The 115,343-nt window shown below is 39.6% G+C and carries 96 protein-coding genes, 8 tRNA genes and 6 pseudogenes (1 of these 110 running past the window's edge); 72 read left to right on the top strand and 38 right to left on the bottom strand.

Annotation, left to right across the window (positions count from 1 at the left end; all coding sequences use genetic code 11):
- The 8 genes from DBU79_RS02515 to hopZ form a co-directional block, all read left to right on the top strand.
- Positions 1–469: the 3' portion of an SH3 domain-containing protein gene (locus DBU79_RS02515; protein ID WP_154411446.1), read on the top strand. 107 nt of this gene lie to the left of the window's left edge; only the last 469 of its 576 coding nucleotides appear in the window; its start codon lies off the left edge, out of view; its stop codon occupies positions 467–469.
- 7 nt (positions 470–476) lie between these two features.
- Positions 477–1,268 (top strand): shikimate dehydrogenase, encoded by a 792-nt coding sequence (locus DBU79_RS02510; RefSeq protein WP_154411445.1) that lies wholly within the window; start codon positions 477–479, stop codon positions 1,266–1,268.
- Positions 1,268–3,202 (top strand): RNB domain-containing ribonuclease, encoded by a 1,935-nt coding sequence (locus tag DBU79_RS02505; RefSeq protein ID WP_154411444.1) that lies wholly within the window; start codon positions 1,268–1,270, stop codon positions 3,200–3,202. Before DBU79_RS02510 ends, DBU79_RS02505 begins: the two co-directional genes overlap by 1 nt.
- Positions 3,192–4,214, top strand: a complete 1,023-nt coding sequence (holA, locus tag DBU79_RS02500; protein ID WP_154411443.1) for a DNA polymerase III subunit delta — start codon at positions 3,192–3,194, stop codon at positions 4,212–4,214. The genes DBU79_RS02505 and holA overlap by 11 nt, the downstream gene beginning before the upstream one ends.
- Positions 4,215–4,356: 142 nt before the next feature.
- Positions 4,357–4,785: a 30S ribosomal protein S6 gene (rpsF, locus tag DBU79_RS02495; protein WP_154411442.1), complete on the top strand. Its 429-nt coding sequence runs from the start codon at positions 4,357–4,359 to the stop codon at positions 4,783–4,785.
- 9 nt (positions 4,786–4,794) lie between these two features.
- A complete protein-coding gene (locus tag DBU79_RS02490) occupies positions 4,795–5,340 on the top strand; it encodes a single-stranded DNA-binding protein (RefSeq protein ID WP_154411441.1) in 546 nt (181 codons plus the stop codon).
- Positions 5,341–5,362: 22 nt separating this feature from the next.
- Positions 5,363–5,620: a 30S ribosomal protein S18 gene (gene rpsR / locus DBU79_RS02485; RefSeq protein WP_000440196.1), complete on the top strand. Its 258-nt coding sequence runs from the start codon at positions 5,363–5,365 to the stop codon at positions 5,618–5,620.
- Between the two features lie 472 nt (positions 5,621–6,092).
- Positions 6,093–8,114 (top strand): Hop family adhesin HopZ, encoded by a 2,022-nt coding sequence (gene hopZ, locus DBU79_RS02480; protein WP_154411440.1) that lies wholly within the window; start codon positions 6,093–6,095, stop codon positions 8,112–8,114.
- 581 nt (positions 8,115–8,695) lie between these two features.
- Here the strand turns inward: hopZ and DBU79_RS02475 are convergent.
- Entirely contained in the window at positions 8,696–8,926 is a 231-nt protein-coding gene (locus tag DBU79_RS02475) for a YdcH family protein (RefSeq protein ID WP_000468330.1), read from the bottom strand.
- A gap of 119 nt (positions 8,927–9,045) precedes the next feature.
- Here DBU79_RS02475 and alaS point away from each other — a divergent pair, with 119 nt between their 5' ends.
- The 3 genes and pseudogenes from alaS to DBU79_RS02460 all read left to right on the top strand — a co-directional run bounded on the left by alaS (position 9,046) and on the right by DBU79_RS02460 (position 12,539).
- Complete coding sequence (gene alaS, locus DBU79_RS02470) at positions 9,046–11,589, top strand: alanine--tRNA ligase (RefSeq protein WP_154411439.1); 2,544 nt, start codon at positions 9,046–9,048, stop codon at positions 11,587–11,589.
- Position 11,590: 1 nt separating this feature from the next.
- Complete coding sequence (maf, locus tag DBU79_RS02465) at positions 11,591–12,163, top strand: septum formation inhibitor Maf (RefSeq protein WP_154411438.1); 573 nt, start codon at positions 11,591–11,593, stop codon at positions 12,161–12,163.
- A gap of 119 nt (positions 12,164–12,282) precedes the next feature.
- Positions 12,283–12,539, top strand: a pseudogene (locus tag DBU79_RS02460) (hypothetical protein).
- Between the two features lie 78 nt (positions 12,540–12,617).
- Here the strand turns inward: DBU79_RS02460 and DBU79_RS02455 are convergent.
- The 6 genes and pseudogenes from DBU79_RS02455 to DBU79_RS08030 all read right to left on the bottom strand — a co-directional run bounded on the left by DBU79_RS02455 (position 12,618) and on the right by DBU79_RS08030 (position 17,969).
- Complete coding sequence (locus DBU79_RS02455; protein ID WP_000534759.1) at positions 12,618–13,622, bottom strand: formamidase; 1,005 nt, start codon at positions 13,620–13,622, stop codon at positions 12,618–12,620.
- A 167-nt stretch (positions 13,623–13,789) separates the two neighbouring features.
- On the bottom strand, positions 13,790–14,917 hold the full coding sequence (gene carA, locus DBU79_RS02450) for a glutamine-hydrolyzing carbamoyl-phosphate synthase small subunit (protein ID WP_154411436.1): 1,128 nt from the start codon (positions 14,915–14,917) through the stop codon (positions 13,790–13,792).
- Positions 14,917–15,468, bottom strand: coding sequence for a DUF507 family protein (locus DBU79_RS02445; protein ID WP_001237418.1), 552 nt, complete (start codon positions 15,466–15,468; stop codon positions 14,917–14,919). Before DBU79_RS02445 ends, carA begins: the two co-directional genes overlap by 1 nt.
- A 78-nt stretch (positions 15,469–15,546) precedes the next feature.
- Positions 15,547–16,794 (bottom strand): glycosyltransferase family protein, encoded by a 1,248-nt coding sequence (locus DBU79_RS02440; RefSeq protein ID WP_154411435.1) that lies wholly within the window; start codon positions 16,792–16,794, stop codon positions 15,547–15,549.
- A gap of 3 nt (positions 16,795–16,797) precedes the next feature.
- Positions 16,798–17,694 (bottom strand): DMT family transporter, encoded by an 897-nt coding sequence (locus DBU79_RS02435; protein WP_108389588.1) that lies wholly within the window; start codon positions 17,692–17,694, stop codon positions 16,798–16,800.
- A gap of 54 nt (positions 17,695–17,748) precedes the next feature.
- A pseudogene (locus tag DBU79_RS08030) lies at positions 17,749–17,969 on the bottom strand (hypothetical protein).
- Positions 17,970–18,064: 95 nt separating this feature from the next.
- On the opposite strand from DBU79_RS08030, the gene DBU79_RS02430 reads away from it, so the two are divergent.
- Positions 18,065–18,526 (top strand): hypothetical protein, encoded by a 462-nt coding sequence (locus tag DBU79_RS02430; RefSeq protein ID WP_000301313.1) that lies wholly within the window; start codon positions 18,065–18,067, stop codon positions 18,524–18,526.
- 87 nt (positions 18,527–18,613) lie between these two features.
- On the opposite strand, the gene folP is transcribed toward DBU79_RS02430, so the two are convergent.
- The 6 genes from folP to DBU79_RS02400 all read right to left on the bottom strand — a co-directional run bounded on the left by folP (position 18,614) and on the right by DBU79_RS02400 (position 23,079).
- Positions 18,614–19,756, bottom strand: a complete 1,143-nt coding sequence (folP, locus tag DBU79_RS02425) for a dihydropteroate synthase (RefSeq protein ID WP_154411434.1) — start codon at positions 19,754–19,756, stop codon at positions 18,614–18,616.
- On the bottom strand, positions 19,753–20,409 hold the full coding sequence (locus DBU79_RS02420) for a DNA polymerase III subunit delta' (RefSeq protein ID WP_154411433.1): 657 nt from the start codon (positions 20,407–20,409) through the stop codon (positions 19,753–19,755). Before DBU79_RS02420 ends, folP begins: the two co-directional genes overlap by 4 nt.
- Entirely contained in the window at positions 20,406–20,948 is a 543-nt protein-coding gene (locus tag DBU79_RS02415; protein WP_000788244.1) for a HobA family DNA replication regulator, read from the bottom strand. Before DBU79_RS02415 ends, DBU79_RS02420 begins: the two co-directional genes overlap by 4 nt.
- Positions 20,945–22,162, bottom strand: a complete 1,218-nt coding sequence (locus DBU79_RS02410; RefSeq protein ID WP_096523031.1) for an aspartate kinase — start codon at positions 22,160–22,162, stop codon at positions 20,945–20,947. Before DBU79_RS02410 ends, DBU79_RS02415 begins: the two co-directional genes overlap by 4 nt.
- A complete protein-coding gene (locus DBU79_RS02405; protein WP_154411432.1) occupies positions 22,156–22,629 on the bottom strand; it encodes an RNA pyrophosphohydrolase in 474 nt (157 codons plus the stop codon). The genes DBU79_RS02410 and DBU79_RS02405 overlap by 7 nt, the downstream gene beginning before the upstream one ends.
- Before the next feature lie 159 nt (positions 22,630–22,788).
- On the bottom strand, positions 22,789–23,079 hold the full coding sequence (locus DBU79_RS02400; protein ID WP_000755889.1) for a c-type cytochrome: 291 nt from the start codon (positions 23,077–23,079) through the stop codon (positions 22,789–22,791).
- Between the two features lie 95 nt (positions 23,080–23,174).
- Between DBU79_RS02400 and hemW the strand changes: the two genes are divergently transcribed.
- The gene (gene hemW, locus DBU79_RS02395; protein ID WP_195834212.1) at positions 23,175–24,212 is read left to right on the top strand and encodes a radical SAM family heme chaperone HemW; all 1,038 of its coding nucleotides are present in this window, start codon (positions 23,175–23,177) and stop codon (positions 24,210–24,212) included.
- 45 nt (positions 24,213–24,257) lie between these two features.
- Here the strand turns inward: hemW and crcB are convergent.
- The 3 genes and pseudogenes from crcB to DBU79_RS02380 all read right to left on the bottom strand — a co-directional run bounded on the left by crcB (position 24,258) and on the right by DBU79_RS02380 (position 25,711).
- Positions 24,258–24,649, bottom strand: a pseudogene (gene crcB / locus DBU79_RS02390) (fluoride efflux transporter CrcB).
- 46 nt (positions 24,650–24,695) lie between these two features.
- A complete protein-coding gene (locus DBU79_RS02385; RefSeq protein ID WP_154411429.1) occupies positions 24,696–25,376 on the bottom strand; it encodes a uroporphyrinogen-III synthase in 681 nt (226 codons plus the stop codon).
- Positions 25,377–25,378: 2 nt separating this feature from the next.
- On the bottom strand, positions 25,379–25,711 hold the full coding sequence (locus tag DBU79_RS02380) for a rhodanese-like domain-containing protein (protein WP_060869138.1): 333 nt from the start codon (positions 25,709–25,711) through the stop codon (positions 25,379–25,381).
- Between the two features lie 71 nt (positions 25,712–25,782).
- Here DBU79_RS02380 and DBU79_RS02375 point away from each other — a divergent pair, with 71 nt between their 5' ends.
- The 8 genes from DBU79_RS02375 (at position 25,783) to DBU79_RS02335 (ending at position 37,207) form a co-directional block, all read left to right on the top strand.
- Entirely contained in the window at positions 25,783–28,623 is a 2,841-nt protein-coding gene (locus DBU79_RS02375; RefSeq protein WP_195834208.1) for an FAD-binding and (Fe-S)-binding domain-containing protein, read from the top strand.
- Between the two features lie 40 nt (positions 28,624–28,663).
- Positions 28,664–29,368 carry a di-trans,poly-cis-decaprenylcistransferase gene (locus DBU79_RS02370; protein ID WP_029567910.1) on the top strand — a complete coding sequence of 235 codons (705 nt, stop codon included), beginning with the start codon at positions 28,664–28,666 and terminating at the stop codon, positions 29,366–29,368.
- The gene (locus DBU79_RS02365; protein WP_154411427.1) at positions 29,362–30,048 is read left to right on the top strand and encodes an ABC transporter ATP-binding protein; all 687 of its coding nucleotides are present in this window, start codon (positions 29,362–29,364) and stop codon (positions 30,046–30,048) included. Before DBU79_RS02370 ends, DBU79_RS02365 begins: the two co-directional genes overlap by 7 nt.
- A 311-nt stretch (positions 30,049–30,359) precedes the next feature.
- Positions 30,360–31,634 carry a phosphoribosylamine--glycine ligase gene (gene purD, locus DBU79_RS02355; RefSeq protein ID WP_154411426.1) on the top strand — a complete coding sequence of 425 codons (1,275 nt, stop codon included), beginning with the start codon at positions 30,360–30,362 and terminating at the stop codon, positions 31,632–31,634.
- 41 nt (positions 31,635–31,675) lie between these two features.
- Positions 31,676–32,155, top strand: coding sequence for an RDD family protein (locus DBU79_RS02350; protein ID WP_154411425.1), 480 nt, complete (start codon positions 31,676–31,678; stop codon positions 32,153–32,155).
- 2 nt (positions 32,156–32,157) lie between these two features.
- Positions 32,158–34,419, top strand: coding sequence for an LPS-assembly protein LptD (locus DBU79_RS02345; RefSeq protein ID WP_154411424.1), 2,262 nt, complete (start codon positions 32,158–32,160; stop codon positions 34,417–34,419).
- 14 nt (positions 34,420–34,433) lie between these two features.
- Positions 34,434–35,138, top strand: coding sequence for a phosphoribosyltransferase (locus DBU79_RS02340; protein ID WP_001869148.1), 705 nt, complete (start codon positions 34,434–34,436; stop codon positions 35,136–35,138).
- Between the two features lie 2 nt (positions 35,139–35,140).
- Positions 35,141–37,207, top strand: coding sequence for a polyribonucleotide nucleotidyltransferase (locus DBU79_RS02335; RefSeq protein WP_154411423.1), 2,067 nt, complete (start codon positions 35,141–35,143; stop codon positions 37,205–37,207).
- 79 nt (positions 37,208–37,286) lie between these two features.
- Here DBU79_RS02335 and DBU79_RS02330 read toward each other — a convergent pair whose 3' ends face one another.
- On the bottom strand, positions 37,287–38,375 hold the full coding sequence (locus tag DBU79_RS02330) for a hypothetical protein (RefSeq protein WP_134889908.1): 1,089 nt from the start codon (positions 38,373–38,375) through the stop codon (positions 37,287–37,289).
- Positions 38,376–38,646: 271 nt separating this feature from the next.
- Here DBU79_RS02330 and DBU79_RS02325 point away from each other — a divergent pair, with 271 nt between their 5' ends.
- The 7 genes and pseudogenes from DBU79_RS02325 (at position 38,647) to DBU79_RS02295 (ending at position 42,736) form a co-directional block, all read left to right on the top strand.
- Positions 38,647–38,964, top strand: coding sequence for a F0F1 ATP synthase subunit C (locus DBU79_RS02325; RefSeq protein ID WP_000669961.1), 318 nt, complete (start codon positions 38,647–38,649; stop codon positions 38,962–38,964).
- A gap of 68 nt (positions 38,965–39,032) precedes the next feature.
- A tRNA-Leu gene (locus tag DBU79_RS02320) sits at positions 39,033–39,119 on the top strand.
- A gap of 53 nt (positions 39,120–39,172) precedes the next feature.
- Positions 39,173–39,259 (top strand) — tRNA-Leu (locus DBU79_RS02315).
- Positions 39,260–39,630: 371 nt separating this feature from the next.
- On the top strand, positions 39,631–40,146 hold the full coding sequence (gene cysE / locus DBU79_RS02310) for a serine O-acetyltransferase (RefSeq protein WP_000886324.1): 516 nt from the start codon (positions 39,631–39,633) through the stop codon (positions 40,144–40,146).
- A gap of 109 nt (positions 40,147–40,255) precedes the next feature.
- Positions 40,256–40,874: pseudogene (locus DBU79_RS02305) on the top strand (HNH endonuclease).
- 8 nt (positions 40,875–40,882) lie between these two features.
- Entirely contained in the window at positions 40,883–41,866 is a 984-nt protein-coding gene (locus DBU79_RS02300) for a DNA adenine methylase (RefSeq protein WP_154411422.1), read from the top strand.
- A gap of 201 nt (positions 41,867–42,067) precedes the next feature.
- Positions 42,068–42,736, top strand: a complete 669-nt coding sequence (locus tag DBU79_RS02295; RefSeq protein WP_154411421.1) for an HAD family hydrolase — start codon at positions 42,068–42,070, stop codon at positions 42,734–42,736.
- A gap of 8 nt (positions 42,737–42,744) precedes the next feature.
- On the opposite strand, the gene DBU79_RS02290 is transcribed toward DBU79_RS02295, so the two are convergent.
- Complete coding sequence (locus tag DBU79_RS02290) at positions 42,745–44,481, bottom strand: ABC transporter ATP-binding protein/permease (RefSeq protein WP_154411420.1); 1,737 nt, start codon at positions 44,479–44,481, stop codon at positions 42,745–42,747.
- A 185-nt stretch (positions 44,482–44,666) separates the two neighbouring features.
- Here DBU79_RS02290 and DBU79_RS02285 point away from each other — a divergent pair.
- From DBU79_RS02285 to fusA, 17 genes are all read left to right on the top strand, one after another.
- A tRNA-Thr gene (locus tag DBU79_RS02285) sits at positions 44,667–44,742 on the top strand.
- Positions 44,743–44,769: 27 nt separating this feature from the next.
- Positions 44,770–44,854, top strand: a tRNA-Tyr gene (locus tag DBU79_RS02280).
- A gap of 16 nt (positions 44,855–44,870) precedes the next feature.
- A tRNA-Gly gene (locus tag DBU79_RS02275) sits at positions 44,871–44,947 on the top strand.
- A gap of 30 nt (positions 44,948–44,977) precedes the next feature.
- Positions 44,978–45,052, top strand: a tRNA-Thr gene (locus DBU79_RS02270).
- Between the two features lie 126 nt (positions 45,053–45,178).
- Entirely contained in the window at positions 45,179–46,378 is a 1,200-nt protein-coding gene (gene tuf / locus DBU79_RS02265; RefSeq protein ID WP_001040574.1) for an elongation factor Tu, read from the top strand.
- 34 nt (positions 46,379–46,412) lie between these two features.
- Entirely contained in the window at positions 46,413–46,571 is a 159-nt protein-coding gene (gene rpmG / locus DBU79_RS02260; RefSeq protein ID WP_000865159.1) for a 50S ribosomal protein L33, read from the top strand.
- Positions 46,572–46,610: 39 nt separating this feature from the next.
- Positions 46,611–46,686: transfer RNA gene (locus DBU79_RS02255), tRNA-Trp, on the top strand.
- Between the two features lie 142 nt (positions 46,687–46,828).
- Positions 46,829–47,008: a preprotein translocase subunit SecE gene (gene secE / locus DBU79_RS02250; protein ID WP_000362126.1), complete on the top strand. Its 180-nt coding sequence runs from the start codon at positions 46,829–46,831 to the stop codon at positions 47,006–47,008.
- 29 nt (positions 47,009–47,037) lie between these two features.
- Positions 47,038–47,565: a transcription termination/antitermination protein NusG gene (nusG, locus tag DBU79_RS02245; RefSeq protein WP_001846772.1), complete on the top strand. Its 528-nt coding sequence runs from the start codon at positions 47,038–47,040 to the stop codon at positions 47,563–47,565.
- A gap of 17 nt (positions 47,566–47,582) precedes the next feature.
- Entirely contained in the window at positions 47,583–48,008 is a 426-nt protein-coding gene (rplK, locus tag DBU79_RS02240; RefSeq protein WP_001085997.1) for a 50S ribosomal protein L11, read from the top strand.
- 44 nt (positions 48,009–48,052) lie between these two features.
- A complete protein-coding gene (gene rplA, locus DBU79_RS02235) occupies positions 48,053–48,757 on the top strand; it encodes a 50S ribosomal protein L1 (protein ID WP_001085839.1) in 705 nt (234 codons plus the stop codon).
- Between the two features lie 108 nt (positions 48,758–48,865).
- Positions 48,866–49,360, top strand: a complete 495-nt coding sequence (gene rplJ, locus DBU79_RS02230) for a 50S ribosomal protein L10 (protein WP_001171774.1) — start codon at positions 48,866–48,868, stop codon at positions 49,358–49,360.
- 44 nt (positions 49,361–49,404) lie between these two features.
- Positions 49,405–49,782, top strand: coding sequence for a 50S ribosomal protein L7/L12 (gene rplL / locus DBU79_RS02225; protein ID WP_001018219.1), 378 nt, complete (start codon positions 49,405–49,407; stop codon positions 49,780–49,782).
- 221 nt (positions 49,783–50,003) lie between these two features.
- Entirely contained in the window at positions 50,004–58,676 is an 8,673-nt protein-coding gene (locus DBU79_RS02215) for a DNA-directed RNA polymerase subunit beta/beta' (RefSeq protein WP_154411419.1), read from the top strand.
- Positions 58,677–58,763: 87 nt separating this feature from the next.
- Positions 58,764–59,171 (top strand): 30S ribosomal protein S12, encoded by a 408-nt coding sequence (rpsL, locus tag DBU79_RS02210; protein ID WP_001142321.1) that lies wholly within the window; start codon positions 58,764–58,766, stop codon positions 59,169–59,171.
- Between the two features lie 15 nt (positions 59,172–59,186).
- Positions 59,187–59,654, top strand: coding sequence for a 30S ribosomal protein S7 (rpsG, locus tag DBU79_RS02205; RefSeq protein ID WP_001254365.1), 468 nt, complete (start codon positions 59,187–59,189; stop codon positions 59,652–59,654).
- Positions 59,655–59,665: 11 nt separating this feature from the next.
- Entirely contained in the window at positions 59,666–61,744 is a 2,079-nt protein-coding gene (gene fusA, locus DBU79_RS02200) for an elongation factor G (RefSeq protein WP_000101843.1), read from the top strand.
- 447 nt (positions 61,745–62,191) lie between these two features.
- Here fusA and DBU79_RS07885 read toward each other — a convergent pair whose 3' ends face one another.
- The gene (locus DBU79_RS07885) at positions 62,192–62,404 is read right to left on the bottom strand and encodes a hypothetical protein (RefSeq protein ID WP_229764002.1); all 213 of its coding nucleotides are present in this window, start codon (positions 62,402–62,404) and stop codon (positions 62,192–62,194) included.
- A gap of 401 nt (positions 62,405–62,805) precedes the next feature.
- On the bottom strand, positions 62,806–63,855 hold the full coding sequence (gene waaF, locus DBU79_RS02195) for a lipopolysaccharide heptosyltransferase II (protein WP_154411418.1): 1,050 nt from the start codon (positions 63,853–63,855) through the stop codon (positions 62,806–62,808).
- A 61-nt stretch (positions 63,856–63,916) separates the two neighbouring features.
- On the opposite strand from waaF, the gene hisS reads away from it, so the two are divergent.
- From hisS to DBU79_RS02180, 3 genes and pseudogenes are all read left to right on the top strand, one after another.
- Positions 63,917–65,245, top strand: a complete 1,329-nt coding sequence (gene hisS, locus DBU79_RS02190; RefSeq protein WP_154411417.1) for a histidine--tRNA ligase — start codon at positions 63,917–63,919, stop codon at positions 65,243–65,245.
- Positions 65,232–66,272 (top strand): aspartate-semialdehyde dehydrogenase, encoded by a 1,041-nt coding sequence (gene asd, locus DBU79_RS02185; RefSeq protein WP_154411416.1) that lies wholly within the window; start codon positions 65,232–65,234, stop codon positions 66,270–66,272. The genes hisS and asd overlap by 14 nt, the downstream gene beginning before the upstream one ends.
- A gap of 432 nt (positions 66,273–66,704) precedes the next feature.
- Positions 66,705–67,790: pseudogene (locus tag DBU79_RS02180) on the top strand (DUF874 family protein).
- Positions 67,791–68,025: 235 nt separating this feature from the next.
- Here DBU79_RS02180 and DBU79_RS02175 read toward each other — a convergent pair.
- Positions 68,026–68,769 carry a carbonic anhydrase gene (locus DBU79_RS02175; RefSeq protein WP_134890364.1) on the bottom strand — a complete coding sequence of 248 codons (744 nt, stop codon included), beginning with the start codon at positions 68,767–68,769 and terminating at the stop codon, positions 68,026–68,028.
- A 275-nt stretch (positions 68,770–69,044) separates the two neighbouring features.
- On the opposite strand from DBU79_RS02175, the gene DBU79_RS02170 reads away from it, so the two are divergent.
- The 3 genes from DBU79_RS02170 to DBU79_RS02160 all read left to right on the top strand — a co-directional run bounded on the left by DBU79_RS02170 (position 69,045) and on the right by DBU79_RS02160 (position 72,937).
- Positions 69,045–70,220 carry a sugar transporter gene (locus tag DBU79_RS02170; protein ID WP_154411415.1) on the top strand — a complete coding sequence of 392 codons (1,176 nt, stop codon included), beginning with the start codon at positions 69,045–69,047 and terminating at the stop codon, positions 70,218–70,220.
- A 186-nt stretch (positions 70,221–70,406) separates the two neighbouring features.
- Entirely contained in the window at positions 70,407–71,771 is a 1,365-nt protein-coding gene (locus tag DBU79_RS02165) for an HP1184 family multidrug efflux MATE transporter (protein WP_229764001.1), read from the top strand.
- Positions 71,772–71,785: 14 nt separating this feature from the next.
- Positions 71,786–72,937 (top strand): cation:proton antiporter, encoded by a 1,152-nt coding sequence (locus tag DBU79_RS02160; RefSeq protein ID WP_000542870.1) that lies wholly within the window; start codon positions 71,786–71,788, stop codon positions 72,935–72,937.
- Positions 72,938–72,941: 4 nt separating this feature from the next.
- On the opposite strand, the gene DBU79_RS02155 is transcribed toward DBU79_RS02160, so the two are convergent.
- Positions 72,942–73,703 (bottom strand): tRNA 2-thiocytidine(32) synthetase TtcA, encoded by a 762-nt coding sequence (locus DBU79_RS02155; RefSeq protein ID WP_000312900.1) that lies wholly within the window; start codon positions 73,701–73,703, stop codon positions 72,942–72,944.
- A gap of 18 nt (positions 73,704–73,721) precedes the next feature.
- Positions 73,722–75,014: an MFS transporter gene (locus DBU79_RS02150; protein WP_326731050.1), complete on the bottom strand. Its 1,293-nt coding sequence runs from the start codon at positions 75,012–75,014 to the stop codon at positions 73,722–73,724.
- Between the two features lie 183 nt (positions 75,015–75,197).
- On the opposite strand from DBU79_RS02150, the gene DBU79_RS02145 reads away from it, so the two are divergent.
- From DBU79_RS02145 to DBU79_RS02115, 8 genes are all read left to right on the top strand, one after another.
- A tRNA-Met gene (locus DBU79_RS02145) sits at positions 75,198–75,275 on the top strand.
- 104 nt (positions 75,276–75,379) lie between these two features.
- Positions 75,380–76,621 carry a NupC/NupG family nucleoside CNT transporter gene (locus DBU79_RS02140; protein WP_154411412.1) on the top strand — a complete coding sequence of 414 codons (1,242 nt, stop codon included), beginning with the start codon at positions 75,380–75,382 and terminating at the stop codon, positions 76,619–76,621.
- Between the two features lie 28 nt (positions 76,622–76,649).
- Complete coding sequence (locus DBU79_RS02135; RefSeq protein WP_154411411.1) at positions 76,650–77,891, top strand: phosphopentomutase; 1,242 nt, start codon at positions 76,650–76,652, stop codon at positions 77,889–77,891.
- A complete protein-coding gene (deoD, locus tag DBU79_RS02130; protein ID WP_000187683.1) occupies positions 77,888–78,589 on the top strand; it encodes a purine-nucleoside phosphorylase in 702 nt (233 codons plus the stop codon). The genes DBU79_RS02135 and deoD overlap by 4 nt, the downstream gene beginning before the upstream one ends.
- 89 nt (positions 78,590–78,678) lie before the next feature.
- Positions 78,679–78,864, top strand: coding sequence for a hypothetical protein (locus DBU79_RS08025; RefSeq protein WP_326731049.1), 186 nt, complete (start codon positions 78,679–78,681; stop codon positions 78,862–78,864).
- A gap of 179 nt (positions 78,865–79,043) precedes the next feature.
- Positions 79,044–80,969 carry a Hop family adhesin HopQ gene (gene hopQ / locus DBU79_RS02125; protein ID WP_154411410.1) on the top strand — a complete coding sequence of 642 codons (1,926 nt, stop codon included), beginning with the start codon at positions 79,044–79,046 and terminating at the stop codon, positions 80,967–80,969.
- A gap of 429 nt (positions 80,970–81,398) precedes the next feature.
- Positions 81,399–82,706 (top strand): NCS2 family permease, encoded by a 1,308-nt coding sequence (locus DBU79_RS02120; protein WP_154411409.1) that lies wholly within the window; start codon positions 81,399–81,401, stop codon positions 82,704–82,706.
- Positions 82,707–82,835: 129 nt separating this feature from the next.
- Positions 82,836–84,059, top strand: coding sequence for a sugar MFS transporter (locus tag DBU79_RS02115; protein ID WP_154411408.1), 1,224 nt, complete (start codon positions 82,836–82,838; stop codon positions 84,057–84,059).
- 231 nt (positions 84,060–84,290) lie between these two features.
- Here the strand turns inward: DBU79_RS02115 and DBU79_RS02110 are convergent, their stop codons facing one another.
- From DBU79_RS02110 to DBU79_RS02090, 5 genes are all read right to left on the bottom strand, one after another.
- Positions 84,291–84,842, bottom strand: coding sequence for a hypothetical protein (locus DBU79_RS02110; protein ID WP_120800770.1), 552 nt, complete (start codon positions 84,840–84,842; stop codon positions 84,291–84,293).
- 120 nt (positions 84,843–84,962) lie between these two features.
- Positions 84,963–85,796, bottom strand: a complete 834-nt coding sequence (locus tag DBU79_RS02105) for a transporter substrate-binding domain-containing protein (protein ID WP_154411407.1) — start codon at positions 85,794–85,796, stop codon at positions 84,963–84,965.
- A gap of 48 nt (positions 85,797–85,844) precedes the next feature.
- Positions 85,845–86,591, bottom strand: a complete 747-nt coding sequence (locus DBU79_RS02100) for an amino acid ABC transporter ATP-binding protein (protein ID WP_154411406.1) — start codon at positions 86,589–86,591, stop codon at positions 85,845–85,847.
- Position 86,592: 1 nt separating this feature from the next.
- Complete coding sequence (locus tag DBU79_RS02095) at positions 86,593–87,264, bottom strand: amino acid ABC transporter permease (RefSeq protein WP_134890128.1); 672 nt, start codon at positions 87,262–87,264, stop codon at positions 86,593–86,595.
- Position 87,265: 1 nt separating this feature from the next.
- The gene (locus tag DBU79_RS02090; protein WP_154411405.1) at positions 87,266–87,919 is read right to left on the bottom strand and encodes an amino acid ABC transporter permease; all 654 of its coding nucleotides are present in this window, start codon (positions 87,917–87,919) and stop codon (positions 87,266–87,268) included.
- 179 nt (positions 87,920–88,098) lie between these two features.
- Here DBU79_RS02090 and DBU79_RS02085 point away from each other — a divergent pair, with 179 nt between their 5' ends.
- A complete protein-coding gene (locus tag DBU79_RS02085) occupies positions 88,099–90,192 on the top strand; it encodes a carbon starvation CstA family protein (protein WP_195834207.1) in 2,094 nt (697 codons plus the stop codon).
- A gap of 375 nt (positions 90,193–90,567) precedes the next feature.
- On the opposite strand, the pseudogene hofH reads toward DBU79_RS02085, so the two are convergent.
- Positions 90,568–91,982: pseudogene (hofH, locus tag DBU79_RS02080) on the bottom strand (outer membrane beta-barrel protein HofH).
- 300 nt (positions 91,983–92,282) lie between these two features.
- Complete coding sequence (pgi, locus tag DBU79_RS02075) at positions 92,283–93,920, bottom strand: glucose-6-phosphate isomerase (protein WP_154411403.1); 1,638 nt, start codon at positions 93,918–93,920, stop codon at positions 92,283–92,285.
- Positions 93,921–93,983: 63 nt separating this feature from the next.
- Between pgi and DBU79_RS02070 the strand changes: the two genes are divergently transcribed.
- Complete coding sequence (locus DBU79_RS02070) at positions 93,984–95,144, top strand: HP1165 family MFS efflux transporter (RefSeq protein ID WP_154411402.1); 1,161 nt, start codon at positions 93,984–93,986, stop codon at positions 95,142–95,144.
- Positions 95,145–95,150: 6 nt separating this feature from the next.
- Here the strand turns inward: DBU79_RS02070 and DBU79_RS02065 are convergent, their stop codons facing one another.
- Together DBU79_RS02065 and ccoS are read right to left on the bottom strand one after the other, a co-directional pair.
- The gene (locus DBU79_RS02065) at positions 95,151–96,125 is read right to left on the bottom strand and encodes an NAD(P)-binding domain-containing protein (protein ID WP_001071019.1); all 975 of its coding nucleotides are present in this window, start codon (positions 96,123–96,125) and stop codon (positions 95,151–95,153) included.
- A 25-nt stretch (positions 96,126–96,150) separates the two neighbouring features.
- A complete protein-coding gene (gene ccoS, locus DBU79_RS02060) occupies positions 96,151–96,342 on the bottom strand; it encodes a cbb3-type cytochrome oxidase assembly protein CcoS (RefSeq protein ID WP_001090958.1) in 192 nt (63 codons plus the stop codon).
- 132 nt (positions 96,343–96,474) lie between these two features.
- Between ccoS and DBU79_RS02055 the strand changes: the two genes are divergently transcribed.
- The 3 genes from DBU79_RS02055 (at position 96,475) to ybeY (ending at position 98,125) form a co-directional block, all read left to right on the top strand.
- Complete coding sequence (locus DBU79_RS02055) at positions 96,475–97,056, top strand: DedA family protein (protein ID WP_154411401.1); 582 nt, start codon at positions 96,475–96,477, stop codon at positions 97,054–97,056.
- Between the two features lie 90 nt (positions 97,057–97,146).
- Positions 97,147–97,641: a flavodoxin gene (locus DBU79_RS02050; RefSeq protein ID WP_154411400.1), complete on the top strand. Its 495-nt coding sequence runs from the start codon at positions 97,147–97,149 to the stop codon at positions 97,639–97,641.
- Positions 97,642–97,702: 61 nt separating this feature from the next.
- A complete protein-coding gene (ybeY, locus tag DBU79_RS02045; RefSeq protein ID WP_154411399.1) occupies positions 97,703–98,125 on the top strand; it encodes an rRNA maturation RNase YbeY in 423 nt (140 codons plus the stop codon).
- 244 nt (positions 98,126–98,369) lie between these two features.
- Here the strand turns inward: ybeY and fic are convergent, their stop codons facing one another.
- The 6 genes from fic to fliW form a co-directional block, all read right to left on the bottom strand.
- Complete coding sequence (gene fic / locus DBU79_RS02040) at positions 98,370–98,903, bottom strand: protein adenylyltransferase Fic (RefSeq protein ID WP_154411398.1); 534 nt, start codon at positions 98,901–98,903, stop codon at positions 98,370–98,372.
- A 5-nt stretch (positions 98,904–98,908) separates the two neighbouring features.
- Entirely contained in the window at positions 98,909–99,703 is a 795-nt protein-coding gene (gene proC, locus DBU79_RS02035) for a pyrroline-5-carboxylate reductase (protein ID WP_154411397.1), read from the bottom strand.
- A gap of 13 nt (positions 99,704–99,716) precedes the next feature.
- The gene (gene hopL, locus DBU79_RS02030) at positions 99,717–103,475 is read right to left on the bottom strand and encodes a Hop family outer membrane protein HopL (protein WP_154411396.1); all 3,759 of its coding nucleotides are present in this window, start codon (positions 103,473–103,475) and stop codon (positions 99,717–99,719) included.
- 22 nt (positions 103,476–103,497) lie between these two features.
- Positions 103,498–105,600 carry a Hop family outer membrane protein HopI gene (gene hopI, locus DBU79_RS02025; RefSeq protein ID WP_154411395.1) on the bottom strand — a complete coding sequence of 701 codons (2,103 nt, stop codon included), beginning with the start codon at positions 105,598–105,600 and terminating at the stop codon, positions 103,498–103,500.
- A gap of 107 nt (positions 105,601–105,707) precedes the next feature.
- Entirely contained in the window at positions 105,708–106,769 is a 1,062-nt protein-coding gene (gene murG / locus DBU79_RS02020; protein ID WP_154411394.1) for an undecaprenyldiphospho-muramoylpentapeptide beta-N-acetylglucosaminyltransferase, read from the bottom strand.
- A gap of 11 nt (positions 106,770–106,780) precedes the next feature.
- The gene (fliW, locus tag DBU79_RS02015; RefSeq protein ID WP_001105842.1) at positions 106,781–107,188 is read right to left on the bottom strand and encodes a flagellar assembly protein FliW; all 408 of its coding nucleotides are present in this window, start codon (positions 107,186–107,188) and stop codon (positions 106,781–106,783) included.
- A gap of 137 nt (positions 107,189–107,325) precedes the next feature.
- On the opposite strand from fliW, the gene valS reads away from it, so the two are divergent.
- From valS to DBU79_RS01975, 8 genes are all read left to right on the top strand, one after another.
- Complete coding sequence (gene valS / locus DBU79_RS02010) at positions 107,326–109,944, top strand: valine--tRNA ligase (protein WP_154411393.1); 2,619 nt, start codon at positions 107,326–107,328, stop codon at positions 109,942–109,944.
- Between the two features lie 14 nt (positions 109,945–109,958).
- Positions 109,959–111,305, top strand: coding sequence for a signal recognition particle protein (gene ffh, locus DBU79_RS02005; protein ID WP_079369453.1), 1,347 nt, complete (start codon positions 109,959–109,961; stop codon positions 111,303–111,305).
- A gap of 73 nt (positions 111,306–111,378) precedes the next feature.
- Positions 111,379–111,609: a 30S ribosomal protein S16 gene (gene rpsP / locus DBU79_RS02000; protein WP_000216125.1), complete on the top strand. Its 231-nt coding sequence runs from the start codon at positions 111,379–111,381 to the stop codon at positions 111,607–111,609.
- A 16-nt stretch (positions 111,610–111,625) separates the two neighbouring features.
- Positions 111,626–111,979, top strand: a complete 354-nt coding sequence (locus tag DBU79_RS01995; RefSeq protein ID WP_134890144.1) for a KH domain-containing protein — start codon at positions 111,626–111,628, stop codon at positions 111,977–111,979.
- Between the two features lie 8 nt (positions 111,980–111,987).
- Positions 111,988–112,533, top strand: a complete 546-nt coding sequence (rimM, locus tag DBU79_RS01990; RefSeq protein WP_154411481.1) for a ribosome maturation factor RimM — start codon at positions 111,988–111,990, stop codon at positions 112,531–112,533.
- Entirely contained in the window at positions 112,534–113,223 is a 690-nt protein-coding gene (gene trmD / locus DBU79_RS01985; RefSeq protein WP_154411392.1) for a tRNA (guanosine(37)-N1)-methyltransferase TrmD, read from the top strand.
- A gap of 21 nt (positions 113,224–113,244) precedes the next feature.
- Complete coding sequence (gene rplS / locus DBU79_RS01980) at positions 113,245–113,601, top strand: 50S ribosomal protein L19 (protein ID WP_000797699.1); 357 nt, start codon at positions 113,245–113,247, stop codon at positions 113,599–113,601.
- A gap of 632 nt (positions 113,602–114,233) precedes the next feature.
- Positions 114,234–115,025, top strand: a complete 792-nt coding sequence (locus DBU79_RS01975; RefSeq protein ID WP_134890146.1) for an NYN domain-containing protein — start codon at positions 114,234–114,236, stop codon at positions 115,023–115,025.
- The last annotated feature ends 318 nt before the right edge of the window (positions 115,026–115,343 follow it).

Here is a 115,343-nt window from a genome sequence, read left to right as displayed (position 1 = left end):
TGGGGAAAAAGACAGCGTTCAAATAAATCAGAATTTAGAAAAAACCGAGATAGAGCGTCAAAACAGCGTGCTTTCGCCCAAACAAGAAGCCAACACGACCACAACTGCCACAGAAGAAAGCCCCACCAAAGACACAGCGCCACCTTTAGACACAGCCGTGCAAAAACAAGAAATTAAACAAGAGCAAGAAAAAGAAAATGAGTCTAAACAAAACAGCGTCCCGCCCGTTCAAAAGAATCAAAAAACCCCCACAACCCCCTTAATGGGAAAAAAACCTTTAGAGTATAAAGTCGCAGTCAGTGGCGTGAATGTGCGTGCTTTTCCTAGCACAAAAGGTAAAATCTTGGGATTGCTTTTAAAAAATAAAAGCGTGAAGGTTTTAGAAATCCAAAACGATTGGGCTGAAATTGAATTTTCTCACGAAACAAAGGGCTATGTGTTTTTAAAACTTTTAAAAAAGGCTGAATGAAAGAATAATGAAATTAAAATCTTTTGGGGTTTTTGGAAATCCCATTAAACATTCCAAATCGCCCTTAATCCATAACGCTTGTTTTTTGACTTTTCAAAAAGAATTAGGGTTTTTGGGGCATTACCACCCCATATTACTCCCTTTAGAAAGCCGTATCAAAAACGAGTTTTTGCATTTAGGATTGAGTGGGGCTAATGTAACCTTACCCTTTAAAGAAAGGGCGTTTCAAATTTGCGATAAGATCAAAGGTATCGCGCTTGAATGCGGAGCAGTCAATACGCTTGTTTTGGAAAATGATGAGCTTGTGGGTTACAATACCGACGCTTTAGGGTTTTATCTTTCTTTAAAGCAAAAAAACTATCAAAACGCTTTGATTTTAGGCGCTGGGGGGAGCGCTAAAGCTCTAGCGTGCGAATTGAAAAAACAAGGCTTAAAGGTGAGCGTGTTAAACCGCTCTTCTAGGGGATTGGATTTTTTCCAACGCCTGGGCTGTGATTGTTTTATGGAGCCTCCTAAAAGCGCTTTTGATTTGATCATTAACGCTACTTCAGCGAGTTTAAATAACGAATTGCCTTTGAATAAAGAGGTTTTGAAAGGGTATTTTAAAGAGGGCCAGCTCGCTTATGATTTAGCGTATGGGTTTTTAACGCCTTTTTTGTCTCTGGCTAAAGAGTTAGAAACCCCTTTTCAAGATGGGAAAGACATGCTTATCTATCAAGCTGCTTTAAGTTTTGAAAAATTCAGCGCTTCTCAAATCCCTTATTCAAAAGCGTTTGAAGTCATGCGAAGTGTTTTTTGATGCAAGGGTTTTTAAGAAGCCTGTTTTTTGGGGTTAAAAAGATCCCTAAACGATTCGCTCCCCTAGTAGAAAAGGGCGTTTTAAAAGAAGCGCTTCAATCAAACAAGGATCGCTATTTTTTAAAAGAAGGCTTTGATATAGGCAGGATTGAGCGGGCAGAAAATAAGGCGTTTTTCATTTCTTTAGCGAAAAATTACCCTAAAGACCCTTTAATCAAAAACTTACCCCCATCTTTTAAAACAGACGCTTTGATTTTATGCCAAATAGAATGTTCTAAAAAACGCCCCATAGCCTTTTTTAAAGCCGCACTTTTTGATGCGCAAGACACGATGATAGCTTACTTGGCTAAAGAAAAAAACCAGATTGTGGCTATCCCTTTTAAAGAGGCTTTTAAAAAGCCTATTCTTTTAAAGCACAGCCAAAGATCCTTATTAGCATTGCCTAGGCATTGCGTGGTAAAGATCGATCTTAAAAAGCGTGAAATCAGCGAAATTTTAGGGGCTTTAGAAGATCCTTTAATAGATGAAAACCTTTCTTTAAGCCTTTTTGACAGGATTAAGGATTTTTCAAAAGATTGCCTAAATTTAGCCCAATATTACGCGCAACTCAAAGCGAGCGATTTTAAAGACAGGATCAATTATTCTCGCATCCCTTTTATCACCATTGACCCCAAAGACGCTAAAGATTTTGACGATGCGATTTTTTATGATCAAGAAAAAAGGGTTTTGTTTGTGGCGGTTGCTGATGTGAGCGAATTTGTGCCGAAATATTCCAGTTTGGATAAAGAAGCTAGAATTAGGGGCTTTAGCGTGTATTTCCCTAACAGCGTCTATCCCATGCTGCCTTTGAGTTTGTCTCAAGGGGCATGCTCGCTAAAAGCGTTTGAAAAACGCCTGGCTTTAGTGTATGAAATCCCTTTAGATAATTTGAAAAACGCCCGATTGTTTCAAGGCGTCATTGAAGTTAGGGCTAATTGCACTTATGAAGAAATCAATCATTTTTTAAACGCTAATCAAAGCTCTTTAGATAAAGATTTGCAACAAAGCCTTTTAGAGTTTTTAGAGGTGGCTTTAAAGTTAAAAAAGGAGCGTTTAAAAAAGGGGTTTAATTTCAATTCCTTTGAAAACAAGCTGTATTTGAATAAAGAAGGGCGTATAGAAAAAATTGAAACAGAAAAAGAAAGCGATGCGCACACCCTTATAGAAGAAGCCATGCTCTTAGCCAACCAGTCTAGTGCTAGGTTATTAGATGAGCATTTTCACAATAAAGGGATATACCGCACCCATAAAGAGCCAAGTTTGGAGCAGCAAAAACGCCTCTACGACAAGCTTTTTGATTATGAGATTGTGCGCCCTAAAAACATGGGTTTTTTTCCTTTTTTAGAGCATGCCTTAAAGATAGCCAAAGAAAAGAGTATAGAAAGAGAAGTTTCACGCTTAATCATCAAGTCTCAAAATTTAGCCCTTTATAGCCCCATGCAAGAAAGCCATTTTGGTTTGGGGTTTGCTAGCTATACGCATTTCACTTCGCCCATTAGACGATACAGCGATCTAGCCTTACACAGGCTTTTAAAAGAATTATTATTCCATCAAGCTAAAGGCTGCTCGTATTTGTTAGAAGAAACGCCTGAATTATGCTCTGAATTGAACGCTTTACAAAAAAAGGCCGCTTTGATTGAAAGGGATTTCATCAAGCGCAAATTCGCCCGCTTGGCTTTAGAGTTTTTAGAAAAAGAGTTTTTGGGCGTGGTTTTAGAGGTTAAAGATTGGGTGGTGGTGGAGCTAAAAGAGTGGGTAGGGCTTAAAGTTTTGATCAAAACGAACAAGGTTTTTAATCCGTTAGAAAAGGTGCGCGTTAAAATCACGCATGCGGATTTGATTTTAGGGCAAGTTAGAGGCGAAATCACAGAAAGGATTAAAGAGCATGTATCGTAAAGATTTAGACCATTATTTAAAACAACGCCTCCCTAAAGCGGTGTTTTTGTATGGGGAGTTTGATTTTTTTATCCATTATTATATTCAAACGATTAGCACGCTTTTTAAATGCGATAACCCTGACACAGAAACCTCGCTTTTTTATGCGAGCGATTATGAAAAAAGCCAGATTGCGACCCTTTTAGAGCAGGATTCTTTATTTGGAGGGAGCAGTTTAGTCATTTTAAAACTGGATTTTGTGCTGCATAAGAAATTTAAAGAAAACGATATCAATCTTTTTTTAAAAGCCCTAGAGCGGCCTAGCCATAACAGGCTTATCATAGGGCTTTATAATTCTAAAAGCGACACCACCAAATACAAATACAGCAGCGATACTATCGTTAAATTTTTCCAAAAAAGCCCCTTGAAAGATGAAGCAATCCATGCACGCTTTTTTATCCCTAAAGCGTGGGAGAGTTTGAAATTCTTACAAGAAAGGGCGAATTTTTTGCATTTAGACATCAGCAGCCATCTTTTAAACGCTCTTTTTGAAACCAATAACGAAGATTTAAGCGTTTCGTTTAACGATTTAGACAAGCTAGCGATATTAAACGCGCCCATCACTTTAGAAGACATTCAAGAATTAAGCTCCAATGCGGGGGATATGGATTTACAAAAACTCATTTTAGGGCTTTTTTTGAAAAAAAGCGTGCTTGATATTTATGATTATTTGTTAAAAGAGGGCAAAAAAGATGCGGATATTTTAAGGGGGTTAGAGCGCTATTTTTACCAGCTTTTTTTATTTTTCGCTCACATTAAAACGACCGGTTTAATGGATGCTAAAGAGGTTTTAGGCTACGCTCCTCCTAAAGAGATTGTAGAAAATTACGCTAAAAACGCCCTGCGTTTGAAAGAAGCCGGCTATAAGAGGGTTTTTGAAATTTTTAGGTTATGGCACATTCAAAGCATGCAAGGGCAAAAGGAATTGGGTTTTTTGTATTTGACCCCCATTCAAAAAATCATCAACCCTTGAAAAATGATCCAGTTTTGAGCTTTAATATTCCAATAAAACTCAATTTAATCCAAAAACAAGCGAAAGCAAGGTATAATCAAAAGTTTTTTAGACCTTGCTCTTTTTTAGTAAAAAAAGGGCTATACAACCACAAGGAGAATGGATGAGGCATTATGAAACGATGTTTATTCTCAAACCTACTTTAGTAGAAGAAGAGATTAAATCCAAAATTGAATTTTACAGAGAAGTGATCACTAAGCATCACGGCGTGATTGAAACGAGCCTGGATATGGGCATGCGTAATTTGGCTTATGAAATCAAAAAGCACAAAAGAGGCTATTATTATGTGGCGTATTTCAAAGCAGAGCCGTCCATGATTTTAGAGCTTGAACGATTGTATCGCATCAATGAAGATGTGTTGCGTTTCATTGTGATCAAATACGAAAGCAAAAAAGAGGTGGAAGCGTGGCATGCGTTAGTGGATAGGGCTAATAAAAAGCCATCACACGCTAAAGAAAAACACGAAAAAACCGAACACACGCATTCTAACCATGTAGAGGAAGCAGAAAGCGTAGGATCTCATAGCGAATAAGGGCTTATCATGTTTAATAAAGTGATTATGGTAGGGCGTTTGACTAGGAATGTGGAGTTGAAATATTTGCCTAGCGGTTCGGCTACGGCTACAATAGGTTTAGCCACAAGCAGGCGTTTCAAAAAGCAAGACGGCACGCTAGGCGAAGAAGTGTGCTTTATAGATGCGCGTTTGTTTGGGCGAACGGCTGAAATCGCTAACCAGTATTTGAGCAAGGGTTCAAGCGTTTTGATAGAAGGGCGTTTGACTTATGAGAGTTGGATGGATCAAACGGGCAAAAAAAATTCCCGCCACACTATCACAGCGGACTCGTTGCAATTTATGGATAAAAAGTCAGACAATCCTCAAGCAAACGCCATGCAAGATAGCGTAATGCATGAGAATTTCAACAACGCTTATCCTGCTAATTATAACGCTCCTAGCCAAGATCCTTTTAACCAAGCCCAAAGTTATGCAAAAAACGCTCACGCTAAAGAGAATTTACAAGCACAGCCGTCCAAGTATCAAAACAGCGTGCCTGAAATCAATATTGATGAAGAAGAAATCCCCTTTTAAGGGTTAAAATTAAGGAGACATTATGGAAAGAAAACGCTATTCGAAACGCTATTGCAAATACACTGAAGCTAAAATCAGCTTTATTGACTATAAAGATTTAGACATGCTCAAGCACACGCTATCAGAGCGCTATAAAATCATGCCAAGAAGGTTGACAGGCAATAGCAAAAAGTGGCAAGAGAGGGTGGAAGTGGCGATCAAAAGAGCCCGCCACATGGCTTTAATCCCCTACATTGTGGATAGGAAAAAAGTCGTGGATAGCCCTTTTAAACAGCATTAAACTTTTTAGGGCTAATGGGGGGGCATGCCCTTTTAAGACAAAATGAAAAAGCTTGATTTTAGCGGTGGTTTCTTAAGCGTTATTAGTGGGAATGTTATTTTAAAATACCCCCTTAAGAGTTTTACAGCCAAAACTAAAGCGATCCCATTTAAAATACCCCCTTAAGAGTTTTATAACCAAATCTAAAGCGATCCTGCCAAGTAACCAAACCCCCATTTTATCGCTATCTTTGATTAAAACAAATTTTAACCCCTTTTTAATCATTTAAAATGGTTCAAAAATACCAAAAAACCTTTTTTTTTTTTTTTTTTTTTTGAAACAACAAAACGCCCCATTAGCGCAAAAATTCTAAATTTTCTCCAAATGACAAAAAAAAAAAAAACGATTTTATGCTACAATCCTTTAAATACATTTTTAATGTATGAAATTTCAATCACTCAATTTAATTTCAAGGATTTCAAGGAGAAAATTTATGAGAAAAACCCTTTTACTCTCTCTCTCTCTCTCTCTCGCTGCTTCGCTTTTAAACGCTGAAGACAACGGCTTTTTTATAAGCGCGGGCTATCAGATCGGTGAAGCCGCTCAAATGGTGAAAAACACCGGCGAATTGAAAAAACTCTCAGACACTTATGAGAATTTGAGCAACCTTTTAAACAATTTTAACAACCTCAATCAGGCGGTAACAAACGCGAGCAGCCCTTCAGAAATCAACGCTGCGATCGATAATTTAAAAGCAAACACGCAAGGGTTGACCGGTGAAAAAGACAATTCCCCAGCGTATCAAGCCGTCTCTTTAGCGCTCAATGCGGCGGTAGGCTTGTGGAATGTGATAGCTTATAATGTCCAATGCGGTCCTGGTAACAGTGGCCAACAAAGCGTAACTTTTGAGGGCCAACCAGGACACAATTCAAGTTCCATTAATTGCAATTTAACCGGTTATAATAACGGGGTTAGCGGCCCTTTAAGTATTGAGAACATGAAAAAGCTTAACGACGCTTATCAAGCTATCCAACAGGCTTTAAAACAAGATAGCGGATTTCCTGTTTTGGATGGTGCAGGAAAACAAGTAACTATAAATATAACAACACAAACTAATGGGCGACAACAAGAGAAAACTACTACTACTACTACTACTACTATTACCAATAACGCTCAAACCCTTTTACAAGAAGCCAGTAAAATGATAGGCGTTCTCACTACAAACTGCCCATGGGTAAATACCGCTGCTAACTCAAACGGAGGGGCGCCGTGGGATTTAAATACGACAGGGAATGTGTGTCAGGTTTTTGCCACTGAATTTAGCGCGGTTACTAGCATGATCAAAAACGCCCAAGAAATCGTCGCACAAGCTCAAAGCCTTAACCAGCAAAGCAATCAAAGCGCGCCGCAAGATTTCAACCCTTACACTTCTTCTGATAGGGCTTTCGCTCAAAACATGCTCAATCATGCGCAAGCCCAAGCCAAGATGCTTGAACTAGCCGATCAAATCAAAACCAATCTCAGCACTATCCCTACACATTTCGTTACAAGCTACTTGGCAGCTTGCCGCAATGGGGGTGGGACAACACCTAATGAAGGGGTTACTTCCAACACTTGGGGGGCTGGTTGCGCGTATGTGGAAGAGACGATAACGGCTTTAGATAACAGCCTTGCGCATTTTGGCACTCAAGCCGAGCAAATCAAGCAATCTGAGTTGTTGGCGCGCACCATACTTGATTTTAGAGGCAGCCTTAGCACTTTAAACAGCACTTATAACAGCATCACCACGACCGCTTCAAACACGCCCAATTCCCCCTTCCTTAAAAATTTGATAAGCCAATCCACTAACCCTAATAACCCTGCGGGCTTAAAAACCGTTTATCAAGTCAACCAAAACGCTTATTCGCAATTACTAAGCGCCACGCAAGAATTAGGGCATAACCCTTTCAGGCGCGTTGGATTAATCAGCTCTCAAACCAACAACGGCGCGATGAATGGGATCGGCGTGCAAGTGGGCTATAAGCAATTTTTTGGTGAAAAAAGAAGATGGGGATTAAGGTATTACGGCTTTTTTGACTATAACCATGCTTATATCAAATCCAGTTTTTTCAATTCAGCCTCTGATGTGTTCACTTATGGGGTAGGGACAGATGCCCTTTATAACTTCATCAATGATAAAACCACCAAAAACAGCAAGATTTCTTTTGGGGTGTTTGGCGGGATTGCGTTAGCCGGCACTTCATGGCTGAATTCCCAGTATGTGAATTTAGCGACCTTCAATAATTTCTATAGCGCTAAAATGAATGTGGCGAATTTCCAATTCTTATTCAATTTAGGCTTGAGGATGAACCTCGCTAAAAACAAAAAGAAAGCGAGCGATCATGCCGCTCAGCATGGCGTGGAATTAGGCGTGAAGATCCCCACGATCAACACCAATTACTATTCTTTGCTAGGCACTCAACTCCAATACCGCAGATTGTATAGCGTGTATTTGAATTATGTGTTTGCGTATTAAAAGCTTGCGTTAAACCCTTTGTGAACTCTCTCTTTTGGGGGTTTTTTTTAAACCCTCTTTTTTGAACCATTTCTTTTTTTGGGGGGGGTTTAATTTTGAAGCCTTTGTTTTGAACTCTCTTTTTTAAACCCTTTCTTTTTTAAACCCTTTCTTTTGAACTCCCTTTTTTGGGGGGGGTTTGATGAAAAATCCTTTTTAGCGTTTTTGGTATTAGTTAGTAGAAAACTTGACGCATAAGTCAGCGATAGTTTTTAAAAAAGCGCTTCTTTAATATAGGGGGGTTAAGTTGGATATTAAAAAGGGGGAGAATGGTTTCAAAGACTTCCTATCTTTTTAAGAAAATAAAACAAAACTTGAGAAAATGATTTTTACAACAAAATGAGAGCCAAAACGATAAAACAAAATTTTAAAAACCCATTTTTAAAAAATGTAAGGAACGCTAAAATTAATAAAGCTTATGGTGGGAATAAAGCTAAAAACAACCTAACGCTTTAATTCAAATCAAAGCGTTAAATCTAAACTAAGCGTTAAAGCCAAAACACCTTTTAAAAAGCGTTTTGGCGTGTTTTCACAAAGATGATTTAAGCGCGTTCAGATTTTTGCTTCTCTCTATACTCTATGATCATGCTGTGGATTTCGTCTTTTAATTTTAATTTTTGTTTTTTCATGTGGCTGACTTCAGCGTCGCTAGCGTTTTGTTGCTCAGCGGTTTTGATGTCATCATCAAGCTGGTTGTGTTTCTCAAAAATCTTATCAAAATGCGGGTTATTCGCTTTTAACACGCTGATTTCGTCTCTAAATTCATGGAACATGGTTTTCTCCTTTAAGTTTGGATGTTTAAAGTATAATAAACTATCTTTTTAAAAAAACAACTTAAAAGAGCTATAAAATAGCCTTAAAATGCACGATAAAACAACAAAAAGGAATACCCATGGATATTCGCAACGAATTTTTACAATTTTTTCGCAATAAGGGGCATGCCGTTTATCCTAGCATGCCTTTAGTGCCTAATGACGCTACCTTGCTTTTTACCAATGCCGGCATGGTGCAATTTAAAGATATTTTTACCGGGATGGTGCCGCGCCCTAGCATTCCCAGAGCGACAAGTTCGCAATTGTGCATGCGAGCGGGTGGCAAGCATAACGATTTGGAAAATGTCGGTTATACCGCAAGACACCACACGCTTTTTGAAATGTTAGGGAATTTCTCTTTTGGGGATTATTTCAAAGAAGAAGCGATTTTGTTTGCGTGGGAATTTGTAACCAAGAATTTAGGGTTTAAGCCTAAAGATTTATATATCAGCGTGCATGAAAAAGACGATGAAGCCGTTAAGCTATGGGAAAAGTTTGTGCCTTTTGACAGGATTAAAAAAATGGGCGATAAAGATAATTTCTGGCAAATGGGCGATAGCGGGCCTTGCGGGCCTTGCAGTGAAATCTATATTGATCAAGGCGAAAAACACTTTAAGGGGAGCGAGGATTATTTTGGGGGCGAGGGCGATAGGTTTTTAGAAATTTGGAATTTGGTGTTCATGCAATACGAACGTTCTAATGATGGCGTTTTGTCCCCCTTGCCAAAGCCTAGCATTGATACAGGCATGGGATTAGAAAGGGTGCAAGCGCTGTTAGAACATAAGCTCAATAACTTTGATTCTTCATTATTTGCACCCTTAATGGAAGAAATCAGCGAGCTTACAAGCCTGGATTATGCGAGCGAATTCCAACCAAGCTTTAGGGTAGTGGCCGATCACGCAAGGGCGGTAGCGTTTTTGCTCGCTCAAGGGGTGCATTTCAATAAGGAAGGCCGTGGCTATGTTTTAAGGCGCATTTTAAGGCGAGCCTTAAGGCATGGGTATTTAATGGGCTTGAAAGAATCGTTTTTATACAAAGTCGTGGGCGTGGTGTGCGAGCAATTTTCTAACACGCATGCGTATTTGAAAGAATCTAAAGAAATGGTAATGAAAGAATGCTTTGAAGAAGAAGAGCGCTTTTTAGAAACTTTGGAATCGGGCATGGAATTGTTTAACTTGTCTTTAGAACATTTGAATGAAAATAAAATTTTTGATGGCAAGATCGCTTTCAAGCTTTATGACACTTTTGGTTTTCCTTTGGATTTAACGAACGACATGCTAAGAAGTCATGGGGCGTGCGTGGATATGCAAGGCTTTGAATCTTGCATGCAAGAGCAAGTGAAACGTTCTAAAGCTTCATGGAAAGGCAAACAAAATAACGCTGATTTTAGCGCTATTTTAAACGCTTATGCACCCAACGAATTTGCGGGGTATGAAACGACAGAATGCTCTGCTAAAGCCTTAGGGTTTTTTGATAGCGATTTTAAAGAAATAACAGAGGCAAATCCTAACCAAGAAGTTTGGGTGTTGCTAGAAAAAACCCCATTTTACGCTGAGGGTGGGGGGGCTATAGGCGATAGGGGCACGCTTTTAAAGGACAATGAAGAAGCGGCTATAGTGTTGGATACAAAAAACTTTTTTGGGCTTAATTTTTCGCTCCTTGAAATCAAAAGAGCGCTAAAAAAAGGCGATCAAGTGATCGCTCAAGTGAGCGATGAACGCTTAGAAATTGCCAAACACCATAGCGCGACGCATTTATTGCAGAGCGCTTTAAGAGAAGTTTTAGGCCCGCATGTGAGTCAAGCAGGGAGTTTAGTGGAATCCAAACGATTGCGCTTTGATTTCTCACACCCTAAAGCACTCAATGATGAAGAGCTAGAAAAAGTAGAAGATTTAGTCAACGCTCAAATTTTCAAGCACCTAAATAGCCAGGTGGAGCATATGCCCTTAAATCAGGCTAAAGATAAGGGAGCGTTAGCGTTATTTAGTGAAAAATACGCTGAAAATGTGCGGGTGGTGAGCTTTAAAGAAGCGTCCATTGAATTGTGTGGGGGAATTCATGTGGAAAATACCGGGCTGATTGGGGGGTTTAGGATTGTAAAAGAAAGCGGGGTGAGTAGCGGGGTCAGACGCATTGAAGCGGTGTGCGGGAAAGCCTTTTACCAACTGGCTAAAGAAGAGAGTAAAGAGCTTAAAAACGCTAAGATTGCATTAAAAAATAACGATGTGATAGCCGGCATTAACAAGCTTAAAGAGAGCGTGAAAAACAGCCAAAAAACCCCCGTTTCTGTGGATTTACCGGTTGAAAAAATCCATGGCGTGAATTTAGTGGTGGGCGTAGTGGAACAGGGCGACATTAAAGAAATGATTGACCGATTGAAAAGCAAGCATGAAAGATTGCTCGCTATGGTGTTTAAAAAAGAAAATGAGCGAATAACTCTCGCATGCGGGGTGAAAAACGCGCCCATAAAAGCGAATGCGTGGGCTAATGAAGTGGCACAAATTTTAGGGGGCAAAGGGGGCGGAAGAGGCGATTTTGCGAGCGCTGGAGGCAAGGATATTGAAAAATTGCAAGCCGCGCTCAATTTGGCGAAAAACACCGCTCTTAAAGCTTTAGAGGGATAGCATGGAGCTTATTTTAGGCTCTCAATCTGGTGCTAGGGCAAATCTTTTAAAAGAGCATGGGATTAGGTTTGAACAAAAAGCGCTTCATTTTGATGAAGAAAGCCTAAAAACCACAGACCCTAGGGAGTTTGTCTATTTAGCGTGCAAGGGGAAATTAGAAAAAGCTAAAGAATTGCTCACAAACAACTGCGCTATCGTGGTGGCTGATAGCGTGGTGAGCGTGGGTAATCGCATGCAACGAAAAGCTAAAAACAAACAAGAAGCCCTTGAATTTTTAAAATGCCAAAATGGTCATGAAATAGAGGTTTTAACCTGCTCTGCATTGATTTCTCCCGCATTAGAATGGCTGGATCTATCGGTTTTTAGAGCGCGTTTAAAGGCGTTTGATTTCAGCGAAATAGAAAAATATTTAGAGAGCGGTTTGTGGCAAGAAAGCGCGGGCTGTGTGTGTTTAGAGGACTTTCATAAGCCCTATATTAAAAGTTCAAGCGAGAATTTAAGCGTGGGGTTGGGGCTGAATGTGGAAGGCTTGTTAGGGGCACTAAAATTAGGGGCTAAACTTTCATCATTATAAACGCTATCATTTAATTTTATTCTATAAAACACTAATACTATTTTAGCTAGCCACCCCCTTGACAAACAAAAAAAACGATATACTCTAGCATTTGATGTTTAAGGAGTTGTCATGGGGTCTTGGTCTCGTATTCTTTTATCAATTTTGGTGGTGGTTTTGGGATTAGTGCTTGTTGCCATGCTAATAAATTGGCATGTTTAACGGGAATGATCTATTTTGGCTATGGCATTATTACAGATTTTAACGCTCTATCAGCCGCAATGGGGTGGTGGTCTTTATCAAAAATAACATGGTTTTGCATAGGCTATGTGCTTTTTGGTCGCTCGCGCTTATTATGGGTCGTCTTACATGCTCTGTGATAGAAGACTATTCGTAAAAATTGATTGAAAAAATTAAAATAGGGGAGAAACTAGAACCTTTAAAAATAGGTTCTAGCAAAATATAAGGTTAGGGATTATTTCCCAAAACGCCCACCGGTGGTAGGGTAGCCATAAATAGAGCCGTCTTTGATTTTCATGTGATCTTCCCAAGGCAATTTGTATTTACCAGCGGCTAAGTCTTTGATGTAGGTTAAGCCTGCGTCATGTTCTCCGCCCGGTTTAGCCACATACCCTCTATGGCCTAGGTTGTAAATGTTGTTTTCTAAGCCCCAGCTTAAGCGGGCGTTGTCTGCCATTTTAGGGTAGATTTCCCCGGTTACAATCTCCCAAGGGTTGCGGTGCCCTTGAACAAGAGTCGTGCCATCAAAGTTACAGATTTGCCCTTCGCCAAAGTAGTAAAAGACATTATCATAGCCGGCTAAATTCACGCTCACGGTATACATCAAATTGTGCCATGCGTTGGAGCGGTTGGTCAAAATCCATTGATCATTGACTTGAGTGCTATAGCCTGAAATGCGGATATACACATTGCACCCTTTATAGGCCGCTTCTCTAGCGAGCTCTGGAATCATGCCGTCATGGCAAATGCACACGGCTAATTTTGATCCGCCCGGCCCCTCGCACACAGGCATTCCTAAATCCCCAGGATACCATGGTTCAATGGGATTCCATGGGAATAGCTTGCGGTATTTTAAAATGATTTTACCTTGCGGATCAATGATAATAGCGGTGTTGTAGGGGTTTTTGTTAGAATCAGGATTGCGTTCCATGATTGAAAAAACACCATAAACTTTCGCCTCTTTACACGCTTGAGCGTAAGCTTCTGTCTCTTTACCCGGGACATCTAATAAAAACTCTTCACTGAGCCACTTAGCGGTATTCAAACCTTGCGTGCTATATTCAGGGAAAATGATAAGTTCCACTCCCGGATACCCCGCTTTAGTCGCATGCAAGGTTCTAATAATGCTTTCAATATTGTGATCAATATCCTTACGGCTATTGACAATTGGCACAGGAAACTGAATGGCTGCCACTAAAAACCCTTCAATAGGTTTGCCCATACTACCGATACTTCCCATAATAACTCCTTCTAAAAGTTTTATCGCAATAACAATAATAGTTATTGCGAGAGAATACTATTGCAAGAAAACTAATTTAGAGTAAATGCGAGATTTTTTGATAAAAAGATTTAAATCTATTTTTAAAGCGCTTTTTCAACTTCTATAGGTGCTGTTTTAAAAAACCCCTAAAAACCCTTTAACAATTCCACAAATTCCTTAAAAATATAGCGGCTCTCTTTGGGGCCGGGGCTGCTTTCTGGGTGGTGCTGGACAGAAATAATGGGAGCATTTTTATAACGCACGCCCTCAATGGTGTTGTCAAAAAGATTGCGGTGCGTGATAATAGCGATTTCTTCAATTTCTTCAGGGACGCAATAGTTGTGGTTTTGCGCGGTGATTTCAACGGCGTTTGTTTTTAGGTTTTTAACGGGGTGGTTGCTCCCATGATGGCCAAATTTGAGCTTGTAAGTAGGGTAGCCTTGCGCGATAGAGAGCAATTGATGCCCTAAGCAAATGCCAAACATGGGGATTTTAGCGTTAATGAGTTGTTTGATTTCTTCAATTTCTTGTTGCAAACTCAAAGGATCGCCTGGCCCGTTAGAGAGAAAAATCCCGCTAATTTCTTTTTTTTCATAGGCCTCAATCAGCTCGTTCGCTTTAGTGTGGTGCGGGTAAATAAGGGCTTTTAACCCCACATTTTGAAGCTCGTTTAAAATATTGCCCTTAGCCCCAAAGTCTAGCACCGCAATAATTTTATGAGAGGTTTTTTCATCAAAAGGCTTGTAATCTAGGGTTTTGAAATCAAAAGCCGCGCGCTGGTGCGTGGTGATTTTTTGCGTAGAAACGCTAGACACTAAGGGGGAGTGAGAAATTCTAGGGGCGTTTTTTAAAATTTTTTCAAGCTTGTTTTTGTCATGCTCGATCGTGGAAGCGACCATCATCAAGCACCCATGATGGCGTAAGGTTTTAATCAAACTCCTGGTATTAACCCCGCAAATCCCTAAAACACCGCGCTTTTTTAAATAAACGCTCAAGCTAAAATCCGCCCTTGAATTAGAAAAAAATTCGTTGTAATGGCGCGCTAAAACCCCTGCGCATGAAAAAAAGGATTCATCATCTTTAGAATTAGCGCCCACAACCCCAATTTCAGGCATGCTAAAAACCACAAATTGCCCTTTATAGCTAGGGTCGCTAATGACTTCTTGATAGCCGCTCATAGAAGTGTTAAAAACAAGCTCGCCCACTTGTGTGCCGCTAGCCCCAAAACTCTGCGCTTGTAAAAAAAGCCCGTTTTCTAAATAGAGAGAGACCATTATAAGAAGCCCTTGCGTCTTAATTCTTCTTCATAGAGCCTTTCAAACACCAACTCGTATTCATCGCTCCCTACGGGTAATTTGCGTTTATAATGCTTGATTTTTTCATGCACTTCATTTTCAATGCTTTCATACGCTTTAGAATAGGTGTCAATAGATTTGTAAATCAAATTCCTTATCAAATTTTCAGACACGCTAAACATGATCAAATCTTCATCTAAGATTTTATTCAAAATCTGGTGTGATAAATCGTTACACCTTTCTTCCCAAAACAAATGGAAGCCCTCTTTTTGAGCGATCTGTCTTTTAATCATCCAAAAAAGCTGTCTTTCATCCATCCGCATGAATTCTATCTCATCGGTGTTTTCTTCTAAAAGCTCTCTGGCTTGCTCATCTATGGCGTTTTCTTTTTTAACGCTTTTTTCCAAAATCCCCTCTATCAATTCGCACAACAATTCTCTAGGGGCTTTTAATTCTAATAATTTTGAATGGATAAAGTCGTTGGCAATCTTATGGCTTATATGGTTTATATGGGTTAGTTTGAGTCTCATGATTTTTCTCGCATATTTTATTTATTTTTAGAGTGTATTTTATCGTTTTTTAGATAAAACGCTTTTTAAAGAATTAATTTAATGGCGCACCAAACTATAAGATTGTAGAATTTTATCAGCGTAGATAATTGTAATATCAGGGCGTTTTTTAGAAATCTTAGTGTTAATCAGTCTTAACCTCCCCCCCTCTTTAATACCATAAAATTGAAGCCTTAAAGCGAGCTGTTTATCGTTAGTGCGGATTTGATGGATGCCCCTTAATTGCAAGGCTGTAGCGACTTCTTTGGCTAAGAAATGCCGGTTTAATAATTTTTCATTAGCGCCAGAAATTTTACTCCCCCATAAAAAAAGCGTTTCAGTGAGCATTAAAAGATACAAACTGAAAACGCGCAAATAATACTGACCCCTAAATTCCTTTAAACGCACCCTAAGGCTATTCAAAACGCTTTTAACAAACAAAGGCAAACCGATTAACGCTAAGGGGGCGAAAGTTCTTAAATCTATCTCTTGGCGCATGCTCAAAAGCAAAGGGAAAAGCCAACCGCTTGCGCTCATAAAGGCCAGTAACGATGGCTTTTTATCCAAAAGGGCTTTATAGAGCGTATAAGGGTAGTAGAGGAACAATAAGGGCGAATATAAAAGCATGAGTTCTAAACATGTGTCTATAAAATACCCACTAGGCAAGCCCTTATTGAAACTCCCGCTAAAAAGAGCGGTATTCACAATTAAAACCACCAAAATAAAGATCGCGCTCTTAAAATAGCGTTTTCTTAAAGCGTAGGCAAAAACCCCTAGTAAAAGCGGGATGAACGTGCCGTCTAAAAACGCGCAAGCGCTAAGGGTTAAATAAGGGATTTTTTGGGTTTTGATATATAAATAGCTAATCAAAAGCCCAAGGCTTAACACCAACACGCTTTTAGCCAATAAAATCGCAAAGAGATTCACTCCAGGCAATAAAGCGTAAGTCAATACCACATAGAGAGCGTCTTTAGGCTTTTTTAAAATCTTTCGCCCTATTAAATAAAATAAAAACATGTTAATGAGATGAGCGATCAAAAAAGGCAATCTCAAAGCCAAATCGTTTTGACCTAAAATGGCGGTGCTTTTTTGAGCGATTTGAACAAACCATGCGCTGCTATAAAAAAAATCCTTCGCTTCATTGTAGCTGATAGAAATTTCTTTACTCATCAACAGCCCCAAAGCCAGGACTAAAAAAACCATGACGATAAAGACTAAATCGCTTAAATCAAAGATTCTTGTTTTTTTCTCTGGATAAATAAAGTAGCTAAAATATAACAGAGCGCTTTGTAAGGGGCTTAGTTGCATGACTTAAATTTTTTTTAATTCTTTTAAAAGAGCGGGCAAGGCAATGAGTAAGCCTGAACATAAAATCAAAGCCACCCCCAAAGAGCTTTTAAGATCCAAAAATGTATCGCCCAAATACAGCCCAAACAACAGCCCCCAAACAATGCGGGTGTATTCAATCGGGGCAATGATTCCAGCAGGAGCGTTCATGTAAGCATAAGTTAAGAAATACTGCCCTAAAGTCCCGCTAATCCCTATTAAAGAAATCCACAAAATGTCTTCTTTTCTAGGGATATGAATGCCTGTGGATAAAAAAGGAATATCAATGAACATGCCCGCTAACCCAAGAAGGCTCATGCCAAAGGCGAACGCTAAAATCACGGCTTGTTTGTCATAATATTCCCTCAAATCCCTTAAAGTGATATACGCTAAAGACACAAAGATCCCGCTCAATAAGCCCATAATAATTTCAACCGGCCCCACATTTTCCACGCTAGGATCTGAAATCAACACCACCCCCACTAGCCCGATGCATGCAGAAATTAACGCGCTTCTTTTGAGCTTTTCTTTCAAAAGAAAAGGGGAAAGAAGCACCGTATAAATCGGCGCGCATTGCGAAAAAGCCGTTGCTGTAGCGAGCGAAATTTTTTCAATATTATAAAAAAACGCTAGCATGGCTAAACCCCCCACAACGACCCTAAAAGCGAGCTTTTTAAAACCGCCTTGTTTGTAACTCTTCAAGCGGTAGGGTTTGAAAGGATAAATAAGCAAGAGTAAAAGCGTCATGGTAATGGAGCGGTAAAACACATTTTCCATAGGGGAAAAATAATCCGCTGTGATTTTAACAAACGCGCTCATGATTCCAAAGCATAAATTCGCCAAGAGTATCATTGAAACGCCAAATAAAATGGTATTACGCATGCTTTTTGCTCATAGATTAAAGATTTTTAGGGTAGTTTAACCTAAAATCTCTAATTAAGACTTAAAGTTTTTAAGCTCTAAAAGTATAAAAGTTGCATTGATTGGTAAAATCATGTTATAACAATGTTCTAGGAGTTTTACCTTTTGTTTTGTCTAGAATCATTCTAGAAGCTTCAGCATTTCAAACTCCTTATAGAAATATGAAAACATAAAAACACGAATCCTTTTTGAAAATAAACTCCTAGACCCTTTTTAAAGGGTTTGAATGCCACTATTAGAAAACTCTTTTAAGCTTTTTAAATTTTTTTAGTCTCATTAGGGAATGGATTTTGCTTAATATCAGCGTAAAATTCAATTTCAGGAAATTCACATGGCTGTTTCTTCTATCAATCAGTTTGATTCTAACCTCTACGGGCTTTTAAACGCTAAAAGCGCTCCTAAAGAAGACCTAGCTCCTATTGAAAGCACAGAAAAAGTAGAGCGAGAAAAAAAGGACGCTCCAACAGAAAACCTCCCCTTTAACCCTGACAAGCGAGAGACTTACGGCTTTTTGGTTTTAGAATTGATGAGCGATAGAGAGTATGAGGCTTTTTTAAGGGCCACGGCCGGAATGGATGAGAGCCAAAAACGCCTTGCCGCTCAGTCGCTCTATAGTTTGACGGATTTTTATAATGGGAAATTCTCTAAAGAAGTGGAAAACGCCCCCAAACAACCGGTAAATGGCTTGCACAAAAAAGCCCTACAAACCTTTAACGCTACCAACCATAACGCTTTTTTGCAACGCTACCAAAACGCTTACAACAACCCTTCAACGATGGATGTGATCCTTTAAAGATTAATCAAGGATTGATCATTAAAAACGCTTTTGAGCGTTTTGATGATAACCAACGCCCAGCGGGATCAAAACTCAAATTTGGGTTCAATCCGTTTCTTCCAGACTCTTAAACACTTTGATTAAATCTATATGTTCATCAATATCATGCACTCTTAAAATACTCGCTCCATTTTGCAGCGCCATTAAATGCAAACTCAAAGTGCCAGCGAGCCGGTTTTGAACTTCACGCCCGGTGATAAGCCCGATCGTGTTTTTACGACTCGCTCCCACCAATAGGGGTTTTTTGAACTTAAGAAAGTGGCTTAAATGCTTGATTAAGGCTAAATTATGCTCTTTTAATTTAGCGAATCCAAACCCAATATCTAAAATAATATCTTGTAACGCATATTTTTCTAAAACCTCTAATTTTTCCTTAAAGAAGCGATCCATTTCATCAAACAAATTGTGGTAAAAAACATTTTCTTGCATGTCTTTGGGGGTTTTTTGAGCGTGCATTAAAATGCAAGTGGGCTGGTAATCTCTTGCGACTTCTAGCATTTCAATACTATTAAAACCGCTCACATCATTAAGGATGGAAAAACAATGCTCCAAAGCCATTTGGGCGGTTTTAGCATGGTAGGTGTCTATGCTAAAATGGGCGCATTGGTAGAGTTTTTGGGATTTGATTTCTAATAAAATTTCTTTTAAGCGATCCTGCTCTGTTTTTGGATCAATGATTTCACTCTGCGGTCTTGAACTAGCTGCGCCTATATCAATGAGCGTGATACCCTTTTCTAGTAATTGATAGATTTCTTCAAGTGCTTTTTTGCTATCAAAACGGCTCTTTTCATAGAAACTATCCGGCGTGAGATTCAAGATTGCCATGATCTGTGGGGCGTTAGGCTTAGGGGCTTTGAGATGGCTTTTTAATTCTTGCACTAAATGTTTAAGCCCAAAGGGTTGGGAATGGCACTTCACAATAAGGCGTTCTAATTGCTTAGCGCTCGCAATCAGCACCCCATCATAAAAAGGCTCTTTGGCTAAAATACAATCTCTTGGCGTGGCAAAATCGCCCCCAACGCTTATGGCCTCTTGCTTTAAAATGAGCGCAGCGCTTAAGGGCAGGTGTTGGATTTCAAAAACAAAGCTAACGCCTTTTTGGCGCATGCGATCTTGCGCGATCTTTTCTGGACCTATTTTTTGTAAAGCGTTTTTGAGCGCATCAGGGTTAAGGCGTTTTACAATCATGGCGTTTTCTTTTTGGATAAAAGGCTTAAAAGCAGGGGTAAAAGATTATAGCTGAGCTTGTAATAAGAGCTGTTAGCCTTGATCGCTAAGTCAAAGGCTTGCAATTCTTGCTCGCTCAAATAGATTTGGTGTCTGTGAATACTCTCTAACAGGCTTTCAATCCTTTCTCTCTGATTTTCTCTGGAATCAAAATTTTCTTTGTCTAAATTTTTTAAAAACGCATAAATGTCTTTCAAATCCAACCTAGATAAATCCAAATCCAAAGGTTTTAGGGGGATTTTTTGGCGTTTGTCTTCTTTGATCAAGCGGGATTTAATGGTGGCTAAAACATGGTTTGGGCTTTTAGCAAACATGATAAAACAAACATTATTTGGGGGTTCTTCTAAAATTTTTAAAAGCGCGTTTTGGGCTTCTATGCCATAGCTGGGCGCAGCGATTAAAAAGGCGTTTGGTTCGCTGTGTTTTAAATGAGCTTTTGAAATAACTTCTTTGGCATGCTCTATTTTAAAATCCTTGTTAAAAGTTTTGATCACCTTTTTGTCTTTTTCAATGATCTCGGTGTAGAATTTAATGTGGCACCTGAAAAGACTTGCAACCTCTTCTAGGCTCTCTTCAAGATTGTCCGTATAAATAAGGCGGTTGAAGTTTTTCACAGAGTGATCTTATTGTATAGCGTGCTAAAAAGCGCGTTTTCAAAGAGTTTGAAGAGTTGCAATAATTTATAATCCAATAAGATGTCATGCTCTTTTAAAAGCAAGCAATCTTCTTTAAGCTCTTCAAAAAGCCATAAAAAACTAGGGATTTTACTCAGTAGTATCGTTTTCAAGCCTTCATTTTCAACCCTCCCAACATGCCAAAACATGGGGTTTTGATAAGTCATCTCTATGGTGGCTAGAGAGAGATTTGCGTCGTTTTTGGGGTAGAAAGAAGAAGCGTTAAAATCAATGACTGACAATAAGGGGCGCTCTTTTAAATCTTTGGGGTTTAGGTTAGAAAGAATGTAATTTAAAAACCAATGCCTAGAAGAATCAGCGCTCACTAACAGCGATCCGCCATTAAGCACATGCGAGATGGTTTGCGCAATAAGTTTGGCATAACTGGATCGCTCCAATTCCAACCACCCGCTTTGTTGGGCGATAAATTCCCCTTGATCGCGCACAAATTCCTTAATCCAGTCGTAGAAATTTTTCATTGATCCAGTTGATACACCGCATGCAAAGTTCTAACGGCTAATTCAGCGTATTTAATATCAATCAAAACCGAAATTTTAATCTCGCTTGTAGAAATCATCATGATATTGATATTGTCTTTGGCTAGGGCTTTAAAAGCGATACTTGCTACCCCAGAATGCGACTTCATGCCCACGCCCACTATGGAAACTTTAGCGATATTTTCATCATAATCAATGGAATCCATTTGCGCTAAAAAAGGCTTTAAGGCTTGCTTGGTTTCTTCTATTTGGGTTTTAACGATCGTAAAATCCAAATCGGTTTTCCCGTCTCTGCCGATCGTTTGGACGATCATATCCACATTAATACGATACTCCGCTAAAGCGCCAAAGATTTCAGCGGCAATGCCTGGCCTGTCTTCTACGCCCTCCATGCTCACACGAGCCTGATTTTTATCCAATGCGATCCCACTCACTATAGGGGTTTCCATGCGTTCTCCTTTAAAGTCTTTTTCAGCCACAATGAGCGTGCCTTCACTATGGTTAAACGAATTGCGAGTCACTAACTTCACGCTGAGTTTTTTGGCCAATTCTACCGAGCGGTTTAATAAAACTTTAGCCCCCATAGAAGCCAGTTCAAGCATTTCATCATAGCTGATTTGCGTGATTTTTTGAGCCTTTTCTTCAATGCGCGGATCAGTGGTATAAATGCCATCCACATCCGTATAAATTTCGCACAAATGCGCTTTTAAAGCCCCGGCTAAAGCGACCGCGCTCAAATCGCTCCCCCCACGCCCTAAAGTCGTTGTTTCGCCTTGAATATCAGCGCCTTGAAACCCAGCGATCACCACAATGTAGTTTTTTTCTAAAAGCTCTGCGATGCGTTTGGTGTCAATGGATTGGATCACGGCGTTTTGAAAATGCGAGCTGGTTAAAATGCCTGCTTCTTTCCCGCTCAATGAAATGGCTCTATGCCCATACCTTTCTAACGCCATGCTCAAAGCCGCGCTTGAAATCAATTCCCCCGTGCTTACAATCCTATCCATTTCTCGCTTGTTAGGGTTATGGCTAAAATTCTTGCCAAATTCTAAAAGCCTATCGGTTTCGCCGCTCATCGCCGAAACCACCACCACCACCTGATGCCCTAATTTAACGCTTTCTAAAACCCTTTGAGCGACATTGTGGATCCTTTCCACGCTACCCATGCTCGTGCCACCGTATTTTTGAACGATTAACACCCTAAATACCCCTCTCTTTTGAAATAAGCAATGACTTGGCGATACACTTGACGTTTAAAGGGAACGATTTTTTTAAGCAAATCCTTAAGGTGAATGAATTGATAGGCTCTAAATTCTGGCGTGTGTTTGTTCAAATCAATGTTGTTGGCATGCTTTAGGCGCACTAAAAAATAGCGTTGCTTTTGCCCGTCAAACGAATAGAATTTATGCTCCATATTGCTTGGGAAATCATAGGCGATCCATCTAGGGTATTGCGCTAAAATCTCTATTTCATTCGTGCCAATTTCTTCTAATAATTCTCTATGGAGTGCTTCTAAAGGGGTTTCGCCCTCATCAATGCCCCCTTGGGGGAATTGCCACGCCCCCTCAATATCTATGCGCTCAGCGATAAAAATTTCGCATGTGTTAGGGTAATTTGGCGACATGATAATGGCCGCAACATTAGGACGATATTTCTTATGTAGCATAGGTCTTTATTTTAGCTCTTTCTTGTTTGATTAAGATCGTATTATAGTGCATGCTGGCTTTAAGTAGGGTTAAGAACGCCATTAAAATCAAAAATTAAAAAAAAGGGCTTGAAACTCATTTTAATAGCACCCAAACAGTGCTATTAAAACTAAAAGGGTTTATTTGAGAGTGGGGATGTATTTGGCTAAAGCTTTGATATCTTCATCGCTCAATTTTTTAGCTTGTGCGGTCATGACAGGATTCTTGTTGGCACCGCTTTTAAAATCCATAAGATCTTTTTCAATTTCTGCTTCACTCATCATATTAACGATTTTGCTTTTGCCTAAAGCTTTCTTTTCAAACTTAACCCCATGGCAAGCGGCACAAGTTTTTGCAAGAGCCTTAACATCTGTTGCCATTAAAGCGTTTGCGAACGCTAAAACGCCTAAAGCCATAATAACCTTTTTCATAGTTTGTCTCCTCATGCTTATCAAAATAATCTTAAAATGATACAATTACAAGTTTAAGTTTCGCTTAAAATGAAATGAAAATGAGAGAAATAAATATGATTTTATACATTCATATCCCCTTTTGTGAAAATAAATGCGGTTATTGCGCTTTCAATTCCTATGAAGATAAGCATGGGCTAAAAGAAGAATACACTCAAGCGCTATGCCTGGATTTAAAGCATGCCTTAAGCCAAACTGATGAACCCATTGAGAGCGTTTTTATTGGCGGCGGCACGCCTAACACTTTAAGCGTGAAGTCTTTTGAAAGGATTTTTGAAAGCATCCATCAAAATGCAAGCTTGAGCATGGATTGTGAGATCACCACTGAAGCTAACCCCGAATTGATTTCTAAAGCTTGGTGTCAAGGCTTAAAAGATTTAGGGATCAACCGCTTGAGTTTAGGGGTGCAAAGTTTTAGGGAGGATAAATTATTGTTTTTAGAGCGCCAACATTCCAAAAATATCGCTCCTGTGATAGAAACTATTTTAAAAAGCGGGATTGAAAATATCAGCATTGATTTGATTTATAACACCCCATTAGACAATGAAAACTCTCTAAAAGAAGAACTAAAACTCGCTAAAGAACTCCCTATCAACCACTTGAGCGCTTATGCTTTGAGTATTGAAAAAAACACGAATTTAGAAAAAAACGCCAAAAAACCCTCATGCACCAATTTTGACAATGTGGTAAAAGAGGTTTTAGAGGGCTTTTCTTTCAAGCAATACGAAGTGTCTAATTACGCTAGAAATTACCAAGTCAAGCACAATTTAGCTTACTGGGGGGCTAAAGATTATTTAGGGTGCGGGGCTGGGGCTGTAGGCTGCGTGGCGAATGAGCGCTTTTATGCGAAAAAACTCATAGAAAATTACATCAAAGACCCCCTAAAACGCCAAATTGAGACGCTTAGCGAACAGGACAAGCGATTAGAAAAGCTGTTTTTAGGCTTGAGGTGCGTGCTGGGGGTTGAGCTTAGTTTCTTAGATGAAAATAAAGTAAAGTTTTTGATTGAAGAAAACAAGGCTTCCATTAAAAATGACCGATTGGTAGCGAGCGATTTTTTCATGGCCGATGAAATGGCTTTGTGGCTATTGTAAGGCTCTGCTTTAATAAAGCGTTAATGAAACGCTAGAAAGCGTTTTTTAATTAATGCCTACAAAATTTTAGCCAAAAGCCAACCAATGGCTACCCCAATAAGCCCTAAAATGTTAGTGCCTAAGGCATAGGAAATGGCTTCAATGTATTGGGATTTTTGCAAGAGCTTTAAAGTGTCTAGCCCGTAAGAAGAAAAGGTCGTAAAACCCCCTAAAACCCCAGTGACAAAGAAAATCCCAAAATCATCGCCAAAAACTTTTTTAACAGCCAAATGCCCCATAAAGCCGATGACAAAACACCCTATGACATTCACGCTAAAAGTCCCTAAAGGGAAACTTTCAAACATTAAAAATTTACTGGGCATCATTTTGCCCACAAAATACCTTAACGAACTCCCTATAGCCCCCCCTAAAGCGGCCCATAAAAAGACAAAATTCATGCATCATCCTTTAAAAAATAACTGAGAGCATTATAATGAGATGTTTTTAACATTCCTTAATTCTCAAACTTAAAGCCAGTTCTAAACACGCTTCTAAGGAGGGCTTTTTGGCGGTATAACTTTGAATGCCTTGCTCTTGCAAATAAAGAGCGGTCGTGTTGCCAATGCTTATAGCGGTGTAATTTTCTAAAAATTCAAAATAGTGTAAAAAGGCTTTTGCATGGCTTATGGCGGTAAAAATAAGAATACTCTTTTCTTTGGGTTTTAGGGCGTTTTGTTCGCTTAAGGTTAAATGTTTGAGCTTGTTTTCATAAACAACGGCTTGCTTGAAATCAATGCCATGCTCTAAAAGAAGGGTGTCTAAAGAAGAGGCAATTTCTTTTGCCCTAAGATACAAAACGCTTTTTTTTTCCAATAAAGGGATGATTTCTTGAACGAACTCTTTACCATGGGCTTTTTCCCCTATAAAGGCGACTTTAAAATGGTGATCTTGTAAGGTTTTTGCGGTGGGTTCGCTCAAAGCGTAAGCAGGAATGTTTTGTAAAATTTGGAGTTTGGGGCTGTTTTTTAGAGTTTCTAGCAAGGAAAACACCGCATTTTTAGAAGTGAAAATGAGAGCGTTAAAAGGGGTTGGATCTAATTCTAAGGGATAGTAGCAGAATTCATTTAAAATGAGAGTCTTATAAGGGGCGATTCTTTGAGAATGCACCCATACAATCTCCCTCATGCCTAGTTTTTCTTACCGCAAGTGTCATCATAGACCATTCTAAAGCCGTATTTTTCAAAATCATAGACATTGCCTTCTAAATAATAGGGCGTATAGCCTAATTCATGCATGCTTTTAGCCGCATCTAAAGCCCTGCGGCCAGCCCTGCAATGGAGCAACACTTTTTTATCTTTGTGCTGGGATAAAAAATCAGCGAGCTTTTCTTGGTCATTAACGCTAATGAGCGTAGCGTTAGGCAAATGCAATTCTTCATATTCATCCAGCTCGCGCACATCTACGACAACAAAATCATTGAAATTGACTTCTTCTAAACTGATTGCATAATCTTCAAGCATGTTTATCCTTAATTTTTAAAGTAAGGTTATGTTACAATGATTTGATAAATAGGAATGTTTAAGGAGTGCACATGGAGGAAAATTATCATGCTTTTTTTACCGAAGCGAGCGGGTTTTTAAACGATAGGGTTTTTAAGGATTATTTACGCCGTTTGGCTTATGGCATTGATGCGTCATGTTATCGTTATATCCCTAAAATAGTTGCTTGGGTGAAAGATGAAGAAGAAGTCCAAAAGCTTTGTGTTTTAGCCAAAAAGCATGGCATTTCATTGACTTTTAGAGCGGCTGGGAGTTCTTTATCAGGGCAAGCGATCTGTGATGGGGTGCTAGTGATGGCTACGCATTTTTTCAAAGACGCTAAAATTTTAAATAACGCTACAAGCATCCAGCTCTCATGCGGGGTCATAGGAAGTAACGCGAACGCTTTATTGAAACCTTACCATAAAAAAATAGGCCCGGATCCCTCTACGATAAACGTTGCTATGATAGGGGGGATTGTCGCTAATAACGCTAGTGGGATGTGTTGCGGGGTGGAGCAAAACAGCTACAAAACCCTAAAATCCTTAAGAGTCATTTTAGCTGATGGCACTCTTTTAGACACCGCCAATCAAGAGAGCGTTGAAAATTTCAAAAACGCGCGCAAAGATTTGATTGAAGGGGTTTTAAACTTAAGAAAAGAGATCTTAAAAGATAAAGAATTGCATGCTCTCATTAAGAAAAAATACGAGATCAAAAACACCACCGGCTACAGCTTAAACGCTCTCATTGATTTTGAAGATCCTATTGAAATCATTAGCCATTTATTCATAGGCTCTGAGGGGACTTTAGGCTTTATTTCAAGCGTGGAATTAGAATGCGTGAAAGACTACGCTTATAAAACTTGCGCGTTATTGTTTTATGAAAATTTAGAGCAATGCGCCAAAGCCGCTCAAATTTTAGCCGCTTTAAAAGCCAAACAACCCGAAATGATTTCTTCAGCAGAGCTTATGGATTATGCGTGCTTAAAAAGCGTGAAAGGTTTGGAGGGCATGCCCAGAGCGATTTTAGAAATCAAAGAGCCTAACGCATGCTTACTCATTCAAAGCGAAAGCGATGATCCTTTAACTTTAGAAAACAACATGCAAACGATTTTAAACGCTTTGAGCGCAATACCGGTCGTTTTAGATTCTCAAATCAGCAGTGATCCTACTATTTATCAATCGTGGTGGAAGATCAGAAAGGGCATTTTCCCTATCGCAGCGTCTCAAAGAAAAAGCCAAAGCTCTGTGATCATTGAAGACGTGTGCTTTAGTCAAGAAAATTTTGTAGAGGGGGCAAAAGCGATTGAAGGGCTTTTAAAAAAACATGGCTTTAAGGATAATGGCATTATTTTTGGGCATGCGTTAAGCGGGAATTTGCACTTTGTCGTTACGCCGATTTTAGAAAATGAAACTGAAAGAAAAGCGTTTGAAAATTTAGTTTCTGACATGTTTTTAATGGTGAGCAAAAGCTCTGGCTCTATTAAAGCCGAGCATGGCACAGGCAGGATGGTAGCCCCTTTTGTGGAAATGGAGTGGGGGGAAAAAGCCTATAAAATCCACAAACAAATCAAAGAATTGTTTGATCCTAGTGGCATTTTAAACCCTGATGTGATCATCACAAACAATAAAGAAATCCACACTAAAAATTTAAAGAGCATTCACCCTATTGAAGAGCATTTGGACATGTGCATGGAATGCGGGTTTTGTGAAAGGGTTTGCCCTAGCAAAGATCTATCTTTAACGCCACGACAACGAATCGTTATCCACAGAGAGGTAGAGCGTTTAAAAGAAAGGGTGAGTCATGGCCATCATGAAGATCAAGTTTTATTAGATGAGCTTTTAAAAGAGTCTGAATATTTAGCGCACGCCACTTGCGCGGTGTGCCATATGTGTTCTACCCTATGCCCTTTAGGAATTGATACCGGAAAGATCGCTCTAAATTATTATCAAAAAAACCCTAAAGGCGAAAAGATCGCTTCAAAGATCCTTAATCACATGCAAACAACCACAAGCGCGGCTCGTTTTTCTTTAAAAAGCGCTCGCTTAGTTCAAAATCTCATAGGCTCTCACAACTTAGTGAGCCTAACTAAAGGGATTAAAAAATTCATCAAGCCTTTCCCTAAAGCCTTTAATTACATGCCCAAAAACAACGCCTATCCTTTAGAAAATAAAACGCTTAAGAGCGAAGAAAAAGTCATTTATTTCAGCACTTGCATCAACCGCTCGTTCGCTCCATCAACCAAAATGGCGGATAAAAGATGCATTCAAGAAGTGTTTGAATCCTTATGCCAAAAAGCCAAAGTTTCGGTAATGTATCCTGATGGATTGAATGCGCTTTGTTGCGGGAAAGCCTTTATCAATTACACCGACTTGACCAAACAAAACAATGAAAAAAACCATGCGATTTTTTTACAATTAAGCGATAAGGGAAAAATACCGATCGTTTTAGACCATAGTGCATGTTCGACGCATTTTTTCAAGCAAATGAAAGCTTATAAGGATTTGAAAGTCTATGATTTGAGCGTCTATATTGAAGAAGTTTTAAGCCCTAAATTAAAATTCAACCCCATTAACGAAGACATAGGGCTATACACGATGTGTGCTTTAAAGTTAGAAAATAAAGAGGAGTTATTACTCAATTTGGCTAAAAAATGCACTTTGGGCGAGATTGTTATCCACAAAGAGACGGGTTGTTGCGGCTTTGCGGGGAATAAGGGCTTTTTTACCCCTGAATTGAACGAGAGCGCTTTAAACGGCTTTCAAGCGTTTTACCAATCCTATGATCTTAAAAGGGGTTTTTCCACTTCCAGCACTTGCGAGATCGGTTTGAGTGAAAAAACCCACTTTTCTTGGCAGCATATCGCTTATTTAGTGGATGCTTGCACGCTTTAAATGGTGTATAATTGAAGAATTTCTTTAAAGGGTAAAGGCATTGGATAACACTCTCAAACATCTTGCCATTATTATGGATGGTAATGGCAGGTGGGCTAAATTAAAGAATAAAGCTAGGGCTTATGGGCATAAAAAGGGCGTAAAAACCCTTAAAGACATTACGATCTGGTGCGCTAATCATAAGCTAGAATGCTTGACTTTATACGCTTTTTCTACAGAAAATTGGAAACGCCCTAAAAGTGAAGTGGATTTTTTAATGAAAATGCTTAAAAAATACCTTAAAGATGAGCGATCCACTTATTTGGATAATCACATACGCTTTAAAGCGATAGGGGATTTAGAGGGCTTTTCTAAAGAATTGAGAGACACGATCTTGCAACTTGAAAACGATACCAGGCATTTTAAGGATTTTACGCAAGTTTTAGCCCTCAATTACGGATCTAAAAACGAGATTTCAAGGGCATTTAAAAGCTTGCTAGAAAGCCCGCCTAGCAATATAAGCCTTTTAGAAAGTTTAGAAAATGAAATTTCTAATCGTTTAGACACGCACAATTTGCCAGAAGTGGATTTATTGTTACGAACGGGGGGGGAAATGCGCTTGTCTAATTTTTTATTGTGGCAGTCTAGCTATGCGGAATTGTTTTTCACGCCGATTTTATGGCCTGATTTCACCCCTAAAGATTTAGAAAATATCATTAGCGATTTTTACAAAAGAGTGCGCAAATTCGGGGAATTAAAATGCTAGTAGAAATAGAGAATTTGACTAAAACTTATGGGAGTTTAAAAGCGTTAGATAATATCAATTTGAAACTACCCAAACAGCAATTTATAGGGCTTTTAGGCCCTAATGGGGCGGGTAAAACCACTCTGTTAAAAATTTTAGCCGGATTGAATTTGAACTATCAAGGGGAAGTGAAAATTTTAAATCAAAAGATCGGCATAGAAACTAAAAAAAGCGTGGCGTTTTTAAGCGATGGCGATTTTTTAGACCCTAAATTAACGCCTTTAAAAGCGATCGCTTTTTACAAGGATTTTTTTAGCGATTTTGATTCATCAAAAGCCCTAGATTTGCTGAAACGCTTTAGCGTGCCTTTAAAAAGAGAGTTTAAAGCCCTTTCAAAAGGCATGAGGGAAAAATTACAGCTGATTTTAACCCTATCACGAAACGCTTCTTTGTATCTTTTTGATGAGCCGGTGGCTGGGATTGACCCTATTGCAAGAGAAGAGATTTTTGAACTCATCGCTAAGGAATTTAGCCAAAACGCAAGCTTGTTAGTTTCTACGCATTTGGTGGTGGATGTGGAAAAGTATTTAGACAGAGCGATTTTTTTAAAAGAGGCTAAAGTGGTGGCTTTTGGGGATGTGGGAGAATTGAAAAAAGGGTATAGCAGTTTGGAAATGGCGTATAAAGAAAGGTTGAAATAAATCAGTCAGTTTGTCTTAAAACGCCCAAACGCCAATCAAAACTATCACAGATCGCTTGAATATTTTTGCATGGAATTTCTTTAAAATTTAAGTATAATTGTAAGCATCGCCTAGATGATTCGTGTTTCTTATTGATGGCAAGTTCGTTGAAAAAATAAGTTAGGCTAAGGTAGTGGTTTTTGTGTGATGGCATTTTTTAAATCTGCCCCTAAGAAAATTCTCCTAGCCTTATTAGTGTAGGTTTGTTGAACTTATGCGCATGTAAAAGTAGCGGTCATCTGGGTTTTAAACGACCGCATTTTAGGGAAGACATGAAAGATAACAATAACTATAATGTTTTAATTGTGGGTAATAAGGGGCGAGAGTATGCTTTGGCTCAAAGGCTTCAGCAAGATGAGCGAGTGAATGCTTTGTATTTTTGTTTGGGTAATGGTGGCACTCAAGATTTAGGCGAGAATCTGGAATGCGAACATTACGAGCACATCGTGGAATTAGCCCTGAAAAAACAGATCCATTTAGCCATCATTTCAGAAGAAAAGCTTTTGATTTTAGGGCTTACAGAAATGCTAGAAAAAGCGGGGATTTTAGTGTTTGGGGCTTCTAAAGAAGCGGCTAAGTTAGAGGCTTCTAAAAGCTATATGAAGGCTTTTGTTAAAGAGTGCGGTATCAAAAGTGCGTCTTACTTTGAAACAAACGATTTAAAAGAAGCTCTCAATTACATTCAAAACGCTTCCTTCCCTTTAGTCATTAAAGCGTTGAATAAAAACACAAGCATTGTCCATCATCAAGAAGAAGCGCTAAAAATCCTTGAAGACGCTTTCAAACAAAATAATGAGCCTGTGATCATAGAGCCTTTTTTAGAGGGGTTTGAGCTTTCAGTTACAGCGCTCATAGCCAACGATGATTTTATCTTGTTGCCCTTTTGCCAGAACTACAAACGCTTATTAGAGGGGGATAATGGAGTCAATACAGGGGGTATGGGGGCCATCGCTCCTGCAAACTTTTTCTCTAATGAATTAGAAGAGAAGATAAAAAATCATATCTTTAAACCTGCTTTAGAGAAATTTCAGGCTGATAACACGCTTTTTAAAGGGGTTTTACTCGCTGAAATTGTGGTCATAGAAGAAAAGGGCGTTTTAGAGCCGTATTTATTGGATTTTAGCGTGCGTTTTAAAGATATTGAATGCCAGACGATTTTACCCCTTTTAGAAAGCTCGCTTTTAGATTTGTGTTTGGCTACAGCCAAAGGGGAATTAAATTCTCTTGAATTGGTGTTTTCTAAAGAATTTGTGATGAGTGTCGCGCTTGTTTCTAGGAATTACCCCACCAGCTCTTCGCCCAAACAAACCCTTTATATTGATCCGGTTGATGAAAAAAAGGGCCATTTGATTTTAGGGGAGGTGGAGCAGGATAACGGCGTGTTTGAAAGCAGTGGGGGGAGAGTGATCTTTGCCATTGGCAGAGGAAAATCCTTATTAGAAGCCAGAAACCATGCTTATGAAATCGCTCAAAAGGTGCATTTTGAAGGCATGTTTTATCGCAAGGATATTGGTTTTAAGGTGTTAGATTTGAAAGAATACTCTTGAAGTTTAAGACAAACCAAAGAGTTTGTCTTGTTTGTTTTTGAATGCGCTCTCCAAATTTAGAAAAAGAAGAAACTGAAATCATAGAAACACTCCTTATGTGTGAAAAAATGCGTTTATGCCCCTTATATTGGCGCATCTTAGCGTTTTTAACCGATGGTTTGTTGGTGGCGTTTTTATTAAGCGATCTTTTAAGGGCGTGCGATTTCTTGCATTCTTTATACTGGCTGGCTAACCCCATTTATCATGGCGTGTTTGTTGCGATGGGTTTTATCATCTTGTATGGCGTTTATGAAACCTTTTTTGTGTGTTTGTGCAAGATGAGTTTGGCTAAACTGGTTTTTAGGATTAAAATTATTGATATTTATTTAGCAGATTGCCCAAGTAGGGCTATTTTATTGAAGCGTTTAGGGTTAAAGATCGTGGTTTTTCTATGCCCCTTTTTATGGTTTGTAGTGTTTAAAAACCCCTATCATAGGGCGTGGCATGAAGAAAAAAGCAAAAGTCTTTTGGTGTTAATTTAATCATGATCTATTGGTTGTATTTGGTGGTCTTTTTTTTGTTGGGTGCATTAGACGCTAAAGAAATCGCTATGCAACGATTTGACAAACAAAACCATAAGATTTTTGAAATCCTTGCGGATAAAGTGAGCGCTAAAGACAATGTGATAACCGCATCAGGGAATGCGATCTTATTGAATTATGATGTGTATATTTTAGCGGACAAGGTGCGTTATGATACCAAGACTAAAGAAGCGTTATTAGAGGGGAATATCAAGGTTTATAAGGGCGAGGGCCTACTCATTAAAACCGATTATGTGAAATTGAGTTTGAATGAAAAATATGAAATCATTTTCCCCTTTTATGTCCAAGATAGCGTGAGCGGGATTTGGGTGAGCGCGGATATTGCTAGCGGGAAGGATCAAAAATATAAGATTAAAAACATGAGCGCTTCAGGGTGCAGCATTGACAACCCCATTTGGCATGTCAATGCGACTTCAGGCTCATTCAACATGCAAAAATCGCATTTGTCTATGTGGAATCCTAAGATCTATGTCGGCGATATTCCTGTATTGTATTTGCCCTATATTTTCATGTCCACGAGCAATAAAAGAACTACCGGGTTTTTATACCCTGAGTTTGGCACTTCCAATTTAGACGGCTTTATTTATTTGCAACCATTTTATTTAGCCCCCAAAAACTCATGGGATATGACCTTTACCCCACAAATCCGTTATAAAAGGGGTTTTGGCTTGAATTTTGAAGCGCGCTACATCAACTCTAAAGACGACAGGTTTTTATTCAATGCGCGCTATTTTAGGAATTACACTCAATATGTCAAACGCTATGATTTGAGGAATCAAAATATCTATGGGTTTGAATTTTTAAGCTCTAGTAGGGACACTCTACAAAAATACTTTCATCTTAAGTCTAATATTGACAATGGGCATTACATTGACTTTTTATACATGAATGATTTGGACTACGTGCGTTTTGAAAAGGTCAATAAGCGTATCACGGACGCCACGCACATGTCTAGGGCGAATTACTACTTGCAAACAGAAAACCATTATTACGGCTTGAATATCAAGTATTTTTTAAACTTGAATAAAATCAACAATAACCGCACTTTCCAATCTGTCCCTAATTTGCAATACCATAAATATTTAAATTCTTTGTATTTTAAAAATTTGTTGTATTCGGTGGATTATCAGTTTAGAAACACCGCAAGAGAGATCGGTTATGGCTATGTGCAAAACGCTTTGAATGTGCCGGTGGGCTTGCAATTTTCTTTGTTTAAAAAGTATTTGTCTATAGGGCTTTGGAATGATCTCCAACTATCTAATGTGGCTTTAATGCAATCTAAAAATTCCTTCGTGCCTACGATCCCTAATGAATCAAGGGAATTTGGGAACTTTGTGTCTTCAAATTTTTCCATGTATGTCAATACGGATTTAGCCAGAGAATACAACAAGCTTTTCCACACGATCCAATTGGAAGCGATTTTCAACATCCCTTATTACACCTTTAAAAACGGCTTATTTTCTCAAAACATGTACGCTTTAAGCGCGCAAGCCTTAAACAGCTACACTTCGCCTTTATTGATGAATTATGATTATCAAGGGCGTTTGTATGACTCTGTGTGGAATCCTAACAGCATTTTACCTAGCGATGCGAGCAATAAGACGGTGAATTTAACCCTAACGCAATACCTTTATGGCTTAGGGGGGCAAGAGTTATTGTATTTTAAAATATCGCAACTCATCAATCTTGACGATAAAGTTTCGCCCTTCAGGATGCCATTAGAGAGCAAGATTGGGTTTTCGCCCTTAACAGGATTGAATATCTTTGGGAATGTCTTTTATTCGTTTTATCAAAACCGCCTAGAAGAAATCTCTGTGAACGCCAATTACCAACGCAAGTTTTTAAGCTTTAACCTTTCTTATTTTCTAAAAAACAATTTTAGCAGCGGGATTAATAGCATTGTAGAAAATCCTGCGGATTATTTAAAGGCGGGTTTTAGCAACGAATTTGGCTATTTTTCCATGAGCGCGGATGTGGGTTATGACATTAGAAATAATGTGATTTTAAATTGGAATGTGGGGATTTATAAAAAAATCCGTTGTTTTGGGATTGGCTTTCAATTCGTCAACCAACGACGCCCTATCCTCACCGGCGATCCCAACCAGCCTATAAGAGTGTTTGAAAATAACTATGTTAAGCTAGAATTAGACTTTTCACCGATCACTAAAACCAATGTAACTTACCGCTCTTTGCAGCGTAAGTGAGAAAAGGAATGCATTTGAATACTGACTTTAGCCATATCACCGATATAGAGGGCATGCGTTTTATTAATGAAGAAGACGCTTTGAACAAATTGATTAATGAAATCCACACACGCCACATTGATTTAAAAGATTCCATCATGCTCGCTTTGAGTTTTAACGCTCTGTATTTAGCTAACGCTTTAGCGCAAAAATTTGGAGCGACTTATGATATACTTTTTTTAGAACCTATCCTAGCCCCTTTAAACTCAAAATGCGAGATCGCTTTGGTGAGTGAGAGCATGGATATAGTGATGAATGAAAGTTTGATCAATTCCTTTGACATCACTTTAGACTATGTTTATGGGGAAGCCAAGCGAGCTTATGAAGAAGACATTTTGTCCCACATTTATCAGTATCGCAAAGGCAATGCGATCAAAAGCTTAAAAGATAAAAATATTTTTATCGTAGATAGGGGGATTGAAACCGGGTTTAGAGCAGGGTTAGGCGTGCAAACTTGCTTGAAAAAAGAATGCCAAGACATTTATATTTTAACCCCCATTCTCGCGCAAAATGTCGCTCAAGGCTTAGAAAGTTTGTGCGATGGGGTGATTAGCGTGTACCGCCCTGAATGTTTTGTCTCTGTGGAGCATCATTATAAAGAACTCAAGCGATTAAGCAATGAAGAAATTGAAAAATACTTGGGTGCTAACAACGCGCCTAATTTAAAAAAGGAACATTAAATATGGATTTTATCACCATCAATTCTAGTAACAAAACCGAAGAGTTCGCTCTCAAACAAGTGGCCAAACAAGCCACCAGCTCTCTAATGTATCGCTTAGGAAAAACCATCATTTTAGCGAGCGTGTGCACAGAAAGAGAGCCTGTGAGTGAAGATTTTTTGCCTTTAGTGGTGCAGTTTTTAGAAAAATCTTATGCAGCCGGTAAAATCCCGGGCGGTTTTGTCAAAAGAGAAGGCAGAGCGCAAGATTTTGAAATCTTAACCTCTAGGCTCATAGACAGGACTTTACGCCCTTTATTCCCTAAAGATTACCGCTACCCTACCCAAATCACTTTAATGGTTTTAAGCCATGATATTGAAAACGATTTGCAAGTCTCTGCTTTAAACGCTGCTTCAGCCGCTCTCTTTTTATCCCATATCGCTCCCATTAAAAGCGTGAGCGCTTGCAGGATCGCTAGGATTGATAACGAATTTATCATTAACCCTAGTGCAAGCCTTTTGAATCAATCCAGTTTGGATTTGTTTGTGTCTGGCACAAAAGAGAGTTTGAACATGATAGAAATGCGCTCTTTGGGGCAAAAGTTAAACGCTTTAGAAGAGCCTTTAATGCTAAAAGCTTTAGAATTGGCTCAAAAAAGTTTGAAAGAAACTTGCACGCTTTATGAAGAGATTTTCACGCCCCACCAAAACGAGCTGCTTTTCAAAGAGAGCCAAGGAATAATTTTTAATGAAAGGCTGTTAGATTTATTAAAAAATCAGTATTTTGATGAAATCATCAAAGGCATTGAAAGTTCTGCTTTGAGTGAGCGAGAAAATGTTTTCAATGAAATTGCCAGAAAAATCAGTGAAGCCCACTCAGAATTCAGTTTAGAAGAGATTGAATTGTCTTTAGAAAAAGTGAAAAAAAATGAGATAAGGCGTATGATTATTCAGGATAAAATCCGCCCGGACAAGCGCGCGTTAGAAGAAGTGCGGCCCATTTTGATAGAGAGCGATTTACTCCCTATGGCGCACAGCTCTATTTTATTCACTAGGGGGCAAACTCAAAGCTTAGTGGTAGGGGTTTTAGGCACGGATAATGACGCTCAAACTCATGAGAGTTTGGAGCATAAAGCCCCTATCAAAGAGCGTTTCATGTTTCATTATAATTTCCCTCCTTTTTGCGTGGGCGAAGCGAGTTCTATTGGCGCGACTTCAAGGCGCGAATTAGGGCATGGGAATTTGGCTAAAAGAGCTTTAGAAACGAGTATTAAAAATAAAGAGCAGGTGATACGATTGGTTTCTGAGATTTTAGAAAGCAATGGTTCAAGCTCAATGGCGAGCGTGTGTGCAGGCTCTTTAGCCCTTTATGCAAGCGGTGTGGAAATTTATGATCTAGTCGCTGGGGTGGCTATGGGCATGGTGAGTGAAGGGCAAGATCACGCCATTTTAAGCGATATTAGCGGTTTAGAAGACGCAGAAGGCGATATGGATTTTAAGATTGCCGGGAATTTAGAAGGCATTACAGCCATGCAAATGGATACCAAAATGAGCGGTATCCAATTAGAGGTTTTATACCAAGCCTTACTCCAAGCCAAAGAAGCACGGAAACATATTTTAAAAATCATGCATGAAGCGAAAGAAAAGATTGTGATCAATTTTTCCCATTTGCCTACAACTGAAATTTTTAATGTTGCGCCAGATAAAATTGTAGAAATTATCGGTCAAGGGGGGCGTGTGATTAAAGAGATAGTGGAAAAGTTTGAGGTTAAAATTGATTTGAATAAACCAAGCGGTGAAGTGAAAATCATGGGGAATAAAGAGCGTGTTTTAAAGACTAAGGAATTTATTTTAAACTATTTGCATTCTTTAGATCAAGAATTGGAGCAATACGCTATTGATGAGGTGCTAGAAGCTCAAGTGAAACGAATCGTGGATTTTGGGGCGTTTTTAAGCTTGCCTAAGGGGGGCGAAGGCTTGTTAAGAAAGCAAAACATGGACAGGTGTCAAGTGGTTTTAAAAGAAGGCGATAGTATCAGGTGTAGGGTGATTAGTTTCAATAAGGGTAAAATCGCTTTAGATTTGGCTTAATCCATCTCTTAAATTATCCATAGTCCTATGTAAAACCAATCTAATACATAGGATTTGGCTAAAATATATACACTCTTTTTTATTTCTCTTCGTGGGTGATAACAATATTTTGAAGGTATTGTTTAGGGGCTTCAATTAAATTAAAGAGAGCTTCTCTATCCCTTTCTGTATCAAAATAACTTAAAATATTACTTTTGATATATTCTATATGTGCATTTTCGTTGTTTAACCTATTGATTTCATTTAGTTGATTAGGGTGGTATGCCGACCCATAATACCACCCATAACATGGCATAATACTTTGTTGAGATTGGCAATTATCGTTTTGGATAAAATTTAATTGTTCTTCCCAATTCTTTGTTGTTTGATTGAAACTACTAAAAGCTTCTTCAACTTTAGCTTTTAAAGATTTCATGCTCTCATTATCAATGAGTCCTGCAACAACATATTCTAAAACCAACGCAAAACCATAATGAGAAAGAGCATATCTCGCACAAATGTAGTTACTACCTACATCATTAAAGTTTTTTATCATTAGCCCTTGATTTATTTGGGATATAAAATTATAAAAAATTTCATCTAATTTAATGCGTATGTTTTGTAAACTTGTGCATGTTGATTGTCTCAAAACATCACTTTTAGAAATTTGAGAAATATCCTTATAAACTTCTTGGAGAAATTTAGTTTTAGCTTTTAAGGCATTAATTTGTTGGGTAACAAAGATGTTTTGTTGTGTGAGTAAGCTTTGATTTTCATTAAAAAGACGATTAGTTTCGGCATATGCTTCATAATAGATTTTTACTAGTTCATAATTAAGAATAGGGGCAATATGGTTCATAATCCCTGTAGTTAGCTCAATAGCACCTACTATCTCAAAACCTTCATGGCCCCCAAACCCTTTGACACCTTTTAACATAGATGAAACCTTTCCATCTTTATATAACACTAATTTATCTAAAGGAACACTTGTTGTAAAAATAGGCAAAGAGCTAAGGCCATGATTGATGATATGACCTAGCTTATCGTATAGCTCATTTGATTTAATTAAAATCATGCGTTGATAATTGCTATCAAGTGTTTGTTTTCTTGGCAAGGTCGGCAGAACTTCTATTCTGCTACCCAAAACCCTTTCAAGTAGAGTGAGTTCTTTATTGTTATCTTTTGGCATTGTGATCCTTTGTTGTATCTAATTTATTGACCACATCATTATACTACTAATGGATTGTTTTAAGTTTTTAAGGATAACTTATTGCTTATTGCTTAAATTAAATTTGTTTTTTTAAAAACTTCCTTATTTCTAATAATTTAATAAAAATTTATTATTTTAAAAGAGATTTTAAGCTAGTTTGTATTAAAATAAATTCTTGCTTGTATTTTTGAAAGTAGAGGAACGATTCGAAATGAAAATCAAGCCTAATTTTTGAAAACGGAGTGCGAAAATGAAATTTTTAGCGTTATTTTTTCTGGCTTTAGCGGGCGTTGCTTTCGCTCATGATGGTGGAATGGGGGGGATGGATATGATTAAATCTTATTCCATCTTAGGAGCGATGATCGGTCTAGGGATTGCCGCTTTTGGTGGGGCAATCGGCATGGGGAATGCGGCTGCAGCGACCATTACAGGCACAGCGAGGAACCCAGGAGTGGGCGGTAAATTGCTCACCACTATGTTTGTGGCCATGGCGATGATTGAAGCGCAAGTGATTTATACTTTAGTGTTTGCTATTATCGCTATTTATAGTAACCCATTCTTAAGTTAAGGATTTTGATGGGCTAAATTATTGCTTAAAAAGCGTAATTTAGCTATAATACTTGCTTTAAATTTTTAGCACTGGTGGTGGAATTGGTAGACACGCCATCTTGAGGGGGTGGTGGGAGCAATCTCGTGCGAGTTCGAGTCTCGCCCAGTGCACCATTAAGTTTCTTTAAGGAATAAGTGGGTATAATCTCACTCTTTGCTCTATATATGCCGAAGTGGTGGAATTGGTAGACACGCTAGACTCAAAATCTGGTGGGAGCAATCCCGTGTCGGTTCGAGTCCGACCTTCGGCACCATTACCGATAGTCTTTTTCAATCTGCTTTTTATTTTTTTATTTAAAATAGTTTTATGCCAAATAAATGCCAAATAAATGATGGATTAGTGAATTTTTAAGCCTTTTTTAAAGGATTGTTTAACCCATTATAAAAGGAGTGTGAGTTTAGGTATAATGATTTAGCTAAAAGATGTTAAAATCCCACTAATTTTTTTTGGGGTAGGAAATATCCATGCAGACTTTAAAGAACAAAGCCTTTCGTGTTAGCATTCAATGGAATGCTTTAGTTAGGAAGCTTCTTTCTTTAGAAAGGGGCGTTCTCATTGGAATGGATGAGAAAAAATCTGCTTAAGTCATGTTGATTCAAATATATTTCAACCGGAGACTCTATCATGCTGGATTTGTCTTATAGCCTGGAGCGTGTCTTGCAAGAAGACCCGGCAGCTAGGAATAAGTGGGAGGTTCTTTTGCTTTATCCGGGCATTCATGCACTGCTTTGCCACCGCCTAGCGCATGCGTTGCACAAGAAGGGGCTTTATTTTATTGCGCGCGCGCTTTCTCAGTTAGCGCGCTTTATTACCGGGATAGAAATCCACCCGGGCGCTAAGATTGGGAGAGGGCTTTTTATTGATCATGGCATGGGTGTGGTGATTGGCGAGACCACAGAGATTGGAGATGATGTTACCATTTATCATGGCGTAACTCTAGGGGGCACGGGCAAGTTCAAGGGCAAGCGCCACCCCACTTTAGGCAACCGAGTGGTAGTGGGGGCTGGGGCTAAGGTCTTGGGCGCGATTTGCGTGGGTGATGATGTGAAGATTGGGGCTAATGCGGTGGTGCTTTCAGATTTACCCACGGGTTCTACGGCTGTAGGCGCTAAAGCTAAAACCATCACAAAGGATCGTTAATTTTAGATAAATTGATTAGAATTTATAAAATGTTATAGAGAGGATTTTTAAAATGAGTAAAAGTAGAAAAGAATTATTTTTAGAACTTGCATAACCTGATAAAAACGGGATGAGTCGTTGGGTAAGCGCTATAGAATTTATAGGAAAATATCAAGGATTACAGCTAGGTAATGGGGGGAGTTGGTGTAGGAATAACTCATCTTTGGCTAAAGAATTTGAATTTGATAAAAGGCAAACTCAATTCTATTGATAGAATATGCTTGAATGGCTATAAAACCAAATGTGTTTTTAACCAAAGTATCCGTCAAGACATTAAAAATTACTATAGCCAACAATGTTGCGCGATGTGCGGTGTGTGCGGCAACTCTGAAAACACTCAAATAGAAATAGATCATAAAGACGGCCGCAAGGATGATTTAAGAGTTTCTGATTTAAACACACAGACTTTTGATGATTTCCAAGCTTTATGTAAAGCTTGTAATGACAAGAAACGCCAGATTTGTAAAAAATGCAAAGAAAGTGGCTATAGATTTGATGCAACAAAAATTCCTGGCAATCGTTATCCTTTCTATGAGGGGGTAGCTGAATATGATGGTTGTGTGGGTTGCTATCAATATGACCCCATACAATACAGAAAAACTTGTAATGATAGGATATTTAATGAAGGGTATCAAAAAGGTTATTATGAGGGGTGTCAAATTGGATACAATCAAAAAACTACTTTATAGCGGTTGCAATGAACTACATCGGCTCTAAATACAAGCTTATTCCCTTTATTAAGGAAAATATCCATGCGGTTGCAAGTAATGATCTCTCTGGCGCGATTTTTTGTGATCTATTCGCTGGGACGGGCATTGTGGGGCGCGCGTTTAAAAAGGCTGTTCATAAAATCATTTCTAATGATTTGGAATATTATAGCTTTGTTTTGAATCAAAATTATATCGGCAACATTCAAGAAATCCCCAATAAAGAAGAGCTTATTAATGAGGTTAATAGCGTTGCTTTAAAAAAAGGCTTTATCCATTCGCATTATTCGGGGAGTTCAAGGCAGTATTTTAGCGGAACAAACGCTCAAAAAATTGATGCGATGCGTTTGAAAATTGAAGAGCTTAAGCTTTCTCAAAACATTGATAATTGCGCGTATTATTTTTTGCTCGCATCGCTATTAGAGAGCGCGGACAAGGTGGCTAACACCGCTTCAGTTTATGGGGCTTTTTTAAAACGCCTTAAAAAAAGCGCTCAAAAAGAACTCATCTTAAAAGGCGCTCATTTTGATTTGAGTTTAAACGCTAATGAAGTGTATCAGCAAGACGCTAGCGAGTTGATCGGAAAGATTTCAGGGGATATTTTGTATTTAGACCCCCCTTATAATGCGAGGCAATACGGGGCGAATTACCATTTATTGAACACGATTGCTGCTTATACGCCCTTTGCTCCAAAAGGCAAAACCGGCTTGCCCAGTTACCAGAAATCCTCTTTTTGCTCTCGTGCTAAAATCTTAAACGCTTTTGAAGATTTAATCAAAAAAGCGCGATTCAAATATATTTTTTTAAGCTATAACAATGAAGGGCTTATGAGCGAGACAGAGATTAAAAATATCTTAAAAAAATACGGCGCTTACTCCCTAATTACCAAAACTTACATGCGTTTTAAAGCGGATAACAAACGCGCCCATAAAGCCGTGCACACCAAAGAGTGTTTGCATATTCTTGTCAAATAAGAGTCAAAATAACCCAACCTTTAAAAACGAGCTTTAAGTTAAAAAATCTAAAGAGCGTTAGAGTTTTTAAATAAGGCTTTAGCGGGCGGTATTTGATTAAAATTGATCCAAGATACTCCAATAATGATAAAAATAATCGCTTAAATACCGCTTGAATAAGGTAAAATGAAACCAAAATAAGCCTATAAAAAAGGGGAAATCATGGTGCTTGAAGTGGTTTTATGGGATTTTGATGGCGTGATTTTTGACAGCATGCATTTAAAAAATGAAGGGTTTAAGGCGTTGTTTCAAAAGCATGGCAACAAGAATCAAGAGAATTTGAAACAATTTGAAGTTTATCATTATCAAAGTGGGGGGATTTCAAGGAATGAAAAAATCCAATACTTTTATAATGAGATTTTAAAAACCCCTATCGCTCAAGAAGAAGTGGATAAATTAGCCCTAGAGTTTGGCGCTATCATAGAGCAAAAGCTTTTTGATAGGGGGCATTTGAATAGCGAAGTGATGGCGTTTATTGATAAGCATTATCAAAATTACATTTTCCATATCGCTTCAGCGGCCTTGCATAGCGAATTGCAAGTGTTGTGCGAGTTTTTAGGGATTGCTAAGTATTTTAAGAGCGTTGAAGGGAGTCCGCCTAATAAACCTAAAATCATCGCTAATATCATTCAAAAATACGCCTATAACCCAGGCCGCATGCTAATGATAGGCGATAGCGTCAATGACTATGAAAGCGCTAAGGCTAATGAAGTGGCGTTTTTGGGTTACAACAGCAAGGTTTTGAAAAATTTAGTGGGTCAAAACGGCTATCAAGGGAAGTATTTGGAGAGCTTTAAGGGGTTTGATTTGCAAAACTTTATAAAAGAGTGAAGCCAACTTTAAATAAGATTGTCTTTGTGTTGGCTCATGTCAATGATGACTTCACAGCGTTCGATCGTGCTTAAGCGGTGGGCGATAACGATTAGGGTTTTATTTTTAGCGATTTGATAGATTTCATCCATGATTTTACTCTCGGTTTCATTGTCTAGGGCTGAAGTGGCTTCATCTAAAACTAAAATTTCAGGGTTATCGTATAAGGCTCTTGCAATGCCTATGCGCTGTTTTTGACCGCCACTAAGCTTAGCGCCCCCTTCGCCCACTTGGGTTTTAAGACCTTCATGCTCACATAAAAAATCATAAATATGAGCCATTTTGCACACCTTAATCAAGCGTTTTTCATCTATGGCGCTCCCAAAAGCGATATTATCCCCCACAGTGCCATCAAAAAGGTAAATATTTTGGGGGATATAGCCTATTTTTTTACGCCATGAGCGCCTGTTTTCGTTGGTTAAAAGGGTGTTATCAATAAAAATTTCCCCGCTTTTAGGGTAGGTAAGCCCCATAATAATATCCGCCAGTGTGGATTTTCCGCACCCGCTATGGCCTATGAGAGCGACTTTTTGACCTTTTTGAATGGTGAGGTTAAAATCTTTTAAAACCGGGTGTTTTGACTTGTAAGCGAATGAAATGTTTTGAAGAGTGATTTTTTCATTAAAGTCTAAAGGGACTAAATCTTCTTCAACGATGGTTTTAGAAAGGCTTTTAAAAACAATGTTGGTCGCAAGCTGGTTGTAAGCGATTTCATTGTATTGATTCAAAACGCCAGTAACAGAAGGGAGCGTGCGATAAAGCGCTAGAGCATACATAGAAATGGTAGGGAGCACCATTTTAGCTTCGCCGTATTTGAATAAAATGTAAGCGACCGCTAAAATCAACAAACTAAAGCCCACCGTTTCTAATGAATACCTGGGGACTACTTGCAAAGTGGCATAAATGATCTCGGTGTCATGGGCTTTACGGCTATTTTCTCCAAAAAGCTTGTGGGCTTCTTCATGGTTGTCTTTGAGTTTAGTGATTTTGAAATTGCTGAAAAATTTTGAAAAAACTTTAAGCGTTTGCGCCCTAGATTTTGCCGCTATCTCGCCCTTTTTTTGAATAAGAACGGTGATTTTTTTAGTGATGATAAAAATTTGTATGGAGATGATTAGAGTGAATATAAGCGTTAACTTCCAGTTAGTGATTAATAGCGTGGAATAGAAAAAAACGATCACGGTTAATTCAGTGAGTAGATTCAAAAAAGCGTTAAAGCTCATAAACATGCCATCCGCTTTATTATTGATAATATCTCTTAAAGAATCCAAGTTGTGGTTAAGGTGGGAGAGGTAGTTGCTTTTAATGTGCTGTAAAAAAAGTTGTTGCTTGATTTGATAAGCTTTTTTATTGGAAAAACGCCCTTTCAAATAAGTGAAAGACACCCCATAAAACATCCTGAACAAATAAATCCCCACCAAGCAAAAACTAAAAAAATACATCAAGCGAACGGGAGATGAAAAATGGAAAAAATCATAGACCATTTTCCAGTCTTTATCGTCTAAAGCCCTAATAGGATCGGAAGCAAGAGTGATAAAAGGCATTAAGAGAGTTAGAGACATCACTTCCACAAAAGAAGAAAAAACTGCCATCAGCACAAGCAGGAAAAAAACCATTTTTTCCTTGAAAGTGATGAGCATATAGATTTGCTTTAAAGAGCGTAAAAAGTATTTTAAAGTAGAAATTTTATGTTTTTTTTTCGCCATAATTTAAGTGTCCATAAATTCTTTTATATGTAATAAGCTTGAGCTGTGTTAAGCCAAATTGAGCTAGATTATAGCTAAATTTTAACCATGCTCTGTGCCATACGAATAATTTAGCTTTCTGTCATCATTTCTTGACAAGTCAAGTATAAAACTGCTATAATCCCAAGTCTTTGATTATTTTAGTTGCTGGCTTAGCTCAGTTGGTAGAGCAGCTGCCTTGTAAGCAGCAGGTCGGGGGTTCAAGTCCCTTAGCCAGCTCCAGTTAAAATGTTATTTTGTAAAGTTTTTGGTGAGATACTCAAGTGGCCAACGAGGGCAGACTGTAAATCTGCTGACTATGTCTTCCGTGGTTCGAATCCACGTCTCACCACCATTTTGTTTTTTTAGATGCGGGAATAGCTCAGTTGGCTAGAGCATCAGCCTTCCAAGCTGAGGGTCGCGGGTTCGAGTCCCGTTTCCCGCTCCATTTTTAGGATAACATTTTAGTTTTTGAGACGCCTATATAGCTCAGAGGCAGAGCACTTCCTTGGTAAGGAAGAGGTCGGCGGTTCAATTCCGCTTATAGGCTCCAGTTTATAATCTCTTGAATGGCGATAAGACAGAAATGTCTTAAATTTTGTGGTAGCATTTAGGAATACTTAGGATTTTGTTTAGTATAATTCTAAAATCCATTTCAAAAAATTAAGGAGAAATACAAATGGCAAAAGAAAAGTTTAATAGAACTAAGCCGCATGTTAATATTGGAACCATTGGGCATGTAGACCATGGTAAAACGACTTTGAGTGCAGCGATTTCAGCGGTGCTTTCTTTGAAAGGTCTTGCAGAAATGAAAGATTATGATAATATTGATAACGCCCCTGAAGAAAAAGAAAGAGGGATCACTATCGCTACTTCTCACATTGAATATGAAACTGAAAACAGACACTATGCGCATGTGGATTGCCCAGGACACGCTGACTATGTAAAAAACATGATCACCGGTGCGGCACAAATGGACGGAGCGATTTTGGTTGTTTCTGCAGCTGATGGTCCTATGCCTCAAACCAGAGAGCATATCTTATTGTCTCGTCAAGTAGGCGTGCCTCACATTGTTGTTTTCTTAAACAAACAAGACATGGTAGATGACCAAGAATTGTTAGAGCTTGTAGAAATGGAAGTACGCGAATTGTTGAGCGCGTATGAATTCCCTGGCGATGACACTCCTATCATAGCGGGTTCAGCTTTAAGAGCTTTAGAAGAAGCAAAGGCTGGTAATGTGGGTGAATGGGGTGAAAAAGTGCTTAAGCTTATGGCTGAAGTGGATGCCTATATCCCTACTCCAGAAAGAGACACTGAAAAAACTTTCTTGATGCCGGTTGAAGATGTGTTCTCTATTGCGGGTAGAGGGACTGTGGTTACAGGTAGGATTGAAAGAGGCGTGGTGAAAGTAGGCGATGAAGTGGAAATCGTTGGTATCAGACCTACACAAAAAACGACTGTAACCGGTGTAGAAATGTTTAGGAAAGAGTTGGAAAAAGGTGAAGCCGGCGATAATGTGGGCGTGCTTTTAAGAGGAACTAAAAAAGAAGAAGTAGAACGCGGTATGGTTCTATGCAAACCAGGTTCTATCACTCCGCACAAGAAATTTGAGGGAGAGATTTATGTCCTTTCTAAAGAAGAAGGCGGGAGACACACTCCATTCTTTACCAACTACCGCCCGCAATTCTATGTGCGCACGACTGATGTGACTGGCTCTATCACCCTTCCTGAAGGCGTAGAAATGGTTATGCCTGGCGATAATGTTAAAATCACCGTAGAGTTGATTAGCCCTGTTGCATTGGAATTGGGAACTAAATTTGCGATTCGTGAAGGCGGTAGAACCGTTGGTGCTGGTGTTGTGAGCAATATTATTGAATAATATTAGCAAAAAGAGGTTACCATAAAGGGTCATTATGAAAGTTAAAATAGGGTTGAAGTGTTCTGATTGTGAAGACATCAATTACAGCACAACCAAGAACGCTAAAACTAACACTGAAAAACTGGAGCTTAAGAAGTTCTGCCCAAGGGAAAATAAGCACACTCTTCATAAAGAAATCAAATTGAAGAGTTAGCTCTTTCTTTGGTGTTGCAATTTAAAAGGAGGGGAGGTTAGGTCAGTAGCTCCAATGGTAGAGCGTCGGTCTCCAAAACCGGTTGTTGGGGGTTCGAGTCCCTCCTGGCCTGCCATCTACTAATTTATTCTATCAAATTTGTGTTTCAATTGGATTGTTTTTAAATTTTTTAATTTTAGTTTAAGCTATTTTGGATAAAATTGAAAATTCTTTTAATGTATAAATGTATTAAGTTTAAGTGAGGGCGAAAAGAAACTATGGATAAATGGCTCATGCAATATAAATTAGCTAGAGAAGAACTTTCTAAAGTGATATTTCCTATTAAAGAGCAGATACGCAATGCACTTGTTTCTGTTTTGGTGGTGGTGAGCACTATCACGCTATTTTTAGCTTTGTTGGATTTTTCTCTAGGGGCTTTTGTCTCTAGTGTTCTATAGGTTGGTGGCTTTAAATAAGGAGAATAATGATGGATTGGTATGCCATACAAACTTATTCAGGGAGCGAGCAGTCCGTTAAGAAAGCGATTGAGAATCTAGCGAACGACCATAATATAAGAGATAGGATACAAGAAATTATTGTGCCTACTGAAGATATTATAGAAGTTTCTAAAAAAAGCAAGACGAAAGTAACGGAACGAAGCCTTTATCCTGGATATGTTTTTATTAAGGTGGATTTAGATACGGTTTTGTGGCATAAGATACAATCTTTGCCAAGAGTGAGCCGTTTTATTGGAGAAAACAAAAAGCCAACCCCACTGAGTGAAGCGGATATTGGGCATATTTTAGAAAAAATGAATAACCGAGCAGCCCCCAAGCCAAAAATCTTTTTTGAGCAAGGCGAAGTGGTGCGTGTGGTGGAAGGTCCTTTTGCAAACTTTACCGCTACAGTGGAAGAGTATGATGTGGAACACCGCAAGCTCAAGCTCAATGTTTCTATTTTTGGCAGGAACACTCCAATAGAGATTTTGCATTCGCAAGTGGAAAAAATTATATAACTTTTTAAGGAGAAAACATGGCTAAAAAAGTAGTCGGAGAAATCAAACTTCAAATCCCTGCTGGTAAGGCAAACCCTTCACCTCCCGTAGGGCCAGCGTTGGGTCAAAGAGGGGTTAATATCATGGAATTTTGCAAGGCTTTTAACGAGAGAACTAAAGACATGGGGAGTTTTAATATCCCGGTCATTATCACGGTTTATCAAGATAAGAGTTTTACCTTTATCACTAAAAAGCCTCCGGTAACGGATTTGATCAAAAAAGCTTCTGGGGTTGAAAAAGGTTCTGACAACCCGCTCAAAAATAAAATTGCAAAGCTCACCCACAAGCAAGTGGAAGAGATCGCGCAATTGAAAATGGAAGATTTAAACACAAGCACCATGGAAGCGGCCAAAAAAATCGTTATGGGCAGCGCTAGGAGCATGGGCGTAGAAGTTGTGGATTGATTGGGTTTTGTTGGAATTGAAAGAAATTTTTAAGGATTAGAATCGTGGCAAAAAAAGTATTTAAAAGATTGGAAAAACTTTTTTCTAAAATTCAAAACGATAAAGCGTATGGCGTAGAGCAAGGCGTAGAGGTGGTTAAATCTCTCGCTTCAGCCAAATTTGATGAAACCGTGGAAGTAGCGTTAAGACTAGGGGTTGATCCAAGGCATGCGGATCAAATGGTGCGCGGTGCGGTGGTGCTTCCTCATGGAACAGGGAAAAAAGTGAGGGTGGCCGTTTTTGCAAAAGACATTAAGCAAGATGAAGCCAAGAACGCTGGGGCTGATGTCGTTGGCGGAGACGATTTGGCTGAAGAAATCAAAAATGGCCGTATTGATTTTGACATGGTGATCGCAACGCCTGATATGATGGCGGTTGTCGGTAAAGTGGGTAGGATTTTAGGCCCTAAGGGTTTGATGCCAAACCCTAAAACCGGAACCGTTACGATGGATATTGCTAAAGCGGTTAGTAACGCTAAAAGCGGTCAAGTGAATTTCAGGGTGGACAAAAAGGGCAATGTCCATGCCCCTATTGGCAAAGCGAGTTTTCCTGAAGAAAAAATCAAAGAAAACATGCTTGAGTTGGTTAAAACGATCAACCGCCTAAAACCCAGTAGCGCGAAAGGCAAGTATATTAGAAACGCCGCTCTTTCGCTTACCATGTCGCCTTCAGTGAGTTTGGACGCACAGGAATTGATGGATATTAAATAGCGTTAGGAGTTTTTAATCTTAGGCTGAAGATCGTAAGAGCTAAAAAGCTTAAAATTTCTTTTTTAAAAAGATAATCTTGCAGAGGTCTAGTCTAGAAAGGAGGAAAAGATGCAAAAACAACATCAAAGGCAGCATAAAGTAGAGCTAGTCGCTAACTTAAAGTCGCAATTTGTGGATGCCAAAGCCCTTTTAATTTGCGATTATAAGGGTCTTAGCGTAAAAAAGTTGGAAGCTTTAAGGAATAAGGCTCGCAATCAAGGCATTAAAGTGCAAGTGATTAAGAACACTCTCGCTCATATTGCCATGAAAGAGGCCGGCTATTCTGATTTGGATTTGAAAGAAACCAATGTGTTTTTGTGGGGCGGTGATCAAATCGCTCTCTCTAAGCTCGTGTTTGATTTCCAAAAAGAGCATAAAGATCACTTTGTGTTGAAAGCGGGCTTGTTTGATAAAGAAAGCGTTAGCGTAGCTCATGTGGAAGCGGTTTCAAAACTCCCGAGCAAAGAAGAGCTTATGGGAATGTTGCTTTCTGTTTGGACGGCTCCGGCGCGTTATTTTGTGACCGGTTTAGACAATTTGCGTAAAGCGAAAGAAGAAAACTAAGAGCCTATGATGGCTTTAATTAAAAAAATTTGAAGGATTGGATTATGGCAATTTCAAAAGAAGAAGTGTTAGAGTATATTGGTTCATTGAGCGTTTTAGAGCTTGCTGAATTGGTTAAAATGTTTGAGGAAAAATTTGGCGTGAGCGCGACTCCAACGGTCGTAGCGGGTGCGGCTGTAGCTGGCGGTGCAGCGGCTGAGAGTGAAGAAAAAACCGAATTTAATGTGATTTTGGCCGATAGCGGTGCTGAAAAAATTAAGGTGATTAAAGTGGTTCGTGAAATCACTGGACTTGGCCTGAAAGAAGCTAAAGACGCTACCGAAAAAACCCCTCATGTGCTTAAAGAGGGCGTGAATAAAGAAGAAGCTGAAACCATCAAGAAGAAACTTGAAGAAGTAGGTGCTAAGGTTGAAGTCAAGTAAGACTTAAAAACAGAAAGGCCTTTGCGCCTTTCTCTGCTCTAGCGTGGCAGATGATTTTGCTCCATGATTTTGTTTGTGAGCGTGTGGCCTAAAGTGGTTAGTATTGCAGGTGGGTTTGGTATTTTTATCATGGATGGTTTTAAAGTTTAAAGATCCTTTTGCAATGCTTACTTGAATTAATGCATTAAATAACTCAAAATTTTTGATCAAAGGCTTGAAATATGTCAAAAAAAATTCCCCTAAAAAACCGCTTGAGAGCTGATTTTACAAAAACCCCGACAGATTTAGAAGTTCCTAATTTATTATTATTACAACGAGACAGCTATGATTCTTTCTTGTATTCCAAAGATGGCAAAGAGAGCGGGATTGAAAAGGTTTTTAAATCCATTTTTCCTATCCAAGATGAGCATAACCGCATCACTTTAGAGTATGCGGGTTGTGAATTTGGCAAGTCTAAATACACTGTTAGAGAAGCGATGGAGAGGGGTATTACCTACTCTATCCCCCTCAAAATTAAAGTGCACTTGATCTTGTGGGAAAAAGACACCAAAAGTGGCGAAAAGAACGGTATCAAGGATATTAAAGAACAAAGCATTTTCATTCGTGAGATCCCTTTGATGACAGAACGCACTTCATTTATTATCAATGGGGTGGAGCGCGTGGTGGTCAATCAGCTCCACAGAAGCCCCGGTGTGATTTTTAAAGAAGAGGAGTCCAGCACTTCTTTAAACAAGCTCATTTACACAGGGCAAATCATCCCTGATAGGGGTTCGTGGCTGTATTTTGAATACGATTCTAAAGATGTTTTGTATGCTCGTATCAACAAACGCCGTAAAGTGCCTGTTACCATTTTATTCAGGGCGATGGATTATCAAAAACAAGACATCATTAAAATGTTCTATCCGCTTGTTAAAGTGCGTTACGAAAACGATAAATATTTGATCCCGTTTGCTTCATTAGATGCCAATCAAAGAATGGAATTTGACTTGAAAGATCCGCAAGGCAAGATCATTCTTTTAGCGGGTAAAAAGCTCACTTCAAGAAAGATTAAAGAGCTTAAAGAAAACCATTTAGAATGGGTGGAATACCCTATGGATATTTTAATCAATCGTCATTTAGCTGAGCCTGTTATGGTGGGGAAAGAAGTCATATTGGACATGCTCACTCAGCTAGATAAAAACAGATTGGAAAAAATCCACGATTTAGGCGTGCAAGAATTTGTGATCATCAACGATCTGGCTTTAGGGCATGACGCTTCCATTATCCATTCTTTTTTGGCCGATTATGAGTCTTTAAAATTGCTCAAGCAAACTGAAAAGATTGATGATGAAAACGCTCTAGCGGCGATTCGTATCCATAAGGTTATGAAACCAGGCGATCCTGTTACGACTGAAGTGGCTAAGCAATTTGTCAAAAAACTTTTCTTTGACCCTGAACGCTATGATTTGACCATGGTGGGGCGCATGAAAATGAATCACAAGTTAGGCTTGCATGTGCCTGATTACATCACGACTTTAACGCATGAAGATATTATCACCACCGTTAAATACCTCATGAAAATCAAAAACAATCAGGGCAAGATTGATGACAGAGACCACTTGGGCAATCGTAGGATTAGAGCGGTAGGGGAATTACTAGCCAATGAATTGCATTCAGGCTTAGTGAAAATGCAAAAGACCATTAAAGACAAGCTCACTACCATGAGCGGGGCTTTTGATTCGCTCATGCCCCATGACTTGGTCAATTCTAAAATGATCACAAGCACCATTATGGAATTTTTCATGGGCGGCCAGCTCTCGCAATTCATGGATCAAACTAACCCCTTGAGTGAGGTTACGCACAAACGCCGCCTTTCAGCGCTCGGTGAAGGGGGATTGGTGAAAGACAGAGTAGGGTTTGAAGCTAGGGATGTGCATCCCACGCATTATGGTCGAATTTGCCCCATTGAAACCCCAGAAGGTCAAAATATCGGTTTGATCAACACCCTTTCCACTTTCACGAGAGTGAATGATTTAGGCTTTATTGAAGCCCCTTATAAAAAGGTTGTGGATGGCAAGGTAGTGGGTGAGACGATTTATTTGACCGCTATTCAAGAAGACAGCCACATCATCGCTCCCGCAAGCACCCCCATTGATGAAGAGGGCAATATTTTAGGCGATTTGATTGAAACGCGTGTGGAAGGCGAGATTATTTTAAACGAAAAAAGCAAAGTAACCTTAATGGATTTAAGCTCTAGCATGCTAGTAGGGGTCGCCGCATCGCTCATCCCTTTCTTAGAGCATGATGACGCCAACCGTGCCTTAATGGGGACTAACATGCAACGCCAAGCGGTGCCGTTATTAAGAAGCGACGCTCCTATTGTAGGCACAGGGATTGAAAAAATTATCGCTAGGGATTCTTGGGGAGCGATCAAAGCCAATCGTGCAGGCGTTGTAGAAAAAATTGATTCTAAAAATATTTATATTTTAGGCGAAGGCAAAGAAGAAGCCTATATTGATGCGTATTCTTTGCAAAAAAACTTGCGCACCAACCAAAACACCAGTTTCAATCAAATCCCTATCGTTAAAGTGGGCGATAAAGTGGAAGCCGGGCAAATCATCGCTGATGGCCCTAGCATGGATAGAGGCGAGTTGGCGTTAGGGAAAAATGTGCGCGTGGCGTTCATGCCTTGGAATGGCTATAACTTTGAAGACGCCATCGTGGTGAGTGAGCGCATCACTAAAGATGATATTTTTACTTCCACCCACATTTATGAAAAAGAAGTGGATGCCAGGGAGCTTAAGCATGGCGTGGAAGAATTTACCGCTGATATTCCTGATGTGAAAGAAGAAGCACTCGCTCATCTTGATGAAAGCGGGATCGTTAAAGTAGGCACCTATGTGAGCGCTGGCATGATTTTAGTGGGTAAGGCTTCTCCTAAAGGCGAGATTAAAAGCACGCCTGAAGAGCGGCTTTTAAGGGCTATTTTTGGGGATAAAGCCGGGCATGTGGTCAATAAGAGTTTGTATTGCCCCCCCAGTTTGGAAGGCACGGTGATTGATGTGAAAGTCTTCACTAAAAAAGGCTATGAGAAAGACGCACGGGTTTTGAGCGCGTATGAAGAAGAAAAAGCCAAGCTTGATATGGAGCATTTTGACCGCTTGACCATGCTCAATAGAGAAGAATTGTTGCGCGTTAGCTCGCTCCTTTCTCAAGCGATTTTAGAAGAGCCTTTCAGCCATAATGGTAAGGATTATAAAGAAGGCGATCAAATCCCTAAAGAAGAAATCGCTTCAATCAACCGCTTCATTTTGGCTAGTTTGGTGAAAAAGTATTCTAAAGAAGTGCAAAACCTCTATGAAATCACTAAAAGCAATTTCTTAGAGCAAAAAAAAGTCTTGGGCGAAGAGCATGAAGAAAAGCTTTCTATTTTAGAAAAAGATGATATTTTGCCTAATGGCGTGATCAAAAAAGTCAAGCTCTATATCGCTACAAAACGGAAGCTTAAAGTGGGCGATAAAATGGCAGGAAGGCATGGGAATAAAGGGATTGTGTCTAATATCGTGCCGGTTGCAGATATGCCTTATACCGCTGATGGCGAGCCTGTGGATATTGTCTTAAACCCTTTAGGCGTGCCAAGCCGCATGAACATCGGGCAGATTTTAGAAATGCATTTAGGCTTAGTGGGGAAAGAATTTGGGAAGCAAATCGCTAGCATGCTAGAGGATAAAACCAAAGATTTTGCCAAAGAATTGCGCGCTAAAATGCTAGAAATCGCTAACGCCATTAATGAAAAAGACCCCTTGACAATCCATGTTCTTGAGAGTTGTTCTGATGAAGAGCTTTTGGAATACGCAAAAGATTGGAGCAAGGGCGTTAAGATGGCTATCCCTGTGTTTGAAGGCATCTCGCAAGAAAAATTTTATAAGCTATTTGAATTAGCCAAGATCGCTATGGATGGCAAAATGGATCTGTATGATGGGCGCACAGGCGAGAAAATGAGGGAGCGCGTGAATGTGGGCTATATGTATATGATCAAACTCCACCATTTAGTGGATGAAAAAGTCCATGCCAGAAGCACAGGCCCTTATAGCTTGGTAACGCACCAGCCTGTGGGGGGTAAAGCGCTCTTTGGGGGTCAAAGGTTTGGGGAAATGGAAGTGTGGGCCTTGGAAGCTTATGGCGCAGCGCACACTCTAAAAGAAATGCTTACCATTAAATCCGATGATATTAGAGGCAGAGAGAACGCTTATAGGGCTATCGCTAAAGGTGAGCAAGTGGGCGAGAGCGAAATCCCTGAGACTTTCTATGTCTTGACTAAAGAATTGCAATCGCTCGCTTTGGATATTAATATTTTTGGGGACGATGTGGATGAAGATGGAGCACCTAAACCCATTGTCATTAAAGAAGATGACAGGCCTAAAGACTTTAGTTCTTTCCAGCTCACTTTAGCCAGCCCTGAAAAAATCCATTCTTGGAGCTATGGGGAAGTTAAAAAGCCAGAAACGATCAATTACCGCACCCTAAAACCTGAACGAGACGGCTTGTTTTGCATGAAAATCTTTGGCCCTACTAAAGATTATGAATGCTTGTGCGGTAAATACAAAAAGCCTCGCTTCAAAGACATTGGCACATGCGAAAAATGCGGCGTGGCGATCACGCACTCCAAAGTCAGGCGTTTTAGAATGGGGCATATTGAATTGGCCACTCCTGTAGCGCATATCTGGTATGTCAATTCCTTGCCTAGCCGTATCGGCACGCTTTTAGGCGTTAAGATGAAAGACTTAGAGCGCGTGTTGTATTATGAAGCTTATATCGTTAAAGAGCCAGGCGAAGCCGCTTATGACAATGAAGGCACTAAGCTTGTGATGAAATACGATATTTTGAATGAAGAGCAGTATCAAAATATCTCACGAAGATACGAAGACAGGGGCTTTGTAGCGCAAATGGGCGGCGAAGCGATCAAGGATTTGTTAGAAGAAATTGATTTGATCACCTTATTGCAGAGTTTGAAAGAAGAAGTGAAAGACACTAATTCTGATGCGAAAAAGAAAAAACTCATTAAGCGTTTGAAAGTGGTAGAAAGCTTTTTAAATTCTGGTAACAGGCCCGAATGGATGATGCTCACGGTTTTACCGGTATTGCCACCAGATTTAAGGCCTTTAGTCGCGCTAGATGGTGGGAAGTTTGCGGTCAGCGATGTGAATGAATTGTATCGTCGTGTCATCAATCGTAACCAACGCTTGAAACGCCTAATGGAGCTTGGGGCGCCAGAAATCATTGTGCGCAACGAAAAAAGGATGTTGCAAGAAGCCGTGGATGTGCTTTTTGATAACGGCCGTAGCACCAATGCGGTTAAAGGGGCTAACAAACGCCCTTTAAAATCGCTCAGCGAGATCATTAAAGGCAAGCAAGGGCGTTTCAGGCAAAACCTTTTAGGTAAGCGCGTGGATTTTTCAGGCAGAAGCGTGATTGTGGTTGGGCCTAATCTTAAAATGGATGAATGCGGGTTGCCTAAAAACATGGCGTTAGAACTCTTCAAACCGCATTTGTTATCCAAGCTTGAAGAGAGGGGCTATGCCACCACGCTCAAACAAGCTAAACGCATGATTGAGCAAAAAAGCAATGAAGTGTGGGAGTGCTTGCAAGAAATCACAGAGGGGTATCCGGTGCTACTCAACCGCGCTCCTACCTTGCACAAGCAATCCATTCAAGCGTTCCATCCAAAGCTGATTGACGGCAAAGCGATCCAATTGCACCCGTTAGTGTGTTCAGCGTTCAACGCCGATTTTGACGGGGATCAAATGGCGGTGCATGTGCCTTTAAGCCAGGAAGCGATCGCTGAATGCAAGGTGCTCATGCTAAGCTCTATGAATATCCTTTTACCCGCTAGCGGTAAAGCCGTAGCCATTCCTAGCCAGGATATGGTTTTAGGGCTTTATTATCTTTCTTTAGAAAAGAGTGGGGTCAAGGGCGAGCATAAGCTTTTTTCTAGCGTGAATGAAATCATCACCGCTATTGACACGAAAGAATTAGACATCCACGCAAAGATTAGGGTTTTAGATCAAGGGAATATTATCGCTACGAGCGCGGGGCGCATGATTATTAAGTCTATTTTGCCTGATTTTATCCCTACGGATTTGTGGAACAGACCCATGAAGAAAAAAGATATTGGCGTGCTTGTGGATTATGTGCATAAAGTCGGCGGTATCGGCATTACTGCAACCTTTTTGGATAATTTGAAAGCGCTTGGCTTTAGGTATGCGACTAAGGCTGGTATTTCTATCTCTATGGAGGATATTATCACGCCAAAAGACAAGCAAAAAATGGTGGAAAAAGCCAAAGTAGAGGTTAAAAAAATCCAGCAACAATACGATCAAGGGCTGCTCACTGACCAAGAGCGTTACAATAAGATCATTGACACTTGGACTGAAGTCAATGACAAAATGAGTAAAGAAATGATGAGCGCTATCGCGCAAGATAAAGAGGGCTTTAACTCTATTTATATGATGGCAGATAGCGGTGCAAGGGGTAGTGCGGCGCAAATCCGTCAGCTTTCAGCGATGAGGGGTCTTATGACAAAGCCAGATGGCAGTATCATTGAAACGCCCATTATTTCTAACTTTAAAGAGGGGTTGAATGTCTTAGAATACTTTAACTCCACGCATGGCGCTAGAAAGGGCTTAGCGGATACAGCGCTAAAAACCGCCAATGCGGGGTATTTGACAAGAAAGCTCATTGATGTTTCGCAAAATGTCAAGGTGGTGTCTGATGATTGCGGCACGCATGAAGGGATTGAAATCACGGATATTGCGGTGGGGAGTGAGCTGATTGAACCTCTAGAAGAGCGTATTTTTGGGCGCGTTTTATTAGAAGATGTGATCGATCCCATTACGAATGAAATCTTGCTTTATGCGGACACTTTGATTGATGAAGAGGGCGCTAAAAAGGTGGTTGAAGCCGGGATTAAATCCATTACGATCCGCACCCCAGTAACTTGTAAAGCACCAAAGGGCGTGTGCGCGAAATGCTATGGTTTGAATTTGGGCGAAGGCAAGATGAGTTATCCGGGTGAAGCGGTGGGCGTGGTAGCCGCGCAATCTATTGGGGAGCCTGGAACGCAGCTCACTTTAAGGACTTTCCATGTGGGCGGGACAGCGAGTAGGAGTCAGGATGAGTGCGAAATTGTAGCGAGTAAAGAAGGTTTTGTGCGTTTCTACAACCTTAGGACTTACACGAATAAAGAGGGTAAAAACATTATCGCTAACCGCCGTAACGCTTCTATTTTAGTGGTAGAGCCTAAGATTAAAGCGCCTTTTGATGGGGAATTACGCATTGAAACGGTCTATGAAGAAGTCGTTGTGAGCGTGAAAAATGGCGATCAAGAAGCTAAATTTGTTTTAAGAAGAAGCGATATTGTCAAGCCAAGCGAATTGGCCGGCGTTGGCGGTAAGATTGAGGGGAAAGTGTATTTGCCTTATGCTAGTGGGCATAAGGTGCATAAGGGGGGAAGTATCGCTGATATTATCCAAGAGGGCTGGAATGTGCCTAATCGCATCCCTTATGCGAGCGAATTGCTAGTCAAGGATAATGACCCTATTGCGCAAGATGTGTATGCCAAAGAAAAAGGTGCAATCAAATACTATGTTTTAGAGGCTAATCATTTAGAGCGCACTCATGGGATCAAAAAGGGCGATATTGTGAGCGAAAAAGGCTTGTTTGCGGTGATAGCCGATGATAATGGTAGGGAAGCCGCTCGCCATTATATCGCTAGGGGTTCTGAGATCTTGATTGATGATAATAGTGAAGTGAGCGCTAATAGCGTGATTTCTAAACCCACGACCAACACTTTCAAAACGATTGCCACATGGGATCCTTACAACACCCCTATCATTGCGGACTTTAAAGGTAAGGTGGGTTTTGTGGATATTATCGCAGGGGTTACGGTCGCTGAAAAAGAAGACGAAAATACCGGCATTACAAGCTTAGTGGTGAATGATTACATTCCAAGCGGATACAAACCAAGCTTGTTTTTAGAGGGGATCAATGGCGAAGAGGTGCGTTATTTCCTAGAGCCAAAAACTTCTATCGCTATTATTGATGGCTCTAGCGTGGAGCAGGCTGAAGTGTTAGCGAAAATCCCTAAAGCGACCGTTAAATCCAGGGATATTACCGGGGGTCTCCCAAGGGTTTCGGAACTCTTTGAAGCGAGAAAACCCAAGCCTAAAGATGTGGCGATCCTTTCTGAAGTTGATGGGATTGTGAGTTTTGGCAAACCCATTCGCAATAAAGAACACATCATTGTAACTTCTAAAGATGGCCGTCCCATGGATTATTTTGTGGATAAGGGCAAGCAAATTTTAGTGCATGCTGATGAATTTGTGCATGCGGGAGAAGCGATGACGGATGGCGTGGTTTCAAGCCATGATATTTTAAGGATCAGCGGCGAAAAAGAGCTTTATAAATACATTGTGAGCGAAGTTCAGCAAGTGTATCGCAGGCAGGGGGTAAGCATTGCGGACAAGCACATTGAAATCATTGTTTCTCAAATGCTAAGGCAAGTGCGTATTTTAGACAGCGGGGATAGCAAGTTTATTGAAGGGGATTTAGTCAGTAAAAAACTCTTCAAAGAAGAAAACGCTCGTGTGATCGCTTTAAAAGGCGAGCCTGCGATTGCTGAACCGGTGCTTTTAGGGATCACCAGAGCAGCTATTGGGAGCGATAGCATCATTTCAGCGGCCTCTTTCCAAGAAACGACTAAAGTTTTAACAGAAGCCAGTATCGCTATGAAAAAAGACTTTTTAGAAGACTTGAAAGAGAATGTGGTGTTGGGGAGGATGATCCCTGTGGGAACGGGCATGTATAAGAATAAAAAAATCGTGTTAAGAACGCTTGAAGATGACCCTAAATTTTGACAAAAAAATCGGTTAAGATTTTTAAAAGAAAAATTAGGGTAAAATGGGAGAACTTTTAGTTTTAAATTTTTAGAATAAGGAAAAATAGTGCCTACTATCAATCAGTTGATTAGAAAAGAAAGGAAAAAGGTGGTTAAAAAAACGAAATCACCTGCATTAGTGGAATGCCCTCAAAGAAGAGGGGTTTGTACTAGGGTTTATACGACTACCCCTAAAAAGCCTAACTCGGCTTTAAGAAAGGTCGCTAAGGTCCGTCTGACCAGTAAATTTGAAGTGATCAGTTATATCCCTGGTGAAGGGCATAACTTGCAAGAACACTCCATTGTGTTAGTGCGTGGGGGTAGGGTTAAGGATTTACCCGGTGTGAAATACCACATCGTTCGTGGCGCTTTAGACACTGCAGGGGTCAATAAAAGAACGGTTTCACGCTCTAAATATGGGACTAAAAAAGCTAAAGCAACCGACAAGAAAGCAACCGACAACAAAAAAAAATAAGAGGAAAACAAAAACATGAGAAGAAGAAAAGCACCCGTTAGGGAGGTTTTGGGCGATCCTGTTTATGGGAACAAAGTGGTTACGAAGTTTATCAATAAGATGATGTATGACGGCAAGAAAAGCGTAGCGGAAAAAATCATCTACAAAGCTTTTAATAAGATTGAAGAAAAAAGCGGTGAAAAAGGGATTGAAGTGTTTGAAAAAGCCCTAGAAAGAGTGCGTCCTTTAGTGGAAGTGCGTAGCAGAAGAGTGGGTGGGGCTACCTATCAAGTGCCCGTAGAAGTGAGAGCGAGTCGCCAGCAGTCGCTATCTATTCGTTGGATTTTAGAAGCGACCAGAAAACGCAATGAAAGAATGATGGTGGATAGATTGGCTAATGAGCTTATGGATGCGGCTAGCGATAAGGGTGCAGCTTTTAAGAAAAAAGAAGATGTGCATAAAATGGCAGAAGCGAATAAAGCGTTCGCACACTATCGCTGGTAATTGGAGTTAGAATGGCTAGAAAAACCCCATTAAATAGGATTAGGAATATCGGTATCGCCGCTCACATTGATGCCGGGAAAACCACCACTTCTGAAAGGATTTTATTCTATACAGGCGTGAGCCATAAGATTGGCGAGGTGCATGACGGCGCGGCGACAATGGATTGGATGGAGCAAGAAAAAGAAAGAGGGATCACGATCACTTCTGCGGCAACGACTTGCTTTTGGAAGGATCACCAAATCAATTTGATTGACACTCCAGGGCATGTGGATTTCACTATTGAAGTGGAGCGATCCATGCGCGTTCTAGATGGCGCGGTTTCGGTGTTTTGCTCGGTTGGGGGCGTGCAGCCTCAAAGCGAGACCGTGTGGCGTCAAGCGAATAAATACGGCGTGCCTAGGATTGTTTTTGTCAATAAAATGGATAGGATTGGGGCGAATTTCTATAATGTAGAAAACCAGATTAAGCTTCGCTTGAAAGCTAATCCTGTGCCTATTAATATCCCTATTGGGGCTGAAGACACTTTCATTGGCGTGATTGATTTGGTCCAAATGAAAGCGATTGTTTGGAATAATGAAACCATGGGAGCCAAATACGATGTGGAAGAAATCCCTAGCGATTTGTTAGAAAAGGCTAAACAATACCGAGAAAAGCTTGTAGAAGCCGTAGCCGAGCAAGATGAAGCCTTAATGGAAAAGTATTTAGGCGGTGAAGAATTGAGTGTTGAAGAAATCAAAAAAGGCATTAAAACAGGTTGTTTGAACATGAGCCTTGTCCCTATGCTTTGTGGTTCTTCTTTTAAAAATAAAGGCGTGCAGACTTTATTGGATGCAGTCATTGATTACTTGCCAGCGCCTACGGAGGTTGTGGATATTAAGGGGATTGATCCAAAAACTGAAGAAGAGGTTTTTGTGAAATCCAGCGATGATGGCGAGTTTGCCGGTTTGGCGTTTAAAATCATGACGGATCCTTTTGTGGGCCAACTCACTTTTGTGCGCGTGTATCGTGGCAATCTAGAGTCCGGTAGCTATGTGTATAACTCCACCAAAGACAAAAAAGAGCGCGTGGGAAGACTCCTTAAAATGCACTCCAATAAGAGAGAAGACATTAAAGAAGTTTATGCGGGCGAGATTTGCGCGTTTGTGGGCTTAAAAGACACGCTGACTGGGGACACGCTTTGCGATGAAAAGAATGCTGTCGTTTTAGAGAGGATGGAATTTCCTGAGCCAGTCATTCACATCGCTGTGGAGCCTAAAACGAAAGCAGACCAAGAAAAAATGGGCGTGGCGTTAGGCAAGCTTGCTGAAGAAGATCCAAGCTTTAGGGTGATGACTCAAGAAGAAACCGGGCAAACCCTTATTGGTGGCATGGGTGAATTGCACCTAGAAATCATCGTGGATAGATTAAAAAGAGAATTTAAGGTGGAAGCTGAAATCGGTCAGCCGCAAGTCGCCTTTAGAGAGACTATCCGCTCAAGCGTGAGCAAAGAGCATAAATACGCTAAGCAAAGCGGTGGTCGTGGGCAATACGGGCATGTGTTTATCAAGCTTGAGCCTAAAGAGCCTGGCAGTGGGTATGAATTCGTGAATGAAATTTCTGGGGGCGTGATCCCTAAAGAATATATCCCTGCGGTGGATAAGGGTATCCAAGAAGCGATGCAAAATGGCGTTTTGGCAGGCTATCCGGTGGTGGATTTTAAGGTTACCCTTTATGATGGGAGCTACCATGATGTGGATTCTTCAGAAATGGCGTTTAAAATCGCTGGCTCTATGGCGTTTAAAGAAGCGAGTCGTGCGGCTAACCCGGTTTTACTAGAGCCTATGATGAAAGTGGAAGTGGAAGTCCCTGAAGAATACATGGGCGATGTGATTGGCGATTTGAATAGAAGAAGAGGGCAAATCAATTCTATGGATGACCGATTAGGCTTGAAAATCGTGAACGCTTTCGTGCCGTTGGTGGAAATGTTTGGTTATTCTACGGATTTACGATCAGCCACTCAAGGGCGTGGGACTTACTCTATGGAGTTTGATCATTATGGTGAAGTGCCTAGCAATATCGCTAAGGAAATTGTAGAAAAACGCAAGGGTTGATTTGATTATAACGCTCTCTTGTGAGAGGGTGTTGTAGGTAGTCTTTAAACTTTTTCTCTTTTGGATTTAAAAAAGACTTTTTTGAGGGTTTTTAACCCTTTTTATCTCTCTAATTACCTTTCTTGCTATAAAATTGATTCTTGACTCTATTGTCAAACAGGAGTAACTAAAATTTTTTAATTTTTTAAAAATGGGGTTTTGGTTGCTTTGCTTTATAGTAAAGTTTATCCCAACAGCGCGAAAAACTCTATCTTTTAAGGTGCAATATAGGTGCATAGCCATTAGGCTATATTTTAGCTAAAAGAGATTAAAATAGCTCTAGTCTTTTTGGGGTAGGAAATATCCATACAGACTATAAAGAACAAAGCCTTTCGTGTTAGCATTCAATGGAATGCTTTAGTTAGGAAGCTTCTTTCTTTAGAAAGGGGCGGTTTCACTTTCTTAAGTTTATTTAAGACTCATTTTTTCAAGGGATAGGGGGTATTTTGAAATAACTTTTCTTCTTAACGCCCATAAGATCGCATTATTAAGAAATTCCGCTTGACTAATAACAAGCTTTTTTGTCTTCAATCTTAAAAAACGCTTTTGAGCGTTTTTATTTTTTAAGAAAAATGGCTGATTGCTCCCAGGCGTTTTTATATAACAAAACGCAATCTGCAAATTTCTTAGTGAAAATTCTATTGGTTTCTATTCGTTTACTTTTGAGAAATATAATTCTCTCGCTTTTAAGATCATCATAAGGAGTTTTCGTATGAAAAAGCAAATCTTGACAGGTGTTTTATTATCAGTTTTGGCTGTGAGTTCTGCATACGCTCACAAAGATAAAAAAGACGCCAAAAAACCTAAAAACTCAGTGGTCTAATGGCTTTGACTCTAAAGAAGCGTTTTTAAAAACGCTTCTTTAGATACTATTCTATAATTTTTCTTACCATTTTTTTAAAAACCCTTGATAGGATTTATCGCTCTTCTTACACCTTTAAAAGTGAAGTTTGAATCTTTTATATACTAGCTAGAATTTTGTCAATACGGCTGTGTTCTTTAAAAAAGCGCATAAAAGGCGTTTAAGGCTTTTCTAAAAGAGTGTGAGCGGCTTTTAAGACTTCAAGGGGAGTGATAGATTTCATGCACAAATGGTTTTTTTCATTCTTTAAGGGGCAAACTCGTTTCTTGCAGGGCGAACAGCTTAAATGGTGGTTCAATACGATCGTTTTTTGAGCTTTATAGGGGCGAGTTTCTTTTTCATCAGTGGGGCCAAAAAGAGCGATTAAGGGGGTTTGTGCACTAGCAGCCACATGCATAGGACCGCTATCGTTAGTGATGAATAAATCTAAAATAGCGATGCGCTCTATCAATTCTTCAATGCTTGTTTTCCCGCACAGATTGTAAGCGTTATTGGATAATAAGGGGTTTTTTAATAAGCCTTTAATGAGTTTTAAAATTTCTTCAGAAACGATAGCGTCTTCTTTAGTCCCAAAAAAATAAATTTCATGCCCTTCTTCTAACAAAACAGCAGAAACTTCAGCGTAATAAGAAGCTGGCCATCTTTTAGCGCTCCCATAGCTTGCGCTAGGGTTAAAGCCGATTTTTTTAGGGGTGTTTGGGGTGTGAGTGGGGAGGTTAAAGGCCAGTTTTAAGGGTAAAACGCTTTTTCTATCCAATTCTTTTTTTAAAAATTGCGAAAATAAAAAGCAATACTTTTCCACTTGATGATACTCTTTAGGGGCAGAAATTATCGCATGGCTAAGGAACAAAGAACGAAAAAATTGAGCAAAACCGATACGAACGGGCGTTTTTGTCGCATAGAGCAAAAAAGCGGAATAAAAATGGTTGTTTAAAGTGATCGCTATATCGCAACACCCTATTTTTTGAGCGAGTTTGTGAGTGGCTAGTAGCCTGAAAAAGGATTTTTTGGTGTCATCTATAAAAACGGCTTCTATTTTTTCATCTTTTTTGAAAAGTTCGCAAGTCATTTGCGGGCCCACTAAGATAAAACGCGCGTTAGGGTAGTGGTGTTTAAGGGTGTAAAAAAGCGAGCTTGCCATCACCCCATCGCCTAACCAATTAGGCAAACGCAATAAAATACGCATGCGTTTGGGCGCATTTACGCTCATCAATAGCCCTTTTTTAAAGATTTTAAGCTAAAATTTTAGCATACAAATACAAGGAAATGGAATGATTACCCCTAAAGTGTTGAGCGGGTTTAAAGACCGCTTGCCTAAAGATGCGATGCAAAAAGCCCAGTTACTTTCTAAAGTTTCAGTCGTGTTTCAAAGTTTTGGTTTTGTGCCGATTGAAACCCCTCATTTGGAATACGCTGAAGTATTATTGCCTGATGCGAGCAGTGATATTCAAAAAGAAATTTATCGTTTTAAAGACCATGGGGATAGGGATGTGGCTTTAAGGTTTGATTTGACCGTGCCATTAGCCCGCTTTGTTTCTTTGCACCACCAAACGCTAGGCATGCCCTTTAAACGCTACGCTATAGGCAATGTCTTTAGGGGCGAAAGGGCGCAAAAAGGGCGTTACAGGGAATTTACGCAATGCGATTTTGATTTTATAGGGAGCGAAAGCTTGGTGTGCGATGCTGAGATCATTCAAGTGATTATCGCTTCCTTGAAAGCTTTGGATTTAGAAGATTTTTGCGTCTCTATCAACCACAGAAAAATTTTGAACGGGATATGCGAATATTTTGGCGTTTCTCAAGTGAATGAAGCGTTGCGCATTGTGGATAAATTGGAAAAAATTGGCCTGAATGGGGTTGAAGAAGAATTAAAAAAAGAGTGCGATTTGGATTTAAACACCATTAAAAAGCTTTTAGAAATGGTTCAAATCAAACAAAACGATTTAAGCCATGCGGAATTTTTTGAAAAAATTGCTTATTTGAAAGACTATAATGAAAATCTAAAAAAGGGCATACAGGATTTAGAAAGGCTATACCAGTTGCTAGGGGATTTACAAATTTCTCAAAACCTGTATAAAATTGATTTTTCTATCGCTAGGGGATTAGGGTATTATACAGGGATTGTGTATGAAACCACGCTTAATGGCATGAAGTCTTTAGGGAGTGTGTGTTCAGGGGGTCGTTACGATCATTTGACTAAAAATTTTTCTAAAGAGAATTTACAAGGGGTGGGGGCTTCTATTGGGATTGATCGATTGATTGTGGCTTTGAGTGAAATGCAATTATTAGACGAGCGTTCCACCCAAGCCAAAGTCTTAATCGCTTGCATGCATGAAGAGTATTTTTCTTATGCAAACCGCTTAGCGGAGTCTTTAAGGCAAAGCGGGATTTTTAGCGAAGTCTATCCAGAAGCTCAAAAAATCAAAAAACCCTTTTCTTATGCTAACCATAGGGGGCATGAGTTTGTGGCTGTCATTGGCGAAGAAGAATTTAAAAGCGAAACCTTAAGCCTAAAAAACATGCATTCAGGCATGCAGTTGAATTGTTTGAGTTTTTTAAAAGCCCTTGAAATCATTGGAGAAAACAATGAAGACTTATAATGTTGCTATTGTCGGGGCTAGTGGGGCGGTAGGCCAAGAGCTGATTAAGGGTTTAGAAAATTCTTTTTTCCCGATTAAAAAATTTGTCCCGCTCGCTAGCGCTAGGAGTGCCGGTAAAAAGATCAAAGCTTTCAATAAAGACTATGAAATTTTAGAAACCACGCATGAAGTTTTTGAAAAAGAAAGAATAGACATCGCCTTTTTTAGCGCTGGGGGGAGCGTGAGCGAAGAATTTGCTATAAGCGCTTCAAAAACGGCCTTAGTGATTGATAACACGAGCTTTTTTAGATTGCATAAAGATGTGCCTTTAGTCGTGCCTGAAATCAACGCTAAAGAAATCTTTAACGCTCCTTTAAATATCATCGCTAACCCTAATTGCTCTACCATTCAAATGACGCAAATCTTAAACCCCTTACACCTCCATTTTAAGATAAAAAGCGTGATTGTTAGCACCTATCAAGCCGTGAGTGGGGCAGGGAATAAGGGTATAGAGAGTTTAAAAAATGAGTTAAAAACCGCTTTAGAATGTTTGGAAAAAGATCCCGCTATTGATTTAAGCCAAATCTTGCAAGCTGGGGCTTTCCCTTATCCGATCGCTTTCAATGCGATCGCTCATATTGATACTTTTAATGAGAATGGTTACACGAAAGAAGAGCTAAAAATGGTGCATGAAACCCATAAAATCATGGGCGTAAATTTCCCTATCAGCGCGACTTGCGTGCGCGTGCCGGTATTGAGGAGTCATAGCGAGAGTTTGAGTATCGCTTTTGAAAAAGAATTCGATCTTAAAGAAGTCTATGAAGTTTTAAAAAACGCCCCTAGCGTGGTTGTTTGCGATGATCCTAGCCATAATCTCTACCCCACGCCCTTAAAAGCGAGCAACACGGATAGCACCTTTATTGGGCGCTTGAGGAAGGATTTGTTTGATAAGAAAACTTTGCACGGCTTTTGCGTGGCGGATCAATTAAGAGTGGGGGCAGCCACCAACGCGCTCAAAATCGCTCTGCATTACATTAAGAACGCTTGAGTTCGCTCAAAGATAACAAAGATGAATGTGCATGCACTTGAATTAAGGATAAGGATCAATCTAACCCAATCTCTAAAAAAGAGCTTTAAGTTACTAGGCTTGCGATGTTAAATAAGGGTGTAATTGAATTTCTCAAGGCTTGATTGAGAGAAATGCTAATATTTGGTAGGTCAAAAGGAATGAAAGGCTTACACTCAAGCAGAGAGTGAATGTTTAGCTAGCGAGTTATTGCCTATTATTCCCTTTAAAAGGGTGTGAGTTTAAGGTATAAAGAAAACTTGTATCAAGTTTTATTGGAATGGATTAGAAAAATCTGATTGGATTGACCCTTACAATTTTTCAAACCAATTGTTTAATAGCGGTTAAATATGGCTATATACACTACAATAATAAGATTTTGAAAAGTGAGATTGTTTTTTTGAAAGGATTTAAATGCCTATTATAAGGGTTTTAGTAATGCTTGCAACAATGATGATGAAGTTAGGAAAAACGGCAAAAGAAAAGAAAGTTTTTAAGAATGTGGGAGTGTCTGTAATGGGGATTGCTTTTTGGGAGGCGATAAAAGACTCGATAAAAAAACAAATTAAAAAAAGCGATTGGATATGCGGGAATGTTAAGACTGCAGATGATTATTTAAAAACGCATCCTAACTCATGGTTTAATTCAGCAATAGGTGTAACAACGATAACGGCCATGCTTATGAATGTGTGTTTTGCTGATGACCAATCCAAAAAGGAAGTGGCTGAAACTCAAAAGGAAGCTGAAAATGCTAGGGATAGAGCGAACAAGAGTGGGATAGGACTGGAACAAGAACAACAAAAGACAAGCAATATAGAGACTAATAACCAAATAAAAGTAGAACAAGAATAACAAAAGACAGAACAAGAACAACAAAAGACAGAACAAGAAAAACAAAAGACAGAACAAGAAAAACAAAAGACAATTAATACACAGAAAGATTTCATTAAATACGCAGAACAAAATTGCCAAGAAAAACATAATCAATTCTTTATTAAAAAAGCAGGAATTAAGGGTGGTGCTATAGAAGTAGAAGCTGAATGCAAAACCCCTAAACCTGCAAAAACCAATCAAACCCCTATCCAGCCAAAACACCTCCCAAACTCTAAACAACCCCGCTCTCAAAGAGGATCAAAAGCGCAAGAGCTTATAGCTTATTTGCAAAAAGAGCTGGAATCTCTGCCCTATTCACAAAAAGCTATCGCTAGACAAGTGGATTTTTATAAACCAAGTTCTATCGCTTATTTAGAACTAGATCCTAGAGATTTTAACGCTATAGAAGAATGGCAAAAAGAAAATCTAAAAATACGCTCTAAAGCTCAAGCTAAAATGCTTGAAATGAGACATTTAAAAACAGACCCACAAGCCCACCTTTCAACCTCTCAAAGCCTTTTGTTCGTTCAAAAAATATTTGCTGATATTAATAAAGAAATAAAAGTAGTTGCCAATACCGAGAAAAAAGCAGAAAAAGCGGGTTATGGTTATAGTAAAAGGATGTAGGCATAAGAAAAATAAGAATACCATAAAATCGTTTTAGCTTATTTATGGTATTTTAAAAACTCTATGTTACCCAATTAGAACAGAGCTTTTTTTAAACTCCTTAGTAGGGATCCCAATCGTCTTTAGCGTTTGAGCGTTTCACAAAATACAAGCGGTTGCAATTTTTGGCGTTGTTTTATTAGAATAATTTTTATCTCCCTCTTTATAAAGAGAGAGTTTTCATTTTATCGGGTCTTTAGCGGGTCTCAGCTGAGCTTTTAATGATTACGGTGTTGTAGTCAGGCTGGACGGGGCGTTGGTTGGGCGAATTTTTCATGCGTTTTTTGATTTCAGCTAATTGTTTGGCAGAGACTTCCAAAGGCTCTTCTATGACAAACCATGCCACCCCTTCTGTGCAAGGAGGAGCGGTGAGAGAGCCGTTAAAATGGTAGTAATTGATGCTTTTAGGTAAGAAAGCGTCTAAAGCTATCTCTTTAAAATTTTGTTTCTTTTGAATGCCTTCTAAAATAGGATCAAGGTTGGGGTTTTCTTTCCCTTCTTCAAAACCTACCGCTAACACCAACAAACGCCCTTTAGCGTCTTTATGTACGAAATGCACGCTCAAAGGCCTGGTTTTATTATTGATTAAAAATTCCATAGGGGCGTGGAAATGTACATTATCCAACACATAATCATGCCCTCTATAATTGATGTGGTTAGTCGGTTCAAACGAAGCTTTTAAAGTGTGGTGGGTGAAAAAGACCGCTTTAGGTTTAGAAGCGGCGTATTTGAATTGCAAATCGGCTTTATCTTGCGTGTGGTAGTAATGCTCAATATTGATGGGCGATTGGCTTTTACCGCTTTTGCACACTTCAAAATCTTTGTGCAATTTGTCCCAGCGGTGCGGGCCATTTTCTTTGTTTTTATAATCCCATTTGGTGTTTTCAGCGCCTATAAGAGAAGTGGCTAACGCTAAAGCGATCAAAAAAGTTTTTTTCATTTTAATTATCCTTTGTTCTAAAATTCTAAAATATTAAAAAGCAATGGGCTAATTCTAGCGCTTAATCAACAATGACCGCAGTTACAAAAAATAGATTGGTTAAAAGTTAGAAATGATTTTAAATTCTGTTTTATATAGTAACAACTCCCTTAAATTAATGCGCCTATGGAGCGGAAATATTTGTTTTAACCAGCCCCCAATTTATAAGCGATTAAAATTTTTGTCTTATACTACAAGTTTTCAAATTGAATAAAATTTAACCTCTTAAGATTTAAATGATGATAACCAAACAATCGTATAAAAAACTCGCCTTGATGCGGGTTTTTGTGTTTTCGCTTTCGGCGTTTATTTTTAACACCACGGAGTTTGTCCCTGTTGCGCTTCTATCAGACATTGCAAAAAGTTTTGAAATGGAGAGTGCAACAGTGGGGCTTATGATCACTCTTTATGCGTGGCTGGTGTCTCTTGGATCATTGCCCTTGATGCTACTTAGCGCTAAAATTGAAAGGAAACGCTTATTGCTTTTCCTTTTTGCCCTTTTCATTCTCAGCCATATCCTTTCAGCGTTAGCGTGGAATTTTTGGGTGTTACTGATTTCTCGCGCTGGAATCGCTTTAGCCCACTCAGTGTTTTGGTCCATTACGGCTTCTTTAGTCATTCGTGTCGCGCCCATCGGCAGGAAACAGCAAGCTTTGGGGTTATTGGCGCTAGGGAGTTCGTTGGCGATGATTTTAGGGTTGCCGCTTGGGAGAATCATTGGGCAAATGCTAGATTGGCGCTCCACTTTTGGCGTGATTGGGGGCGTTGCGACTCTTATAGCGTTGCTGATGTATAAATCGCTCCCGCCTTTGCCGAGTAAAAACGCAGGCACTCTATCTAGCCTTCCTGTATTAGTCAAACGACCGCTTTTAATGGGGATTTATTTGCTTGTGATCATGGTTATTTCTGGGCATTTCACCACTTATAGCTATATTGAGCCTTTTATCATTCAAATCAGCCAATTTTCCCCTGACATTACGACACTAATGCTGTTTGTGTTTGGGTTAGCAGGCGTGGTGGGGAGTTTTTTATTCGGCCGTTTGTATGCGAAAAATTCAAGAAAATTTATCGCTTTTGCAATGGTTTTAGTCATTTGCCCGCAACTCTTACTTTTTGTGTTTAAAAATTCAGAGTGGGTGGTTTTCTTGCAAATTTTCTTATGGGGGATTGGGATCACTTCGCTTGGGATTTCCTTGCAAATGAGGGTGTTGCAACTCGCGCCAGATGCCACGGATGTTGCGAGTGCGATTTATTCGGGGAGCTATAATGTGGGGATTGGGGCAGGAGCGTTATTTGGCAGTATTGTGATTCACCAATTAGGGCTAGGGTATATTGGCTTTGTGGGTGGGGCTTTAGGGTTGTTGGCACTGTTTTGGCTTAGATTCATTACGATAAAGTTTAAAAAAACATAAAGAGCGTTAAAAGGATTAGCCCAATAAAGAAAATCCCTTTTGCGCTAAAAACCATTTTTTAAAATTTAATGATACTGCTTAAATCTAAGTGCGCTAACGGACAGATTGTCTTTCTTTTTATGTTAAAATAGAAAAATTTGTCATAAATTTTAATGTGTGGTTTAAATGCTAAAAAAAAAGATTGATTTGCATAAAGATTCTATTAGGAAGCTCTTTTTTTATTATTTTATCCCTTTAGCTTTTTCTATGATCTCACTTTCCACTTACTCTATGATAGATGGCATGTTTGTGGGCAAGAAACTGGGTAAAGAAGCTATCGCTGCGGTCAATATCGCATGGCCTATTTTCCCGGCGTTGGTGGCGTATGAATTGCTTTTTGGTTTTGGGGCAGCGAGTATTGTGGGGTATTTTTTGGGTCAAAATAAAACCCATAGGGCTAGGCTTGTGTTTAGCAGCGTGTTTTATTTTGTCGCTATAAGCGTCTTTATTTTGAGCATGGCGTTATTGCCTTTTAGCGAAACTATCGCGCGCCTTTTTGGGAGCAATGACGCTTTATTGAGCATGTCCAAACGCTACATTGAAATCATTTTAATGGGCGCGGTTTTTATGGTTTTGCACCCTTTGGCGGATGTTTTTGTGGTGAATGACAAACGCCCCATTTTAGCGATGGTAGCGATGCTGATTGGCTCGTTAGCGAATATCTTTTTCAACTACTTGTTTATTTTTGTTTTGGAAGTGGGGGTTCAAGGCAGTGCGATAGCCACCGTGATAGGGCATGCGATAGGGGTTTTAGTCTTAATGCAGCATTTTTTGCGCAAAAAAGGGCAATTGTATTTCATCAAGCGTTTTTCTTTGTCTTCAGTCATTTCTTCAGCCAAAAGTGGCGTGCCTCAAAGCACGGCAGAATTTAGCGCTTCTATTATGATTTTGTTGTTTAATACCGCTATCATGCACACTGCAGGGGAAAGATTTGTGAGCATGTATGGGATCGTTATGTATAATGCGATTATCTTTTTTACGACTTTATTTGCGATTTCTCAAGGCATCCAACCGATTGCGAGCTTTAGCTATGGGGCTAGAAAATTAGAGCGCGTGAAAGAGGTGTTTGTTTTTGGTTTGAAAGTGGCGTTTTGTATAGGGATTGTTTTCTATGGCGCTTATTATTTCTTAGATGAATTTTTAATCAAGCTTTATTTGCAGCCAAGCGAACAAGACCCTCTCTTTATGCAAGAAACTAAAAGGGCGATGAATATTTATTATGTTGGCTATGTTTTTTTAGGCATGACTTTGTTGTGCGCGGTGTTTTTCCAATCCATCCAACGCGCTAAAAGTTCGTTTATCATCACCCTTTCACACACGCTGGGGTTTATAGTTATTCTATTGCCGATTTTAAGTTATTTTTATGGGATTAATGGCGTTTGGGTAACTTACCCTATTGCGCAATTTTTAGCGTTTTTAGTAGCGTTAGGGGTAACTTATTATGAAATCAAAAAAGGGGTTTTTACCACTTATAAAGAGAAAAACCCTATCGCTAACTTAATCAATAAATAAGGTAAAATTAAGACATGCATGCAGAATTTTTCACTTTTGCGCTCATTATGCTTTTAATTGTGATGGCCCCTTATATGTCTAGAATCTCTCGTTTGCCTATCACGGTTGTGGAGATTTTATTTGGGTCTGTTGGGGCGTATGTGGGTTTTATTGAGCCAACCAAGGGCTTTGAAATCATGTCTGAGATTGGCTTTTTATTTTTAATGTTTTTATGCGGTTTGGAAGTAGAGATTTATTTGTTTAAAAAATTAGGGGTTTCTCTTTTAAAACGCATTTTTGCTTATCTGTTGATTTTATACACGCTTTCGTTCATCCTTACTTTTAGCCTTAATTTAGAGCCTATTTTCATGGTGATTTTCCCTATTATTAGTTTGGGCATGATCATGACTTTAGTCAAAGATTATCGTAAAGAGATTTTGTGGCTTGATTTGGTTTTGAAAGTGGGCGTTATTGGGGAATTATTAAGCATTTTTGGTTTGGTGGTCGTGGATGGGGTGTATTCGCATGGTTTGGGCATGGATTTGATTAAAGATTTAGGCATTCTCATTGTTTTTTTAATCTTAATTATCGTGGCGTTTCAAATCTTTAAGACTTTGTTTTGGTGGTTCCCGCATTTAAAGCTTTTTGTGATGCCTAAAAGCAGTCAGTTTAACCAAGATGTGCGTTTTTCGCTCATGCTCTTTTTTTCACTAGTTGCGATCGTGGTGTGGCTCAAAATAGAAATGGTTTTAGGGGCGTTTTTGGCGGGGTTAGTCGTTTCTACTTTTTTCCCTCATAAATCAGAATTGATCCACAAGCTCAATGATGTGGGTTTTGGGTTTTTTGTGCCTTTGTTTTTCATCCATGTAGGCTCTACTTTAGACTTAAAATTAGTGTTTTTAAACCCGCATTTGATTCTCCAAGGGATATTGATTGTCATAGCGATGTTAAGTTTGCACTTGATCACTTCAACCTTATTGTGGCGCAAATACTTTAAAGAAGCTAAGCATTTGTTTTCATTCGCTTTAGGGGCTTCTATGCCTTTAACTTTTTTAGTAACCACCGCAGCAGTGGGCTTAAAAGCGCAAGCGATCTCGCAAAACACCTACTACGCGTTGCTCATGGCGGCTATCTTTGAAGGGGTGTTATTTACGATTGCGATTAAAATGCTCAACAAAAAAGCTTAAAGCTTTAAGCGTCTAAATATCTAGCGTCGCTAAAGCTGCTCGCTTGGACATTATTGAACGCATTCTCTAAGCTATCAAAGAAACGAGGGTGCAAGTTTTGCATTTCTTTTAAGAAATTTTTGGTGGCTAATCGCGCGATAGGAGGCTTATCAGAGGTGGGCTGCTTGGCTGGGCAGTTGCAATCAGGAGCAACCGGAATATTTTGAGAAGTGACAAAATGGATACTACTGGCTTCTCGAACCTTAATCAAAGGGCGGATCACCAACAAGCCGTTTTCAGCCCTATAAATGGGGGGCATGCTCCTTAAACTCCCGTTATAAGTGAAATTCATAAAAAAGCTTTCCACCGCATCATCTAAATGGTGCGCAATAGCGACTTTATTATAACCTTCTTCTAAAGCTTTAGAATACAAAGTCCCTCTCCTCAAACGAGAACAAAACGAACAAAACGAGCTTTTTTCACGGCGTTTTTCGTTGATGGTGGCAGCGATTTGGGTGTAAATGATCTCATGCTCAATGCCTTGCTCTTGGCACAAATCGCTCAACCACTTCAAATCTTCGCCCAAACCATAATGCACGGTAACCGCTTTAAAATCAAATTTGAAAGGGGCATGTTTTTGCATCCTGGCTAAGATGCAAGCGAGCATGATAGAATCCTTGCCCCCACTCAATCCTAATAAGACTTTATCGCCTTCTTCTATGAGTTTGTAAGTGGCGTTGGTCTTGCCCACAATGTGTAAGACTTTTTTAGAAATTTCATAGGCCATTTTTGATCCTTTATGGTTTTATTTTCTAAAGTTTTGCGCTAAGCGAATGATTTCTTCTTCACTAATGTGATCGGAATTATATTTCACAATAATGATTTCTTCGCTAATATTAACATACCATTCAATGATTTTATCTTCTAAAGTTTCAAATTGTTCCTCATTATAAGCGTCTAAGGGGAAATAGACATTTTTTTGCTTGGAAGGGTTGTTGAGTAAAAAGAGCGATAGTCCCCAAATAAGCCCTAAAGCTACAACAATTAAGCTTGTGTTAGAAACGCCTAAATGATGGTAGCTCAACCCCCCGCTCACGCCCCCAACAAAGCTCCCTAAATAGCCAAAAGTGGTGAATTGCCCTAAAACCTTGCCTTTTTCATGCGCTCTGGCGAATTTGGACGCTAAAGATTGCATGATAGGCTCTAAGGTGGCAAAGCCAATAAAGAAAAACGCCACCCCAAGAATAAAGAGCCATAAATATTTTCCTAAAAAGCTAGAGTCGGCTAAAAACAAGCACAAATAACTCACAATAAACAACAGTGCACCAGAAAGCATCACCCCTTTAGGCTTGTTGTATTTTTCAGCCATAACGCTCGCTACTCCCATGCTTAAAACCCCCAATAAGGCTCCAGGCACATACACCAAGATCAAAAAGCTTTCATCTTTATGGAATTCATTCACTAAGGCTAAAGGGATCAGCACAAAAATAAGCGTCATGAACGCTTTTTCAAAAAAAGAGCTTAGATACAAAAGATACAAGGCTTTAGAGTTGGGTTGATAAGCTTTTATGTTTTTGATTTGGTAAGAAATTTTAGGGGCGTCTTTGACTTTTAAAAGCATCAATAAACTCAATAAAGTTAAGATCGCAGTGAGTAAAAAGAGCCATTTTGCCCCCCCCAAAAACGCCACAACCCCAGGGCCAATCGCCATGCTTATGGTGAAGCTAATGAAAATAAACGCTCCCATGATCGCCATGGCTTTAGTGCGCTCTTCTTCTTTCACTTCATCCGCCACCATCGCGCTAACAACCCCCCCTAAAGCCCCCATGCCTTGAATGAAGCGCCCTATAACGAGCCAAACAATATCATTTGCTATAAAGCACACTAACGAGCCAGCTAAAAACAACAACAAGCACACCATAACCACCACTTTACGGCCTATCTTATCGCTAAGAATGCCCATGGGGGTTTGAAAAACAATTTGCGTAAGATACGCTCCGCCCACAGCCAACCCCACGAGTAAGGGACTGCTTGAATGGAAACTATCCGCATACAAACTGATGACAGGCAAAACAATAAAAAGCCCCAAAAACCGCAACGATGAAACTAACGCTAATGGAAAAATTTTCTTAAACATGCGGATTATTTTACAAGAAAATGCCCAACTTTTGTCATCAATTTGAGAAAGTAAGATTGTAATAAAAGTTTAATGTAATTTTAATGGATTTTTAAGAAAATTTTTTGTATAATCTCAATTCTTTATTTTTATAAAATTGCTTGTGTCAAGGTAGCTCAGCTGGTTTAGAGCGCTGGTCTCATAAGCCGGAGGTCGGGGGTTCAAGTCCCCCTCTTGACACCATGATTTGATTTAATCTTCATTTAATATCCGTTTAATCTTTTTTTTAGCAAATCTAAACTACAATAACTCTGCATCTTTTAATTTCTTACATTAGGGATTTGACGATGATTTTTAGCTCTCTTTTTAGTGTTGTAGGGATGGCGGTGCTTTTTCTTATTGCTTGGGTGTTTTCTAGCAATAAAAGGGCTATTAATTATCGCACGATTATTAGCGCGTTTGTGATCCAGGTGGCTTTAGGGGCGTTGGCTTTATATGTGCCTTTGGGTAGGGAAATGCTGCAAGGTTTAGCCAGTGGCATACAAAGCGTGATCGGTTATGGCTATGAAGGGGTGCGTTTCTTATTTGGCAATCTCGCTCCAAACACTAAGGGCGATCAAGGGATAGGAGGCTTTATCTTTGCGATCAATGTTTTAGCGATCATTATCTTTTTTGCTAGCTTGATTTCACTTCTATACTATTTAAAAATCATGCCTTTAGTGATCAATCTCATCGGTGGGGCGTTGCAAAAATGCCTAGGCACTTCTAAAGCAGAAAGCATGAGCGCAGCGGCTAATATTTTTGTAGCGCACACAGAAGCGCCCTTAGTCATTAAACCTTATTTGAAAAGCATGAGCGATTCAGAGATTTTTGCGGTCATGTGCGTGGGCATGGCTAGCGTTGCGGGGCCTGTGTTAGCCGGGTATGCGAGCATGGGCATTCCTTTGCCTTATTTAATAGCCGCTTCGTTTATGTCCGCTCCTGGGGGTTTGTTGTTCGCTAAAATCATTTACCCGCAAAACGAAACCATTTCTAGCCATGCAGATGCTTCTGTAGAAAAGCATGTCAACGCCATAGAAGCTATCGCTAATGGGGCAAGCACAGGGCTAAATTTAGCTTTGCATGTGGGAGCGATGCTTTTAGCCTTTGTGGGGATGCTCGCGCTCATTAACGGGCTTTTAGGGGTTGTAGGGGGGTTTTTAGGCATGGAGCATTTGTCTTTAGGGTTAATTTTAGGCACGCTCTTAAAACCTTTAGCTTTTATGCTAGGCATTCCTTGGAGTCAGGCCGGGATTGCTGGAGAAATCATAGGCATTAAAATCGCGCTCAATGAATTTGTGGGCTATATGCAATTTTTACCTTATTTGGGCGATAACCCTCCTCTAATCTTGAGCGAGAAAACTAAAGCGATCATCACTTTTGCGTTGTGCGGGTTTGCTAATTTAAGTTCAGTCGCTATGCTCATTGGAGGGCTTGGCAGTTTAGTGCCTAAAAAGAAAGATCTCATTGTAAGGCTTGCTTTAAAAGCGGTGCTTGTAGGCACGCTTTCTAATTTCATGAGCGCGACTATCGCTGGGTTATTCATATAGGGCTAAACGCTCATTAAAAGGACAAAACATGCAAAAAAGAGTGGTAATCTTATTATTGGATTCTTTTGGTATAGGGGCTAGTGAAGACGCTAGAGATTTTGGCGATTTGGGGGCGAACACTTTAGGCAATATCGCTAAGGCTTGTTTCAACAACCTGGCTGATTCTAACGATCGCCATGGGGTTTTGAAACTGCCTTATTTAGAGAGTTTGGGTTTAGGGTTGAGCACTTTAAAAGCCGCCAATGAATTGCCCTTAGGCTTTGAGTCTAAACCTAATTTAATAGGGGCTTACACTTATGCGCAGGAACTTTCTAGCGCTAAGGATACGATTTCTGGGCATTGGGAGATGATGGGCGCACCCGTTCTTTTTGAATGGGGGTATTTTAAAGACAAAAACAATTCCTTCCCTAAAGAAATTTTAGATGAAATTATGCGTAAAACTAAGATTAAGGGCTATTTAGGGAATTGCCACGCATCAGGGACAGAAATCATTAAAGATTTAGGCGAAAAGCATTTAGAAACTCTATACCCCATTTTTTACACTTCAGCGGATTCAGTGTTTCAAATCGCTGCACATGAAGAAAAATTTGGATTGGATAATCTTTATACTCTTTGTGAAGAAGCGTTTCACATTCTAGAGCCTTTAAAGATCGCTAGAGTGATCGCAAGGCCCTTTATTGGCGCAAATAGAGAGAATTTCAAACGCACCGCTAACCGCAAAGACTATGCGATAAAGCCCCATAAAAAATTGCTTTTTGAAAAATTCATTGAAGAAAAGCAAGGCGAAGTCATTAGCATTGGAAAAATCGCTGATATTTACGCCCATGTGGGGATCACTCAAAAGTTCAAAGCCGGTAGTTTAATGGAGCTATGCGATGTTACTTTAGAGCAGGTCAAAAACGCTCAAAACAACAGCTTGATTTTTACGAATTTTGTGCATTTTGATAGCGATTATGGGCATAGGCGCGATATTAGCGGGTATGCTAACGCTTTAGAGTATTTTGATACGCGTTTAAAAGAGGTTTTAGAAAATTTAAGGGAAAACGATTTGCTCATTCTTTGCGCCGATCATGGGTGCGATCCCAGCTTTAAAGGCACGGATCACACCCGAGAATACATTCCTGTTTTGTTCTATCATAAAGATTTGCAACCAGCCTTTTTAGGCAAGAGCGAGTCGTTTGCGGATATTGGGCAAAGCATTGCCCACTTTTTGGGATTAAGCCCCTTAGATTATGGCAAAAACTTATTAAACTTTAAAGGACAATCATGACCCCTCACATCAACGCCAAAATCGGCGATTTTTATCCTCAATGCCTTTTATGCGGCGATCCTTTAAGGGTGAGCTACATTGCGAAAAAATTTTTACAAGACGCCAAAGAGATCACGAATGTGCGTAACATGCTAGGCTTTAGCGGGAAGTATAAGGGTAAGGGGATTTCTTTAATGGGGCATGGCATGGGCATTGCGTCATGCACGATTTATGTAACAGAGCTCATTAAAACCTATCAGGTTAAAGAGCTTTTAAGGATTGGCACTTGCGGGGCGATTAGCCCAAAAGTTGGCTTGAAAGACATCATCATGGCGATGGGGGCTTCAACGGATTCTAAAACCAATCGGGTGCGTTTTTTAAACCACGATTTGAGCGCAACGCCTGATTTTGAATTGAGTTTAAGAGCGTATCAAACAGCGAAGCGTTTGGGTATTGACTTGAAAGTGGGCAATGTCTTTTCAAGCGATTTTTTCTATTCCTTTGAAACGCATGCCTTTGATTTAATGGCCCAATACAACCACTTGGCTATTGAAATGGAAGCGGCAGGGTTATACGCCACGGCGATGGAATTGAGCGCTAAGGCTTTATGCTTATGCTCGGTTTCAGATCACTTAATCACTAAAGAAGCCTTAAGCCCTAAAGAAAGGGTAGAAAGCTTTGATAACATGATAATTTTGGCTTTAGAGATGATGGGCTAACGATCTTTTTAAACTTTATTTTTTGCCCCCATAAGTTAAGGATAAACTTTAAAGGAAAACCCTTAAAGCTAAAAGCCTTAAGGGAACTTTTGAAAAACAAAAGCTATCGTTTTACAGTCAATAAAACAACAACTTTACACCCCAAAAACGAAATTTCAAGGTATAATATTTTCCAAGAGTTTTTGCCATGTTTGGTAGCCATGACAAACTCCTTTTATGGATTTATCCCCATAATCCGACTTATGGGGGTGTTTATTTTACAACAATCTTTCTAAAAACCAAATCCCAACTACCCAATCAAATAAAAACACTCTTAAAAGCTTGATTGAACATGTCAAAACACCCTAAAACTTTTTTTGAAATTCAATAAATTTATGCTACAATTAAACTAATTGTAAATAAATTCTCATTTTTATACATTTTGCAATTAAAACATTACTTTAAGGAACATTTTATGAAAAAAATGAAAAAAACGATTTTGCTTTCTCTAACTCTTGCGGCGTCATTGCTCCATGCTGAAGACAACGGCGCTTTTTTAAGCGTGGGTTATCAAATCGGTGAAGCGGTTCAAAAAGTGAAAAACGCCGACAAGGTGCAAAAACTTTCAGACTCTTATGAAAAATTAAGCAGGCTTTTAACCAACGATAATGGATCAGGTTCAAAGACAAGCGCGCAAGCGATCAACCAAGCGGTTAATAATTTGAACGAACGCGCAAAGAAATTAACCAGTGGGACGACCCAATCTCCTGCTTATCAAGCCACGCTTTTAGCGTTAAGATCGGTGTTAGGGCTATGGAATAGCATGGGTTATGCGGTCATATGTGGAGGTTATATCAAAAGTCCAGGAGAAAACAATCAAAAAAATTTCCACTACACCGATGAGAATGGCAACGGCACTACAATCAATTGCGGTGGGAGCACAAATAGTAATGGCACTCATAGTTCTAATGGCACAAATACATTAAAAGCAGACAAAAATGTTTCTCTATCTATTAAGCAATACGAAGAAATTCATGAAGCCTATCAGATTCTTTCAAAAGCTTTAAAACAAGCCGGGCTTGCTCCTTTAAATAGCAAAGGGGAAAAATTAGAAGCGCATGTAACCACTTCAGTGGATCAACAAAATAATCAAACTAAAACGACAACTTCTGTGATCGATACAACAAATGGTGCACAAAATCTTTTAACTTACGCGCAAACGATCGTCAATACTCTAAAAGATTATTGCCCCATGTTGATAGCGAAATCTAGTAGTGGAAGTAGTGGCGGAGCTGCTACAAGCACCCCTTCATGGCAAACAGCCGGTGGTGGCAAAAATTCATGCGAGACTTTTGGCAAAGAGTTTAGCGCTGCTTCAGACATGCTCAATAACGCGCAAGAAATCGTTAAAAAAACCCAACAACTTAACGCCAACCAACCAAAAAATATCACCCAACCCAATAACTTCAACCTTAATACCCCTAGCAGTCTTACGGCTTTAGCTCAAAAAATGCTTAAAAACGCGCAATCTCAAGCAGAAATTTTAAAGCTGGCTAATCAAGTGAGGAGCGACTATAACAAATTTTCTTCAGGCCATCTTAAAGACTACATAGGAAAATGCGATGCGAGCGGCATAAGCAGCACGAATATGACAATGCAAAATCAAAAGAGCAATTGGGGGAACGGTTGCGCGGGCGTGGAAGAAACTCTGTCTTCATTAAAAACAAGCGCCGCTGATTTTAACAACCAAACGCCTCAAATCAATCAAGAGCAAAACCTAGCCAATACCCTTATTCAAGAACTTGGCAACAACCCTTTTAAGAATATGGGCATGATCGCTTCTTCAGCCACGAATAACGGCGCCTTGAATGGCTTTGGCGTGCAAGCGGGTTATAAGCAATTTTTTGGCAAAAAGAAAAGATGGGGGTTAAGGTATTATGGTTTCTTTGATTACAACCACGCCTATATCAAATCCAATTTCTTTAACTCGGCTTCTGATGTTTGGACTTATGGGGTGGGTAGTGATTTATTGTTTAATTTCATCAACGATAAAAAAACCAACTTTTTAGGAAAGAACAACCATTTTTCTATGGGGCTTTTTGGAGGCATTGCCTTAGCAGGGACTTCATGGCTTAATTCTCAATTCGTGAATTTAAAAACCGTCAGCAATGTCTATAGCGCTAAAGTGAATACGGCCAACTTCCAATTTTTATTCAATTTAGGCTTGAGAACCAATCTCGCTAGACCTAAGAAAAAAGATAGCCATCATGCGGCTCAACATGGCATGGAATTGGGCGTGAAAATCCCTACCATTAACACGAATTACTATTCTTTTCTAGGCACTAAACTAGAATACCGAAGGCTTTATAGCGTGTATCTCAATTATGTGTTCGCTTATTAAAAACCTTCTTTTTTAAAAAAAGGGGGGGGTTAAATTTCTAAAAAATCTCTGAAGTTAAAAATTTTCAAAAAACAATGATTAAACTCTAAAAATGAAATTTCAAGGTATAATACTTTCGCCACTTTTAATTTTCCATGGCAAACTCCTTTTTAGAATTTATCCCCATAATTGTGCTTATGGGGGCGTTTGTTTTACAACAATCTTTTCAAATTTAAAAAACGCTCTCTTTAAAAACCATTAAAGAGTAAAATGACCTTACAAGATGAGCTTTTTTGTGATTTTCATTAAAAAAAGGGTTTTTTACTCACTTCTCTTGATTTAAACAACACAATCAAGCGTCTTAAGGCAATTTAAAATAAAATAGCGCTAGCATAACCCCAAAGCCCCTTATTAAATTAATCTATACCAAATAGTAAGGAGTTATCTAACATGGGGTTTTTCAAGCTTAAAGAGCACAACACGAACATCGCCACCGAGTTTAGAGCGGGTTTAACGACCTTTATCACCATGATTTACATCGTGCCCTTAAACGCTCTTATCCTTTCTCACGCCAACATGCCTTATGAAGCCCTTTTGAGTGCAACAGCCATTATCACTATCTTATCGAGCGTGTTTAACGGGTTGTGGGCAAACACCCCCATCGCTATGAGCGTGGGATTAGGGTTGTCAGCTTATTTTAGCTTTGGGTTGGTTCAAGGGTTAAAACTCCCTTGGCAGAGCGCTTTAGGCATCGTAGCACTCTCTGGAGCGATTTTTGTGATCCTGTCTTTCACTAAATTTAGAAGTTGGGTCATGCGAAGCATTCCTAGCGATTTAAGGCGTGCGGTGAGCGCAGGGATAGGGGCTTTTATCGCATTTATTGGCCTTAAAGAAATGCATATTGTAGTTACCCATAAGGCTACGCTTGTAACTTTAGGCGATTTTAGCGATCCGCATGTGTTATTGGGGGTTGTGGGGATTGTTTTAACTTTTGCGCTCTACACGCTCAAAATCAAGGGTTCTTTTATTATAGCGGTCTTAATCACTTCCATTCTCGCATGGGTTTTAAAGCTGGCTCCTTACCCTAGCGAATTTTTTTCCATGCCCGCTAGCATTAGCCCTATCGCCTTTCAATTAGACTTTAAGGGCATTTTTTTTGATGCGAGTGGGGCTTTCACTTTAGCGTTAGTGCCAGTCATCATCACTTTTTTTGTAACCGATTTGTTTGATTCCTTAGGCACGCTTGCAGGGATTGGCCACAAGACTGATTTTTTCAATGATGAAGAAAAAAACAAGGAATTAGAAAGGACTTTAGAAGCGGATGCGGTGGCTTCCTTAGGGAGCGCGGTGGTGGGCGTTTCTACTACGACCGCTTTTATAGAGAGCGCAAGTGGGGTTGAAGAGGGGGGTCGCACAGGGCTTACAGTGGTTTTTACCGGGCTATTTTTTGTTTTAACGCTCTTTTGCTTGCCTCTTTTAAAAGCCATTCCCAGCAATGCGATTTACCCGGTGCTAGTGATAGTAGGGGTTTTGATGTTTAGCGTGTTAGAGGGGGTGAATTTTAAAGACATGGCCACTAGCGTTTCCACTTTTTTAACCGTGGTGATGATGCCTTTAACCTTCTCTATTACCGATGGCTTAGCCTTTGGCTTTTTGTCTTATGGTATCATCAAATTAGTTCAAAAAGACTTCAAAGCCATCAATTCGGGCATTATCATTCTCTGCATCATTTCTGTTTCTGTATTTATCTTTCGTTAAGCTCTTTTTAAAGAGCTTTGTATTTTTTACCCATTTTGTGGCTTTTTTCCTTAATTTGGGTAATTTATTATCTCAAAACAATTACAATAGCATTATTATTATTGTATCAGTTCAATAAAAGGAAATGGTATGCAAAAAACTTCTAACACCTTGGCGCTGGGGAGTTTAACAGCGTTATTCTTCTTAATGGGTTTTATCACGGTTTTAAACGATATTTTAATCCCACATTTAAAACCCATTTTTGACTTGACCTATTTTGAAGCTTCGCTCATTCAATTTTGCTTTTTTGGGGCGTATTTCATCATGGGAGGCGTTTTTGGGAATGTGATCAGTAAAATTGGCTACCCTTTTGGCGTGGTGCTTGGCTTTGTGATCACAGCGAGCGGGTGCGCGTTGTTTTATCCGGCGGCGCATTTTGGCTCTTACGGGTTTTTCTTGGGTGCGTTGTTTATTTTAGCGAGCGGGATTGTGTGCTTGCAAACTGCCGGTAATCCCTTTGTAACCTTGCTTTCAAAAGGTAAAGAAGCCAGAAACCTGGTTTTAGTCCAGGCGTTCAATTCGCTTGGCACGACTTTAGGACCTATTTTTGGGAGCTTGTTGATTTTTAGCACGACTAAAATGGGCGATAATGCAAGTTTGATAGACAAATTAGCGGACGCTAAAAGCGTTCAAATGCCTTATTTGGGCTTGGCGGCGTTTTCGCTTCTTTTAGCGCTCATCATGTATCTTTTGAAATTGCCTGATGTGGAAAAAGAAATGCCCAAAGAAACGACTCAAAAAAGCCTATTTTCGCACAAACACTTTGTTCTTGGGGCTTTGGGGATCTTTTTTTATGTGGGCGGAGAAGTGGCGATTGGCTCGTTCTTGGTGCTAAGCTTTGAAAAGCTTTTGAATTTAGACCCTCAATCAAGCGCGCATTACTTGGTGTATTATTGGGGAGGCGCGATGGTGGGCCGTTTCTTGGGTAGCATTTTGATGAATAAAGTTGCCCCTAATAAATACCTGGCTTTCAACGCCTTAAGCTCTATTGTTCTCATTGCTTTAGCCATTATGATTGGAGGCAAGATCGCTTTATTCGCTCTGACTTTTGTGGGCTTTTTCAACTCTATCATGTTCCCTACAATCTTTTCTTTGGCTACGCTCAATTTAGGGCATCTCACTTCTAAGGCTTCTGGGGTGATTAGCATGGCGATTGTGGGAGGAGCGTTAATCCCCCCCATTCAAGGCGTGGTTACAGACATGCTAACAGCAACCGAGTCAAATCTGCTCTACGCTTATGGTGTGCCGTTATTGTGCTATTTTTATATCCTATTCTTTGCGCTTAAAGGGTATAAGCAAAAAGAAAACTCCTAAAAAAAGGGGGGGGGTTTCTCTTTTATTTTCTTTCTTTTTATTTCTTTCTTTTTGGCTTGTTTTTAAAAATGTAAAATGCTAAATAAGGTTTGATTGGTTAGCGTTTGAAATCAAAAAGGCATGCAAATTTTAAAATTTTTAAGATGCGATCACAAATACCCCCAACGAATAAGAAAAACCTCCCAACCACAAAAGATTAAGAGATTTTAAGAATGGAGCAAAGAATAAAGACTAGTAAATGGGTTTGGCGCCTTTGAATTTATATTCCGTAAGAAAACCGGTGCCATCAAAATTACCCACCAAAGAGATCTTTGCAATATCGCCCACTTGGCAATCGGTTTCTAAGATAAGATAAGGCACTTCATCTTTACCGATTAAAGTAACCACTCGGCCCTTTTTTTCACGGCTTTGCTTGGGAAACTCTTTAGAGTCAAGGCCTGTGGTGTTATCGCCGGTTTGGAGCATTCTAAAAGCATAGCACATGCCATCATTGATTTGAGCGCTATAAATTTTGCCTTTTTTAACTTCTTTTTTAACCCCCGGTTTGAGCGCGATGCGTATTTCTGAGTGGATCTCAGCTTCTTGCATTTTGCCTTTATAATCTCGCACCTGCACCTTATGTGTGCCATTAGGATCTCCCTTTTTAAGCAGAGAATCTTCATAGCTGAATTTTTGAATGTCTAAATCCCCATCAATAAAACTCCTAGCATCAAGCTGAACGCTCAAAAGCCCTAGCAACCCAACCAATGAAAATTTCAAACAACGCTTATAAAAATGACTCATCAACAAATCCTTTCAATGTAAAATCAAACAAATATATCTCAAAATGAAAAACAAAAAGATCACAAAATTGCTAATTTAGCAACAAAAACGCACTCTGTCAAGAAAACAAAGCCTAAAAAATCATTCAAAAATGATTTCTTCCGGTTTGATTCCATCGCCATAAACAGGCTCTAAAGTTTCCTTATAAGCTTCTTTTAAGAAGTCGCTAGAAATGAGGGAATCCATTTCGTTATTCAACCATTCTAAAAGCTTGGGGTTGCCTTTTTTAATCGCTGGAGCGATCACATCCTTATCGCCAAGGCTTGTAATGCCTAATTTAAACTCAGGGTGCTGTTTTATCCAAGCGAGCAATAAAGTGTTGTCATGGGCTAGAGCGATAGCCTTATTGTTTAAAAGGGCTAAAAAAGTCTCTGTGTTTTGCTCAAATTTCAAAAGTTTGATATTGGGGTAATTTTTAGTGAAATAAAAATCCGCTGTCGTGCCTTTATTCACAATCAACTCTTTATCTTTTAACTCTTCTATATTTTTAATGACCCCATCTTTAGAAATCACCCCTAAAGCGACTTTCATATACGGCTTAGCAAAATCCACGACTTTTTCTCTTTCTTTGGTGCGCGTGAAATTAGCCATGATAATATCCACTTTATTGGCTTTTAAAAATTCCACCCTAGCTGAAGCTTCTACAGGAATAAACTCAATCTTATTTTCATCGCCCAACAAATCAAAGGCCATGCGTTTGGCAATGACGACATCATAGCCTTGATATTGCCCTTTAGAATCCACAGAGCCAAAAGGAGGCTTATCGCTAAAGACCCCCACTTTTAAAACCCCTCTTTGTTTAATGACTTCTAAAGCGTCCTTTTTTTCTTTATGGCTATCAGAACATGCGCTAAAGACTAAAGCGATCAAAACTAAAAATAGTCCCCATACCTTAAAAAGCCCGTTTGTTTTCATAAAAACACCTTTTTTTGAAATTGAAATCATCTTTTTAGCAAACTTTATTTAACAGCTCCCTAAAAAATGAAAAGTTTCTAAAAATTTTTGCGCTCTTTGAGATTTCGGGTTATTAAAAAATTCTTTAGCGCTGTTTTCTTCAGCGATCTTACCGCTATCAAAAAACACGATTTTATGAGCGATTTTTTGCGCGAATTTCATTTCATGCGTTACAATCACCATGCTCATGCCCGTTGTGGCTAATTCTAAAATCACTTCTAAAACTTCTTTAACCATTTCAGGGTCTAAAGAGGCGGTTACTTCATCAAAAAGCATGATTTTTGGCCGCATGCACAAAGAACGCACGATCGCTACTCGTTGTTTTTGCCCGCCGCTCAATTCTTTAGGGTAAGCTTGTTGTTTATGCTCCAAACCCACTCGCTTTAAAAGCTCTACGGCTTGAGCAATGACCTCATCTTTGGATCGTTTTTGCACTTTTAAAGGAGCGAGTAAGATATTATCTAACACATTTAAATGCGGGAACAATTCATAATTTTGAAACACCATGCCTATTTTTTGGCGCATTTGATTCCAGTTAGTGGCTGGCGTATTAAGGTTAGTGTTTTCAAAAAGGATTTCACCTCCATCAATCTTTTCAAGCCCGTTTAGGCATTTTAAAAAAGTGCTTTTCCCGCACCCGCTAGGCCCTAAAATCACTGCCACTTCACCCTTATTTAAAGTGAAATTGATGCCGTCTAAAACCAAATGGTTTTGATAGGTTTTTTTTAACCCTTTGGTTTCTAAAATCACGCTCATTTTACCCTCTAATGTATTGGAATTTTTTTTCTAAATAGGAACTATACAGGCTCAAACTATAGCATAAACTAAAATAAAACATTAAGATAACGCCATAAACCACAAAGCTCGCATTAGGCATGCGTAAGAGGTTAAGCTCTATGATTTGCTGGCCCACTTTTAGCAAATCAATCGCTCCAATGAGAGAGACTAAGGCTGTGGTTTTAATCATGCGCGTGAATAAATTAAGGCTTGAGGGCAATAAAGACAAAAAGCTTTGAGGGAAAATAATATTAAAAATCACCTTTTTTGAATCCATGCCTAAAGCTAGAGCGCTTTCTACTTGGTGTTTGCTCACGGAAGTTAAAACCCCTCTAGTCAAATCCATCATTTCAGCGCCCCCCCACAAGCTAAAAACAATAACGCTCGCCAAAACCGCGCTAATATGCAAATCAAACCAGCTCGCTAACCCAAAATACACGATAAACAGCCATGCTAAAAGCGGGATAATACGAATGCTTTCTAAATACACACGACACGCTAAAACCACTATTTTAGAGCCAAACGCCATTAAGCTCCCTAAAAGCATTCCAACAATGATTGAAATCATTGCAGAGATAAGAGCGATCAAAAGGGTGATCTCAAACCCTTCTAACAAACGCTTGAGATTGTCTAATTCTAACAAAACTCCCATTTTAAGCCACTTTCTTTTTAAAAAAACGCTCTAAGATCACAAACAAAACGCTTAAAGGGAGTAAAGCGATCAAATAAGCGGCGCTTAACATCAAAAGGCTTTCAGTCGTTTTGTAATAAATGCCAATAAAATCTTTCGCCACAAACATGATATCGGTTAGGGCTATCGCGCCCACCACCGAAGTTTCTTTGAGTAAAAAAATCACATTCGCCCCTATGGAAGGCATGGAAACGCTTAAGCTTTGAGGCAGAATAATATAATACATCATTTTCAAAGGGCCAAACCCTAAACTCAAAGCGCTTTCTCTTTGAATGGAAGCTAGACTCTTAAACCCAAGCAAAAAACTTTGACTCATATACCCCCCACCCAAAAACCCTAACGCTAAAACCGCACATTCTAAAGCGCTCAAACCGATTTCATTCAACCCGTAATACAAAAAGAAAAGCTGGATGAGCAGGGGCGTGTTCCTGGCGATTTCGCCATAGATATAGACAATAGGAGAGAGAAAGCGCGTTTTAAAATACAAAATGATCGCACACAAAAACCCCACCAAAAGAGAGAGCAAAATCCCAAAAAAAGAAATATAAAGCGTGAGTTCTAATCCCTTAAAAAACGCAGGGATGGAGTGAAACATAAAATCCCAATCTAATGCCATAACGCTATACCTTAAAATTAATGACGCTTTAAAGCATCATGTTTAAAACGGCTCTTACTTGCCCTAATTGTTAGAAGTTTGGAAAACCCAAGCCTTTATGCGGAAAGTTTATGAGCTATTTTGCCACTATTCAAAGAAAATTTGGATTATAATAAAAAAACTGGCTGAAATTAACAATAATGGTTAAACAACCATTAAATGGAGAGAACATGCAAAAAAGTTTAGTTTCTTTGGCTTGGGTTGTTGCCGCTATTTTAGGGGCGATCTGTTTAGGGGTGTTAGCCTTACACAAGGGCGAGAGCATTAACACGCTATGGCTTGTAGTAGCGAGCGCTTGCATTTATAGCATAGGCTATCGTTTTTATAGCCATTTTATCGCTTATAGGGTGTTAAAGCTAGATGATAACAGAGCCACGCCCGCATGCGTAAGGAATGATGGCAGGGATTTTGTGCCAACCGATAAAGCGATCACTTTTGGGCATCATTTCGCCGCTATTGCTGGGGCTGGCCCTTTAGTAGGCCCAATACTAGCCGCTCAAATGGGTTACTTGCCCTCTATCTTATGGATTTTGATAGGCTCGGTTTTAGGGGGTTGCGTGCATGATTTTGTGGTGCTTTTTGCTTCCATTAGGCGCGATGGCAAGTCTTTAGGCGAAATGATCAAGCTTGAAATGGGCCAATTTGTAGGTATGATCGCAAGTTTGGGTATTTTAGGGATCATGCTCATTATCATTGCGATTTTAGCGATGGTGGTGGTGAAGGCTTTAGCGCATTCGCCTTGGGGCTTTTTTACGATTGCTATGACCATTCCCATTGCGATTCTTATGGGGCTTTACATGCGGTTTTTCAGGCCGCATAAGATTTTAGAAGTTTCTATTATCGGCTTTATCTTATTGATTATAGCGATTTATGCGGGTAAATATGTTTCTTTAGATCCTAAACTAGCGTCAATATTCACCTTTGATTCTAGTTCTTTAGCGTGGATGATCATGGGCTATGGTTTTGTGGCTTCTATTTTACCGGTATGGTTTTTACTCGCTCCACGAGATTATTTAAGCACTTTTTTAAAAATTGGCGTTATAGGGGTGTTGGTTGTGGCGATTATTTTTGTCGCTCCGCCTTTACAAATCCCTAAAATCACGCCCTTTGTAGATGGCAGTGGGCCTGTGTTTGCAGGAAGCGTGTTCCCTTTCTTGTTTATCACGGTGGCTTGTGGGACGATTAGCGGCTTTCATGCTTTAATTTCTTCAGGCACGACCCCTAAAATGCTCGCTAAAGAAAGCGACGCAAGGCTAGTGGGCTATGGCTCTATGGTGATGGAGAGCGTTGTGGCTCTTATGGCGTTAGTGTGCGCAGGGATTTTACACCCAGGGCTTTATTTCGCTATCAATTCGCCAGAAGTGAGCATCGGTAAAGATATAGCTGATGCGGCTTCGGTGATTAGCTCATGGGGGTTTAGTATCAGCGCTGAAGAAATCAGTGAGATGACCAAAAATATCGGTGAAAGCTCCATTTTGAGCCGCACCGGTGGGGCGCCCACTTTTGCGATTGGTTTAGCGATGATTGTGTATCACATTTTAGGGGATCCAAGCGTGATGGCGTTTTGGTATCATTTTGCGATCTTGTTTGAAGCTTTGTTTATTTTAACCGCTGTGGATGCTGGCACACGAACCGCTCGTTTCATGATCCAAGATTTGCTCGGTAATGTTTATAAGCCTTTGGGCAATCTTAGCTCTTATAAGGCTGGGATTTTTGCCACTCTTTTGTGCGTGGCGGGGTGGGGGTATTTCTTGTATCAAGGCACGATTGATCCTAAAGGGGGGATTTATACGCTATGGCCTTTATTTGGCGTGAGCAATCAGATGTTAGCGGGCATGGCGTTGTTGTTGGTTACGGTGGTGTTGTTTAAAATGGGGCGTTTTAAGGGGGCGATGATAAGCGCTTTGCCGGCAGTTTTGATTTTATCCATCACTTTTTATAGCGGTATTTTAAAGGTGATGCCAAAGAGTAATGATAGCGTGCTGAATAATGTTTCGCATGTGGCGCAAATGCAAATCATCAAAGAAAAAATCGCGCTCACTACCGATGAAAAAGCGTTAAAAACGCTCCAAAAATCCTTTTTTAACCACGCTATTGATGCGATTTTGTGCGTGTTTTTCATGCTTGTAGCGCTGCTGGTTTTAATAGTGAGCGTTAGGATTTGCTCAAACGCTTATTTTAAAAATCAAATTTACCCGCCATTGGCTGAAACGCCCTATATCAAAGCCACTTGAATAAAAAAAGGGGTTTTAACCCCCCTTTAAATCCATGGAAAAAAGTTTGATTTTGTTTGTGGAAGTGTGCAAACACTAAAGGTGTTTGGGATTTCTGTTTTTGGTTCTTAAAAAGCTATCGCTTGATTTTTAACAAATTTTTTATTATTTTCTAAAAATACTAAAAGCTCAATTTTAAAGATGATGGGTATTTTGCTTAATGGGTATGATTTAAAAAAGGGCTTTGGCTTGAAAAGAAATTTCATATATAGAGATTAGAGAAACAGCGTTAAAAAAACGCTTATCCCATCATAGGAGATAGCATCAAAAAGACGCCTACTCTATTTTGTGATCATAGCGTTAAAACGATGCCTACCAATATCATAGGGGGTAGCATCAAAAAGACGCTATAAGGGCCGTGTATAACGCACTCCTGTCAGAATAAAGGGCGGGGAAGTTTTTAGGCACAGGCCCGTTTTCACCCGGTTTGAAGCCTTTGTTAGTGTGCACGCCATAATACGCAAGATCCACGCTACCACTCAAATATTCAGTGAATTTATAGCCTAAAGAGATCATCGCTCTCGCTTCCCAAGAGACCACTGAATTGGAGTATTGCGTGGCGAATTTCCATGTGAATTTTTTGGCAAAATGAGTGCCGCCACAAGAAAGGAGAATGGTAGCGGCGTCTCTTTTAAGGGCTGTGCCTGTAAAACCCGCATACACGCTGTTACTCCCCATTATCACACCGCTTGGATTGCCCATGTTGCCTATCCAACCATTAGCGTTTTGAAAGACTTTATAAAAAGCGATGGAAACATTGTAATTGTTTATATCAAAGCGTTGGCGGATAATGAGGTTTTGCCCGTTTTGAGTGGCAGGCGTGTCGTATTTATAGACCGGACTCCCGTCGGATTTAACGATCATCCAAGGGTAGTAAATGGGAAAAAACCCTATGATAGCTGTATCAGAGCGAAAGCCTGTGCCGCTAAAATTAGGGTTAGAGTCCCAACCAATCTTAACGCCAGGAGCGTTAAAGATTTGAGGCGAAAGGTAGAAAAGCCTTCTATGAGGAAACGATGGGGTTTATAGGTGAGTTGCACCGCATGCGTGCCATAAAGCACCTTTTGCCCATGGCTATCATAACCTCCCTTATCATTTTTAGTAAACCCCCCACTATAAGTGGTCCGTGCGGCATACCAATCCAATAGAAACGAACCAAAAGCGAACGCCCTCCCAAAAGAGCTAAACCAAGTCAGGCGCGCATGCTTGTATTGCCCAGAAACTTGAAAGCCTTGCGTTTGACCGCTTTTATAAGGCATAGTGGAGAGATAGCGTCCGGCTTTTATTTCAAAATAATTTTTATAGGCATATTCTAAATACGCATCGCTAAAGACATAATTGCGGACATTTTTATTGTATTTCATGTTCTGTGTCGCTAAATCATCGCTTTGTAAGATGTTTGTATAACCCCCCATGAACCCATCATAATAGCCAAAGAGATTGTAAGCTACAGATCCGTCTTCAAATTTCTTCGTGCCGTCATAGAAAATAGATCCTACCATGCCCCCTATTTTGCCTTTTAGAACATGGTCTGAAACCTTTTTGGGTAACAAGCTAAAACCAAGCCCTAAATAGCCCGCAATCGTTGCGAATTGCTGCATAGGGTAGATACCTCTTTCTTTATTGATTTTATGCTGGTTAAAACCGATAGTGCTGGATTGATCCACAAAGCCATTGAGCTTAGCTTCAAAACCTTGTAACGAAGAGCTTAAAAGTGCCCCAAAGAATAAAACCTGACTTGCCTTTTTCATGCATGCCTCCTAAAATGAGATTGATAAATGCAAATACTTTTAAAGATAAATCTTTGATTTTTATTATTCTTAGCTTTGAAATAATTATAATATGTAAAATAATGCATATGATGAGAAAATCAAGCTTTTAAAAGTCAAAAACGATTAATTTGTGGAAAATTTACTCTCTTTAAATTCAAATGGCTAACATATGGTGCTAAAATCCGTTACGATTAACGGATTATTTTGAATGGATCGCTTGAAAATGGGGTTAAGCTTTGCTTTATTGTTTTGAAATTTTATCTTGTTACCAAACAAAGCCTATTGGTTGTAATTTTTATACAATTCTATTAAATGCTTAGTGGAGCTGTCAAAATAAGCGTTGCTTTTATGCCCTTCTAATTCTTGTAAAATCGGCACGGCCAGTTCTTTCCCAAGCTCCACGCCCCATTGATCAAAGCTGTTAATATCCCAAATAACCCCTTGCACAAAGACTTTATGCTCATAAAGAGCCACTAAAGCCCCTATATTACTTGGTGAAATCTTTTCTAATAAAAGGATATTAGAGGGGCGGTTGCCAAAAAATACCCTGTGGTGGGCTAGATCTTTGGCTTCATCTTTGTCTAAGCCTTTAAAGAGCAATTCCCCAAGCGCTTCTTCATAACTCTTGCCTTTCATGAAGGCTTGCGCTTGCGCTAAAACATTGCTGAATAAAATCTCGTGGTGGCCTTTAGCGTTAGGCTTTTTGTCTAAGGAAGCGATAAAATCAATGGGTATTAAATGCGTGCCTTGATGCAAGAGCTGGAAAAAGGCGTGCTGAGCGTTAATGCCCATATCGCCCCAAACAACAGGGCAGGTGTCATAGGGGATGGTTTCGCCTTTTTTGCTGATGCGTTTGCCATTGCTTTCCATATCTAATTGCTGAATGAATTTAGGGAAATGCCTTAAATACTGATCGTAAGGAGCGATTAAATGGCTTTTGGATTGGAAAAAATTGATATACCACACGCCAATTAGCCCCATTAAAACGGGTAAATTGCTTTCAAAAGGGGCGTTTCTAAAATGCTCATCCATCAAATACGCTCCTTTCAAAAGAGCGTTAAAATTTTTTTTCCCTAAATAGATCATAATGGATAAGCCAATAGCCGACCACAAACTATAGCGCCCCCCTACAAAATCCCAAAATTCAAACATGTTGTGCTCGTCAATGCCAAATTGTTGGACGGCTTCTTTGTTGGTGGATACCGCCACAAAGTGCTTAGCGATATGCTTTTCATCGCCGCTTCTTTCTACAAACCATTTTCTTGCGGTTAGGGCGTTGGTTAAGGTTTCTTGAGTGGAAAAAGTCTTAGAAGCCACGATAAAAAGCGTGCTGGCTGGATTGAGTTTTTCTAAAACATCTAAAATCTGTGTGCCATCCACATTAGACACAAAATGCATTTTTAATCTCGGGTGGGCGTAGCGTTTTAAGGCGGTGCAAACCATTAAAGCACCTAAATCTGACCCCCCAATACCGATATTGACAATATCGGTGATCACTTGATTGGTATAGCCTAGCCTTTTACCGCTCCTCACGCTATCGCTAAAGGCTCGCATGCGTTTTAAAACGCTCCTAATACTTTTTAACACTTCCATGTTGTCTAGTAAAATTTCAGTGTCATTCAAGCTTCTTAAAGCGGTGTGTAAGACGGCCCTTTTTTCGGTGGTGTTGATTTTTTCGCCCTTAAACATCGCCTCAATCTTTTCTTTTAAAGAGCAATCATCCGCTAATTCAAAAAGAAGCTTTAAAGTGGTATCGTTCAAGCGGTTTTTGGAATAATCCAAGCTCAAGCTTTCAAATTGCACGAAATAGCGGCTCGCTCGCTCTTTGTCTTTAGAAAACCAATCGCGCATATGCGCTTCTTTGATTTCTTCATAATGTTTGAGTAATTTTGGATAAGTTTTTAATTGGGTTAGCATCAATACCCCTTAATTAAAAGATATAACTCCGTATTATAAGCTAGTTTTAATTATAATTTTCAAATGTTAAGAAAAAACATTTTAGCTTACTATGGGGCGAATTTTCTCTTAATCATCGCTCAAAGCTTACCCCATGCGATTTTAACCCCCTTGTTGCTTTCTAAAGGGCTTAGTTTGAGTGAAATCTTGCTCGTGCAAACCTTTTTTAGTTTTTGCGTGCTAGTGGCTGAATACCCAAGCGGCGTTTTAGCGGATTTGATGAGCCGGAAAAATTTATTCCTTGTTTCTAATGCCTTTTTAATCGCTAGTTTTTCATTTGTGCTATTTTTTGATAGCTTTATTTTCATGCTTGTAGCATGGGGGTTGTATGGTTTGTATAGCGCATGCTCTAGTGGCACGATTGAAGCTTCACTCATCACAGATATTAAAGAAAATAAAAAGGATTTGTCCCGGTTTTTAGCTAAAAACAATCAAATCGCTTATTTGGGCATGATTATAGGGAGTTCTTTGGGGTCGTTTTTGTATCTCAAAGTCCATGCGATGCTGTATATCGTGGGGATTTTTTTAATCATGCTCTGTGCGCTAACGATCATCATTTATTTTAAAGAAAAAGAAGAGGATTTTAAAAGCCAAAAAAGTTTGAAACTCCTTAAAGAACAGGTCAAAGGCAGTCTTAAAGAGCTTAAAGATAACCCCAAGCTTAAAATTTTGTTGGTGGGGCATTTGATTACGCCTGTTTTTTTTATGAGCCATTTTCAAATGTGGCAAGCGTATTTTTTAAAACAAGGCATTAAAGAGCAATACCTTTTTATATTTTATATCGCTTTTCAAGTGATTTCCATCCTCATTCATTTTTTAAAAGCTTCAAATTACAGCCAAAAAATCGCCCTAAGTTCGCTTTTGGTGTTACTGGGCGTTAGCCCCTTATTGCTTATGAATGTCCCTTATTTATTCATAGGGGTGTATGCGCTCATGGTGGCGTTTTTCACTTACATGAGTTATTGCTTGGGGTATCAATTCTCCAAATTCGTTTCTAAAAACAACATTTCATCGCTCTCATCGCTTTTATCAAGCTGTGTGCGCATGGTCTCTGTGCTAATCTTATCGCTCAGCAGTTTGGAACTGCGTTACTTCTCGCCCCTAACTATCATAACCATGCATTTTGCCCTAACGCTTATAGCGCTCTTTTTCTTTTTGTATAAGGCTAAGCCGTTTGCTGAGTGATCGGCTTTAAGAACGCAACCTTTTAGCGATTTCTTGCGCAACATCATAGCCATGATTGAGTGCGGTAGCGATGCTCGCCCCTGATTTGAATAAAATATCGCCCACGATGAACAAATTAGGGATATTGTTGCTCTCTAAGTTTTCCTTCACCACAGGGATATTGGTGCTAGGATCTAATTCTAAAGAACAGCGTTTAAAAAACTCTAAAGGGGTAGAGCCGCCGATCGCATACAGCAAGCGATCAAAACTCTCACTCGTGTTATCGGTGAAGTTAACCTTGATTTGAGTGTTATCCTCTTCTAGGCTTTCAATATCCACTCCAAGCTTGCTTTTAAGCGTGTTATTATCTAGGACTTCTTGCAAATTTTTAGCGTTGTCTTCATTGATACGGCTGAATTCTTTTTTGCGGTAATTGAGGGTGGTAGGGGTGGTTTTACACAAAGCAATGGCGTATTCCACCGCTGAGTTGCCTCCGCCGATCACAAGGGTTTTTTCATTTTCCTTACAATCATTGATGCTAAAAACCACTTGTTTGGAGAGCGCAACAGGGATTTTATAAGCAGTGGGGCGGTTTGGTTGGCCCATTTTTCCGATCGCAACCACCACAAATTTAGCATGATAGGTTGTGTTAGAAGTGGTGGTGATTTTAAAGTGTTCGCCTTCTTTTTTCACGCTCTCAATATCGGTTTTATAGCTTGGCGTGATGTGATACTCTTTTAAAAGGTTAGTGAAATTATCTAAAGTTTCTTCTTTAAAGCTGTCTTTAAAAGGGATATGCCCTTTAAGCTCTACGACTTGCTTTTTATAATCTTTATCAATCCTTTTACCGGCCTTATAAAACTTTTCCAACATGCCTGAATGGCTCTCGGTTTTTTCGCATAAAAGCACTTTTTTAACGCCGGCTATTTCGCATTCTACGGCCGTGGCAATGCCCCCAGGCCCTGCGCCCACTATCAATACATCTAAAATTTCTTGGTTCATTTCTATCCTTTTATTTTAATTCTTTTTAATTCTTTTGGCGTTTTTCTTGTAAAATCGCTTCGTTCAAATCGCTCGTGCTATCATACAACACGCTTTCAAGCATGCGTTTTTCATCGTCAAACTGACCGCTTTTAACCCCCCATAAAAACGCTATTAAGCCTACCAATCCCATAAGCACTGAGACAACTAACATGATGGTTAAAATTTCTGTATTCATCTCTATATCTTTTAGGTTATTAGGATAACGCTTTCATTATACTAAAAGATAGCGTTTAAATCACTAACAACGCTCATTTGGTTGAATAAGTTTGGATAACATGAAAATGAGAAAACTAAAAAGAGGGTTTTTATGCAAGAAGCGTTGTTGCGTTTTCAAGAGGGTTTTAAGGAGTGGGGTTATCTTATTTTGTTTGTGTATTCTTTAGGGGGTGGGTATGTGGGGATTGTCATCGCTTCTATTTTGAGCGCGACCACGCACGCTTTGGACATAAAAATAACCATTCTTGTCGCTTTTGTAGGGAATTTAATAGGGAGTGGGGCTCTTGTAGTCTTTGCCCGCTATCAAAAAAGAGAATTTTTGCAATATTTCCAAAAGCACAGAAGAAAGCTTGCTTTAGCGAGTTTGTGGGTGAAACGCTACGCCTTGCTCATGATTTTTGTCAATAAATATTTGTATGGGATTAAAAGCGTTGTGCCTTTGGCGATTGGTTTTAGCAAATACCCTTTAAAAAGATTTTTATGGCTTAATGTTTTATCCAGTTTTTTGTGGGCGCTGATCGTGGGGAGCGTTTCTTTTCAAGCGAGCGATTGGGTGAAAACGCTGTATGAAAGGCTTTCTCATTACACCTCGTTTTTTCTTGTTGGTTTGGTTCTTGTGTTGCTTTTGATATGGTTTTTATTGAAACGATATTCGCGCAAAATGGGTTTTTAAGCAAGATTTTTAATTAAATGCGCTAAACTACGCCCACAAGCATTCGCATAAGCGGATGCGTTAATATCTTTAAACACAAGGATTGAGAATATGGGAAAAATTGGTATCTTTTTTGGGACAGACAGCGGGAACGCTGAAGCTATCGCTGAAAAAATCAGCAAGGCTATTGGTAATGCTGAAGTGGTTGATGTGGCTAAGGCTTCTAAAGAGCAATTCAATGGCTTTACAAAGGTTATTTTAGTCGCTCCAACAGCGGGTGCGGGCGATTTGCAAACAGATTGGGAAGACTTTTTAGGCACGCTAGAAGCGAGCGATTTTGCGAATAAAACCATTGCTCTTGTAGGCTTAGGCGATCAAGACACTTACAGCGAAACTTTTGCAGAAGGCATTTTCCACATTTATGAAAAAGCTAAAGCCGGTAAAGTGGTAGGGCAAACTCCCACTGATGGTTATCATTTTGAGGCTTCTAAAGCGGTAGAAGGCGGTAAATTCGTGGGTCTTGTGATTGATGAAGACAATCAAGACGATCTCACTGATGAGAGGATTTCAAAATGGGTAGAACAAATTAAAGGTTCTTTCGCTTAATCTTTATAAGCCCTAAATTTTAGGGCTTTTTTAAACTCCTTTTTATATCTTTAATTCTTTAATGCTAGAAATAGACAACCAAACTCCGCTAGAATCAGACTTTTTATTATTAGAAAAAATCGCAAATGTTTTAGCCCCCACTCAAATTATTGAGCTTGTTTTAGTGAGCGATGAAACCATGCGAGAAATCAACAGGGATTTAAGGGGTTGCGATTACGCTACCGATGTTTTGAGCTTCCCTTTAGAAGCCATTCCTCACACCCCTTTAGGGAGCGTTGTCATTAATGCGCCATTAGCTCAAACAAACGCCCTGAAATTAGGGCATAGCTTAGAAGATGAGATCGCTCTTTTATTCATTCATGGGGTGTTGCACTTGTTAGGCTATGACCATGAAAAAGATAAGGGCGAACAACGCCAAAAAGAGAGCGAACTCATTAAAGCTTTTAACTTGCCTTTGAGTTTGATTGAACGGACGCAAGATTGATTTTTGGCTTTGTTTCATCAAATGCTGATAAATAAAGCTTGTAATTTCTTTTAAAATGGGGTTTTAATTACTTTGTCTTATATTTTAAATTTTATTTTATAGTAAAGGGGGGGATAGGAGGTAAAACATTTCCTCCTGCAACCCCCAACTAAATCCCACTAATCCCCTAAGATCGCATTATAAAAAACTATCCTAGCGTCAAGCTCTTTCGTATTGGATTATAAAAAATGATTTTAGTATTTTTTCAAAGCCCTTCATAATAATACGACTGCGTAATACCTTTAATGAAAGTTAAGGGATCGTTGGTATTAGAACTCAAATGTTTTTTTAAAAGCGTTTTGATTTCCAAATCATTCACGGGACTCCTTTCTGTTGCACTCAAATAAGCGGCTTTATCAATCCTATCCCAAAGCACGATTTTTTTCAATTCCTTTTTAAGCAACAAATCAAGCCATATCCTAGTCGCTCTGCCATTACCCTCCAAAAAAGGGTGAGCGATATTCATTTCCACATATTTTTCTATGATTTGATTGAAATGGCTTTGCGGCATGCTCTCAATTCTGGGTAAAATCAAATCCAAATACAGGCAGTTAGCGAACCTGAAATTCCCTTTAGAAATGTTTTTATCCCTGATTTTCCCAGCAAATTCATACAACCCTTCAAACAAAAACCAATGGATTTCTTGCAAGCCCTTGATTGTGCCTACTTCTATGGTGTCAATCAGACCGCTTTGGATCAAATGCTTGGCTTTTTCTAAACTCTGCCTGTCTAAATGCATCGCGCTTATTTTTTAAGAGTGTAATTTTTAGGGTGCATTTTTTTCACGCTTTCATGGCATGCTTCTATAAACGCTCCCTTAACCCCCTTTTTTTCTAAAACGCTCAAGCCTTCAATCGTTGCGCCTTTAGGGGTGCAAATTTGCTCTATAATCATCTCGGGGCGTTCTTTTTCTAACAGCTTGGCAAAGCCTTTAAAACTCATTTTCACCAATTCTAAAGAATCTCTAGCGTTCAAGCCCTCTCTAATACCGGCATCTTTCAAACTGCTTGCTACCAAGCTTAAAAACGCAAGCGCGCTCCCGTTTGTCGCCACGCTGGCATCCACCAACTCTTCATGACCCACTCGCACGCAATTCCCAAAACTCTCAATAACGCTCAAAGCCTTTTGGCTTATTAAGGGCATGGGTGATTTTTCACAAACCGCCGTAGAAGAAAGGGCGAACTTGCTCGCAATATTGGGCATGCATTTGAGATAATGTGAAGAATTTATCGCATCGCTTAAAGCTTTAAAACCCACGCCAGCTAGTGCACTCAAAACGCTTTTAGCTTGCCCTTGATAATTAAAATCCTTAAGGTTATAAGGCTTAAAAAGTAAAAACACGAATTTTTGGTGTATATCAATAGCGTTTTTATAGGGAACGATGTGCGCTTGAATGTTTTTTTCTTGTAAAAAGGGGGCGATTTTTTCAGGATTTCGCCCGGTAATCTCTAAAATAAAACGCTTGGATAAAATTTCATGAGAGCCTTCTAAAATCGCTTGAGCCATATTCCCATAGCCGATGAATTGTAAGATTTCCATGACACACCCTTTTTTAAAACCCCATGATGTAATTGATATAGAAAGTATAAAGCCTCCTATAGCTCACATCAGCCCCAGCACTTCTCAAATACGCTTGATTGATGAGAGGCACTTTGATCCCAAATTCCACGCTCTTTTGGCTTATAACCCCTTGATTGTGGAATTTCTTAGCAAAACGCTTAAACTCCGCAAAGTTGGTGCGCACCCCAAAATTCAGCGCCACTTGAAAATTCGTTGAATGAATGCCATTAGCGTTCCCCCAGTTGTCAATGATTTGTTGCCTTAAGGAGCTAAGCCAAGTTGCACCGCCCAGTTGGACCCCAGCAAATAGCCCAAAATTCAACGCTTTAGTGTTGTAAGTCCTCCTGAATAGATTCCATAAAAAATCCGTGCCTACCCCATAAGCAAAGATATTCGCTTTCATGCTTTGATTGGCTAAGCCTATTTCACTAAAGCCGTAATCAAAGAAAAAATAATGCCTAAGGCCTAATTTCCTAGCCTTACCAAAGAAGTATTTATAGCCCAAACCAACCCCTAAGCCATTGCTCATGCCATGTTGGGTGCTTTTAGCGGCCACATACTGGCTTAAAATGGGTTGAGAGCCGTAGTTATTGGCTTGATTTTGCGCGTTTTGAACCTGATTTCTAGCGTTAATCATCGCATCAATGAGTTTTTGTTGCACCATAAAGAATGTTTTGTCCCCTAAAAGCTGCCGTAAGGTTTGCGAGAATGACTGAATGGTGGTGGTGTTAGAAGTGATTTCTTGGAGCAAGGTTAAAATCGCATTAGGGCTAATATCGTTTTGTAAGGCTTGAAACCCTTGAGAAATAGCGCTCGTAATGGCTTGAAAAGCACTTGTTAAGCTAGTACTACTGCTATTATTGTCATTATTTTGGATAAACCCAGCGGTTTTAATAAATTCGGTGAGCAAATTAATTAAATTATTCGTATCGCTCACCCCATTTGTGGGGATTGCCCCTAAAAGGTTGATAAGCCCACCGGTGCAAGTAGCGCCACTACTACCGCTACTGCCATTACCGCACAAATTACTGAGACTGCTACTATTATTTTTTAACGCTTCAAAGAATTGTTTTAAGCCGTTTTCAACGCCTTTATTATTCCCAGAGCTGGCGATAATGTTGGCTATTTTTTGAGCGTCATTATAGACTTTTTGTAAGCTATTGTTTTCGTTAGTGGTTGCGGTGGTGGCGCTTTGTTGTTTGTTGGGTTCATAACAATTGCTCCCGCTACCGCTTGATCCATTGGTCTTATTGCAAGTTTGATAGCCGTTGTTATTACTGCTACCGCCACCTCCGCCACCACTCCCACCACCCCCACTGCTACTGCTGTTATAAGTCCCAAGCTTTCCCTCGCTGGCGTCTGTGAGCATTTGGTAGGCTGTAGTGATTTGACTAGTTCCATTTCCGCTTCCACTGCTCCCCCCATTACCCCCATTATTTCCGCCACTATTAAAACCCTTAAGAGATGAAATGATGTTATTGAGCAACCCATTACTAGTGAGCGTGATTTGTTGGACATTGTAGGTGATGCTGTTCCCACCACTGCTGTTGCTTTGAGTTGTCGCTTGTGTTTGATACCCTAAAGCGCTTTGTAACCCGCTGTAATAAGCCTTAGAATCTGACCATTGCTGATTGCACCAGTTACTACCACTCCCATTCATTCCGCTCGTGCATGCGTTATTTGTGCTTGCTGATCCGCTTGCTTGCTGGGTTTGTTGGCTCTGAGCGATTAAAGCGTTCATGTCTGTAGGCACTTGCTGGTTAATGGTATTGATGAGCTGGTAGAAATTCGCTCTTAATTGGATGCGTAAATCTTGGTTAGTGTTAGGTGTCATCTCTTGCGACCGATTCCCGTTAGTGTTATAAATCGCATTCGCCCAAGCTTGGATATTGCTTTCTTGGTTTTGAAAAGCGCTTTGAATGCTTTGTTGGAAATTGCTGACATTTTGCAATACGGCATTTAAAGCGCCCATCACCGTGCTGTTAGGGGATTGAGTGGTTGCCCCACTGCTTTGATTGAAGCTAGTCGTTTTGGCTTCTTCTTCATTATTCACCATTACCGTCGCTTTTAGTTTGGAAGCGTTGCTTTTAGCTTGAGTATTAGCACTAGTCCCACTAGTAGAGCTTAAAATATTTTGCAATTGGGAGTTCCCGCTGATGCTCAAACCCCCTGAAGAATTGTTGTTATTGCATGTATTTTGCGATCCGTTACTGCCATTTGGGCATAGTATCTGAGCGTTTTTTTGCAAATTGGCTTCTGAAGTTTTTAAAGAGCTATAAACGCTCCACACTTGAGAAACAAGGTTAAAAGAATTCACGCCGATCTGCTCTTTGCCCCCTATGGTTTGGACTTTGGAGGTAGCGACTAAAGAATTATCAAAACTGCTTGTGTTATTCGTGGAGCTTGTGGAGCTTGTGGCTGAGCATGAAATCCCATTAGAAGTATCGCTAGAAAGACTCCCGGTAGCGCTTGTGCAATCATAGGCGCTGATATTTTGCCCTTGAGCGTTGGTAACGGTGCCGATTTGGTAGTTATTAGAAGTGTTTTTGAGCAAGTTTTTAGGCTCAGTAAAACTAATCCAAGTAATTTGTTTTAAAGCGTTATTGTATTGTTCTATCGTGCTTTCATAGGCTTGGAAATTCAAAGCGTTATGCAAGTTGTTTAAATTATAGGTGGTGTTGTTGATTGCATTGTTGTCTAAAGTGTTGATAGCAACGCTTTGAAGCTTTTGAGCGATGGCTTGGACTTGCTGGTTGGCTTGGTTATTTGAAGTGGGGGTTGTGGCTAAAGGGGCTAAATTTTGGATGAATTGCTCTAAACACTGGACTTGATTGGCGCAACCATTGGGGTTATTTTGATTATTAGCGCTTAATTCCCCTTGTAAGGTGTTCATTAAAAGGGTGTTGTTGTATTGTTGTTGGTTGTTGGTGTTTGAAGAAGTGGAGCCTAAAATGGAATTAGTGGGATAAAATACGATTTGTCCCGGTGGGTTTAGCACCACATGCGTTGTGGTTGTGGTGGGGAAAACCCCCACCCCTAAAGTGTTTAAAGCGTTAACAAGAGCGCTCACATAAGTGGTATTATTGCTAGAGGCATTCACCGCATCGGTCAGATTGGAGAGTAAGGATTGCGCGTAAGTGGTGCTAGTGGTTTTAGTGATGCTGTGTTCAACTTGTTGCAATAATTCTGCCATGGATTGCGCGGTGTTTTGGAGCTGGGCTTTGACTTCTTTGGCGTTGTTGCTGGGATTAAGGCTGTTGATAGAGCTAATGATGTTAGAGCTTAGCGCGATGCCTTGATCAAATGCGCTCTGGGTGTTAGAAAGGAGTTTGGCTGTGATTTGTGAAGAATGGGCTTTCAAGGGATCAGAGCTTCCTTTAAGCCCTATGATTTGTTGGGAAATGTTAGAGATTTGACGGCTAGAAAAAAAATCTTTTCTTTTGCCAATTTGATTCAAGATATTAGAAATGCCCTCTAATTGGTTGCCCACGGTATTACTCACGCCATAGCCTAAAGCGTCAATGACGCTTTGAGAGCTTAAAGTGATAAGGCCGGTAGTAGGCCCTGCAATATTGATCGCGCTTTGGGTGATGCTGTTGATGATGTTTTGATTTTCTAAAAGTTGTTTGTTATTGATAAATTGTTGCGTGCCACCGATTTGATAGCCTACAGACATATACCAGCCATTGTCTTCAGCTAAGAGAGAGCCAATCAAAAAGAATGGTATAAATTTTTTAGCTTTTTTTATCATATTTTTCCCTTATTTTATTTAATCAAAAGCCTATGTTGTAGCCCACATAAAAACTAAAGGCTCTTCTATACTTCGCTGTAACGCCTTCTGATTGGTAATAGGTGTGATAAAGCACCGGTATTTTAACGCCAAATTCTATCCCTTGAGAAAAACGAGATCTTTTTTGATGAGCGATTTTGGAAAAATTAGTCCTTATGCCTAAATCAAAAAGGAATTGGAAAGAAGTGTCTTTGGGCTTAAGATGGTTGCCATCCACTTGATCTAAAAAATTCGTTTTCCAGGTTTGCCCTGCAAGTTGGATCCCGGCAAAAAAACCTATATCTATCGCTTCAGTCCCCCTTTTTCGGGTAAAAACATTATAAAGAAAGTCTGTGCCTGCCCCATAGCTAGAGAGAGTGGCTTTCACTAAAGAAGGTCCTGCGCCAAATTGAGCGTAACCAAAATCATAAAAGCCATAATACCTAAGCCCAAACATGCGCTTTTTGCCAAAGAATTGCTTATAGCCCATTTTCACGCCAAAGCCGTTCATGTTATTAGAATTAGAGTTATGCTCCAAAAAATTCCTAGCAAAGCCCATTTGATAGACTTGATTTATTTTAGTTTGCATCTCATTAATCACCCCGCCAATCACTGCTTTAGAGCGATAAAGCCCATAAGCCATTAAAGTTTTTGCCGTGGGGGAATAGGGGTTGGCTAAGATCTTGTCTATTTGCGCGGTGGTGGGGGCGTTTGTGGCTTGCTCTAGTTGGTTCATGATGACTTTTTGCTCTTGTTGGGCTTGTTGCGGGGTTAAATGATTTTGTGGGGTTTGATTATTAGATCCATTCAATTGCCCCCCATAATTAGGCAAGAAATTCAAACCTTTATTATTTAAATCCAAATAGGGGGCGACCCAATTGGTGATAAAATCCCCATACGCTACGGTGTTACTGAGCAAGCTTTCCCCATAGTTGATCGCTTCTTGCATCTGGCTATATCTTGAAGTGCTTGTCAGTTTAGCGGCTTTATTGGCGAAATTTTGCATGCCTGAAAAAATCATAGAAGCGGTGATGCCATTAGCGATGATACTATCCGCTAAATAATAGACTGCCGAGCTAGGGTGGTAGGTGTATTGGCCATTGCCTGATCCAATTGTCGCTCCAGCGGGTAATGCTTTCAAGGGCGCTTGCGTGCCGTTAGCGTTGCCGTTTTTGGTGTAATAACCCGGGCCGCTAAAGCTTTGGTAACCTTGTTGGGAATTGCTGCCATTAGGGGCTTTGTTGTAAGTGAAGCCAAATTGCTTTTCATTGGCTAAGCCCCCTAAAATCCCTGCTTGCATTAAAGCCTGGAAGATGTTTTGGGCGTTTTGAGCGATAGAGTTAGCTTCATTGGTAGCGGTGCATTGGTTTTGAGTGCTGCAAATGGTTTGATTATTGTTTGCCGTGGCTAAGCCGTCTTGTAAAAGGTGTTGCAAGACTTCAGGGCTAAAACTCACAGGACTGCCATTAGGGGTGCTAAAAGATTTATTCGTTAAGGTTTGGTTATACCAGAGCGTGGTTAGAGCGTTGGTAATATCATCGTTTAAAGCGTTCATGACAGTGGCTAGACCTTCAGGCAAGGCAATAACAGTGCTTTGATTGCCGAATTTGACTTTAAAAAGTTTAGCGTTAGAAAGATTTTTAGGGTTACGGATTAAAGTTTCGCCGATGAGTTGGGTGAGCTTGTCTAAATTACTGACTAGAGATTGCATATCAAAGGTGGCATTGACATTGCCTCTTGGGGGGTTGTTGCCTGTATCGCCACTATTATTTTCTTTAGGATAGCCCCCCGCATAGAGCAAACATCTTTTAGAAGGATCAGGGCAGAGCATTTGCATTAAAACTCTAGTTTGTTGCCCCATCGCTTCTAAATAATAGGCTAAAGGCACTGCCGCAGATTCTAGAGCGATAGCGTTTTGGCGGATGTAGGTGGATGCGTCTTGACTGGCGTTAAGCCCTGAGTTATCCACCCTTTGAATGGCTAGAGAAGTTTGATAACTCACCCCCATAAAAAACCCATCATCTTCAGCCGCTAAGGGATTAAGAAAAAATAAGGGGAGTAGGCTAGAATAGATAAGCCATTTTTTATTAAAAATAAAGTCTTGCAAGGGGTTATCCTTTTCTTTTTAAAAGATTTGAGCTATCCTAAATTTTATCTTATTTATCGCTTAAGTTTAATGGTTAGTCGCTTAATTGTTGATTAAAATGGGCTATTTTAGGCGCTCAAAATCGTTTCAATGATGGTTTTTGCGCCGTTTTTAGCGATTTTTTGTTGCAATTTGTTGCTGATAGTGGTGAGGTTTTTATTACCTTGATCGTCTTTTTGGTTGAGCTTTCTAATGACTTCAAAGAGTTTTTTAGGCAATAATTCATTTTGAGGCACGACATAGCATAAGTTTTCTTTTTCAAATTCTAAGACATTGTAATACTGGTGGTTATTGCTCGCAAAAGGGTAGGGGATAAAAATCGTGGGTAAGCCATTGGCGCACAATTCCCACACGCTGCTAGCACCGGCTCGGCTCACGCACAAATCCGCTCTATGCATGACTTCTGTGATGTTGTTGTGGAAAGCAAACAATTCTATCTTATCCAATAGCCCCAATTCCTGGTAAAAAAAACGCACTTGCTCATAAGAATTGGGGCCGCAAATGTGCGTGATTTTAATCCCTTGTTTGGTGAGTTTGGGAGCGTTTAATAAAGCGAATTCATTGATCGCTTTTGCCCCTTGCGAACCGCCTAAAAATAAAATATGCTTGATTTCAGTGCGAGTCCTAGCAAAATCAAAAAAAGCGTTTTGCACGGGATAGGAGGTTAAAATATGGTTTCCTTTATCTTTAAAAGCATAGCTTGAAAACACCGCTTTAGCTTTAGGGGAAAGGTAGCGATTAAGAGAGCCTTTAATCGCATTTTGCTCATGGATATAAAGAGGTATTTTATTGAGTAAGCTTGCAAAACTTGCAGGCCCTGCACTAAACCCTCCCACGCTAATGGTGTGCGTTATCTGGTGTTTTTTTAAGATTTCTTTAGCCTTAAAAGCGGCTTTAGCTTGCAAGAATAAAGAGCCTATTTTTTTAAAAAAGCTTTTATTGATTACGCCTTGTGTGTTGAAAAAATAGCGTTCGCTAAATAGGAGGCTATTTTCAAACCATTCCTTATCTTGCCCATAAGTTGAGCCTAAATAAATAGCCTCTATGCCTTGCTTTTCTAATTCTATGGCTAAGGCTTTAGCGATAGAGAGATGCCCGCCTGTGCCTCCCCCTGTGAGAGCGAATTTCATGCTAAAAACCCTTAAGCTCGTTCTCTTTCTTGAATCACAAAGCTTTTTAAAGGGTCTCTAAAGCCAAAATCCGGATAATCCATCATAGAAAGCGCCACTTGAGCGCCAAAGCCATTTTTGGAATTAAACACCAAAGGGGCTAAGAAATTAACCATAGAGTCTTCTAAATTTTTTTGCAACACGACCACGCAATACACCTCAACTTTGGAATGAGAATCTAATTCTAGCAGTAATTCTATGTATTTGGGTATCACAAAGCTGTATTCTCTCAAACAATAGGGATTCACTAAGACCATATCCAACGCCATGGGGGAATTGGTTTGGCCAATTAATCGGCTGAACAAGGAATCAATTTTTTCCAAACGCACTTCATGGATATGCTCAAATCCTAAAATAGGGGCTTTTAAAAAGTAATTCACTAGACTATCCTTTTTAATTTAAATGCTTTGTTGTATAATTTTGAAAAAATACGCAACAATTAAAAGCGTAAAAGCAAAAGGCGTTCCAAAATCCAACCATTTTTGAAAGAACGCTCTATTTTAGGATAATAACAATAATGAAACAAGAACCCACCACCTACCAACCAGAAGAGATAGAAAAAAAGATTTATGAAATTTGCTCTCATAGGGGGTATTTTGAAATTGATGGCAATGAAGCAATCCAAGAAAAAAACAAACGATTTTGCTTGATGATGCCCCCTCCTAATGTGACCGGCATCTTACACATAGGGCATGCCCTAACTTTAAGTTTGCAAGATATTTTAGCGCGTTATAAACGCATGGACGGGTATAAGACTTTGTATCAGCCAGGGTTGGATCACGCCGGTATTGCGACACAAAATGTCGTAGAAAAGCAACTTTTAAATCAAGGGATTAAAAAAGAAGATTTAGGGCGTGAAGCGTTCGTTCAAAAAGTGTGGGAATGGAAAGAAAAGAGCGGGGGAGCGATTTTAGAGCAAATGAAGCGTTTAGGCGTAAGCGCGGCCTTTTCTAGGACTCGTTTCACGATGGATAAGGGCTTGCAAAGAGCGGTTAAATTGGCGTTTTTGAAATGGTATGAAAAAGGCTTAATCATTCAAGATAATTACATGGTGAATTGGTGCACTAAAGATGGGGCGTTAAGCGATATTGAAGTGGAGTATGAAGAGCGTAAGGGGGCGTTGTATTATATTAGATATTATTTAGAAAATCAAAAAGATTATTTAGTGGTGGCTACCACACGCCCTGAAACCTTGTTTGGCGATAGCGCGCTCATGGTCAATCCTAATGATGAGAGATACAAGCATTTAGTGGGGCAAAAAGTGATCTTGCCTTTAATCCATCGCACAATCCCTATTATCGCTGATGCACATGTGGAAATGGAGTTTGGCACAGGGTGCGTGAAGGTTACCCCTGGGCATGATTTTAACGATTATGAAGTGGGCAAACGCCACCATTTGGAGGCGATTAAAATCTTTGATGAAAAGGGGATTTTAAACACGCATTGCGGAGAATTTGAAAATTTAGAACGATTAAAAGCCAGAGATAAGGTCGTAGAAAAATTAAAAGAAAACGCCTTATTAGAAAAGATAGAAGAGCACACGCATCAAGTGGGGCATTGCTATCGTTGTCATAATGTGGTAGAGCCTTATGTGTCTAAGCAGTGGTTTGTCAAGCCTGAAATCGCTCAAGGTTCTATTGAAAAAATCCAACAGGGTTTAGCGCGATTCTACCCTTCTAATTGGATCAATAATTATAACGCTTGGATGAGGGAATTACGCCCTTGGTGTATCAGCAGGCAATTGTTTTGGGGGCATCAAATACCGGTATTTACTTGCGAGAATAACCACCAGTTCGTAAGCCTAGATGCTCCCTTAAACTGCCCTACTTGTAAGAGCGAAAAACTAGAGCAGGATAAAGATGTGCTAGACACATGGTTTAGTTCAGGGCTATGGGCGTTCTCTACTTTGGGGTGGGGGCAAGAAAAAAGTAGTTTGTTTAATGAAAACGATTTGAAAGATTTCTACCCTAACACCACGCTCATTACCGGGTTTGACATCCTCTTTTTTTGGGTGGCTAGGATGCTCTTTTGTAGCGAGTCGCTTTTAGGCGAATTGCCCTTTAAAGACATTTACTTGCACGCCTTGGTTAGGGACGAAAAGGGTGAAAAAATGAGCAAATCTAAAGGTAATGTGATAGATCCTTTAGAGATGATAGAAAAATACGGCGCGGATAGCCTGCGTTTCACTTTAGCCAATTTGTGCGCTACGGGTAGGGACATTAAGCTTTCCACTACGCATTTAGAAAATAATAAGAATTTCGCCAACAAGATTTTCAATGCGGCGAGTTACTTGAAGCTCAAACAAGAATCTTTCAAAGATAAAGAGCGTTTGAACGAATACCAAACAGCTTTGGGGCGTTATGCGAAATCGCGCTTGAATCTTGTTACTAAAGAGGTTCGTAACGCTTTAGATAACTATCGTTTTAATGACGCCACGACTTTGTTATACCGCTTTTTGTGGGGGGAATTTTGCGATTGGTTCATTGAATTTTCTAAAGTGGAAAATGAAGCGATAGACGAATTAGGGAGCGTGTTAAAAGAGGCTTTAAAACTTTTGCACCCTTTCATGCCCTTTATCAGCGAGTCTTTATACCACAAGCTCAGTAACACGGAACTAGAAAACGCTCATTCTATCATGGTCATGCCTTACCCTAAAGATTTGGCGCAAGATGAAAAATTAGAGCATGAATTTGAAGTGATTAAAGATTGCATTGTGTCTTTAAGGCGTTTGAAAATCATGCTAGAAACCCCATCGATTGTTTTAAAAGAAGCGAGCGTGGGATTAAGGGAAGCCATAGAAAACACAGAGCGTTTGCAAACTTACGCCCAAAAATTAGCGAGGTTGGAAAAAGTCAGCGTGATCACTTATAAGCCTTTAAAAAGCGTGAGCGATGTGGGGGAATTTTGCCAAACTCATGCGGATTTAGAGAATCTTGATTTAAGCCCGCTTATTGCACGCTTAAAAAAGCAGCTAGAAAAACTGGAAAAAGAAAAACTAAAACTCAATTTGCACAATGAAAATTTTGTCAAAAATGCGCCTAAAAGCGTGCTAGAAAAAGCCAAAGAGAGTTTAAAAACGCTTTTAGAAAAAGAGAGTAAGATCCAACAAGAATTGGATTTGTTAGAACAACCATAATAAAAGGATAGAAAATGTTTCAAGCATTAAGCGATGGGTTTAAAAACGCGCTCAATAAAATCCGCTTTCAAGATGATGAAAAAGCGCTAGACAGAGCGTTAGACGAATTGAAAAAAACGCTTTTAAAAAATGATGTGCATCATAAAGTCGCTAGAGAATTGCTCAAAAAAGTGGAAAGCCAGACTAAACTTAGTGGCATCGGTAAGCAGCAATTTTTAGACGCTTTAGAAAAGAGTTTGTTAGAAATTTTAAGCGCTAAAGGGAGCAGTGGTTTCACTTTCGCTCAAACGCCCCCCACTGTGGTTTTAATGGCAGGTTTGCAAGGGAGCGGTAAGACAACCACCACCGCTAAACTCGCTCATTATTTAAAAACCAAAAATAAAAAAGTGCTTTTATGCGCATGCGATTTGCAACGCTTAGCGGCAGTGGAGCAATTAAAGGTTTTGGGCGAACAGGTGGGCGTGGAAGTGTTTTACGAAGAAAATAAAAGCGTGAAAGAAATCGCTAACAACGCTTTAAAAAGGGCTAAAGAAGCGCAATTTGATGTTTTACTCGTGGATAGTGCGGGGCGTTTAGCCATTGATAAAGAGCTTATGCAAGAATTAAAAGAGGTTAAAGAAGTCTTAAACCCCCATGAAGTGCTGTATGTCGCAGACGCGTTGAGCGGGCAAGATGGGGTCAAAAGCGCGAACACCTTTAATGAAGAAATAGGCGTGAGCGGGGTGGTGTTAAGCAAATTTGATAGCGATTCTAAAGGGGGTATCGCCTTAGGCATCACTTATCAATTGGGCTTACCCTTGCGTTTTATTGGGAGCGGGGAAAAAATCCCTGATTTAGATGTGTTTGTGCCTGAAAGGATTGTGGGGCGTTTGATGGGGGCTGGAGATATTATCTCGCTCGCTGAAAAAACCGCCAGCGTTTTAAACCCTAATGAAGCCAAAGATTTAAGCAAAAAGCTCAAAAAAGGGCAATTCACTTTCAACGATTTTTTAAACCAAATTGAAAAGGTGAAAAAATTAGGCTCTATGAGTTCTCTAATCTCTATGATTCCAGGTTTAGGGAATATGGCAAGCGCGCTAAAAGACACGGATTTAGAAAGCTCTTTAGAAGTGAAAAAAATCAAGGCTATGGTCAATTCCATGACCAAAAAAGAGCAAGAAAACCCCGAGATTTTAAACGGCAGCCGAAGAAAAAGGATCGCTTTAGGGAGCGGCTTAGAAGTGTCTGAAATCAATCGCATCATCAAACGCTTTGATCAAGCGAGCAAAATGGCGAAACGCTTAACCAATAAAAAGGGTATTAGCGATTTGATGAATCTAATGAGTCAGGCTAAAAATCAAACACCCCCTAAGATGCGCTAACTTTTAAGCATGTTTTAGGCGCTTTTGTTGTATAATCTCAAATTTAATACGAATATTTTAGGAGATTTTTGTAATGACAGTCATTAGACTCACTCGCATCGGGAGAAAGAAAAAGCCTTTTTACAGAGTGGTGGTAACCGATTCTAGGAAAAGAAGAGATGGAGGTTGGATTGAATCCATTGGGTATTACAACCCTTTAAGCGAGCCTAAAGATATTAAAATTGATAAGGAGCGCTTGAATTACTGGAAAGGCGTGGGGGCTAAAATGAGCGAGAGGGTGGAAAAACTTTCTCAAAAAGCCTAAGGTTTTGTGAGGCTAAATGCGCGAATTAGATCCTTTGAACACGCCTTTTTCTCAAGCTGATTGTAAGGATTATTCGTATTGCGTGGCAACTTTTTTAGAAAAATATTTAAAAAAGGTTGTTTCTTTTCCGCAAGCTTTGAGCGTAGAGCACACGCTTTTAGAAGATAAAATCAAGCAAATCACGATTTATACCCATCCATCAGACATGGGGCATGTGATTGGTAAAGAGGGCAAAATGGTGAGCGCGATTAAGGCGTTTGTTTCTGGTGTGAAAGCCAAAGACGGGTTTTCTTATAAGATCGTTGTTTTTGCTAATAACGATAAAAATAGCGGTAAAAATCCCCATACTTTAGGCGATGAAACGCTTTGAATTTTTCTATGCTTTTAGTGGGCAGAATTGGTAAAAGCGTGGGGCTTAATGGGGGGTTAAAGCTTCATTTAGAGAGCGATTTTCCGGAGTGCTTAAAAAAAGGCGTTAAGGTGAGTGTTGCTCCAATCAACGCTTTCTCTCGTGCTTCTTCTTTTAAAGACTATGTGATCCATTCTTATGAACATGCTAAAAACCTGTTGTTTTTAGAAACTATCCATACGCTTGAAAAGGCTAAAGAGCTGACTAATTTAGGGCTTTTTATGAGCGAAGAAGAGAGTAAAAAACTCTGTGTTTTAAAAGATGGGGAGTTTTTTTATTGCGATTTAGTAGGGCTTATCGTGGTGGAAGAAAACGAGATTTTAGGAAAAGTCATAGAAATCCAAAGGATTTCTCAAATAGATTATTTTCTAGTTGAAACCGCAAGAAATTTGGTTGAAAAAGGTTTGGCTAAGATTTTCTTAATCCCTTATAGGGATTTTTATATCAAAGAAATCCTTTTGCAAGACAAAAAAATAACCACCCATAACGCTAAAACGCTTTTAGAGAATAGTTGAGTGAAATTCAGCGTTTTAACCCTTTTCCCGCAACTCGTATGGCCTTATTTTGAAGACTCCATTTTAAAAAGAGCGTTAGAAAAAAATCTTTTTGAACTAGAAGTATTAAACCTCAGGGATTTTAGCGCTAATAAATATCAAAAAGCGGATCACGCACTCATTGGTGGGGGTGCAGGGCAAATTTTAGACCCTGAGATGATAGAAAACGCGCTCCATTCTGTTAAAAACCCTAAACACACGATTTTTTTAAGCGCGGTGGGCAAGCCTTTCAAGCAAACAGACGCGATGCGTTTGGCTCAAAAAAAGCATGTCGTTTTGGTGTGCGGTCGTTATGAGGGCTTTGATGAACGCTCTATTGAACTTGGTGCTGATGAGGTTTTTTGTATAGGCGATTTTATTTTAACAGGGGGCGAGCTTGGGGCGTTGTGCTTGATAGATAGTATCGCTCGCCACATTCAAGGGGTTTTGGGTAACGCTCAATCTTTGGAGAATGAGAGCTTTGAAAACCATTATTTGGAAGCCCCTAATTTCGCCAACGCTGTTTTTAAATCCAAAGAAATCAATAAAATCCCTGCACCTTTAGAATATTCTAAAGGAAATCATGCTAAAATCAAGCAACTAAAACTTGATTTGTCAAAATTAAGGACAAAATTTTACCGCCTTGATTTATTCAAACAGCACAAATCATGAAATTGACATTAAGGAAAACACATGAAAAACCGCTACATTCAGCAGTTTGAAGACGCTCAATTAAAAGACAAAACCATGCCAGCATTTAAAGCCGGCGATACTTTAAGGCTTGGTATCACCATTAAAGAAGGCGAAAAAACACGAACTCAGTATTTTGAAGGCGTGTGTATTGCGATTAGAGGCAATGGCGTGGATAAGACTTTTTGCGTACGTAAAATAGGGGCTAACAATATCGGCGTGGAGAAAATTTTTCCTTTTTATAGCGAAAGTTTGGCGAGCGTTGAGGTGTTGCGTGTGGGTAGGGTGCGCCGCGCGAAGCTCTACTACTTGCGCGATAGGAGAGGTAAGGCAGCAAGGATTAAAGAAGTCCGCCATTAACTTTAAGGCTTTTTATCAGTCATGCTTCAATCAATGCTGATGGATAGAACGCTCTTTAGGGGTTGAAATCCGTTTTTTAACCGCTTCTCTTAAAATTGGGGTAAAACTTTTTCAATGGGTTTGATTGGTTTGAAAAGAGTTTTTTAATCCCTTTTTAGTTTTACCACCGACTTTTTTAAAACTCTAAACTCTTTTTAGCGTTAGCGTTCGTTTTTTCAAGGCAAAGTTTTAACCGCTTCTTTTCTAGCTTGCTGTCTGTTAAACTGAATTTTTGGCTCTGTTTTTAATGGGGCGTTGGTTGTCAAATTTTAAAAAAGGTTAAAAAGCGTTTTTTACCATCAAAATACAAAAAGCTTGATGCAAGTTAAACGATAACTCCTTGAAAAAGCGATCAGGTTAAGGAGGATTTAAAGGGTTTGAAAGTATTAAAGCGCGAAATATCCCCCTTTATTCTTAAAAAAGTTTTACTATAAAGTTTTTAAAAAATGAAAGAAATTAATTAAGGCTTTTGGTGTCTGTTTGATGAGAACAGAACTTTAACAGAACTTTTATTTTTTTTAAGAAACAAGGCATGTTTAAATCCCCATGCTATACTCAACCCTTATGGCAAAATTCATATTTTGGGAGAAAACATGGAAAAAACTGAAACCACGATTTTTGTGGATTGGGAAAATCTCCTCGCCGATTTGAAAGCAATCCAAGAAACGGATGAGCGTTTAAAAGAGCCTAATTTTAATTTCAACAATTCCGATCAACTCTTAGCGCTAATCCGTTCGTTTTTGGAGCCTGAAGAGGAATTGAAGCGGATCTATTTTTATGTATCTGAGCCTTTCACAGAAGTTGAACCTAGAATCAAGAGCAATAAAAAAGAAGAACTTGAGGAGTATAAAAAGAATAATTTTAAAGAATATGGGGAAAAAGTGAATAAATCAGGGATTATCCAATCTTTCAACCATGCGATCGCCCAACAAAATCAAGTGAAATTACGAGTCGGGCGGGTAAAGTTCAAATTCGTATATAAGTTCGAAGACAAAGAAGTCTATAATGGTCTAGAAGCCAAGATTTTCATACCTTACTTAAAGTTGCGTCAAAAACAAGTTGATGCACTGTTGGTGCACGATATTACCAAGCTGTATTGCACCAAACAAGGAGGGTGTATTTTGCTGTTCAGTAGGGATACCGATTTTGTGCCTGTGTTAGAAGCCGCTTGGGAGAAAGGCTTTGAAGTCTTCATCGCCAACATTCAAGAAAGCCCCAATTCTGTCCCTTCAGACTTGAAGAAGTCTTGCAATGTGAGAGAGCGCAGTGTCGCTGACATTGTAGATAACTTGCCAAAAAATCAGTACACCCCCAAGAAAAAGAATTTTTCCCCCAACGAGCCTTTCAACAACCCATTTAAAGACCAACTCTTTAAGAAGAACTAACGCATTTCCCCCACCAAGGGGACAAAAAGCACCCAATTTAAAAGGGTTAGCTTAAGCGGATTTTTTCTAGTCCATGATTTTATTTTTTGCTCTCTATTATGGAGTGATTTTTGAAAACAGAGGTAAATTAGCGCTTAATAGTGGTTTTATGGGGAATGCGTGCGTGTTTTTGGCGGTATTTAGATTTCTCAAAACCCAATTATTTTAAAATTTTAACTTACTTTGTCAAAAATTTTTATATTTTAAGCAAACCTTAAGCTTTCTATGACTATACTTTCATTTCCTTGTTTCAGCAAGGGCTTTTAAAGAGCCGCTTGA

It is taken from the genome of Helicobacter pylori (assembly GCF_009689985.1).
Classification (GTDB): Bacteria; Campylobacterota; Campylobacteria; order Campylobacterales; family Helicobacteraceae; genus Helicobacter; species Helicobacter pylori_CG.
Note: the sequence above shows the minus strand (reverse complement) of the source record. Positions and strands in the feature narration are given on the sequence as shown.

Bases quoted from the DNA above. Each gene is read 5' to 3' on its own strand.
- DBU79_RS01975 (WP_134890146.1), top strand. From the start codon at position 114,234: ATGGAAAAAACTGAAACCACGATTTTTGTGGATTGGGAAAATCTCCTC.
- DBU79_RS02300 (WP_154411422.1), top strand. From the start codon at position 40,883: ATGAACTACATCGGCTCTAAATACAAGCTTATTCCCTTTATTAAGGAA.
- DBU79_RS02135 (WP_154411411.1), top strand. From the start codon at position 76,650: ATGCAAAAAAGAGTGGTAATCTTATTATTGGATTCTTTTGGTATAGGG.
- DBU79_RS02290 (WP_154411420.1), bottom strand. From the start codon at position 44,481: ATGGCGAAAAAAAAACATAAAATTTCTACTTTAAAATACTTTTTACGC.
- DBU79_RS02295 (WP_154411421.1), top strand. From the start codon at position 42,068: ATGGTGCTTGAAGTGGTTTTATGGGATTTTGATGGCGTGATTTTTGAC.
- DBU79_RS02475 (WP_000468330.1), bottom strand. From the start codon at position 8,926: ATGTTCCATGAATTTAGAGACGAAATCAGCGTGTTAAAAGCGAATAAC.
- ybeY (WP_154411399.1), top strand. From the start codon at position 97,703: ATGCTAGAAATAGACAACCAAACTCCGCTAGAATCAGACTTTTTATTA.
- DBU79_RS02490 (WP_154411441.1), top strand. From the start codon at position 4,795: ATGTTTAATAAAGTGATTATGGTAGGGCGTTTGACTAGGAATGTGGAG.
- DBU79_RS02510 (WP_154411445.1), top strand. From the start codon at position 477: ATGAAATTAAAATCTTTTGGGGTTTTTGGAAATCCCATTAAACATTCC.
- DBU79_RS02335 (WP_154411423.1), top strand. From the start codon at position 35,141: ATGGATTTTATCACCATCAATTCTAGTAACAAAACCGAAGAGTTCGCT.
- DBU79_RS02365 (WP_154411427.1), top strand. From the start codon at position 29,362: ATGCTAGTAGAAATAGAGAATTTGACTAAAACTTATGGGAGTTTAAAA.
- hopZ (WP_154411440.1), top strand. From the start codon at position 6,093: ATGAGAAAAACCCTTTTACTCTCTCTCTCTCTCTCTCTCGCTGCTTCG.
- DBU79_RS02440 (WP_154411435.1), bottom strand. From the start codon at position 16,794: ATGCAACTAAGCCCCTTACAAAGCGCTCTGTTATATTTTAGCTACTTT.
- DBU79_RS02065 (WP_001071019.1), bottom strand. From the start codon at position 96,125: ATGAACCAAGAAATTTTAGATGTATTGATAGTGGGCGCAGGGCCTGGG.
- DBU79_RS01995 (WP_134890144.1), top strand. From the start codon at position 111,626: ATGCGCGAATTAGATCCTTTGAACACGCCTTTTTCTCAAGCTGATTGT.
- rimM (WP_154411481.1), top strand. From the start codon at position 111,988: ATGCTTTTAGTGGGCAGAATTGGTAAAAGCGTGGGGCTTAATGGGGGG.
- rplS (WP_000797699.1), top strand. From the start codon at position 113,245: ATGAAAAACCGCTACATTCAGCAGTTTGAAGACGCTCAATTAAAAGAC.
- proC (WP_154411397.1), bottom strand. From the start codon at position 99,703: ATGGAAATCTTACAATTCATCGGCTATGGGAATATGGCTCAAGCGATT.
- rpsF (WP_154411442.1), top strand. From the start codon at position 4,357: ATGAGGCATTATGAAACGATGTTTATTCTCAAACCTACTTTAGTAGAA.
- DBU79_RS02115 (WP_154411408.1), top strand. From the start codon at position 82,836: ATGCAAAAAACTTCTAACACCTTGGCGCTGGGGAGTTTAACAGCGTTA.
- DBU79_RS02160 (WP_000542870.1), top strand. From the start codon at position 71,786: ATGCATGCAGAATTTTTCACTTTTGCGCTCATTATGCTTTTAATTGTG.
- alaS (WP_154411439.1), top strand. From the start codon at position 9,046: ATGGATATTCGCAACGAATTTTTACAATTTTTTCGCAATAAGGGGCAT.
- carA (WP_154411436.1), bottom strand. From the start codon at position 14,917: ATGGTCTCTCTCTATTTAGAAAACGGGCTTTTTTTACAAGCGCAGAGT.
- DBU79_RS02430 (WP_000301313.1), top strand. From the start codon at position 18,065: ATGGCTGTTTCTTCTATCAATCAGTTTGATTCTAACCTCTACGGGCTT.
- DBU79_RS02140 (WP_154411412.1), top strand. From the start codon at position 75,380: ATGATTTTTAGCTCTCTTTTTAGTGTTGTAGGGATGGCGGTGCTTTTT.
- rpsR (WP_000440196.1), top strand. From the start codon at position 5,363: ATGGAAAGAAAACGCTATTCGAAACGCTATTGCAAATACACTGAAGCT.
- purD (WP_154411426.1), top strand. From the start codon at position 30,360: ATGAAAGATAACAATAACTATAATGTTTTAATTGTGGGTAATAAGGGG.
- DBU79_RS02445 (WP_001237418.1), bottom strand. From the start codon at position 15,468: ATGAGACTCAAACTAACCCATATAAACCATATAAGCCATAAGATTGCC.
- DBU79_RS02405 (WP_154411432.1), bottom strand. From the start codon at position 22,629: ATGCTACATAAGAAATATCGTCCTAATGTTGCGGCCATTATCATGTCG.
- hemW (WP_195834212.1), top strand. From the start codon at position 23,175: ATGATTTTATACATTCATATCCCCTTTTGTGAAAATAAATGCGGTTAT.
- DBU79_RS02415 (WP_000788244.1), bottom strand. From the start codon at position 20,948: ATGAAAAATTTCTACGACTGGATTAAGGAATTTGTGCGCGATCAAGGG.
- DBU79_RS02175 (WP_134890364.1), bottom strand. From the start codon at position 68,769: ATGAAAAAAACTTTTTTGATCGCTTTAGCGTTAGCCACTTCTCTTATA.
- waaF (WP_154411418.1), bottom strand. From the start codon at position 63,855: ATGAGCGTAAATGCGCCCAAACGCATGCGTATTTTATTGCGTTTGCCT.
- DBU79_RS02385 (WP_154411429.1), bottom strand. From the start codon at position 25,376: ATGAGGGAGATTGTATGGGTGCATTCTCAAAGAATCGCCCCTTATAAG.
- asd (WP_154411416.1), top strand. From the start codon at position 65,232: ATGAAGACTTATAATGTTGCTATTGTCGGGGCTAGTGGGGCGGTAGGC.
- cysE (WP_000886324.1), top strand. From the start codon at position 39,631: ATGCTGGATTTGTCTTATAGCCTGGAGCGTGTCTTGCAAGAAGACCCG.
- maf (WP_154411438.1), top strand. From the start codon at position 11,591: ATGGAGCTTATTTTAGGCTCTCAATCTGGTGCTAGGGCAAATCTTTTA.
- DBU79_RS02380 (WP_060869138.1), bottom strand. From the start codon at position 25,711: ATGCTTGAAGATTATGCAATCAGTTTAGAAGAAGTCAATTTCAATGAT.
- holA (WP_154411443.1), top strand. From the start codon at position 3,192: ATGTATCGTAAAGATTTAGACCATTATTTAAAACAACGCCTCCCTAAA.
- murG (WP_154411394.1), bottom strand. From the start codon at position 106,769: ATGAAATTCGCTCTCACAGGGGGAGGCACAGGCGGGCATCTCTCTATC.
- rpsG (WP_001254365.1), top strand. From the start codon at position 59,187: ATGAGAAGAAGAAAAGCACCCGTTAGGGAGGTTTTGGGCGATCCTGTT.
- rpsP (WP_000216125.1), top strand. From the start codon at position 111,379: ATGACAGTCATTAGACTCACTCGCATCGGGAGAAAGAAAAAGCCTTTT.
- DBU79_RS02090 (WP_154411405.1), bottom strand. From the start codon at position 87,919: ATGGCATTAGATTGGGATTTTATGTTTCACTCCATCCCTGCGTTTTTT.
- fusA (WP_000101843.1), top strand. From the start codon at position 59,666: ATGGCTAGAAAAACCCCATTAAATAGGATTAGGAATATCGGTATCGCC.
- hopQ (WP_154411410.1), top strand. From the start codon at position 79,044: ATGAAAAAAATGAAAAAAACGATTTTGCTTTCTCTAACTCTTGCGGCG.
- ffh (WP_079369453.1), top strand. From the start codon at position 109,959: ATGTTTCAAGCATTAAGCGATGGGTTTAAAAACGCGCTCAATAAAATC.
- DBU79_RS02330 (WP_134889908.1), bottom strand. From the start codon at position 38,375: ATGCCAAAAGATAACAATAAAGAACTCACTCTACTTGAAAGGGTTTTG.
- folP (WP_154411434.1), bottom strand. From the start codon at position 19,756: ATGATTGTAAAACGCCTTAACCCTGATGCGCTCAAAAACGCTTTACAA.
- DBU79_RS02085 (WP_195834207.1), top strand. From the start codon at position 88,099: ATGGTTAAACAACCATTAAATGGAGAGAACATGCAAAAAAGTTTAGTT.
- DBU79_RS02325 (WP_000669961.1), top strand. From the start codon at position 38,647: ATGAAATTTTTAGCGTTATTTTTTCTGGCTTTAGCGGGCGTTGCTTTC.
- rplJ (WP_001171774.1), top strand. From the start codon at position 48,866: ATGCAAAAACAACATCAAAGGCAGCATAAAGTAGAGCTAGTCGCTAAC.
- DBU79_RS02505 (WP_154411444.1), top strand. From the start codon at position 1,268: ATGCAAGGGTTTTTAAGAAGCCTGTTTTTTGGGGTTAAAAAGATCCCT.
- nusG (WP_001846772.1), top strand. From the start codon at position 47,038: ATGGATTGGTATGCCATACAAACTTATTCAGGGAGCGAGCAGTCCGTT.
- DBU79_RS02345 (WP_154411424.1), top strand. From the start codon at position 32,158: ATGATCTATTGGTTGTATTTGGTGGTCTTTTTTTTGTTGGGTGCATTA.
- DBU79_RS02155 (WP_000312900.1), bottom strand. From the start codon at position 73,703: ATGGCCTATGAAATTTCTAAAAAAGTCTTACACATTGTGGGCAAGACC.
- tuf (WP_001040574.1), top strand. From the start codon at position 45,179: ATGGCAAAAGAAAAGTTTAATAGAACTAAGCCGCATGTTAATATTGGA.
- ccoS (WP_001090958.1), bottom strand. From the start codon at position 96,342: ATGAATACAGAAATTTTAACCATCATGTTAGTTGTCTCAGTGCTTATG.
- DBU79_RS02435 (WP_108389588.1), bottom strand. From the start codon at position 17,694: ATGCGTAATACCATTTTATTTGGCGTTTCAATGATACTCTTGGCGAAT.
- DBU79_RS02105 (WP_154411407.1), bottom strand. From the start codon at position 85,796: ATGAAAACAAACGGGCTTTTTAAGGTATGGGGACTATTTTTAGTTTTG.
- rplL (WP_001018219.1), top strand. From the start codon at position 49,405: ATGGCAATTTCAAAAGAAGAAGTGTTAGAGTATATTGGTTCATTGAGC.
- secE (WP_000362126.1), top strand. From the start codon at position 46,829: ATGGATAAATGGCTCATGCAATATAAATTAGCTAGAGAAGAACTTTCT.
- DBU79_RS02400 (WP_000755889.1), bottom strand. From the start codon at position 23,079: ATGAAAAAGGTTATTATGGCTTTAGGCGTTTTAGCGTTCGCAAACGCT.
- DBU79_RS02120 (WP_154411409.1), top strand. From the start codon at position 81,399: ATGGGGTTTTTCAAGCTTAAAGAGCACAACACGAACATCGCCACCGAG.
- fic (WP_154411398.1), bottom strand. From the start codon at position 98,903: ATGCATTTAGACAGGCAGAGTTTAGAAAAAGCCAAGCATTTGATCCAA.
- deoD (WP_000187683.1), top strand. From the start codon at position 77,888: ATGACCCCTCACATCAACGCCAAAATCGGCGATTTTTATCCTCAATGC.
- DBU79_RS02110 (WP_120800770.1), bottom strand. From the start codon at position 84,842: ATGAGTCATTTTTATAAGCGTTGTTTGAAATTTTCATTGGTTGGGTTG.
- DBU79_RS02070 (WP_154411402.1), top strand. From the start codon at position 93,984: ATGTTAAGAAAAAACATTTTAGCTTACTATGGGGCGAATTTTCTCTTA.
- DBU79_RS02100 (WP_154411406.1), bottom strand. From the start codon at position 86,591: ATGAGCGTGATTTTAGAAACCAAAGGGTTAAAAAAAACCTATCAAAAC.
- DBU79_RS02375 (WP_195834208.1), top strand. From the start codon at position 25,783: ATGGAGGAAAATTATCATGCTTTTTTTACCGAAGCGAGCGGGTTTTTA.
- DBU79_RS02350 (WP_154411425.1), top strand. From the start codon at position 31,676: ATGCGCTCTCCAAATTTAGAAAAAGAAGAAACTGAAATCATAGAAACA.
- DBU79_RS02055 (WP_154411401.1), top strand. From the start codon at position 96,475: ATGCAAGAAGCGTTGTTGCGTTTTCAAGAGGGTTTTAAGGAGTGGGGT.
- DBU79_RS02455 (WP_000534759.1), bottom strand. From the start codon at position 13,622: ATGGGAAGTATCGGTAGTATGGGCAAACCTATTGAAGGGTTTTTAGTG.
- rplK (WP_001085997.1), top strand. From the start codon at position 47,583: ATGGCTAAAAAAGTAGTCGGAGAAATCAAACTTCAAATCCCTGCTGGT.
- DBU79_RS02050 (WP_154411400.1), top strand. From the start codon at position 97,147: ATGGGAAAAATTGGTATCTTTTTTGGGACAGACAGCGGGAACGCTGAA.
- rpmG (WP_000865159.1), top strand. From the start codon at position 46,413: ATGAAAGTTAAAATAGGGTTGAAGTGTTCTGATTGTGAAGACATCAAT.
- valS (WP_154411393.1), top strand. From the start codon at position 107,326: ATGAAACAAGAACCCACCACCTACCAACCAGAAGAGATAGAAAAAAAG.
- hopL (WP_154411396.1), bottom strand. From the start codon at position 103,475: ATGATAAAAAAAGCTAAAAAATTTATACCATTCTTTTTGATTGGCTCT.
- DBU79_RS02095 (WP_134890128.1), bottom strand. From the start codon at position 87,264: ATGGGAGTTTTGTTAGAATTAGACAATCTCAAGCGTTTGTTAGAAGGG.
- pgi (WP_154411403.1), bottom strand. From the start codon at position 93,920: ATGCTAACCCAATTAAAAACTTATCCAAAATTACTCAAACATTATGAA.
- DBU79_RS02170 (WP_154411415.1), top strand. From the start codon at position 69,045: ATGATGATAACCAAACAATCGTATAAAAAACTCGCCTTGATGCGGGTT.
- hisS (WP_154411417.1), top strand. From the start codon at position 63,917: ATGATTACCCCTAAAGTGTTGAGCGGGTTTAAAGACCGCTTGCCTAAA.
- DBU79_RS02215 (WP_154411419.1), top strand. From the start codon at position 50,004: ATGTCAAAAAAAATTCCCCTAAAAAACCGCTTGAGAGCTGATTTTACA.